This is a genomic window from Pleionea mediterranea (genome assembly GCF_003148745.1).
Classification (GTDB): domain Bacteria; phylum Pseudomonadota; class Gammaproteobacteria; order Enterobacterales; family Kangiellaceae; genus Pleionea; species Pleionea mediterranea.
Genome location: NZ_QGGU01000001.1, coordinates 235,429 through 350,771 on the forward strand (window position 1 = coordinate 235,429; position 115,343 = coordinate 350,771).

Below are 115,343 nucleotides of genomic sequence, written 5' to 3' on the forward strand. Positions count from 1 at the left end.
TCATTAGTTGGTGAGGCTGGATGGCTAATTGAGCAGTCTGATGATTCCGATCATGTTTCGGCACAAACTGTTCCTGCATTAAGTTTAAATGAAGCTCGTACTGCATTAGCAGGAATGGTTAAACATATACAAGATGGCGTTCCTGTTTCAACAAGTGCTTACAATGAAGGGCTCGATCAAGTAACGACTAAAGAATTAATGGCGTTAATTGAATTTTTATTAATAGCTAATAATGAAAGTGAATCGTTAACTGAAAGCATTGATTCGGTAAAAGTCTGGTTGGAACAGTTAGATTATAATTATTTATCCAGCAATAATAGAGACGGTTTACCTTATGAGCATTCATTCATTACAGATGATCGATTTATCAGTTTGTGGCGAAACCTGGTTGATAATAGCAACTGGTTAGATGCTTCCGCATCGTTTGATGTGAACGAACACCCTATTTATAGTACTGATGAACATTACATTAATGGTGGATTATTTTCATTAACCTCTGAAAACACATTTAACTACTATACATCAGCGGGGAAAATCAACGGTGATTATGCGTTTGAAAACGATGTGTTTATTTTAACCGGCAGTAATGGTTCGCCACTGTCTGAAGAGGTAACTGAAAGTAGAGCTTGCTCAGAAACTGGCACTCTTACATCAAGAGAACATTCAAGAGAGCTTGTTTTGCTAGAGGCTTCGGACAATCGTGAGTTGTATTTACAAATTTCCGAACATTCGTCCAGTTATCAAGATGAGTATGGTATTGAGTGTGACGAAGCAAATTTTGTAGAAACGACATCGTTATTCAAGCAAATAGATTTTTCTGAGTTTTCGGAAGTCACAAGTGGCATTGAGCTTGCCTTGCCTTTTTACGGAAAGAATGAAGGTGGAGAGTATTATACTTATGCATCAAGGGTATCTTTTGATAACTCTCAATTTGTTGTTGAGCGAAATGGGCTATCAGGGACTTGGGCGATTACCGATAATGATGTTTTACAACTAGACTTTTCTGATGGTACAGAGTATCGGTTTTCAAAGTTATTTGAGTTGGATGGTACGAGTCCTGTAATCTCTGAGTATAGAGAGCAAAATGAACTGATTAAAGTCTACGCCGGGATGACTGCTAAAGTCGACCTTGGTCTTATGACTCACGATTTTACAGGTCGAATGGAGTGGATACCCGCGTTTGAAGGTGTTCGTGGTTTAGGTTTCACCTTTCAGGAAGATGGAAAAGGTTTTCAATCTTTTAATGATACTTATCCTTTAGAGTGGGTAATGTCTTCATTATCTCAATATACCTTCGAAGTAACTAGTAACAAAATGACAGCAACCTACACCTATGATAAGGGCAACTATTCACCAAGTTTTGATAATTGTGAGTCGAGTGGTAATGAGTGTGTTGTATGGCGAACTAGAGAAATGGAAGTGATAGGTGTAAGTAATGACTTGGTCTATTTGATTAATAATCAAGTTGTTGATTATGATCTTGTATTAGATTTAGGGAGTAATCCTTTCAAGTCAGGTTATATTGGAGCTTATAAAAGAGTACCTTTGATTTTACAACCCTTATAATTGAACTAAAAAGAGAAAACGTCAGTCAGTAACGTTCTGTCTGACGTTTTTTATGTTAGGTTTAAACTTCGAAAATTTTAAAGTTCTTACTTTATTTTTTTTTCAACTGTATCAACCTACCAAACACCGCGCCGCCAATGGCACCGGCAATCAACTGAAAAATCAGACCAGCTTCACTACGCGCGCCTGCAATCAGGGTTATGTGCATCAGTGGGTACATCAGCATATGAATGGCTAACAAACTGAGTAAGCCTCCAATGGCGTAAGCCAGTACAGTTGGTATGGTGACAAAACGTCGCAGCAGTCCAATAATCAGATAACCCAGTAACAGGCCGACTAAAATAATCGAACCGTAGCCGGGCAGTAAACCGATTAAATCGTTGATGACCATACCAAAGCGATCCGCCCAACTTATGTTGATATCAAGTTGTAATAATCCGTTTAATACAAAGGCGCTGTGAAACACACTGGCGAAAAAGAAGCAGATCACTACAGAGAGTAAAAAAGCAGATACTCGCCTTAATTTGCTTGGTGCATTATTTGTGGTTGCATTGTTTATAGCTGCACTGTTTATAGTTTCAGATAAATCCGGCATACAAGCTCCTTGTCACCCAGTGTGTTTGGCTTGGAAGGAATCCATGGTACACAATGCCCCCCTTGTTGAAAAGTTGCCAAGTGGTTACTCTGGTTGCTGGAACATTTATCCATTTGGCACACTGACGGACTATTTTTAAGGTGAGGTTATGATTCAACAGAATATGTTTCAACAAAGTATGTTTCAACATAGTATGGCTCAGCAAAATATGACCCAACTGAATATAGCTGAACTGAATAAAACCCAACAAAAAGCGCCAGCTATATTACGGGTGTTTACTGTTGTGATTAACAGGGTGAGCATCATGACGATGATCGGAATGATTTTAGCCGTGATCAGTCTGTTATCCGCAAATGCCTACGCAATGGCTAACAACACAGGTTTGGAGCAAACTGAAGAGTCATATTCCGGTCAATTTATTATTGATGATAAGCCAATACACTATACGGCAAAGACGCTATTGTCTGGGCTGGATCATCCCTGGTCGGTGATTGAATTACCCGACGGAAGCTTGCTTATTACCGAACGTTCCGGTCAGTTGCGTTTGTTTTCTGATGGTCAACTGTCGAAGCCTGTTGCTGGCCTGCCGGAGGTGTTTGTGATGGGGCAGGCAGGGTTGTTTGATGTGGTTTTGCACCCAGACTTTGCCAACAACCAAACACTGTTTTTAAGCTACGCTCATGGCACATTAGAATCGAATACCTTGCGTGTGGTTCGTGCGCAATTAACGGGAACTGCTGCAAACGAATCGGCTAATAGCGCATTAGCGCTGACAAATGCAGTGCCTATTTATGATGTCGAACCCTTTAAAAATACACCGGTGCATTATGGCGGTCGCATGGTGGTGTTACCCGATAATACATTACTGATAACAACTGGTGACGGGTTTGATTATCGTGAGCAGGCGCAACAGTTAACCAGTGATATGGGAAAAGTTGCCCGTATCAGTTTTGACGGCGGGCATCCGCTGAATAATCCATTTGTAAACCAGCCAAAAGCCAACAACACTATTTTTACCTACGGTCATCGAAATCCTCAAGGATTGATTTACGACGCAAAGCGGCAACAAATTTTTATGCACGAACACGGGCCTGCCGGTGGCGATGAAATCAACTGGCTTGTGGCGGGTAATAATTATGGTTGGCCGGTGATCACACACGGCAACGATTATTCCGGTGCTAAAATTTCGCCCTATGCCGAGTACAAAGGCATGGAGCAACCTTTATTGCATTGGACGCCGTCCATTGCACCATCGGGTATGGCGGTGTATTACGGCGAACAGTTTCCTGAAATAAACGGTGATTTTTTGGTGGGAGCTCTGGTGGATAAAGAAGTGCGCCTGGTTCGTACCAAGAATGGCAAAGTCAGCGGTGCCGATTTTATTCAGTCGCAGCAACCTTTATTTGAACATCTGGCCATGCGCATTCGCGATATTACCCTTGGAAACGATGGCACTATCTATTTGCTGACAGACAGTGATAACGGCAAGTTGATCGCTATAAATCGCAGTGAAAGATAGCGTTTTAACGATATGGTAAGGCCGAACGACTGTGTGATTTAGCAAGAGTGTTAAATATTACCAATAAAATCAGTATGATAGAGTTGGGTTTTGATAAGTGATAAGCCTTTCCATAGGCTGAATAACTGGGTAGAATAATTTTTAAAATAACCCACTACTAAAACGCTGCTGATACCGATGAAACTAAGGATAACCTGGACGGACGATAACGGCGCCAATTCTGTGCAGGTAGAGCTGACGGATAAGCAGTTTGTTATCGGCCGTGATTTGTCTTGTGATCTGGTGTTGTCTCATAGCAGTGTGTCGCGAATTCATGCGGTAATCTACAAAACCGAGCAAGGATTATTCCTCGAAGATCAAGAGTCCAGTTATGGCACTTTGGTTAATCACAGGCCGGTTAAGCCGTTAACGGCGGCAACGCTAAATCCTTCCAGTGAGATCAAACTCGGCGCACAACCCATCCGGGTTAGTTTATTAACCGCCGACGATACTTTTAATATGGATACGGGTGAGTTTTCATCGGATCGCATTTTTCAGCAGTTTGATCAATTAAGAACTCAAGTTCAGCAAGCCATTGCGCCGTTAGAAGAGTCGACCAAACAGGCGTTAACAGAATCCTTTGAGCAACTCGGTGAGCAGGCCAACTTATGGTTTGAACGCAACCGGGTGTTGCACCATATCAATCTGATGCTGAACCATGCCATGGTGTCGGATGATCTGTTGGCTCAGATACTACCCATGCTGGTTGGATTATTTGGTGCAGAACGAGGCTTTGTTTTACTTCATAAACCGAGGCTGAAAAAACTGGTGCCTTCTGCGTCTTATTCATACGACAGTATTCATCAAACGCAAGACAAGCCACAATCATCACCGGTTAATCAGTCACAATTACTGTTTAGTCAAACGGTGGCCAAGCGTTGTTTTGATTCCAGTGAGATTTACATTACCAATGATGTTAATCAAACAATGTTGCTAAAGTCGGCCGATAGTGTGCAGCAAGGTCAAATAAAGAGTGTGCTGGCTTTTCCTCTAATTTATGCCGGTAATGTTCTGGCGGTGATTTATCTGGATAACTGCTCCAGCTTTGTTGATTTTGAGTCGCATCGTGAGTTTATTAAACCGTTGCAATCGCATTTGGGTGCCGCACTTCGACACGCCATGCACTACAGCCAGGCCGTTACCGATGATTTAACCGGTGTATACACCCGACGTTATTTTGAAGAACGTGTTAAACAGGCGATGGAGCATAGCCGCCGATACAATTCGACCTGTTGCCTAATCTTTCTCGATATCGATCATTTCAAAATGATCAATGATACTCATGGTCATCATGTTGGCGATCTGGTCTTGATGGATGTGGCCAATACGTTGCAACAAACGGCACGAAAAAGTGATGTGGTAGGACGGCTGGGCGGTGAAGAGTTTGTTCTGTTTTTATCGGACACTGCATTGGACGGCGCAAAGATTTACGCTGAACGCATCCGTGAAAAAATAGCCAGTATCCAGTTTATGCATAATGATGAAAACATTCAGCTTACTGCCAGCCTGGGCGTTGCTGAATACAATGTTGCTTATGGGCTGGCGCCTTATCAGTTTATTGAAGCGGCCGATCAGGCAATGTATCAGGCAAAAGAGACTGGACGAAACCGGGTGGTGGTAGCAAAGCCGCAAAAAGTAGCTGCTTTGAATAATACGTGTTACCGAAAATAGTTGTAAACTATTTAACAGAGCTTATCGAAGCAATCTTTAAAAACAAAACGAATAAAATTTTAACAGCAGGCTTTCAATGATTCGATGTACTCAGTGCGGTAGTAATAATCCCATCTTTAATACCCATTGCAGTGAATGTGAGTCTGTTCTAACCTTTCCGGAAACATCTTACGATCCACAAGACGAGCGTTTGCAAAAAAGCTCTTTTGATGAAAGCTCTTTAGATGAAAGCGCTTCAAAAGACATATCTTCAAAACAAAGCAAACCAAAAAAAAGTACAGCAGAAGAAAATACATCAGTACATTCAAAGCCAGATAATACTCTTCCACACGACTCTTTAGAGATTGACGATTTACAAGTTAAATCAGATGTTTCTAATACTGAGTCAATTGCCGAATTCTCCATAATTAAAAAAATTGGTGAAGGCGGAATGGGTAAGGTGTTTTTGGCAAACGATACTGTGCTTAACAGAAAAGTGGCATTAAAAACGTTAAGTGAAGAAAAGCTGTCACCAAAGATGACGCAAAGAATTATTGAAGAAGCTCGTCTTGCCAGTGTTTTGAATCATGACAATATTGCAACTGTCTACAGTGCTTCCAACTCTGGCAGCATACCTTATATCGCAATGGAGTGGGTCGAAGGTGAAAGTCTTGAGAATGGTATTTTTCAGGAAAAATTTACTTATCAGCAGTCGTTAAGTATTGCAGCACAAATAGCCAAAGCATTAAAACATGCACATGCTCACGGCATTATCCATCGAGATATTAAACCCGCGAATATTATGGTGTGTCGTAATACTGGCAAAGTGAAGGTTCTCGATTTTGGTATAGCGGAGCGATTTCAAGCGGATCATATTTCAGCGCCTATTGAGCTGGAGACGTCGGTAAGCTCTCGTCAAACGTCTCTCGGTGTTCTGGAAGGCACTATTGCCTATATGTCGCCAGAACAAACGCAGCAAAAAACGCTAAGCTTGGCGTCTGATGTGTTTTCATTTGGCATTGTACTGCATGAGTTAATGACAGGGGATAATCCATTTGAAGCGGAGACTGTAAAAAGCACCCTGAATAATATTCAGCAAAAAAATAATTTTGACCCATCATTAAAAGGGCTATCTGGTGAATTAAAAAAACTCATTATCGATTGCCTGAGTAAAACGTCTGAACAACGACCAGCTTTTGAGCAAATTGAATTGATTTTGAATAAGTTGCATCAGGCAGAGGTTGATAGAACATTAAAAAATCGCTCTTACTGGACCTCTTCCTGGCGATTGCCCGCAATAATTACCGGGTTAATATTTTTAGTTGCTTCGAGTGCTTTTTATTTGTTAAAGCCGATTTTGTCGGATCGCGATCATATTTTTGCGCAAGGGAAAAAGTTAGCTGTATTACCCTTTGATAATTTAAGCGCAGATCCAATGATAGATATTTTTTCCAAAGGCTTAACATTTGACTTAAGCAATCAACTATCTGAAATAAGCAGCGAAAATAATAGCTGGGTTATTCCTGCATCAGAATTTTTTAAATTAAAGGATACTTCCACCTCAGAGGTTTACCGAAAGCATAATGTTGACTGGGTTATTAAAGGCAGCGTACAACATTTTGGTAATGAGCGCTTGCTATCGGTTCAGCTATTGAATGCCAGTGACTCGCGTGTGGTAAAAGTCTTTAAAGAAAGTTTTACCGTTGAAACCGCTTTTGTCGCACAAAATAAAATTAAACAATCGATTGTTCAATTATTGGGTTGGCAGCAAGCTTCAAAGCAGCCTAATAATAAATCGCCAGTGTCGGAGGCGTATCTTCATTACCTCAATGGCATGGGCTATTTATATCGTTACGACTATAAAGACAATTTAAGTGAAGCGATAAGTAACTTACAGAAATCGATAGATATTGATGCTTCTTTTGAGCCGGCGTATTACCACTTGGCCGAGGCATATATTCGTAAAGCTAAGCACGATAGTGATGCATTAACCTTAACAAAGGCGGTCGAGTTATCAAAGTCAGCTATTGACCGGTTTAATTCATCCAGCGCTTACAGTTTAAGTGGTATGGCCAATTATCGAGCCAGTCAGTACACAAAGTCAGAACAACACTTTAAAAAAGCATTACAGTTAGATGAGAAAAATGATAAAGCTTATTATGGACTCGCCCGCTTAATGCAGGCAATAAACAAAAACGAACAGGCCGAGCAATATTTTAGACAAGCCATCGCATTAAACGAGAACTGGATATACTGGAATTATCTGGCTTATTTGTATTATCAAACCAATCGACTGGATGATGCAAAACAAGCTTATAAGCAAGTTGCTTTAATGACACCGAATAATGTGTTTGGCTTTCAAATGCTAGGCGCTATTGCTGTTTCAGAAGGTGATTTTGTACAGGCTGAAAAATCTTTTGAAGCGTCTGTAAAACGTGAGCCAGATAATGCTTATAACCATTCGAATTTGGCAACCGCGTATTTTTATCAAACAAAATATCATCTTGCAACTAAATCGAATGAGAGAGCCGTAGAGCTGAACCCAGACAGCTATATATTACAGGCAAACCTTGCTGATTCCTATAGATGGGAGGGAAAGGATTTGCAAGCAAAAGTAACATATGAAAAAGCAATAAGTCTTGTTAATAAGCTTATAGAGCAAAAGTCGAATAATATATCATTAAAGGTTCGTAAAGCATCTTACTTAGCTAAGAGTGGCATGGTGAAGCCTGCATTAGCTTTGTTGCCTACTGACTCCTTAATTGATAGTAAAGCATATGTATTGATTTGGGCTTCTAATGTTTATGAGTTAGCGGGAAACAGAGATAAGGTGGCTGAGTACCTCACAGCTGCGATTAACAAAGGCTATGATTTAAAAAACCTTAGAAATGAACCGGAATTTGATAGATTCTTTTCCAGTGATATTGGTAATCAATTCTTAAAAAAATATCAATAGAAACTAATTAAATGAGATGAGTTTATATTTCACTGACGAGTTACTAAGCGTATATTACCAGTAGCTGTCAGTGAAATACTTGTTTTTATATTTAATTCTTAAATGCCTAGTTATCTACATCGCCATTATTCACAATGACTTCAGGATCTTTAGTGTAAATGGTTCCCTCAGACTCCACATAGACCAGATAAGCACTGAATTTTGGCACATTATTAGCGCCGGAGTCCTGTGCAATTGTCAGCGTACCTTGTTGAGGCTCATTATTACTGACACCAAAAGAGTAGTTAAACTCAGCTTCTAGCGAAAAAGGGTTGTTAAAGTATAGACCCCAGTTGCTCAGTGATTTTCCAGAGCTATTGACCAGTTGAAAGTTTATGGTATCGCCTTTATTTACATTGGGCAGATCGTCTGTGACTGAAATGGAGTTGTCATTATTAAATGTGAATACCGCAGTGTGAGTAGCCATTACCTGTTCCTTTTGTTTTGTTGGTATTGATGCTTGTTAAGAAAACTCATCAAATGAGCCAGCCAAGCTGACATTAGTTTCATTTTTGCTTAACGTATTGTCAATTATTATCGCTGTTTTGCACTTGGAAAATCTCAAATATCATCTAAAGTTAAGTATTATTGATAATACTAGTAAGGAGATGAAATGCAGAAACACTTTAGTGTGGCGCTTTTCATTTTCATTTTTTCGTTTGGAACTTTCGCGCAAGACGCCAGTAAGCCTTCTGTCAGCCGCCAGTATAACTTTCATGCATATACCGTGTTTGACGGTTTACCTCAGGGACAAATAACCAGTATTCAGCAGGATTCCCATGGTTTTATATGGGTGGGCAGTTATGCGGGCGTAACCCGCTATAACGGTGATGAATTCGATACCTATACCGATCCTTTACCGAGTAATTCAATTACCTCGATGACCACCGATAACAAAGGTCGTATCGTTATTACTACTGGCGCCGGTTTTTGCTTCTTAACTGATGGTCAGTTTGACTGCACGCCGCTGGACAGCCACAGCAAAGTGTCAAATTTGTATCAGGCCTTTGCCGCTGAAGATGGCAGTTATTGGTTCGCGGCCGATGGTGGATTGCTTCATTATCATCAACAGGCATTAACCCTGTACGATGAGTCCGATGGTTTACCGTCTCCAACCGTTCGAAGTGTATTGAAAGATCGTAAAGACAGAATTTGGGCGGGTACGCGTAAAGGATTGTCGCAGCTGACAGGCACTTCGTTTGAGCCTTTTTATCCAGATATTTTCGGCGACGCACTGATTCAGGCATTACTGGATACCGATGAGGGCGTCTGGATTGGCAGTAATGTGGGTTTGTACCGACTCGATCATCAAACCGATGAATTAATTAAAGTGAGTAATGGACAGTTTGGCGGCAATGTTATTTTAAATCTGTTTGAAGACAGTCGCGGTATTATCTGGATAGCCACTTATCGTGGACTGTACCGTCTGGTGAATGGCCAAATTGAACGACTGTCGCCCCAGCGTGGCTTAAAACACGTTACCACTTACACCATTACGGAAGACAATGAAGGCACTATATGGATTGGCTCCGATGCCGGACTGGTGAAGTATGTACCGGGTCCATTTATCAGCTATACCAAAGAGCAGGGCATGAGCAATGAGTTTGTTCGATCCATGGCGACTGATCAGGAAGGACGCGTCTGGATGGGAACCCGTTATGGGGTCAGCATCTTTGAGCCTGAAACTGAGTCCTTTACTATTTTGGATGAGAAGGATCTTAAAACTGACCGCATTCGTGTCTATGCGGTAAGGATGTTACCCAATGGCGATATGCTTATTGGTACCCGTTCCGGGTTAATTCATTGGCAAGACGGTGCTGTAAAGCGCCATTACTCCACCGAAGATGGCCTACCTTCATCCTATGTGTCGGCTTTTTTAGTGGATAGTCAGCAGCGTATCTGGGTTGGTACTTCTCGAGGGCTAGCGCAGTTCAAAGACGAAAAAATTATTCCTGTAAAACCAAGCGAGTTTCCTATTGGCGGAATTTATCATTTAAAGCAGGACAACAAAGAGCGCATCTGGATTGGTACCGGTAATCAAGGCGTTGTGTTGTTTGATGCCGAAGATGAAAGCTATCGCAAAATTGCGCAAATCCCCGAGTCCAGTGAGTTTACTGTTTGGAATATCGATAAAGATAATGATGGCAACATGTGGGTCGGTACCAACGGCAATGGGTTATTAAAAATCAGTGAGGATTTAAAATTACTGGATATTTACGACAGTGATAACTTACTCGGTAATGATTATGTCTGGCAGGTGATGGTGGATAGTCAGGGTAATATTTGGTGTTATACCAATATTGGACTTAAACGTTTTTCCGACGGGCATTTTACGCATTTTGATGGTGACGATGGACTGCCCGATCTGGAAGGTGCCGCCACAGCGGTTATGGAACACCCTAATGGAGACCTCTGGTTTGGTACCGGTTATGGCGTTATTCGTTATGTGCCCGGTCAGGAAACCAGCATTGATGATCCGCCGCCAATTATGATGGAGGGTGTCTGGCTTGGCGAAAAGAAGCTTAAGTCGGGCGTTAGTCTTCCCAACGATGTTGAAGCGCTAACTGCACGCTTTTCCAGTTTAAGTTTTCGTGATGAGCGGGACATTTTATTCAGCTATCGATTGTTGGGGGCGAGCAATCAATGGTCGAAATCGTTTGAAAGTAACCGTTTGCAATTGGCCAGCTTGTCTCCAGGAGATTACACGCTAGAAATAAAAGCGATAAAAAGCGGGCGCATTGCCAGTGAATCACCAGCCTCATTCCAATTTACCATTCGAGCACCCTTCTGGATGACCTGGTGGTTTATCGGACTTTGCGTGCTGCTGGTTATTGCCATTCTAATAAGCCTAATTCAGTATCGCACCCGCCGGCTGGCTGCAGAAAAATCGCAGCTTGAACTGTTAGTTACTGAACGTACCGAAGAATTACAAAGCACCAACGAAGAGCTGAAGCGACTGGTGATCACCGATGAACTGACTGGCCTTAATAACCGCCGGCATTTAATGACGTGTCTGGAGCAGGAAGTACGTCGGTTGTCCCGCTGTCCGGAACCAGCCTACTTATCGTTTATTATTCTCGATGCGGATCATTTTAAAACCATTAATGATACCTATGGCCATGTGATAGGCGACAAAGTATTAACCGAGTTGGCTGAACGAATAAAGACCTGTTGTCGACAAACCGATGTTGCGGCCAGATACGGCGGTGAAGAATTTGCCATCATATTACCGTTTACTGACTTGGTGGGCGCATTAACTTTGGCTGATAAAATTAAGTCATCGGTGGCGACAGATAGTATTAAAGTAAAACATAATCTTGAGATAACCATGACCGTCAGTCTTGGTGTGGTAAGCGTTGATGGCGATACCTTAGGTGATATTGAAAAAGAGTGTGATCAAATGATCAAGCAGGCCGATGCCGCACTTTATAAGGCGAAGCGTCAGGGACGTAATCAAGTTTGCTTTTTTGAAAGCGGCGATGAGCAATCAACCGGTTCTTAAGGATAAGTTCGTTTTAAGTCAGTGGCAGTTTAGCTCGGGACGCTTTAAGCTGTGTTCCATTAACCCATAGACGCTTTAACTCAGAGCCAGCCATACCCCAACGGCCATCATTAATGATCCCGAAATGCGATTGATTAAGCGCACATTGTCACTTTGTTCCAGCAACTTTCGTAAGGTTTTACCGCCAGTTGCGTAAAGCATTAAAAATGTAAATTCACTGATTATAATAATTAACACCAGAACAGTGAGTTGCGGTGTTATAGCCATATCAGGATTGATAAAGGATGGCAGTAGTGAGATGGTAAATGCCCAACCCTTTGGATTGGCAATGGCAGTGACAAAACCTTGTATAGCCAACTCGCCTCTGGCGCGTTGTGAATTTGCAGGAGCCGTTAAGTCGATGGCCATTTTACCCCGTGAACGCCACATTTGTACGCCCAGATAAATTAAATAAGCACCGCCCAGATACTTTAAAACCGCGAATGCGGCAGGGTAGTTCAGCATGACGCTGGCAACACCAATCACCGCCAATACCGACACCAGTGCAACACCGATTAATTCTCCCCACATCATATACATGGTGCGCCGCACGCCAATACTCATGCCCAGCGTTAATGACAACGTCATGCACATTCCCGGTGTGGCCGATATCACTAAAAAGGTAGGAATAAACAGGGCGATTAAAGTTAGGTCGATCATTTGAGGTTGGTCACTATTCCGTGGCGATTAGTCTGCGAGGCTGCTAATAATCTTGTGCAGGCCATTTTAAAAGCGCGAGAGTGTAGCACGTGAAATGCTTAATTTCGATGATAGATAGGCCATTTTCTTACAAGTTGTCTAACTCAAAATGAGTCAGTATGACCGCGATATACTGATAACTAACCTCTTGAATCTTAGGCCTTTTGTTCTATAGTTAAATCAGTGTGCTTCAACTATATGGTTGGTTTTGTGAGAATGTTTTTTCGGCTTATTTCAGTTAGCGTGGTTGTATTGTTCAGTTGCGGTAGTGCAATGGCGAACAATAGCGACCGCGACTGGTTACAGCTGAGCGGATTTGGGACTCTTGGTATCACCGAGACAGATTCGGAAACCATCGGGTTTCGTAATGACTTTTCTCAAAATCAAATTGTTTACGAAGGCGATTATTCGACTGCGCCACTGAGTAATCTGGGCCTACAAATGGACGCCTTGATAAATTCAGAGTGGGATGCAGTGGCACAATGGGTGTATCGCGAACAGGATAAACATGATCTGGATGCGCTCACCACCATGGCCTTTATTCGCTACTCTCCTTCAGCAAACTGGCAGTTTCGAGCAGGCAGAACCGCAATCGATCTATTTCATCTCTCAGAGTACCGGGATGTCGGTATTGCCTATACCTGGGCTAAAGTGCCAACGGAAGTTTATGGCTTTGTACCAAGCCGGCACATTGATGGCGTTGATGCGCAATTATTCAAAGATTACAACGGAGTGAATTTTACTCTTAAGGGATACTATGGGGAGTTTGAATCTGACTTTACATCATCGGGGTATGATCCCATATCTTTTAAAGATATAACCGGCGTTAGACTGACTGCCGAAACATTCGACTGGTCTATTAGTTTACGCCATACACAGGCAAGGGTTGAATCCAATAATCAAACGATTCAATTTGTGGTTGATGAAATTATTAATGCCGAACCGTTGTGGCCAGACTCACCAGAGTTTGCAGACAAATTATCAATGGATGATAAATCACTGAACTACTCATCTTTATCTGGTCAGTATAACTTTTCTCCGTTTCTAGTCATGGGAGAGTTTGCCTACATTAGTTCGCAAAGTTCTGTGCTTGAGTCTGTAAGAAATGGTTATCTCAGTGTCATTTATCAGTCAGATGCTCACAGCTTTCATTTGACTCAGTCTTTTACGGATTCGACAGCCTATTACTTTGATGAGTTTGTGCTATCACCACAGTTGCTAGCTCCCTTGATAGATGCTGTTGAAAGACAGCTTAATGCATTTGCAACCGATCAAATTACCCGCTCAATTGGTTGGCGATTCGATGTGACACCTTCGGTTGCCGTTAAAGTTCAATGGGATAATACGGAGTATAAAGGTCGTGGCAGTTCTTTATTAGGCAGCGAGCTTATTTTAACCGAACGTGCCAATGGTTCGTTAAATTCTGTCCATGCAACCGTGAGTTTTAGTTTCTGATGTTTCGTCAAATCATACTTATAATCTATCTTTTGCTGTGTTGTACTGCAGGAGCCAGCATTGCATCGGAATCAAAATCTAATAACGATCTTGTGGTGGTGGTTCATAAAAATAACCCGGTGGATAAATTATCAAAAGATCAATTAATCGATTTATTTATGGGGAAGTATGTGGCGTTTCCCGATGGCAAAAAAGCTATTCCACTGGATATAAATGATTCGAGCCAGTTGAAAAAACAATTCTATCAAGCATTGGTTGGCTTGCCGTTGGCACGAGTTAATGCTTATTGGTCACGAATAAAATTTACCGGAAGAGCCAGACCTCCACAGGAAATGGCTAATGAACAGGCGCTCCTGTCGTTTATGAATTCGCAAGATAGAGCCATTGGCTATTTGCCCAGAAGTAAGGTTACGAAAAATTTAAAAGTGGTGTATCAATTCAGTGAATAGATACGGTATTTTAGTCAGGCTTACTGCGGCAATTTTAATTGCCGCCATTATTGTTGGTGTTGTGTCTGCCAATATTTTTTATCGCATCACCTATAACAGTGAACTTGCTGCGGCCAACGAAGATATTTCTCAATTATTTACCACGGTTTCATCGACGGCTTCAATTGCCGCCTATGTTGAAGACAGTGAAATAGCCCGTGAGGTAGTAAATGGACTGGTCACCAATAGTACCGTTCATGGTGTTAAGTTTAAAGCCGGTAATGTCAGTGTTTCGACACCAATAAAATCCAATTATAAACCATTAACGTTTGATATTTTTCATCCATTTATGAACAGTGAAGTCATTGGTCATCTGGATATATATCCTGAAGAAAGTTTTATTCGAAACCGGGCAGAAGTCATTGGTCGAGACAATGTGAAGGCACTGTTTGCATTAGCAACGGTGGTTACTTTATTAACATTGATTATTTCTCATTACCTCATTATTCGACCCATGGTAAATACTGGAAACGCGCTGCATAATATTGATCCTGGTGCCAGTAATCGCCTTGTAAAACCCGACTTTCATAAAACCAGTGAAATAGGAGCTCTGGTTGAAGATATCAATGAGCTGCTTGAAAAATCAGAAAGTTTGATAACCAAAGAGCGAAGTTTAAGAAAAGAAATAGAAGTTCTGGAAAAGAATTTCCGGATGTTATTTGAAAATTCTCTGTCACCTATTGTTTTAGCAGACAGACAGGGTGAGCTTATATTGTCTAATGACTCCTTTTATACTTTGATGGCTAGAGTTAATCAGCCAATGCTAACCAATTATGGTCCCTTGCTCAGTGATCTTTTTGTGCAGTCTGAAAAGTTGATTAAAGATGTAAAACAGGCTTTTCAAAAAAATGACATTGCCATTGGTGAGTATGAGCTTAAAACCAGCAAAGATGAACCTATGTGGAGTCAGGTTGTTATTATTCCTATTTCAACGGAAGATAACTCGGACTTGTATCAAATAACGTTGCATGACATCAGCAAACGGAAACTTGAGATGGACAAACTCAGTGTGCAAGCAGAGGTTGACTCATTAACAAACCTAACTAATCGTCACGGAGCAGAAACCAAACTCGAAGACTTAATGCAACGTAAGGTACCTTTCGCTTTAGCATTAATCGATTTAAATGGCTTTAAGCAAATTAATGATATTTACGGCCATGATGCCGGCGATGTCATTTTAAAACATGTGTCTGACAATATGCTTAATGTGGTTAGGCAAGATGATACCGTCAGTCGATGGGGTGGTGATGAGTTTGTATTAATATTTAAACGGACAGAGAAACAAGCATTAATAAAAGTTCTCGATAAAATGTATCAGGCAATTATCAAACCCGTCAAATTGGAAAGCATCAATCAAGAAATTTCTGTGGGCGCCAGTATCGGTGCTGCATTCTACCCTGAATCAGGTGAAACATTGGAGCAAATTATTCGCCGTGCCGACAAAGCCATGTATCGAGCGAAAGCGGTGAAACAAGCCCAGCCAGAAAAGTATTTGTTTTTTGATGAGGAATAAAATCACTGATTGCTTTTACAGCAAAGTGTACTTTATGCAAAAAAGATATATTGGCTGTTATTTAAACAACTTTATGTGATTTATAGTAATTATAACTTCAGTACACATTACTCCCACTCCTCTATAGTGCTTTTATATCACTGACTGTATGTTGTAGGACTCTTAAATCGTTAGGTTATTGTTTATACAACCTAGCCTGACACACCTTTTAATACTTTGATTTTGGCATTATTTACATTGATTTTTAGGACACAATCTTTTAAAAAGACACCAGCAATAGTTCTTATTGTGGGGTTAGAGTTTATAGCGTTTTTAAAAGGAAGCATAAATGAAAAGTTTAGGTTTAAAAGCATCGCTGATTTCATCGGCGGTTATTCTTGCACTGTCGGGGTGTTCCGACTCAAATAAAGATACAGCGCCAACAGCGAAGGATTTATCGCTGGCTAATATGAAGCAGTGGGTTGCAACCCCCTTTACTTTACCTGCTTCGGATGCTGACAATGATGATATGACCATCACATTCAGTGAGTCTGGCTCGCCGGTTAGTTCTCAAAATGGTGTTTATACATTCAGCCATGGCATGCTTGAGCAAACAGGTGAGTTAGCGTTTAAGTATGTGCCACTTACGGCTGAAGCGGGCTCTATAGATTATCAAGTTGAAGCCAATGGTAAAACTGCATCTGCACAAATTTCAGTTTCTCATATAGTGAGTGATCCTTTAGCCAACCAGCAGTGGCATTTACGTAATACTGGACAAAAGGCTTATGCGCTCAGTGATGAAATGAAAGCAGGTTTAGTTGAGTATTATGTTGCCAATTTAGGTTATACAGAAGAGCAAGCACAAGAATTAATGGATCAAGCGTTTGCTATAGAAGAAGAACGACTTGTGCCTGGCGAAGACATCAATGTGATGGAAGCATACGCACAAGGTGTAACTGGTGAAGGCGTTACCTCTGTTGTCGTTGACTCTGGGTTAGAAATTCGTCACGAAGATTTACAACCAAATGTTTTGGCTTATCGTTCGTTAAACTTAAACAGCGATGCTGTAGATCATACTGATCCAACAAACACGAGCAAAACAGGTGACCACGGTACATCTGTAGCAGGTCTTATTGCCGCAAAAGGCTGGAATGAAATTGGTGGTCGAGGTGTATCCCCCGATACTAGTTTGATCGGTATGAATTATTTAGGTGGTGGAGCAAAAGTTGATCAAACAGACTTTCTTGTTCACGGATTTCCCGGTAGTGGCATATCAACCGACGAAAATATTTCAACGTTTAATCGCAGCTACGGAATTACGTTTCCAACAGCGATTGCTTACTCAGAATTTGATGAAGCGGTTCAGTCCTATCCGGCAATGGTACTTCGAAATGGTAAAGGCGCATTAAACATTAAATCCAGTGGTAATGGATTTATTGACGGTGGACCCGAAGGTAGTTTATGCAGCGATAATGGCGCAAACGCACTAGGTTTAACCTGTTATGATGGCGCTTTTGAGCCAAGCCAGGCTCACCCATTTTACTTAAGTGTTGGTGCTGTTATTTCAGACGGAAGTCACACCAGTTACTCAACCGCAGGCGCAAACGTTTTTGTTTCGGCACCATCTGGTGAATACGGTCGTTGGTCTCCAGCGATGGTAACTACTGATTCAATGACGTGCTTAAATGGATATTCTGGATTCTTTGGTGGTCAAATTGCTGCCTGGACGAATTTTTATGGTGAAGCTTTTACACGCAGCCAATACCCGTTCAACTTCCCTGGTCATGAAGATAATGCACAGTGTAATTATACTTCAACAATGAATGGCACTTCATCTGCAGCGCCAAATACTTCAGGTGTTGTGTCATTAATTTTGTCTGCAAACCCAGAGCTAACCTGGCGTGATGTTCGTCATATCCTGGCTGAAACAAGCACACAAGTTGATGCTGATAACGCTCCTGTGATTTTGGATGTTAATGGCAGTGATTTTGTTGCGCATCAGGGCTGGATTGAGAACGCTGCTGGCTTTACTTTTAACACCCAGTATGGATTTGGTCGTGTTAATGCTGGCGAAGCAGTCAAAATGGCATTGAATTATTCAGAAAGTCTGGGTGATCTGATGGCTACTGACTGGATAGGTGAAGGTACTGTTGTTGGCGCAGCTTCTCTGGATAAAGATATTCCCGATAACAACGCAGATGGTGTTACTCATAGCATTGAAATAACGGATGAGTTGACTCTTGAAGCGATTCAGTTCCGCTTTGATGTAAGTAATGCAGAAATGCAGTTTGGTGATGTTAATGGTAACCAAACAACAGCTGGTACAGACTTGGCTATTGAAGTGACGTCTCCTTCGGGAACTCGAAGCGTTCTTTTAGCATCTAAACAGGCTCTTATGTACCCTGCGTATAGCTTTGATGCAGGTTTTCAGCCGGGTTATATCTTAAAAGATTCGGTTATGCTGTCAAATGCGTTTTATGGTGAGCCAACGGTTGGTACTTGGACAGTTCGTCTAATCGACACCAGTGATGCAAGCTTTGTTGCCAGCGATGGTGGAGATAATGGATTGGGTGTAATTGGTTTTGCCAATAATACTGTTCCAAGTAAGTTAGAAGGCGTTTCTATCCGAGCCTTTGGCCATAATGCACAGTAATTGTAATTAGGAGAATAAAATATGTCATTGAAGAAAACTGTATTGCTTTCTGCCAGCATTATGACTGCTTTAGCAGTGAGTGCTCAGTCGCCAACGCCATTGCTTGAAAGTGCACCTAAGAAAACTGTGAAGCAAATTAATATGGCTCAGCCTGACTTTGGTGGTTATAAAGTAGAGCGAAAACTTAAGTATGTGCCTGTTTCTCAAATCGGCCAGCAAAAAGTTATTAAGAAAACTCAGTCTATGGCTATAGTAGAAACAGCCAGTCAAACTACGGTTACTAAAAACACAGTCGTTCGTAATATTTTGACTGGTGAGTTAGCGCCTCTTTCTGGCAACATTAACGTGTTGTTAAAAGATGGTGTTACGGCTGATCAAGTAAGTTCGCAACTTGGGTTAACATTAGTGGTAAGTTACCCCAATACAAAACTAGCCGTGTTTAAAGCATCTCCTGATGCCGATGTGATTGAGGTTGCAGCTGCAATTAAATCATCCGGCTTAGTCAAAAGCGCTCGTATAGAAGTGCTTGAAACTATTTATCAGGCTGATTAAAGACTTTGTTTTTACAATAAAAGTTTGACCTTTAGGTCATTTGTCAGGCATTAGTTATATAAATGACTGGCGGTAAAAAGTCCGTTGATGAATAATCTTCGGACTTTTTATTTTGTTTCAATTTTATTTTCAAGAATTATGACTGTGAATTTATTTCTATTGATTCCATTTATCTGACCATCGCTTTATTCGGGTGGGATTCTATGATGTTCCGCACAATAATTCGCCATTCTTATATTTTTACTCAAATCAAAATTCTCATAAAAACTCAATGAAATAGAAAGGCTATACTTTCTAAGCTGTTGAAAGTTATATCGATTAATGGTGAGTTCAATGACATATCGGCTATTTATCTTAAAACTATTTTGGAGTCAGTACTAAAGTAGTATATCGGGCCAATGGTTAAATTCTCATGGTGTGAATTCTGTAGAGATTAATTCAGCAGCGATAACTTCAGAAGTGATGAATATTTTCTTGTTAACTATTTTGATATTGCTGCTTAAAACTAACCATTAAACAATAAGAGGGCCCATTATGAATGATAAAAAATTTAGCCCACACAGCTTTATAGTACTGATACTTTTTCTTGCAACTATTTCATTTGGTAAACTGGTGAGTGCTGGAAACTGGCAGCAGAATGTTTCCGTTGGTGGTTTCAATAATGTCCATATTTACACACCCAGTTCGCAATCGTCTATTGGTGATGGTAAGGCATTACTGATTGTACTTCATGGTTGTGTTCAGCCAATTAATAATTATTTAAATGCACAACTGGAAACAGCTGCAGAGCAATATGGAATGGTTGTGGCAGTACCCGATGCAATGAACAAGGCGGGATACAGTTGTTGGTCTTACTGGCAGGGAACAAAATCGAGAAACGCCGGTGATTATAAAAATCTAATTAATCTTGCCAATACTCTGTCGAATGATTCAGCGAGAAATATTGATCCGGATCAAGTTTATATTGCCGGTTTGTCCTCTGGGGCAAGCTTTGCTAATACCACCGCCTGTTTGGCTCCCGATGTATTTGCCGGTATGGGAATTAGTGCGGGACCAAGTATTGGCACCAGTTCAAATGGAGCTTTGGGCCCCTGCGAAGCGGCTGATGTTAAAGCTCGATGTGAAAGTTACGCGGGCAGTTATCAGTCTCATTTTGCAACACAAATTGCGTCCATTGGTCATGGCGATGCCGACACGACTGTGAACCAATGTTATAACCGGCAAAATGCCGAAGGTATGGCGGCTGTGTACGGTGTTGGTGAATTAAATGGTAGCCAGATTATTTCAGAAGGTTCGCGAACCGCTGATGAAACCTTATGGCAAAATGGTCGTGTATCCATGCTCTGGTTTAATAATCTGGATCATTCCTGGTCGGGCGGTCAGGGAGCCAGTGGTGATTACATCAGTGATGCAAGTATCAATTATGCCAGCTATCTTGGCGCGTTTTTTACTGCTAATAATCAGCGCGTTGATCGAAATCAGGGACCTGTTATTTCCAGTTTATCCGCAAACGATTACGGTGGTGGATTAGCGATCAGTGGTCAGGCGCAGGATGCAGAAACTCAGGTGAATTCCGTTTCGATTGCCATCTACTCTTTGAATACAGCGCCGCCTTCTCAAGTTGAAACTTTTACTGCGAGTTTAAGCAGCAATGGTAATTTTTCTGCCAATACCTCGGCGTTATCTGATGGTTTGTATGATGTTCGTGCCATAGCAACGGACGATCAATCAAAAGCGGGTGATGAACAATCGATAACCGCACGAGTGGGTCCCGAGCCTGCAGACACCGCACCGTCAATAAGTGATGTGATGGTGACGGTAACGGGTCAATGCGCTGTGGTTTCCGGATACGCAGTCGATGTGAATCAAAATCTATCTTCTGTTACGGTAAGTTTTTCCAATGGCAATATCGCGGCCGATATTAATGGTAATCAATTTTCTGCCGAGCAATGTCAATTACCCGGTGGTCAACAGCAAGCCACGGTAACGGCATCTGATACAACCAATTTGTCATCCTCACAAACAATAAGTTTTGAAGTGGATGCTGGTGTGACTGGTGATTACAACAAACACATTGAGCTGGGTCATATTAAATGGGGCGATGGTTATTCTGAATGTTACCTGGCATTTGGTACGGCTGAATTTACCATGCGTGAATACAGCGCCAGTAATAACCAATGTGAATGGATCGCTGATGGTGAACCCAGTTGCAATGGTCCGGTACAAGCTTGTCGTAACGGAGATGATGGTGGCGATCCGCCTGCTCAGGACGCAGATGGCGATGGTATAACGGACGCAAATGATAACTGCCCTAATCAGGCTAACGCCGATCAGGCGGACAACGATGGTGATGGTGTTGGCAATGTTTGTGATGCAACGCCAGATGGTGAGGTTAACTGTACCGATACTTCAACATCGAATTATTATCACGTTTCTGCAGGCCGGGCGACAACCAATGGTTTTTACAGTTACGCCAAAGGTTCTGGTGAAAATATGGGGCTATATAATATGTATACACAAACCACATTGCGGGAAATATCGCCGAGTTATTTTGAAATTGGCAGTTGTCCGTAAAACATTTTACGGTCACTGTAAAATCATCACCGACAATCAATACATAAAAAAGCCCGGACAATCCGGGCTTTTTAAAATAACAAAAGAAAAGTTATTGATTAAGGATAAACATAGCTTGCCTGAATACCTAATGGCAGGCCAATCCACCAGTAAATAAGCAGGAATATTGTCCAACCCACCATCAATGCAACGCTGTATGGCAGCATCATAGAAATTACGGTTCCAATACCGGTGCCTTTTACATAACGTTGACAGTAAACAACCACCAACGGAAAGTAGGGCATTAGCGGTGTCACAATGTTCGAGGTGGAATCGCCAACACGGTATGCGGCTTGTGTTAGATCCGGAGAAATGCCCAGTTGCATCAGCATGGGCACAAAAATAGGCGCTAACAAGCCCCACTTGGCTGAGCTGGAGCCGACAAATAAATTGACGATACCGGTTAAAATGACAATGCCAATGATGGTGACAGCGCTCGGTAATTGCATTGCTTTCAGTCCTTCGGCACCTTCAATGGCCATTAAAGCGCCTATATTGGATTTGCCAAACGCATCAATAAATAAGGCACAGAAAAACGCCATGACTATGTAGTAGGCCATGGAATTCATCGACTTGCTCATGGCACTAATCATATCTTTGCTTGACTTAAAGGTACCCGATAAAAAGCCGTAAACAGCGCCGGGAACGATAAATAACAAAAATATAAGCGGCACAATTGATTGCATAATTGGCGCACTAAAGTCGGCCAACTTGCCATTTTCTGCGCGCAAAGGCGAGTCTTCCGGATAGGCAGTAAAAAATAATAAAACCAGGCCTATAACCATGATACTGGTCGCAATAAGAAAACATTTTTTATCGTGAGAGGTGACTTCCCCAAACGCCGGTAATTCTTCTTCGTCAGTATCGATTTTAGTATTGGCCAAACGCGGCTCAACAATTTTATCGGTGATGTACCAACCGAGTAGAACAATAAACAAACTGGACGCTGACGTGAAAAACCAGTTATTTAAAGGGTTTATTTGTATACCCGGTTCGATAATTTGAGCGCCGGCCTGGGTGAAACTTTGCAGTAATGGGTCAATTCCTGATGGAATAAAGTTTGCGCTGAAACCGCCGCTAACACCGGCAAACGCTGCGGCAATACCGGCAACAGGATGACGGCCCATGGCATAATAAATAATGCCAGCTAATGGAATAACTAATACATACCCCGCATCGGTCGCCGTGTGGCTGACAATCGCAATAAGAATGATAGACGGTGTTAATAATGCTTGCGGTGTTACTTTAAGCATCATTTTTAATCCCGCATTAATGTAGCCGGAATGTTCGGCTACGCCGACACCTAACATGGCAACAAGAACTACGCCTAAGGGTGCAAATCCGGTAAAAGTTTTGACCATATTGGCCAGAAATGAGGCTAAAGCATCTCCGGTAAGTAAGTTGTTAATTTCTATGGCGCTACCCGTCCGTGGATCGATGGCGTCAAATGTCATTTGTGAGAAAATGGCCGACAGGATCCAAATGATTATCATAGAAAATAGAAAGATAATCGCGGGATCGGGTAATTTATTCCCAGCGCGTTCAACCGCGTTGAGCATCCGCATAATAAGGTTTGGTTTGGTGAGTTCTGACATGAATGCCTCCTAATTGCTCACTCTTGTGATAATTATCTGTGATAGTTTCCTGAAAAAACGAGCTATAACTTGCCATTAAACCGCTAAAAGCGCAATAGTTGAGAGGGAGGCAACAAACACTTAGTCAGCGGGATTGCTAAGCTGTCTAAATTTTCAACACTAAGTGTTATGACGAATACCATTACCGTAATCGCGCCGTTGGCGTGGTAGCTCACATCATTGGTATAAGTGGTATTGCCAAGCACCTTCGTTGGCTCGCCAAAAGCATTCGGGTAAAACGATATTGAGTTAAATCAAACTCTCTGACCCTTTTGATTCAGCTTAAATACTAAGTCCTTCTCTCCTTGAGTAAACGTTCGCTTTTGTCGTTTCATCAAAAATGCTCCTGCAAATCAGTATTGTAGTAAAACTGTTGCAGTGACCACTTGAATCTACAGTAGCCTTTTTTAAAATTTCTTTCTCAATTTCTAATTGCTTAATTCGGGCCTCTAACTTCTGAACTTTTCTCTGTTCGTCGGTAATCGCTTTTGCCCCAACTGGAGTCTCACCATGCTGCTCTTTATTCACCTGGTTAACCCAATTCCTAAGAGCAGCGTTACTTGCACCAGTTGCATCTTGGGCTTCTCGGTAAGTGTAACCTTGTTTCAATATTAAATTTACAGCATCTAATTTGAATTCTTGACTAAATGTTCTTCTTTTCATATTTAACTCCTATAGATTGATATATTATCATCTAAAAAGGAGTCCGGTTTTATTAAACCACTTCAATACCACCATCTCATCGTGTAAAATTTAAGCTTCAATTTATACGAAAAGGACATTTTTACCATGGGTGTATCGTCTTACTGTGTCAAATCGACAGCAACCATTAAAGAAAACAATATAAACGCCGCTTACAAAGCGCTGAAAGCACAATCTGGCGAACTCCAGCTATTCGCCGACGGCGATCTACAATTCGCCAACAACCTTCCCGGATTACTCGAAAAGCTCTCCATGGACTTCAACGTTAATAACGGCAATTTAGAATCCATCAGCTTTTACGGCGGCAAAGGCGACAACTCTATGTTTGTATGGCCTGCCCTCGCTCCGTATATTGAAAGCGGCAGCGAAATCATAATGGACCACGATGGTGAGCGCGAAATCACTACCTTTGAAAACGGTGAGTATTACACCGATATTGTCGATGAAGACTACTATGACGACGAAGAAATCGATGAAGCCATTGAGCAGATATTCGAAAAAGCAGAAGAACAAGAGCTGACCGTTAACGACATTAAAGAGCTGTGCCAACAAGAGGCAGGTATAAACTCAACAGATTACAAAGGTAATACTATCTTACATGCCGTTATCGAATACTATATGGACGAAGAAAACGCCGATAACTTAAATGATAACGTCGAAGCGCTAATCACAGCGATCCTTGATGCCGGTATTGACGTTAATCATTTAAACAATGAGGAAGAAAGTGTAATTTACCTAGCTCTCGAAAGAGCTGCTTATAAATTAGCACAACGCATATATGATCACGGCGTCAATTTTGACGATGCGGAAATTACAGGACTGCTCTGGTTGGCAAGCGACTCACACGATAAGCTAATGCTGGATTTTGTTACCGAAAAGAACGAGCCTTCAAAAAAGGCGATTACCAAGGCCTTTATTTGCGCGTGTGCTGGCCATGCCCATCGTGAAGAGAAGCAACCTTATATTGAATACTTCATCGAAAAACTAAACCCTGATGTAAATGCAGCGAGTGATACAAAGTTGTATTTTATGCTGGGTGATATGCGTAAAGGTGCCACACCATTAATGGCAGCCGCACTCAGTGATGATCCTGTACTGATACAAAAGCTGGTGAAATTAGGAGTGGAACCAAAGGCTGAAGACGACGCTGGGAATACCGCTCTGCATTATTGCAGCGGCCAAACATGGATTGGCGGTGACTGCAGTACCGCCTGGTTTGCAGCGAAAGGCAACCACGAATGTATTCAACATTTTCTGGAATTGGGTTTATCAGCCGGACAAAACAATAAATCGAATAAATCTCCTTATGAACTAGCACTGGAAGACAATCGAAAAATATTACCGGTTTTTAATGATTTTTTAACTGCGAAGGGAAAGCCGGTTCCGCAACTGGATTTTAAAAATTTAAATGGCGTAATTGAGTTTTCCAAAGACGGACAGCTGGCCTACCGACTCAGTTTCAAAGACGGAAAGTTCGACGGCAAACAACAACTGTTCCATAGCAGCGATGCTATTTGCGCCGAAATCACTTACCAGGACAACGTTCCCGTTGATTCCTATAAAGTATGGTCGAAAGATGGTACGCTGAATTTCGATTCGCAAATGGTTAACGGCAAATTTGATGGCGAGTATAAAGTTTACGGCCCAACCGGAGAGCTGGTTCAAGATGCAAAATATGTACAAGGTAGACTGAATGGTCAGGCATTGTTTTACGATGCTAACGGCGACTTATTAGCCGAAGGCAATTACAACAAGGGCCAAAAACATGGACGGTTTTTTATGACGGATAAAGATGGCAAACCACTGCTTGATGTAGAATTTGAAAACGATGAGTACAAATCGAAAGAAGCTGAACAGAAGAAAGAGAAAAAGAAAGGCGCTGGTTTGATGGATTTGTTTACCGGCATGTTCTCCAAAGAGGCCATGCTGGTAGAGAAAATTGAAGAAGCCTTTAGCCCATCGAAAAAAATGTTTTATCACAAGCCCCAAAAGCTATTAGAAATTTATAAAATGACTCAGTTGTCATTGTTGCAAGAGTAAGAGCTAAATGAATTAGGGCATAAGAAAAATTTACGGATAAGAGATAATTAAGCAACAAAAAAGCCAGCAACTGCTGGCATTTTGTCTTTAAAATATTTTTATACAGTTAATTAGCAAGGTAGCCTCGATTAACAATCGAGGTTCTTGTGCTCATTCTGAAATTATTTGCATGATGCGTTAACTTACTTTCAATCATCAATCCAGCCTGAAAAAACTCGATTACGCGAAACAGACCGCTAATCGAGACTACACAAAATATAAGTGTAAGGGGCAAGCCTAGTTTGTAATGTCCCGAGTGACCAGCATCTTCATGCATTATATTTGCCGCTTGTCTACCAACTTCGACCTGTATGCTAGCACGTATGCTTTTGCAGCTTGCTTTCTTTGTTTGTGAACTCATATGCTTTATGTACGATTTTTGCTGCGATTACAACAAACTGAAGCCACTCACCGACTGGATCCACAAATTTATACGGATTATTATTCACATACGTGTTGCGGTTAAACGACATTACCGGATTTTTAGCGGTATAACCTACAGGAGCATTCGAATAAAACCGCTCAATGATGGGAGCATAATACAGCGCCTGCATATAGTTTAGACCCGTTTCAGAGTCAAATAGATGCCCGGTATAGCCTACATCGTCTTGAGCAGTGCCAATGGTTTCACCATAAGCACGGTAGAAGATTTTTGCGCCAGATAACGACTTGTTCGGGTTGGCACCCCAGCTATAGACACCGAGTTCAAACGGTTCGTTGCTCCAACGGCGTGATACCTCATAATAAGGTAATTCAATTACATAAGATAAAAATAAGCAGTGTGTACAGTGATACTCAATCGGTTATGGTTAGTAAGGTTAACTCTCTGATACCATCGGATGAAGCAAAGCAAATGAATAAACAGGTGTGATATGAAAAGTCATTTTTACGCGTATATTAGTAAAACTCGTTGGTTGCAACGTTGGGGATTAAAGCGCAATGTTGTCACAGAAAATGTAATGGAACACAGCTGGGAAGTGTCAACTATTGCTCATGCGCTGGCATTAATCAAAAATAAGTATTTTGATGGCGATCTGGATGTTAATGCCATTGTGGTGGCTGCTTTGTATCACGATTGTGGTGAAGTGATCACTGGCGACATGCCATCGCCCATTAAATACCATTCACCAGAAATTACTCGGGCTTACAAATCCATAGAGCATCAGGCTGAAAAAGAATTACTGGGATTGTTGCCCGAAGAACTGCAGCAGGAATTCAGTTCGGTACTGGTTCAAGCCAATATACCGCAGCAGCATCATCGCATAATTAAAGCCGCCGATACCATTTCTGCCTACTTAAAATGTCAGATGGAGTTGTCCTCGGGCAATCAGGAATTCGCCAAAGCGGCAGAGAGTATTAAAGCTAACTTGGATAAACTGGATCAGCCAGAAGTTCATCACTTTATGACTGTGTTTGCAGAAAGTTACGCACTAACACTTGATGAATTGCTGACTTAACACTACTCATAATTGTAAAAGTCTTTACAATTTCAGCTGTGAAGTTGTTTGCCAATATCTAACCGTGATTAAAGGTTGTTCGCTGTTAAAGAAAAGCCGGCAATAAGCCGGCTAAAGTTGCTGATGAGGTCTGTTTATAATAAGCACGTATCTAATTAGAAAAATCACTGGTTTAAAAAGTTACTAATTAAATAAGCTAATACTCAAGTTGCTAATATACGAGTTACTAATAAACAAGTTGTCATTAAACAGTCAGGACCAAACTTTATTTAATGACCCAGCTCAGCAAAAAAACAACCAAAACCAGGGAGATGGCAATGATCATCGGTAAGTTTTGCGGTTTCAATAAAGGGTAAATCAAACGCTTGTAAATGATTAAGCGAAACGTCACTGGTTAATTTTTTTGAATCGATCGTTTCTGATAAATTAATTTTTTGCGGCTGCTCCGATAAATTAAACAGGATCACTAATGTTTGCGCTTCGCTTTTTCGCAAAAATGCCAGTATGGGTTCTGCCGTATCAAAAAAACTAATATCGCCATTAATTAAAGCATCTTGCTGTTTACGCCAGTTTAAAAATTGACGATAGGCGTTTAATACACTGTTACTGTTACTACTTTGTTGTTCAACATTCAACGCGAGGTGTGCATCGGCAACCGGAAGCCAGGGTTTAGATTGACTGAAACCGGCAGCATTCTGAGTATTGTTCCAGGGCAGGGGCGTTCGGCATCCATCGCGACCTTTAAAGTTTGGCCAGAAGGTGATGCCGTAAGGATCCTGCAGCTCATGGTATTCGATTTCGGCTTCCGGTAACCCCAGCTCTTCGCCCTGATAACTGCATACAGAACCTTTTAGTGAACCCAGCAAAGCGGTAAACATTTTTGATTTTTGATCGGTAATACCCTGATGCTTGGCGCTTTGCGCCCAGCGAGACACTACTCGGGTAACATCGTGGTTGCTGATTGCCCAGCAAGGCCAGCCTTCCGTCATTTTTTGTTCTAATGTTTCCACCGTATGTCGAATGTAATGGGCGGAGTAATCATTGGTTAATAACTCAAAGCTGTAGCCCATGTGCAGCCGGTTATTGCCAGAAGTGTATTCCGCCATGGTTGCCAGTGAATCTTCCGATGAAATTTCACCCAGAGCAACGGAGCCAGGGTAACGATCCAGCAAGGCTCTTATCTGTTCAATGAATTTAATATTTTCTGGCTGAGTGTTGTTGTAATAGTGGTATTGAAAAGCATAGGGATTGTCTTCACTAAAGCCTCGTCCGGTTCTATCGGCTTCGGCTTTTGCTGGGTTATCCCTCAGCTGTTTATCGTGAAAACAAAAGTTAATGGCATCCAGCCTGAAACCATCAACGCCACGTTTAAGCCAGAACTCAATATTTTCCAGAGCAGCTTGTTGAACATCCGGATTATGAAAATTTAAATCGGGCTGACTGCTTAAAAAATTATGCAAGTAATATTGTTTGCGTCGTGGCTCCCATTTCCAGGCCGGGCCACCAAAAATCGACAACCAGTTATTGGGTTGTGTGCCATCATCTTTTGCATCGGCCCAAACGTACCAGTCGGCTTTATCATTGTGTTTGTCTTGACGGCTTTCGGTAAACCAGTGATGTTGATCGGACGTGTGACTTAATACCTGATCGATAATCACTTTAATATTGCGGGCATGGGCTTGTTCAATAAGCTGGTCAAAATCGGATAAGGCACCAAAGATAGGATCGATATCCCGATAGTCGCTGATGTCGTAGCCAAAATCTTTCATTGGCGATTTAAAAAAAGGTGATACCCAAATAGCGTCTACACCAAGTTCGGCAATGTAATCCAGCTTTTCAACAATACCAGGAATGTCACCAATGCCATCGCCATTAGTATCCATCATACTTCTTGGGTAAACCTGATAAATGACAGCGCCGCGCCACCATTGTAAGTCAGACATCGAGTCGGTCCTCATCCATACGATCCGCGTATGATTTTTTATTAATGATGGGTTGAGTCTAAAGTTCAACCTGAGTCTATCTAGATAAACGGATCGCAATTACTGCGTTAATCATTCAAGCATACTGTAAAGCTGAAATTTAATTCAAATGCCTACATACGTATGCATAGAAAAAACATCAATAATGTTTCGAATATTGATATTTTGAAACGATCGTCGGAAGGTTGAATACGTATGCAAGATCGGACAATGCTGCATTTTTACCTTTTAACTGGTTCAGCAGCCCTTTATATTGGCATTATTGTAATTAAATAATGATTATTGCTATTGCGTCAGGATAAGAAGAGTTGTTGCAATGATCTAGGTTGGAATGATCCAGATCTTTGCAAACACCTTCGTTGTGAGAATACAGAGCTATTATAATGACAATAAAAAATGAAACGCCCTCGGTTACATCAACTGTCACACCAGCCATGAAGCCAAGCTTGTCGTTCTGGCAAATTTGGAACATGTGTTTTGGTTTTATTGGTATCCAGTTTGGTTTTGCACTACAAAACGCCAATGTCAGTCGAATCTTTCAAACACTGGGTGCCGACTACAGCAATATGGCGATTCTTTGGGTGGCGGCTCCAATTACAGGGTTAGTGGTTCAACCGATCATCGGTTATCTTGGGGACAATACCTGGAATAAGCTGGGACGTCGTCGACCTTATTTTCTTTATGGCGCTATTGCTGCCAGCCTGTCGTTATTTATTATGCCGAACTCACCAACACTCTGGGTTGCTGCTGGCATGCTGTGGATAATGGATGCTTCGATTAATATTTCGATGGAACCGTTTCGAGCCTTTGTTGGTGATATGCTGCCAAGAAAGCAGCGGCCTCTCGGGTATGCATTGCAAAGCTTTTTTATTGCCGTGGCCTCTGTGGTGGCGTCGTCTTTGCCCTGGATGATGACAAACTGGTTTGATGTATCCAATACTGCCGCCGCCGGTGAAGTGCCCGAGTCTGTAAAAATTGCATTCTATGCCGGTGGCGTGGTTTTCTTAATCGCCGTGTTATGGACGGTTGTTTCTACCCGGGAATATTCACCAGAGCAACTTGAGGCGTTTGAAAAAGCGGAAACACAACTGGACGATCAAGACAGTGAACTGGCGGGAACAAGAAGCAGTGAAGCTTATATACGTGGTGGATTAATCTGGTTGGTTATTGGTGTTGTTGCCTCGCTGCTGATTCATTTTAATATTGAACGGCTCGATAACAGTTTATTTATTTTATCCGGTGGATTTATTGCTTTTGGTGTGTGCCAACTAATTGCTGGTGGGTTATCGGCGAAAAATCACCTCGAAAATGGATTTTCTCAAGTCATGAATGATTTATTTCATATGCCTGAAACCATGAAAAAATTGGCATTTGTGCAATTTTTTTCCTGGTTTCCATTTTTTGGTATGTGGACTTACACCACATCAGCGATTACGTCGTATCATTATCAAACCGATGACACCACTTCTGCACTTTATAATCAGGGCGCTGACTGGGTCGGCGTGTTGTTTTCAACTTACAATCTGGCTTCGGTTGTTGCGGCGATTATTATTCCATTGGTGGTGCGTTGGTTTAATTTGCGTATTGCACACATGATCAACCTTACACTCGGTGGGTTGGGCTTTATTGCATTTTTACTCATTAAGCAACCGTCCATGTTGATTTATCCCATGATTGCCATTGGCTTTGCCTGGGCGTCTATTTTATCGGTGCCTTATGCACTGCTATCGAATGCGGTGCCGATTAAAAAAATGGGGCTGTTTATGGGTATTTTTAATTTCTTTATTGTATTACCGCAAATTCTGGCCGCCAGTATATTAGGCTTCTTAATTACCAAAGTTTTCGACAACCAGCCGATTTACGCATTGGTAATTGGTGGCTTTAGTATGTTATTAGCAGGCATTCTAACGCTGCGGGTTAAAGAGCCGGTTATCGAGTAAAATAATTATTTTTAATCTGTTCGAAAAACATTTCTTTTTAACAGCACTTATCTCGCTGAGTGCTGTTATCTCTTAACCAACCAAAAGTATACAGAGTAAAACGGGTCAATATTAAACCTGATGATTACCGTTGTTTTTAATCGGTATTTGTCATGGTTATTTGATGTTTAAAATTCACAATTCCCATTGAATACGTATGCATGGCATTGTTTGTTAAGTAACCCGATGCCTATTATGGTTAAGGTCGTGAAATATGAATATTAATGATTTCGTATGCATGATTTTATATAAGTGATCCATAGGCTTATTCGCTTTCATATGAATAAGTGGATGGCTGAGCGCCTTAATTATCGGGCGTTGACTAAAGAATAATTAACAAGTGAAATACAGTTAATATTAAAAATACTAATATTAAAAAGCGACATTAAACAGTGATTTATAAAGTTGTCTCTTAATTTTTTTAATGGTTCATTTATTTTAATGAATCTTCAATGGATTGTTATTTTAGCTGAATGTCACTTTTACTGATTTAAACTGTTAAAAATAAATGCGTGTGTTAACGCAATAACAACTGAATAACCGATATTCGATTGGGGGAGGAAACCTGCATGGTTAAATTTAAACCGACATCTATTGCTTTGGCTCTGTTAGCCAGTGGCACTATGGCTGTCTCATTTCCGGCTATGGCCGCAGAAGCGGAAACGCAGGATGAGCAAAAGGAACAGAAAGTAGTTAAGGATAAGCAAACCGGTGTCACAGTTACCGTAACCGGTTTTCGCGAATCCTTGCAAAAATCTGCGGCAATGAAAAAGAATAATTCGGCGATTGTGGAAACCTTGTCTGCAGAAGATATCGGTAAACTGCCGGATGTAAGCATTGCTGAGTCTTTGGCTCGATTACCCGGACTGGCAGCTCAGCGACTTGATGGCCGTGCGAATGTTATCTCCATTCGTGGATTAGGGCCTGAGCTTAATATGACCACATTAAATGGTCGTGAACAGGTTACCATTGGTGACAGCCGCGCGGTAGAGTTTGATCAATACCCTTCTGAAATGATTAATGAAGTAGTGGTTTACAAAACACCAAATGCGGCTTTGGCAACCACTCAGGGATTAGGTGGCACCACCGATTTGCGAACCATTAAACCGCTCGCACTTGGTGAGAAAAAAATAAAAGCAACAGCCCGACTGGAGCAAAACAGTCTCGGTAATTTAAATCCGGATACTGACGATACCGGTGAGCGTTTTAGTTTAACCTTTGTTGATCAGTTTGCCGATGACACAGTAGGTATTGCGCTGGGTCTTTCACATATGAATTCTCCTAATCAGGAAGAGCGCTGGAATGCCTGGGGCTATCCAACACTTGGTCTGACTACCGATGGTAACGGCAACGATATTCCGTATCAGGATCGTGATGGTAATGATATTGATCCTGATACTCTGGTGATTGGCGGTGCAAAACCTTATGTTCGCAGTAGCGAACTGAAGCGCACCGGTTTTATGGGTGTGGTTGAATACGTGCCCAATGCCAATTACGCCATGACCTTTGATGCGTTTTACTCTGACTTTGAAGACAGACAAACATTGCGTGGTATAGAAATTCCTCTTGCGTGGGGTGGAGGCTGGTCGAATAACGGCATCACCCCATTAGAAGTTAACGATGGCTATGTCACCGAGTTGCAAGTTAATAACGGTTTCTTCCAGGTTCGAAACGACATGAACATTCGTGACGCAGAGTTACAGGCCTATGGTTTAAATAATGTATTTACGATTGATCAAAACTGGGAAGTGGAAGCCGATTTAAGTTATTCCAAAGCGGATCGTGCCGACTGGGGACTGGAGTCTTACGCCGGTACCGGACGTGGTAATTTTAATGGCATTGGTGATAACGCCATTGTATCCATGAATGGTACCCGGGGCATTACGGTTGATCCAACAATTAATTACGCTGATCCTAATGTGTTACTGCTCGGTGGAAATTTAAGTTGGGGTAATGGCCTTACTGTACCGTCCGATGGGCAGGACGGTTTTATCAATAATCCATGGGTGCAAGATGAATTAACCGCTTTAAAATTTAGTGCAAACCGCGCATTGAGTAATGATTATTTCACCAATCTCGAGTTTGGTGTCAATCTGTCGGAACGCGATAAATTTAAGCGTGATAAGGGCAGCTTTTTAACATTGAATGCGTACCCGCAAATGCTAGCAGTACCTTCTGAATTTTTATTGCCTGCTACCTCACTTGGTTTTTTAGGCATTGACGGTATGCTCAGTTACGACATGCTCGGTTTATATAACTCGGGTGTGTATAACGAAACCAGCGAAAATTTAACCGTGGCCAGTCGAGCGACTAACTCGTGGGATGTGTCCGAAGAAATAACCACCGCCTATTTTAAACTTGATGTGGATGCGATGTTAGGTGGCACCAATGTTCGCGGTGATCTTGGCTTACAAATTGTGCACGCGGATCAATCTTCAACCGGTAATGCGGTACGTCCTGAAGAAGATAGCAATGGTGATCCTACCGGATTTCAGGAAGTATACGTGGCGAGCGGCGGTGCCGATTACACCGAAGTATTGCCGAGTATTAATCTGGCATTTGAAGTGGCTGACGATCAGTTAATTCGTGTGGGGTTAGCGCGTACCTTGCAACGGCCTCGTATGGATCAGTTAAACGCCAGTCGTGGTTTTAATTTTAATGCTGCGAATGCCAATACCACGCAGGCGGAATACGAACAAGATCCTACCCGTTCGCCCTGGAGTGGCAGTGGTGGAAACCCACAACTTCGTCCCTGGTTGATGGATCAGATAGATGTCAGTTACGAAAATTATTTTGATGAAGGCTATTTTTCTGCAGCCATTTATCATAAGCATCTGGAAAACTGGATTAACGATAATTCAACCGTCGAAGCGGATTTTTCTGCAACCGCAGATTCACTGGGTATTGATGGCGTGATCACTCAAGGGCTTATTTCGGCACCAGAAAATGGCTCTGGAGGCTATGTACGCGGTGGTGAGTTAACATTAAATCTGCCATTTGCGATGATTTCTGAAAGTTTGGATGGTTTTGGTACGGTGTTAAGTTTTTCTTACGCCGACAGTGAAGTTCGGGAAGATTCAGAAAGCGATCCCATTCGTTTGCAAGGATTATCACGCAAGGTTGCTAATGGAACTGTTTATTATGAAAATGGTGGATTCCAGTTCCGTACCAGTGTGCGTTATCGCAGTGATTTTCTTGGAGAGGTTACCGGCTTAAGCTTGGCACGTACCACCGTTACAGTACAAGCAGAAACCCTGGTCGATGCTCAGGTTAGTTACGACTTTGAGCAGTCGGGTGTTGAAGGCTTGTCAGTCTTTTTACAGGCGACTAACTTAACGGATGAACCCTTTATTTCTTACAGCAATGACGATCGTCGCCAGGTAAGAGATCACCAGGTGTATGGTCGTAATATGATGCTCGGTGTTTCATACGAGTTCTAATTCTGAAACAAAGGTTTTACCAATAAGCTCCTGTTAAAAAACGCCTCATCGCTAATCGATGGGGCGTTTTAGTTTTTGGGACTGTATTGAGTCGTGATAGGTTGTTATTTTGTATGGGTGAGCTTAATTTTCTACTAGCTAAAACAAGGCTTTATTAATATGGGTAAACGCTTTAATCGACTGGTTATTGTAGGTGGCGGAAGTGCTGGCTGGATGACTGCAGCATTGTTAGCCAAAGTGACGGCAGGTCAGTATCACATCACAGTTATCGAGTCGGAAGCGATAGGTACTGTGGGTGTTGGCGAGGCTACCATTCCGCCGATACAATTATTTAATCAATTGCTTGGTATTGATGAAGCGAAGTTTATAAAGCAAACCCAGGCCACCATAAAGCTTGGGATCCAGTTTGAAAACTGGAATAAAAATGGTGACTGTTACATGCATGCCTTTGGCAACATAGGCCGCGATTTAGGATTTACCCATTTTCATCATTACTGGCTTCGTGCCCATAAAAAAGGAATAAGTAACAACTTCTGGGATTATTCGTTTAATTATCAGGCAGCAAAACGAAACCTGTTTTCAAAGATGGATCGTATTCCAAATTCACCATTACAGGGACTGGTTTATGCCTATCATTTTGACGCAGCTTTATACGCCAAATTTTTACGACAACTGAGTGAAGCCAATGGTGTAAAAAGGATTGAGGGAAAAGTATGTGATGTTACCCAAGATAGTGAATCCGGTTATATTGATGCTCTGAACCTTGAGTCTGGCGAGACAATAAAGGGCGATTTATTTATTGATTGTTCAGGGTTTAAAGGTCTGTTGATCGAGCAGGTATTAAACACCGGTTACGAAAATTGGTCTGACTGGTTGTTCTGTGATCGCGCCGTTGCCGTGCCCAGTGAGAAAACGTCTCCGGTCACACCCTATACACGTGCGATAGCGCATAATGAAGGCTGGCAATGGCGGATCCCACTTCAACACCGTACGGGTAACGGGCTGGTTTTTTCAAGTGACTATTTATCAACGGATGAAGCCTGTCACCGGCTATTAACTCATCTGGATGGTGATGCGCTTGCCGCTCCAAAAGTCATTCCGTTTACTACAGGCAGACGTAAAAAACAGTGGAACAAAAATGTAGTGGCAATTGGTTTATCTAGCGGATTTTTAGAGCCCCTTGAGTCTACCAGCTTGCATTTGATCCAGCAGGGTATTACCCGATTAATTAAACACTTACCGTCTAATGGAATTTGTAACGCGGAAGTCGATGAATATAACCGGCAGTCGCAATACGAATTCGAAAAGATCAGGGACTTTATTATTTTGCACTATCATTTAAATGAAAAAACACACTTAAATAAAAAGTCGCACTTAAATAAAAGGTCGCATTTAAATGAAAAATCGCACTTAAATGAAAAATTGCACTTAAATCAAAAGAACAGCGTTAATTCACATCAAACTAATCAGTCGATTTGGCAGAAAAGCCGTCATATGCCAATTCCACAATCATTGAAACAAAAAATTGAATTATTCAAACACACCGGTAAGTTATTCCGGGAGCAAGATGAGTTATTTTCCGAGGTGGCCTGGCATCAGGTGTTGATGGGGCAGGGCGTGGTACCCGGCAGTTATCATCCATTGGCCAATATGATTTCTGATGAACAGCTAAGTGAGTTTTTAAAAAACTTAAAAGTAATCATCAGCAGTGGATTAGATAAACTGTCGAGCCATAAGATGTTTTTAGATAGCTTTGATTAACTAGCAATCTAAGTTTCGGTAAATCGTTCTTCAAGGGTGTTTTCCTGACACCTCTTCACTTTTATTCTGTTTTTAAAGGGCTGTTGTTCTGTGTCTCAGTTATTTTTATACGATAAACACTTTTTTCCTTCCTATAAATAAATCATAAATATGCCGATTAATTATTCGTTCTTGATATGAATACGTATGCAGTCGATTGTGTTACAAAATTGAACCTGAGTATTATTGATTAAATATAAAACAAACGTTATGACGCATTGCGACATAGCGGCTTACAACAATCATTCCGGGGGTAGGGATATGGCAATATTTAAGCCGAGTGCGCTAACCATTGCTTTGACCACAGCAGGATGTGTATTTTCAACAATGCCATCGTATGCATGGGCGAACGAATCAGCATCGAATCAACAAGCGACTGCAGCACAAACTGAAAAGTCGGAGCAGACTCAACAATCCAATAAAACTGACAAGTCGGATGAAACGAAAAAGAACTCTCAAGAAAATACTAATGCAGAGCAATCGATTCAAAATGAAAACACTGAATCGAATTCGGTTGCCCATGAGTCGGCACAAGCAACGGAGAAAGAAGACAATAAATTGGTCATCACTGGCAGTTACAGTGGTTCATTAATTCGTTCTCTGGAAGAAAAGCGTAATGCGGATACCGTATCGGAACAGTTATCCGCCGATGACATTGGTTCGCTGCCCGATGTTTCTATTGCCGATGCATTAACCCGTTTACCGGGTATTTCGGCCATTCGTACCGGTGGTCAGGCTGCGGAAATCAATATTCGTGGTTTATCCGGTATTTTTATCCACTCGACGTTAAACGGTCGCGAGCAGGTGTCTACTTCCGGAACGCGCAGTGTCGATTTTGATCAATACCCATCGGAACTTATTTCATCGGGCTCGGTTTACAAGTCACAAAAAGCGTCACTGATTGAAGGCGGTGTTGCTGGTTCCATCGAGCTGCGAACGGTGAGTCCTTTAGCCAATGCCGAGCAGCATAAGTTTAATCTTAACGCCCGGGCGATGTATAACGACAGAGCCAGTTCGGTACACGACGCCGATCAACTGGGTGAGCGATTAAGCTTTTCTTATCAGGGGAAGTTTGCCAACGACACTATTGGCGTGGCATTAGGGTTTGCAAGATTAAATCAGCCCTCGGTAGCCGAGCAGTTTATCGGTTTAACCTATCCAACAACGCTTGATCTTGATGGGATTGCCGGCGATACGGATTTAGGCGCTGATGCCGATTGCCCGGAGTGTGAATTAATTTCAGAAGGCATGGAGTTACAGCACAAAGGCGGTAAGGAAACGCGTGACGGTTATGTCGCAGCCTTTGAATGGGTTCCTAACAGTGATTTTATTCTTAAACTTGATGCGTTCAGTTCCAAGTTTGATTCCGAACAATGGGCCCGTGGTTTACGGGTTAAGTTTGGTGGTTCGGCGGCTAATTATTATTTCCCAAGAATTACCGATAACACAATGGTCGGTGGTGTGGTGGCACGTACGACGGACAGTTTTACCCGGGTTGAGATTGCCAACGATGACGACACCGAAATTGATGAAGTGAACAGTTATGGCGCAAAGGCCGAGTGGCAGTTAACCAGTGCGTTTAACTTTAAGGCCGACTTATCTCATTCAAAGGGCACCAGTGATTTTCAAAACCGACTGCTCTGGAGTGGCCTGGCTGAAGATGCCAGTTTAGCGAATCCGGTTTTTGATGAAAATGTGGTTATTAATTATCAATACTCGGGACTCGATATTCCATCGGTTGGGTTCAATCAGGACTTTACCGATTTGAACAGTGTAATGGCGGCGAAGTATGGAACTTATCCTTATCTGTATGATGACACTGTGAACGCCCTTCGACTGGATGGCACTTATGAGTTGTTCGATAACAATATTTTGTCGTCGTTTGAATTTGGTGTTCGTTACTCGGAACGTCGCTACGATTCGACTCGAAAAGTGTTTGAATACGGTAATGAAGAGTTTTCATCGATAGAAGGTCCGTTTCAATTACAGCCGGGTATGGCATCGGTGGTTCATTGGCAGGGCGACTTTGCTCATTTCCCAAGTTATCTGGCACTGGATATCGATCAGGTGTTGGCAAGCTGGTTACCGAATGGCGTTGGTACACCAGTGACAACCTTTGGTACTAACTTACAGGGTGAATTGGATTATTCAACGGACTGGTCAGTTAGGCAAAGCGGATCGGTATTTGAAGACGTTACCGCGGCTTACTTTTTAGGCAATATTGATACCTATTTATTCGATATTCCGGTTACCGGTAATGTCGGTGTACGCATGGTCAATACCGAACAGTCGGCCACTCGACTGCGCGCAGTGGATGAGTCGTTACCGTTAGAGCAACGACTGGCGTTAGGTGCTGAATATATTGTTGATGAAGCGGGTTTAACCAGCTTCCGATTTGCCCGAGATGAAGATGGTATTGACTACACCGATTTCTTACCGTCACTCAACTTAAACTTTAAACTGACAGAAGATTCACAGCTGCGTTTTGCTGCAGCACGGGTAATGGCTCGTCCAGAAATCAATCGTCTGGCGGCTGACTTTAGTGGTTCGATTGATGATAATCCAAATCGGACGCCGGAAAATCCAGAAGTTAAAGTTTATAACGCCAGTCAAACCAATAACCCTCGATTAAAACCCTTTATGGCGGATCAGTACGATTTATCCTGGGAGCATTATTACGCGGATGGCACCGGCGGTTTTTCGGTTGCGGTGTTTTACAAAAATATTAAAAACTTTGTCGATACCATTACCATTGAAAATTTTGACTTTGCCGCCGCTGGCATTCCAACCCCTGAAACCTATATTGATCCTCAATCATTAGTGGAGTATGAAGTCGGTAACGGTAATTTTACTTACGCTTTTAACAATGATGAAGGCGGTTCGATCCATGGCTTTGAGCTGGCCACCACAACGGTGTTTGATTTTCTGCCAGACTTTTGGTCAGGACTTGGTGTTAACGCCAGTTACGCGTACACCGACAGTGCGGTAAAAACTTTAACGGAAACCGGACAGATAAAAGGTGAAATTTCTTTTGAAGGTTTATCCCGTCATGTGGCCAATGCCACTCTGTTTTACAGTTACGACGGATTTGAAACCCGGTTAAGCACTCGTTATCGATCCGAATTTGTTTCTAGGCAATGGGGCGTTAATGAGCAGGTGGTTTATTTTGATGATGAGACCGTGTTTGATTATCAGGCGTCTTACGATGTGAATGACAATACCCGTCTGTTGTTTCAAATCAACAATCTAACAGACCAACCCACCAAGTCGTATTTTGTTTCGGAGTCACGAACCGGAACTATCCAGTACTTTGGACGCCAGATGTTTCTTGGCGTGAATTATTCGTTGTAAGAGTGCTGACCTAAAATGCCTATTCGGAGTTTTAAAATGAACATATTTAAACAATTATTTGTTGTGGTCAGTGTGGTGATAACACTTTTAAGTCTGACCGCGTGTGAAAATCCTCTATCTGGTGAAGTATTAAGTGGCCAGGAGTTACTCAGTTGCGATTTGCCACAGGTACCCAATGCATCCGGTACCCAATGTGTCGATCCTCCGCCGTTACAGTGTGACCCTCCAACGGTTCCTAATGAAACGAATGATGCCTGTGTGATTGGTCGTGATCCTAATGCGCCAGCACCAACGGTAATGGCAGGAGATAATCAGGCGATTCTGTTTTATAACCGCGGCGATGTGGATGCGAATAATTCACCGGGCGATCCGGTTTACAATGGTTACCGTTTGCATACCTGGAACAATGAAAGCTGTGATGCTTATGATACCGGCTCTATTGCTCCGTCCTGGCAAAATGGTTTGCAGTTTGATGGCATTGATCCTAATTACGGCGCTTATTGGATTTTAAATTTAAAAGACGGTTACGACGATTGCGCTAATTTTATTATTCATATTGGAACCGATGATGCCGGTAAGGAAATGGGCGGCGCCGATAAAACCATGAATCTGGTGCAAGATGATCCTGACTTTGTGCGCATGAACTGGACCTTTTCTGGCAACCCTACTGTATTTGAATTTCCGGTAGTGTCATTAGGCGCAGCGGTATTAAAAGTTGAAGACGCAGCGGCTCACTGGCTTGATGCAACAACCCTTGTCTGGGATCACGGCTCCGATCTGGTTACTGAAGTAAAAATACATTACTCGGTAGACAGTGAAATTGAGATTGATGAAGACAGTAATGTTTCTGGCACAGCCATTACATTATCTGAAACAACATTAACCACTGAGCAAGCGGGCATTCATCCTCTGGTAAACGCTTGGCCAGCTTTTAGTGGTGACTGGAGTGTTGAAGATGCAAAAGCTGCGTTAAAAGGTCAGGTGATTTTGGTGGGGTATGATGCATCAGGTATCGCAATAAAAGCCACTCATGTACAAACTGCAAAAGCATTGGATGCGCTGTATACGCAAGGCGAAAATGACGCAGACGAATCGACACTGGGTGTTAATTACAGCGACAATGCTATCGAGCTGTCTGTGTGGGCGCCCACTGCCCGTGCTGTGCGATTGAATATTTATCGCGACGATAAAGTACTCGAATCCAGTTTTGATATGACAGAAGATACCGCAACGGGGATCTGGCATTATTCTGCACCGGCCAGTCTTGATCGACGATATTACCGTTACGAGCTTGATCTGTTTCATTACGCAACCAATAAGTTTGAAACCATCACTTCAACCGATCCCTATTCGGTCAGTCTTTCGATGAACGGTGAATATTCGCAATTGGTTAATTTGTCCGATGCGGATTTATACCCGGATGGCTGGCAGGGGCACAGTGTACCCACTATTACTGATCCGGAAGATGCGGTTATTTATGAAATGCATTTGCGTGATTTCAGTGCGCGCAATACAAGCGTATCGGCTGAAAATAGAGGCAAATACATGGCGTTTACCGAACAGGGATCTGCGCCTGTTAATCATTTATCTAATTTGGTGGCGTCCGGTTTAACCCATCTGCATTTGTTGCCAGTTAATGATATTGCCACCATTAATGAATTTGAAAATCTTATTGTGGATGTGGATGACACAATTGGCGACCTTTGCCGAGTAAACACAGACGCTAGCGTGTGTGGTTCGGAATCGGAATCATCGATTATTCAAGACGTGCTCGAAAGTTATGGACCTCTGTCTGAACAGGCACAAGCGTTAGTCAACGATATGCGTCAGTATGATTCGTTTAACTGGGGCTACGATCCGAAACACTTCAATGTGCCAGATGGTATTTACGCCACCGATCCGGACGGCACTGCGCGGATCAAAGAATTCCGTGCCATGGTCAAAGCGATACACGATTTAGGGCTGCGAGTTGTGGTTGATGTGGTGTACAACCATACCAACTCCGCCGGTACCTTTGATAATTCCGTATTCGATAAAGTGGTACCGGGTTATTACCATCGACGTGACATTGTTAGTGGCAGTGTCACGCAAAGTACCTGTTGTAATGACACCGAACTTTACAACACCATGATGGATAAGTTTATGAAAGACTCGCTTATTCAGTGGACCGAACAATACGGAATTGATGGCTATCGATTTGACATTATGAGTCACGGCTCCAAACAACAAATGCTGGATGCACGAGCTCTGGTTCAATCCATTGATCCCGACAGTTATTTTTACGGTGAGGGTTGGAAACGTGATGATGGCTACAATGATACATCGGCCAACCAGGCTAATATGGCAGGAACCGAAGTGGCCACCTTTAATGATCGTTTACGCGACGCTGTTCGGAAAGCCGATTTATTCAAAGCCGACGGTAATACCGGTGCGCAAGATATTGTAAAACTGGGCCTGGCTGGCACGCTGGCGAATTATGTATTGGTCAGCAGTAATGGCACAACCTCTACGGGGGCCAGCTTTAATCCATCCGCTTACGCACTGGATCCTGCTGATGTGATTAATTATGTGTCGAAACACGACAATGAAACTTTGTGGGATATGCTGCAGTTTCAATTACCGAGCGACGTTTCACTCGCTGACCGGGTTCGAATTGCAAATATTTCGGCGGCGGTGCCTTTAATGAGTCAGGGCATTCCATTTTTACAGCTGGGCGGTGAAATGTTGCGCTCAAAATCGCTCGATAAAAACTCTTACGACGCCGGTGACTGGTTTAATTATGTTGATTACAGCATGATCACCAATAACTGGAATGTGGGTTTACCATTGGAGCAAGATAACGGCCATCGTTGGTACAGTGACTCCAGTGATCCCACTCCGGTAAGCATTGCCTCCTTGGCAGCCAGTTCCAATACACAGGCGATGCCATCGGATATTCAATTTGCCAGCGATGTGTTTAAGGAGTTTTTATCCATCCGTCGTGATAGTAAATTGTTCCGTTTAACCGATGAGCAATCGATCATTGATCGCGTTGGCTTCCACAATATTGGTGGTAATCAAACCCATGGCGTGGTGGTGATGAGTATTGATGATGGCACCGGTTTGCCCGATCTGGATCCGACCGTTGATGCTCTGGTTGTGATGATTAATGGCACTGAAAACGATTACACTCACACCATTCCTACAGCCTCCGGATTCGAACTGCACCCAACGTTAATGGCTTCGGTTGATCCGGCTATGGCGAATGCTCTATTTACTGCAGGTACCGATGAAGGCAGCTTTACAGTTCCTGCACGGACCATGGCTGTGTTTGTTAAGCCGCAGGGCGGAACACAGGGCGAAGGGTTATCCGCTTATGCAACTTCTGGTGCGCCCGATGTAGTGCCTTATGGCGATACTCAGGTGTATATTCGTGGCGACATGAACGGCTGGAGTACTGATAATCAGTTAACCTATCAGGGCGATGGCATTTATCGAACCAATATTGATTTAACCGCCGGTACAACCTATGGCTTTAAATTGGCTTCGGAAGATTGGTCCACCGTAGACTTTGGTGCCAGTGATGGAGTGGTTTCGGAAAATACCGCTAAAGTGTTAAGTCGCGCCGCAGGTAATTTATCCTTTACGCCATCGGCAAGCAGTAACTATTTCTTTGAAATTAATGCCAATGATCCGGAAGCGCCTGAGCTGACCATCCGCAATGCCGATATTTATTCTGGAACCGCAATTTATATTCGAGGTGGCATTAATGGCTGGGGTATCGATTCTGAGCTGGTGCATACCGGTGGCGGGATCTACAAGGTGATTGTTGATGTAGGTGCTAATACAGGTGTTCGGGAATTTAAAATTGCTTCTGAAGACTGGTCGACAGTGGATCTCAGTCACGGTGATGGTGAACAGCTTGTGCTGGAAGATACCCCTAAGTTAATTGGTTCAGGGGCAGGCTCAACCAATATGACCATGGATTTTGCGGTATCGGGCGAGTATACCTTCCTGCTTGATACATCGAATCCTGACTTGATGACTTTAACTGTCCATGAAACGCAGATGTATGGTTCTGAAGCCATTTATATTCGAGGTATTAATGGCGACTGGGATACCGTAGATGCAACGACTCAGTTTACCTATCAAGGTGACTCTATCTACACTTATGATATAGCGCTTACTGCGGGAACTCAGAGCTTTAAGTTTTCTGGAAGTGAATGGAATGGTGGGATTAATTACGGGCTTAATTCTGACGATAAAGTGATGAATCTTGATGAGGCTCGAACGTTAATATTTAACGCAGGCGATATTGAATTGACGATTCCTGTAGACGGAACGTATCGCTTCAAAGTTGAAGGGCCTGATGAGTCTGCTCCGACCATGACAGTGCAAGCGTTATAGCGGACGACGTGTTAAACCTTAAGCAACTCATATAAACGGCAAACGCCAATAATTGCTTAGCTGCGATTATTGGCGTTATTGTTTTGGTTGCTATAAATAAACGACGTTTGTTTTTTCGACAGTCTTTTCAAAGTATTAATATTCAAAACATAAATATTTTCAAGGCAGTTCATGTATAAACTTTTTCAATATTTTAGCGTCACTGTTTTTGTTGTATTGCTCTTGGCATGTACTGAGAATACAAACAAGCGTCATCAACTGGTTCTTGAAAAACAAAGTCAGCGGTTAATTTTAACCGCCTACGATGGCGCAGCCATCCAGGTTGAGTTGGTTAATACCGATCACGCTCAATTTCCCTCGTTTGCTGTGGCGGCGTCTGCCAAAAAGTCCCAACCCATTATTATTCACAGTAACGAGAGCGTGTCGTTTCAAATCAATCAATTAAAAGCGATTGTCGATAAAAAAACGTGGCAAATTGAGTATTACCGAAACGATGAAAAGCTAACGGCGCAAACGGCCTTTATTAATAAGCATCGTGAGCGACAAGTGGATTTTTCATTGGCTGATCACGAAAAGGTTTTGGGCGCTGGTCAGCGAATTGTCGGTATGGATCGTCGTGGTCACCGATTTCCTTTATACAATCGTGCACATTACGGCTACACCACTGAATCACAACAAATGTATTACAGCTTACCCGCCATTATGTCGAGTAACGGTTACAGCATTGTGTTTGATAACAGTGCCAAGGGTTTTCTCGATATTGGCAAAACCGATGCTGATCGATTGCGATTTGAATCAGTAGGTGGACGAGCCAGTTATCTTATATTCGCGCAACAATCATTCCCTGAATTAATAAACAGTTTTGTCATGGTGACCGGTAAGCAACCCATGCCTGCGCGTTGGTTGTTCGGCAATCACGCTTCTCGATTTGGTTATCGCTCGCAACAACAAGTTGAACAGGTGATCAAGCAATACCAGCAACAGGATATACCAGTGGATTCGGTGATTCTGGATCTGTTCTGGTTTGGTCCCGACATAAAAGGCCATGTGGGGAATCTTGATTGGGATCGAAATACTTTTCCAGAGCCAGAAAAAATGATTGAGTCGTTAAAACAGCAGGGTGTTAAAACTATCTTGATCACCGAGCCTTTTGTTTTAACCTCGTCTAAACGCTGGCAAGAAGCGGTGGATAAAAAGGTTTGTGCCAAAAACGAACAGGGTGAGCCAAAACGATTTGATTTTTACTTTGGCAATACCTGTTTAATTGATGTGTTTGATCGCAAAGCAATTGACTGGTTCAGTGGTATTTATAAAGATTTAATGAAACAGGGCGTGGCCGGAACCTGGGGTGATCTGGGCGAGCCGGAAGTTCACCCGGACGATACTCTTCATACCTTATCGGAGTATGGTTTAATGGCCCGTGGCGATGAAATACATAACGCTTATGGACACCAGTGGGCGAACATGGTTTACCAGAGCTATCGTGAGCAGCAACCACAGCAACGACCGTTAATCATGATGCGCAGCGGTTTTATTGGTTCGCAGCGTTACGGCATGATCCCCTGGACCGGAGATGTGGATCGCAGTTGGGGCGGATTAAAGCCGCAGGTTGAATTGGCACTGCAAATGAGTTTGTTTGGTCTTGCCTACACCCATTCCGATTTAGGCGGCTTTGCTGGCGGTGAGTCTTTTGATCCCGAGCTTTACATACGCTGGCTTCAATTTGGTGTGTTTCAACCGGTGTATCGGCCTCATGCCCAGGATCATATTGCACCGGAACCTGTGTTTCACGAAGAAATAACACAGTCCATTGTTCGCGACTATATTAAGTTGCGTTATCGATTGTTGCCTTACCATTACACTCTGGCGTATCAAAATTCAAAAACGGGTATGCCATTAATGCGACCCTTGTTTTTTGCCGATAAAAACAATCCCGTACTGTTTGATAAGGCCGACAGTTATTTCTGGGGCGATGCCTTTTTAGTAGCGCCGGTTACCGAACCGGGTATTAGTAAGCAATCGGTGTATTTGCCTGAGGGAGATTGGTACGATTTCTGGAGTGATAAGCGTTATGCTGGTGAGCAAACCATCGACTTTCCATTGACACTTAACACCATGCCAGTGCTGGTTAAAGCCGGTTCTTTTGTACCGATGATTGAGTCCGTATCAACCACCGAGCATTACTCGAGCGATGAGTTAATCTTACATTACTATGCGTTGCCAAGGTTACACACTCTTGATGCCCAACCCGATTTGAAAAATAAATTATCATCCCACAATAAAACATCTTTAGATGATAATACTCCCGGATACGCCAGCGGCTATATGTACGATGACGATGGCAAGCGCTTTGGCAATATTGAGCAACAACGATTTGAAATGTTGCATTTTGAAGCCACGCAAATAGACGATCAACTGACTCTGACTTTTAAAAGAACTCCTGAGGTGGCTGAAAACAACAGTAATGTTGATGGTATGAATAAGCAACGTGAGCATAATGCTACTGAACCTAAAGAGGTTGCTCTTAAAAAAGCCGTGAATACAGGTGCAGATATTACAGCAAAGGGCATTTCAGCAAAGAATTTTACAACAAAGGACACTTCAGCAAAAGATATTACAGCAAAGGGCTATAAAGGAATGCCTAAGCAGCGTCAAATGACACTCATTATCCATGGTTGGCAAACCGAGCCGAGTCATATTCAGTTTGGACAGAATCGCATTGAAAATTTTAATTACAACGAAGAAAAGCAGCAGTTAACCATTGAATTTCAGTGGTCTCATCAAGCGATATCTTTAACGGTTCGTTAAGTTGAATTTATCGCTTAGCAATCTATCACTTAACAATCTATCGCTTAACAGTCTATCACTTAACAACTGAGCCTGAAATTGGTCAGCATTGGCATTTATTGTTTGCTTTAAGGAGCATTATGAAACTCGAATATTATATTGATAACTATCGAACTATTTTGTCACGGGTTTTGCTGATTGGCCTGATGGGTTGTTCTGGCATAGTCGGCTGCTCGAAACCGGTCGAGCAAACCTACAGTGACAGGCAAATAAATCAACAATCGACGAAGGATAATACATTATCGGATGCAGTCCAAAACAATGGTAATCAATCGATATTAACGGAAACTCAGGCGAAACAGCTTGATCCACTGGCCGGTAATAAGCAGGGGAAGGTGGTACTTTATCAAATGTTTACCCGGCTGTTTGGTAATACCAATCAAACCAATCAGCCCTGGGGCACTATTGAGCAAAACGGTGTCGGCAAATTTAATGATATTACCGATACCGCCTTGCAAGGGATCAAACAATTGGGCGTGACCCATATCTGGTATACCGGTGTATTGCATCATGCAGTAATTAATGAATATCCGGAATTAGGCCTTGTGTCTGATGATCCCGATGTGGTGAAAGGACGCGCCGGTTCGCCTTACGCCATTAAAGATTATTATTCGGTAAACCCGGATCTGGCAGAACAGCCTGTCAATCGATTACAAGAGTTTCAGTCATTAGTGAAGCGTACGCATCAACAGGGTTTAAAAGTGATCATTGATATTGTGCCAAATCACGTGGCACGTAATTATCATTCACTGGCAAAACCGGAAGGGATAGAAGATTTTGGCGCCTCTGACAACAAGCAGGTGGAGTACGCCCGTGATAATAACTTTTATTACGTGCCGGGAAAGAATTTTAAAGTGCCTGAGTCGAATAATGGTTATCAACCACTGGGGGGCGAAGCGCACCCGTTAGCGGATAATTATTTTAATGAACAACCGGCGAAATGGACCGGTAATGGCAGTCGAAGTGCCCAACCTAAATTGGACGACTGGTATGAAACGGTAAAAATCAATTATGGTGTTCGACCAGACGGAAGCTACGACTTTCCACAATTGCCTACTGGGTTTGATAAAAAAGACTATCAACAGCACTTTGCGTTCTGGCAGCGTCAATCGATCCCCGACTCATGGAAAAAATTTCGACAGATAGTCGAATACTGGTTAGATATGGGCATTGACGGCTTTCGTTTTGATGTAGCTGAGTTAGTTCCTGTGGAATTTTGGAGTTATTTGAATTCGGCCATCAAAATGAAAAATCCCGATGCCTTTTTGCTGGCAGAAATTTATCAGCCGCATTTGTATCGAGATTTTATTCATCTTGGAAAAATGGACGTTTTATACGATAAGGTGGATTTTTACGACACCACCAAAGCGATCATGCAAGGAAAAGCAAAAACAGGGCAGTTAATCGATATTCAGCACAAGTACGCAGATATTGAACAATATTTAATGCATTTTTTAGAAAATCATGACGAGCAGCGTATTGCGAGTAAGGCCTTTGTCGGCGATCCCAGACGAGCAATGCCGGCGATGGTGGTATCGGCTACCATCAGTCGCTCACCAACCATGATTTACTTTGGTCAGTCTGTGGGAGAGCCGGGTGATGGCGATGCAGGCTTTGGTGATCCAACTCGTACCACCATATTCGATTATTGGGGCGTACCGAATCATCAGGCATGGATGAACGGTGGCGCTTTTGATGGCGGGCAGTTAACCGATGAGCAAAAACAATTACGGCGTTTTTATGCCCGGTTGTTAAACATCAGTGCCGATCATCCGGCGATGCTGGGTAAATTTACAGAACTCCATGGTTATAATTTGCAGCGCAACAAACGTTATGATGAGAGCCTGTTGGCATTTGCCCGTTGGACACACAGAGATACGGATAAAAAACACAAAACGGGTGAATCAAATGAAGTGGATGATACTGATCTGAATATTGTTGATTCAAAAGGTGATGAAAAAATAATTGTCATCAGTAATTTTAGTGCAGAAAAAAATTATTCAATTAAGTTACATCTGACACCGTCGTTAATCAATGATTGGCAATTAAAAGCAAAAAATTATCGATTAACGGATCTATTAACGGGTGATGAATCAAAAAAATTACAAGTATTGGATCAAAAAGCGTTTATAAAGGTTGATTTAAAACCATTGCAGTCGTATATTTTTAAAGTGAGTTCTTAACTCATAGCAAGAGTAAGAGAAAGCATTCCACTGACGAGCTCGGTTTGCTTTCTCTAACTCTTCATTTTATTCCTTCTTACATATTTCCTTTTTTAAATCACTGGCTTCATTTTTCATGCCAATGCAACTGTCCGTTTAACCCGATTTATTGTTTTCTTAAAAATATTAAATCTGTTTTGCTGCTGTTTTTCTTATCAAATCGATACCCGTCAACATCAAAGGATTTTAAATCATCAGGAGAGTCAATCTGATTATCGATGATATAGCGTGACATCAGGCCTCTGGCGCGTTTGGCAAAAAAGCTGATCATTTTGTATTGCCCGTTTTTATAGTCTTTAAACTGGGGCGTGATGATTGAATAGGGCAATTGCTTAGCTTTTACGGCTTTAAAATATTCATTCGAAGCGAGGTTGATTAACACTGGCGAGCGGTGCTTTTCTAACAATGTAACGATGGCGTCATGAATTCGGTTTTGCCAAAAGTCATAGAGATTTTTTCCTCGCTGATTAGCAAAACGCGTGCCCATTTCGAGTCGGTAAGGCTGTATTAGATCCAGAGGTTTTAATAAACCGTATAATCCCGATAATATTCGTAAATGCTTTTGTGCGAATGTAAAGTCTTTCGCTTTTAATGTGTCGGCTTCTAACCCTTGGTAGACGTCGCCTTTAAAAGCGAGCACTGCAGGGCGTGCATTATCAGGCGTGAAGGGTGTTTTAAACGATTGAAATCGATGCAAGTTTAACTCGGCCAATTTATCACTCAATTTCATAAGTCCGGCTATATCCTGATGGGTTAAGGCTTTTAATTCTTTGATCAAAAGTTCGGACTGATCCAGAAACTCAGGTTGCGTAAACTTTTTTGTGGCTAAAGGGCTTTCAAAGTCGAGACTTTTGGCGGGTGAGATAACGGTAATCATAGTTTTTAGTTTAATCGTTAGTTGGATAAATCATAGTACTGCAGTCAGCAGTACTGGTGCTAATTAGGCCACAGAGAATAACAGATCCACCGAATTATTTCAGGCTTGCTTATGGATTTTATCGATTGAATATTGTGTTACGCTGGAAGTATGAATTTAGGTGTAGATGACGTTAGGTGTATAAGAGTTAGGTGTATAAGAGTTAGGTGCATCAGAGTTATGTAGCGGTAATGTAACCGCTCTAATAACAATAGGCATTATATGGATGCTGACGAAGTGGGAGAGATAAATGGCTAATCGACAACAATTGACCTTTGAAAGCAATGGCAATCAGTTAGTTGGGCTTTTAGAAACACCCAATGAAGGTGCTGAGCATTACGCCATTTTTGCTCATTGCTTTACCTGTGGAAAAGATGTCATTGCCGCTTCACGAATTGCGCGAGGGCTTGTGAATCGTGGAATTGCGGTACTTCGATTTGATTTTACCGGGTTAGGCGGCAGTGATGGTGATTTTGCCAATACTAACTTTTCTTCCAATATTGATGACTTGATTGCTGCTGCCAATCATTTACGAAAGCATTATAAAGCGCCGGATCTTCTGGTGGGTCACAGTTTGGGCGGAGCTGCAGTGATACGGGCGGCGCATCGTATTGCAGAAGTAAAAGCTGTGGCAACTCTTGGTGCGCCGGCTCAGGCGTCACATGTGACCAAACAACTGACGTGCAGTATTGATACCATTGAAGAAAAAGGTGCGGCTGAAGTTAACTTGGCTGGGCGAAACTTTCTGATTAAAAAGCAATTTCTTGACGATATTAAACAATCGGATACTCAGCCAATTGCCTCACTGAATATGCCGCTTTTGGTAATGCATTCACCAGTGGATACGGTGGTGGATATTAAGCAGGCTGAAATTATTTACAAAGCCGCCAAACACCCTAAAAGTTTTATTAGTCTCGACAGTGCCGATCATCTGCTGACTAAAAAGCAGGATGCGGAATACGCTGCCGAAGTTATTGCCAGCTGGGCGATTCGTTACTTGCCTGATTACACTCCTGTAAGGGAAAAGCCCACTCAGGTTGCTTCAGGAAAAATTATTGTGAACGAACGCAATCATCGATTTACACGCAATGTGTTATCCGATACTCACGTATGGTTAGCGGATGAGCCTGCAAAAGTAGGTGGTGATAATTTGGGACCAGATCCCTATGAACATTTGTTGGCCGCACTGGGCACCTGTACTTCAATGACCATTCGAATGTATGCCAACCGTAAAAAAATACCATTAAAAGACGTTTCAGTTAGTCTGGAGCACTCAAGGCAGCACGCCAATGATTGCGAAAATTGTGATAAATCCGATGCCAAAATAGAGGTTTTTCATCGGGTATTAACATTGGACGGAGATTTATCAGAAGAACAGCGTGAGCAGTTATTAGTAATCGCCGATAAGTGTCCGGTGCATCGTACGCTGTGCGGAAAAATAGATATTACGACTGAGCTTAAATAGGAGCGAGCTTAAATAAGAGCTAGCTTGTGAAATGCGCTTGTAAATAAAAGCAACAGGTTAAAATTTTTTAACTGGATTTTACTTGAATTGATCAGGTGGCGTTTTCGTCTTTCAATATCACCTGTAAGCTTCCGTCTTGCTGTATTGCGACTTCTATTTCTATTGGCCGGCAGCACACTTCGCAGTCTTCCACATAGCGCTGTTCGGCTTCGCTGCAGTCAATTAACAAAGTGATGGGTTCGCCGCAATAAGGGCAGAAACCATCGTATTCTTCCCAATCATTCATGTTGTTTCTTATTGCTCATACATTTGACTATTAGGTAACTGGCCAGTAATCCCAGCATAGACATGATCGCAATAAATATAAAGTAGTGTTGAAAACCGGTTATCCCGGGATTGGCATCAAGCAGGCGTCCGGTAATGGGGGCAAAAAAGATATCGGGCGTGTAGCCAACGGCTGAAATAATGCCCACTGCTTTACCTGTTTGTCCGGTGTTAATCTTACTTTCCTCAAGCAGAGCAAAATAAACGCCTCTGAGAGCAAACACGGCTATGCTGGTGATTGCCAGGCCTGTTATTGCGGTTATTTTAAAGTGGTAAGGAGAGTTGATAAGGGAGAGCAACAGGAAGGTGGTAAGCAGAGTGGCAAACAGTACAAGTATGGCGTGACTGGCGCGAAGTCGATCAGCGATAACCCCGGCACCAATGGCCGATATTGGTCGCAAAAAACTTAAGTATCCGGTGAGCTCGGCGGATTCGGCCGCAGTCATATTCAAAACGTCTACGGCAAACACACCATAGTTATCCAGTGCCTTATAACCGCAGTAGGCCGTAATCACTACGGTGGCTTGCAGCCAGATCACAGGATCGCGAAACACGCTTTGGGATTTGGGCTTAAAGCCTGATAGATCTGTCGATGGAGAGTACGCTGTTTGCTGTTGTGCGCTTTGCTGAGCAACAAAACGTTGAGGGATCAATAATATGACTATTGCAGCCAAAGTTGTTGTCGCAGTATAGAGCATGATAATCATTTGCAGGTTATCAGCAGTCGAAACCGTATCGCCTGAAGCCACTGTGACCGATTTGTCTAACACTCCGACACTGAGCAGGCCAACCGCCAGCATGGCTACCAGAGAAGCAACCAGACCTCGTCCACCATCGAGTATGCCAAAGGCTTTACCCTGAGAGTGTTGACCTGCAATCACCCGAGTCATTTTAATCATGGCGGCCCAAAACAGCAGGATACTGGTTAGGCCCCAATAAGCGAATAACCAATGAAGTCCAGCAGCATTTGGCAGTGTGTAGAGATAAAGGCCACCAAGTGCGGTGGCAAACAGGGATAAACTCATTAAATGACGGGCGGAAAATTTATCAGCAATAAAGCCACCCGGAAAATAAGACAGCATGGCAACCACACCGTATACGGCAAAAATATCACCCAGCTCGGTATTGCTGATATCAAGCACATCAAGAAAAATCGGGCGGAAGAAACGTGTTATATGAAAAGGCAAGCTGAAAATCATTTCGCCTGCAAACACTAGCACCAATAAAATCAGGTATTTTTGAAAATTGCCTTGTTTGATACTGACTCCTTAATGTTTATTATTGTATTTATACTTATGTGTACTAGATTTAAAGGCAGTCTGATATAACTTAATACATACTTTTAATCGATTTAACGAAGATATATTAATGATAGCAAAAAAATGGTGGGACAATTTTCTTGAACGTAGTCCTGGATATAATATTGAAGAAAAACGGCGCAAATTGGTTTTTTATGTAGCTAGCTATGCAGGCGGCTTAATTACATTGTTTTTTTCTTCACAGCATATATCTACTCAGAGCTTCTCTCCTCAGTTACTTTTTTTAGGACTTTTAATTTTACTCAATGTTATTCTTTCTCATTTTGTAAATAAAAAACAGCCTTTTTTTTATACAGCTGGACTTCTTAACGGTGGTCTTATGTTATACCTGACTATAAGTGGAGGGTATAACAATACTGGACTTTTTTGGATATTTCCTTTACCAATTGCTTCATTTATACTTCTTGGTTACTGGATTGGTTTGATTTTTAATTCTATTCTGTATTTACTGGTTTCTTTATTACTATTAAACCCAGATTACATTCAGGCAAGTTATTCATCAGATGACACAAGTCGATTTTTAGCTTCATTATTTACAACAATATTATTGGCTTCAATAGGTGAGTACTTTCGTTATCGTAGTCAAACTGAGCTCACTGAAATTAATTTGGAACGTCAGCGACAAGCTAATACCGATCCTTTAACACATTTACCTAATCGCCGATTTCTTGAAACAGTTTATCTTCCGCGCCTGCATAATCAGGAGGAGCAAAGTTTTCCAGTAACTTGTGTGGTTATGGATATCGATCATTTTAAGCAAGTTAACGATAAACATGGCCATGATATTGGAGATAAAGTTTTAAAGCATATTGCTCACCTATTAACACAACATATTAGACAGACTGATGTTGTAGTTCGTACTGGCGGTGAGGAGTTTTTGGTGATTTTTCCAAAAGCGGATTTAAGTATTGGATTTAAGTTATCGGAGAAGTTAAGGCAAACAGTAGAAGTTAGTCCGTTTGTAATGGAAGGTACCACGTTAGACATCACCTGTAGTTTTGGTGTGTCTACGGCATTAACGAGTGATGAAATAAATGCGGCTTTTAAGCAGGCCGATGACAAACTGTACCAAGCTAAGCGAGCCGGACGAAATTGTGTTTGCTAGTTTTTTGTGTATAAGATTATTATTTAGTGTGACAGCAGAAAGAAATTTTAGCTTCGAGAAATAATGTTATTACCGGGATTAAGTTTGGAGAAATTAAAAAGCCGACATTTGTCGGCTTTTTAATTGCGAGTAGTTAAAAGTATTAACTGCGTTAATTATAAAAACTCCGGATATTAAGGCAGCTCAAGATAGCCCATATTGTATAGCGTAAAGGCAAATATATCGGCCGCTTGCTCAATACGTTTTGACGTCGGCGTTCCAGCACCATGACCTGCATTGGTTTCAATGCGGATAAGTGTGGGGTTGCTGCCTACTTGATGCTTTTGTAACTCAGCCGCAAACTTAAAGGAGTGAGCCGGTACAACTCGATCATCATGATCGCCAGTGGTGATCATTGTCGCCGGGTATGAAACACCCGGTTTTACGTTATGAACCGGAGAATAATTTTTAAGGTATTCAAACATTTCTTTACTGTCATCTGCTGTACCGTAATCGTATGCCCAGCCTGCACCTGCGGTAAAGGTATGGTAACGAAGCATATCCAGAACGCCTACTGCTGGAAGTGCGACTTTCATCAAGTCTGGGCGTTGCGTCATCACTGCACCAACTAATAGACCACCATTTGATCCACCATTAACCGCCAGGTGATCGGAGCTGGTATATTTTTCAGAAATTAAAAATTCTCCGGCAGCAATAAAGTCATCAAACACATTTTGTTTGCTAAGTTTGGTACCTGCTTTGTGCCATTCTTTACCGTACTCTCCGCCACCGCGCAAGTTAGCAACGGCGTATACACCACCCAGTTCCATCCATACGGCACGAGTGACACTAAAGCGGGGTGTCAGACTAATATTGAAGCCACCATAGCCATAAAGAATGGTCGGGTTTTTGCCATCGAGTTCAAGACCTTTTTTATAGCTGATGATCATTGGCACTTTGGTGCCGTCTTTCGAGGTATAGAAAACCTGTTTGGATTCAAAGTTATCGGGATTAAACGCAATTTCTGGTTTACGGTAAACATCTGAACTGCCCGACTTAGGATCAAAAGAATAAATGGTTGAGGGTGTTATATAGTTTGAAAAACTGAAATAAAGCGTCTCGTCTTCTTTTTTACCACCAAAGCCACCAACACTGCCAACACCTGGAAGGTCGATGTCTCTGACAAGCTTTCCGTCATAATCGTATTGCTTCACTTTTGAAATGGCATCAACCATATATTCGGCAAACATAAAGCCAGCACCAGTATTAATACTCAATACATTGTCGGTTTGCTTAATAAAATCTTGCCAGTTTTCTGGTGTAGGATTGCTCGCATCAACGGTGACAACTTTTTTGTTCGGCGCATCCAGATTGGTTACCAAATATAGTTTACTGCCTCTGTTATCGAGTACATAGGTATCCGAGTTGGTGTGATCAAGAATCGTTACTAGAGAGGCATCTTTTTTCGATAAGTCTTTAATAAACAGCTTGTTGCCTGATGTTGAAACTGCAGCGCTAATCAGCAGGTAGCGATCGTCTTCGGTCACCTGTCCGCTAACATAACGATGCTTTTGTGCTTCTGTACCACCAAAGACAACCGGGTCATTTTTTTGCTCAGTGCCTAACGAGTGATAATAGAGTTTGTGTTGATCGGTTTTGGCGGATAACTCACTGCCTTCGGGCTTGTCGTAACTGGAGTAGTAAAATCCTTCATTACCCTTCCAGGAGATGCCACTGAACTTAACATCCACTAATGGTTGTTCCAGTTGCTCTTTTGTTTCGGCATCTATAACGATAATTTTGCGCCAGTCGCTGCCACCTTCTGAAATGGAATAGGCGGCAATACTGCCATCTTTCGAAAAGGTTAGCTGAGATAGAGAGGTTGTGCCATCGTCACTGAATTTATTGGGATCAAGAAAAACTTCTGTCTCACCTTTTTCATTGGTTCGATACACCACAGACTGATTTTGTAAGCCATCATTCTTGTAAAAATAAGTGTAGTTACCTTCTTTAAAGGGTGAACTGACTTTTTCGTAATTCCATAATTTTTCGAGTTTTTTCTCAATGTCTTCACGAAACTTGATTTGCTCAAGATAACCAAAGGTCACCTTGTTTTGGGCTTTGACCCATTCGGCTGTTTCATCGCTCATATCGTCTTCGAGCCAGCGGTATGGATCAGGCACTTTTTCGCCAAAGTACTCATCGACCACATCGCCTTGACGAGTCTGTGGGTAAGCAAGTAATTGGCTGTGCGATGATTTTTCAGGTGTTGATGCCTGACTGGTGGTTTGTTGATTATCAGCCTGAACATCCTGTTTTTTGTCTGCTGAATCATTTTGCTTCGAGCAGGCCAGTAGCAGTGATGATGACAAGGCAATAATGAGTAGCTTATTCATAAATTTGTCCTGTGTTTTCTTTTGTTATTAGTTGAGTGTACCAAAGGTAGGTGCGATAGGGTACTGGGGTAAACGTTGACGGTTTTTATAAAACAGTATTTACAAATTATTCATTACAAAACGATCGATAGAGAACAATTCATTCAATACGATTTATACAAAAGTATGCCCCTCTGTAATGAGGGGCATTGAGTGTGAACTACTGGTTCTTTTTATTATTTAACGGGAAATCCGCGATCGCGCATTAGTGCTTCAACCTTCGCATCACGGCCTCTAAATGCCCGGTAGGCATCGGCCGGATCAACGGCGTTTCGAACAGAAAACAAATGTTTAACCAGCTTTTTCGAGACTTCTTCATCGTAGAATCCGCCTGGCGCTTCTGCAAAGGCTTCTGCTGCATCTGAAGTTAATACTTCTGCCCAGATATAACCGTAGTAGCCTGCCGAGTAGCCTTCACCAGAAAAGATATGACCAAAGTGTGGTGTGCGGTGGCGCATCACCAGTTCTCCGGGCATATTGAGTTTCTCAAGGGTTTCTCGCTCAAATTTATCGGCGTCGATATTTTCAGGATCGGTGGTGTGGAGCATTAAATCCACCATGGCAGACGCAAGGTATTCGGTGGTTTTAAAGCCTTCGTTAAACGTGGATGCGTTTTTGATTTTTTGCACCAGTTCCGCCGGAATGGGTTTACCAGTTTCATGGTGAACCAGATAGTTATTGATAACTTCGTCGGTCAGTAACCATCGCTCCAATAACTGCGATTGAAACTCGGTATAATCTCTTACACCACCATTTAGGCTAGGGTAGACAACTTTCGATGATAGCGCATGCAAGGCATGACCAAATTCGTGGAAAAAGGTTTCCGCATCATCCCAACTGACTAATACCGGCTCGCCGGGTGCGCCTTTAATAAAGTTGGAGTTGTTGGAGGATAGTACATTTTCTTTACCATCGAATGTAGTATGACTGCGGTAGCTGGTTGCCCAGGCTCCTGAGCGCTTACCTTTGCGGGCAAACGGGTCGAGATACCAAAGGCCTATATGCTCACCACTGGATTTATCCGTAACTTCCCAGACTTTAACGTCTTCATGAAAAACAGGAACCGTTCCTGGTTTGATTGGCGTAAAAGTAAAGTTGAACAGTTCGCCCGCAACGTAAAACATGGCGTCACGTAATTTATCCAGCTGTAAGTACTGCTTTACTTCATCTGAATCGAGAGCGTATTTTGCTTTACGTACTTTTTCTGCGTAATACCGATAATCCCAGGGTTCAATTTTAATGCTTTCTTTACCCGCTGCCTGATACTCTGCATCGGCGATGGCTTGCATATCGGCCACTTCTTCATCGACTCGGGCAATGGCTGCTGGCCACACTGACTTCATTAATTCAAACGCATTTTCTGGATTTTTTGCCATGCGATCTTCAAGTCGCCACTGAGCGTAATTATCGTAGCCCAGCAGTTGCACACGCTCATGGCGTAACTTTAATATCTTGGCGATTAATGCATTGTTATCGTATTCATCGCCATTGTCGCCACGGTTGTAATAGGTTTTCCAGACTTTCTCTCTGAGCGCACGCTCATCGGAATAGGTCAGAAAAGGATCCATTGATGAGCGAGTATTGGTTATGGCGTACTGACCTTTTTTATCACGAGACTCTGCTGCAGCGGCAGCCGCTTTTACAAAAGAGTCGGGTAAACCGCTAAGCTGCTCTTTGGTTAAAAACAGCACATAATTTTCTTCATCATGCAGCACATTGTTGGAAAACTGTGTGTGCAGTTTTGCCAACTCCTGATTTATTTCGGCGTAACGTTTTTTCGCTTCGCCATCCAGTGTGGCGCCATTACGGGCAAAACCATCATAGGTTAATTGGACCAGTCGCTTTTGATCGCTGCGCAGTGTTTTCATTTCATCGCTGTTATAAACCGCTTTGACACGCTCAAATAACTTTTCATTTTGATTGATCTTAGAGAAAAAAGCCGACAGTTTTGGCGCCATTTCCCGTTGAATGTCACGAAATTCAGGCGATGACATATTCGAGCTCCAAATGCCCCAGTAGGTGAAAATGCGGCTTAGATCATCGCCTGCTCGCTCCATTTCGACAATGGTATTTTCAAATGTCGGTGGCTCAGGATTGTTTGCAATGGCATCAATTTCTTTTAACTGTCGCTCCATACCAATGGCTAATGCCGGTTTTAGATCGTCTAGTTTGGCCTTATCGAAAGCCGGTACACCTTGATAAGGGCCGGTCCATTCCGCCAGCAGTGTATTTTGTTCGGATGGGGTAGACTTGTCGTATACCGTTTTAACTGTTTCTGCGACTGGGGTGTCAGGTAGAGCCGTGTCTTTATTGTTGTCGGATTGCTCAGTGCAGCCAATCAGTGCGGTCGCAACAACGCCTGCGACGATAGTTAATTTTGTTTTCATTTTGGTTGTTCCTCTTTTTTAGACCCATTTTAATAGGGGACTGGTCCTTATTGTACCCAGCAATGTTTATGGAGTGAGAGCTCATCACTCGTACCGTCCCACTTTAAGTGCCTGAATTGCCGCTGGACCGTAACAGAGCCCAGCTTGGCAATAATAGGATAGTTGTTAAAGCAGGCATTAGTTTATCTGCTTTTAACAGCAATCCCCAGCGATAAAATGTTAATGGTTTTTTCAGCCAGGAGCCGGCTTATTGGTATTAATATTGTTGGATAACTGGCTTAAATCGCCTCGAATATTTTATTCGGTTTGACGGTGATATTACTGTTTGGCCGGTAAGCAGGAGGCTTTATTTTGTTTCATCGCCACATATTGCTGATCAAAATGGATAAAGTGCTGAAGCAAGGGCGTTGCTAACGTCTGTTGCTTACAGGTGGTTAGCGCTAAAACCGTTGATTCAACCGTCGATAAGTAATCATCCTGATGCGCGGAACGGGTGGAATATCTTGCCTTATCTTTCGGATTGAGCTTTAGCGCAGCTATGTCCGTCAGCCATTTACTGGCATTGAACATGCGACGGCTTTGTCGCCAGGTGGCGTCTAGAAGAATAAGTGTGAGTCGTTTATTTGTATTGATGGCAGGCTGCGTAACAATGGCGCGACCTGAGGCTGCGTCCGCAGGAAACACCACCAGACACAATCGGTTGGGATCGGTCAAAAGGTTAATTAACTCCGCTGGAGGATCGACCCTTTGCCACAAAAAGGCATAGGTATTATTAGGAAATATATCGGCAATTAACTTTCCGGTATTGGTGGGTTTGAAAAGCTCATCGCGATGGTAAATCAATACAAAATCCATATTGGCTTGATCAACAGGGGATTTAAGATGGCAAATGCAATGACTGTTTTTAAGCTGACAAGTAAGGCAGCGTTGCACAAGAATACCCCGGCCATTGTAGCTGCGGGTGGAGTCTTGCCGGGTGTGCGCCAGCAATTGCTGGTAAGCATTGTTTTGAGGAGGATTCGGGTTCAATGTTAATAAGTTGTCTTGTTAGTAATGTCGCAAAGGAATTAATGTTAAGTCTTGTTTATATGGCTGCGGATGTTCGAGTAATACTGCCGCTTAGAGCTTATTGTCGCTTTTATTCATCGTTAGTTCCAGCGCATCAAGGTATAATCAGTCGTTTAATAATCTTCTGGTCGTGTTATGCCGTCTTTTGCAAAACTTAATTTGATTGATGCACTAACAACAGTGCTTGATGCTGAGCGTTATCGTACGCCAACTGATGTTCAGTCGAAAGTTATCCCATTGGTCTTGCAGGGCAAAGATGTTATGGCTGCTGCAGAAACAGGCAGTGGAAAAACCGCGGCTTATGTTTTGCCCTTATTGCAGCGACTGGCGGAGCAAACTGTTTCTGCTAATGAGGCCTTATCGCTTATTCTGGTTCCAACCCGAGAGCTGGCAATACAGGTTCATGGCAATATTTTAAAGTACGGAGCCAATTTAAATCTGCGCAGTGAAGCGGTATTTGGCGGGGTAAAAATCAATCCTCAAATGAAGCGGTTACGGGCAGGCGTCAGTTTACTGGTGGCCACACCGGGGCGTTTGCTGGATTTAATGAGCAAAAATGCAGTGCGGTTTGATCGATTGCAAGCACTGGTACTGGATGAAGCGGATCGAATGCTCGACTTAGGTTTTTTACCCGACATTCAACAGCTTCTTCTAACTATGCCAGAAAAAAAGCAAACACTATTATTTTCAGCGACTTATTCTCCAGCCATTAAAACCCTGGCCCATAACTTAAGTCAGTCCATGTTGGCGGTGCAGGTGAATGCGCCCAACCAGGCCGCCAGAAAAGTTATTCAATGGCTGCACCCGGTGGATAAACAAGCAAAAACAGATTTATTACTGGCACTGATTAACGATAATCAATGGCGCAAAGTTTTGGTGTTTGTTAAAACTAAAAAAGGCGCCAATAAGCTGGCTTTCGATTTGAAAAAAGGCGGTGTAAGCAGTGGTGTAATACACGGTGATAAAAGTCAAAAAGAGCGTATTGCTGCACTGGAGTCATTTAAGTTAGACAAAATCAATGTGCTGGTTGCAACCGATGTTGCGGCTCGCGGACTTGATATTGAACAGTTGCCTCAGGTGGTAAATTACGATTTGCCAAAAATAGCTGAAGATTATGTTCATCGAATAGGGCGCACGGGACGAGCAGGAGAAACCGGTCACGCCGTTTCGCTGGTGTCTGCGGATGAGGTTGATCAGTTAAGAAAAATAGAAAGCCTAATTAAACAGTTGTTACCACGAAAATTAATAGCCGGTTTTGAACCGAACCATAACCTACCCGAAACGCGTTTGGTAGCTGCAAAAAAGAAGAAGCCGCACAAGAAGAAGCTGGCTAAAGCGCAGCAAAAGAAAGCGAAACCGTCAAAAAGCAAAAGTAAAAATCGGAATGAGCAAGCGCCATCGTCCAGAACCGGGCGTCGCGCGCCAAAACTTTCTTGATTTAAGTATCTTGAGCTCTATGTATAAGGTATAACTCAATTTGGCAGCAATATGAAAAGAACACAATTTAATTGGACAGTCGATATTTTAAAAATATGAATTCAAAAACAGCTTAACATCGACTTTTATTTTATTACCACTGTTTCGCCTTTTCAGGCGACCTTCTTTTTCAAGAGCCAAAAAGAAGGCAAAAGGCCCTACGCTCCAACAATTAAGCCCTACGGGTTCCTCAAAATCACTAATACCTGTCAACACACTGTTATTGACAGCCTTCCATGGCTGACAATAACTTCCACTGGCGTCCATGCCAGTGGATGTGTGCGGTATCAGTGATTTTGAGCTTAACTGAGTCACTCTAAAGCCAGAAAAACCAATTATGACGATAACTATATTGTCTGTTTGTCTAGTGCACTTTTGATTGTCACAGTAAAATCAAGTGTAAGTTTTTGCAGTTCAGGTTAAATAATAACCGATCGAAAATAAAACCAAATTTAAGATAAATCGTCTTCTTCCTGATACTGTTGAATCGGTTTGCCCGGAATTTTATGACTCTCTGAGGCCCACTCGCCTAAATCGATCAATTTGCACCGTTCCGAACAAAATGGTTTAAACGGAAACTTATCATTCCAGGCAATGGATTTCTTACAGTTTGGGCAACTGATGACCATATCTTTTTTCATAAGGGACAACTATTTATTCTTTCCAGCCACAGGTGGCGTATTTAAAATCTATCGGTTGCCGGCATTTTATGCGATCCAGCCCATCATTCAAGGAAAAAAAATGAATCGATATACGATGTTTACCGGCACTGACTTCGGGGAATAATTCTTCATTGGCGGTTAACTGTATTCGCAGTAGAGTATTGCCGGGATTGGGTTTCTCTATTAAATAGTCGCCAAGAAGAGCGCTTGCCACTTGAAAAACCGACAGCTCACGGGTTAGGCGAAGGATGACATTGATGCTGGTTTTTAAACCGTCAAACAGCTGATACCAACTGATTAAATGGCTTTGTGCTTTTTCATTCTCAAGCTGACAAAATCGAGCCAGCTCTGGTGAATCACAGGCAGCAGCGCCAGTGTGTATACTTTGTTTGCTCAAGATATTTTTTAACAGGGGTTGTTCACGTAAATCATCCCCCAAACGGCCACGGTAAGAAATAGCCCATTGGTGAAGCTTTTTTAATTGTTGTAAAAACTTATCGAGCTTTGCAGTATCGACGGCAGGGTTTTGTTTTAGCTTTTGATAATGACTGGTCTGGTATTCGAGTTCTTTGATCACTTCTGATTTAATTTCAACGCGACTTAAAAACTCCAGTATGTTTATAAGATTTAATAAACAAGCCTGATTGGCAGCCCGATGATTTAGAGTTAATAATTGCTCAAAATGTTTAAATGCTGCTTCTAAGCGCAAAAAATGACGATAACTTTGCGTTAGAGGAAATTCAAAAATAATGGGATCAGACATGCCTTGCGAGATCCTTATATTCTTGATGCAGTTTATCGACTTGTGCCATTAATTGATCCTGAGAACCACTGTTATCAACAATATCATCAGCGTGCTCCAGCCGAAAGTCACGTGAGACCTGCTTGTCGATGATAGCCATAACAAGTTCTTCATTATTATTATCGCGATTGATCACTCGTTGCAACTGGGTTTCAACCGGAACATCGACAACCAGAATGCGATCAACCAAATGTTGTAGCTTATTCTCGAATAATAACGGAATATCGAGAATCACATAGTCGCTGGTTGCAAGCGCCACTTGGTTATTGATCTCTTGGCGGATGATGGGGTGCAGGCAGTTATTTAACCAGTCTAGCGCCTCAGGATCCTGAAAGACGATGCGTCTCATGGCGTCTCTATCGAGTTCTCCATTGGACTTTAAAATAGTCGGGCCAAATTTTATGGCAATTTTTTGAAGAGTTGGTTGACCTTTTTTGACCACATCTTTTGCAATTTGATCGGCATCGATCAGTGAAATACCTTTGGCTTTAAACAGGTTGGCAACAGTTGATTTACCGCTGCCAATGCCTCCTGTTAATCCAATCTTTAACATGATTATTAGTGGTTAAATGCCCATGGAGTGGAAGTATTGCCGCAATATATTATCGCCCCAGAATAAGGTAATCCAGCCGGCAATCGCTAAATAAGGGCCAAACGGAATTTGAGTTTCACGGTTGCTGCGCTTTAACAGAATCATTGAAACACCAATAATGGCACCAACACCCGCAGACATGATCACGACCAGCAGCAGCTTTTGATAGCCTACGAATGCGCCAAGGGCGGCAAGCAATTTAAAGTCACCGTAGCCCATGCCTTCTTTTTTGGTCAATATTTTAAACGTCCAGTAAAAGGCCCATAACGACAGATAACCCACCAATGCACCAATAAAAGCATCCATAAGAGGAATGGTTAATCCAAGAGCAGCCGCGGATAAACCAAGCCAAAGAATTATATAATTGATGGGGTCGGGTAGAATTTTATGATCAATATCAATAAAAATTTGAACAATTAACAGGCTGCTTAAGGTGATATACAGCAAAGACTGCCAGGACACACCAAATCGCCAGGCGATGTAGCCAAACACCAGCCCGGTCAGTAGCTCAACAAATGGATAACGCAGAGAAATATGAGCAGCGCATTGAGTGCACTTGCCTCTTTGAAATAAATAACTGATAAGAGGTATATTTTCCCAGGAGCGAATTAAATGTCCACAACTGGAACAGCGAGAGCGAGGAAATACAATATTAAACTTCTCATTTTTAATATTGGGATCCTTTGCCTCACCTGAAACCTTAAATCCTTGTTCGGTCAGGATTTCTTTCGCCATCTGACTCCACTCTCGAAACAGCATAATCGGATAACGATAAATAACCACATTTAAAAAACTGCCGACTAATAAGCCGGCAATTAATAATGTTGAAATAAATAGAGAAGGGTAGAGCTCGAATAATTCGATTATTTGCATTACACCACAGCACCCAACTGGAAGATAGGCAAGTACATCGCAATGATTAGGCCACCGACAAGTACACCTAAGACAGCCATAATCAAAGGCTCTAACAACGAACTCAATCCATCGACCGCATCATCCACTTCTTGTTCGTAGATATCGGCAATTTTCGTTAACATCGCATCGACAGAACCTGATTCTTCACCAATGGCGACCATTTGATTGACCATGTTTGGGAACAGTCCGCTATTGGTCATGGACAGGTTCATTTGCATACCAGTGGTCACTTCATCTCTAATTTTTAGAAGCCCACTACGATACACATAGTTGCCCGATGCACCTGCTGCAGATTCTAGTGCTTCGACCAACGGTACACCAGCAGCAAACGTAGTTGAAAGCGTTCTTGCGAATCGAGCGACGGCCGCTTTATTGAGTAACTCACCAACCACGGGAAGTTTTAATATCAATTTGTCTCGATTATTACGAAAAGACTCTGACATTTCAGCAGCCTTTTTTATTCCAAATATAGTGGCGACAATAATGCCTAAACATATATACCAGTAGGCTTGCATCCATTCTGAAAGACCAATAACCATTTGAGTGAACGCGGGTAGTTCTGCGCCAAAACTTTTAAAGATGTCTTGAAATTGAGGAACCACAAATATCAACAAGATGCTGGTAACTATTAACGCAACAACTACAACTGCAACTGGATAAAATAAAGCTTTTTTAATTTTTGATTTTAGTGCTTCGGTTTTCTCTTTGTAGGTGGCTATACGATCAAGCATATTTTCTAAAGCACCTGACTGCTCTCCAGCTACTACCAAGTCACAAAAAAGATCGTCAAAGTTTTTAGGATGTTTTCTTAGCGCTTCACCTAAAGAGGTTCCTGACTCTATATCTGACTTTATTGTTAAAACCAGATCTTGCATAGATGGATTATCGTGTCCTTTCCCTATTATGTCGAATGATTGTACTAGAGGAACACCTGCCTTCATCATGGTTGCTAATTGTCGTGACATTACAGCAATATCAACTGGCTTAATCGGTTTTTTGTTTGCTCCAAATAAGGGTTGAGACTTTTTGGTCACTTTTTTGGGAATAACGCCCTGTTTGCGTAGTTGTGCTTTCGCGATAGCCGGGGAGTCGGCCACTACTTCACCAGATATTTTATTTCCTTTCTTATCTACTCCAGAGTAAGAAAAGGTTGATATTTTAGGTGCTTTGCTTTTCTTTTTATCAACAGACTTCGATGCAGTCGCCATAATCAATTAGTCCTGGGTAACACGGTTAATTTCTTCTAATGATGTAACACCTTGCATTACTTTAAGCAATCCAGAGCGGTGTAAATCGTTAATACCTTCTTTTTCAGCTTGATCAGCAATATTAATTGCATTTCCGCCTTCCATAATAATTCTACCCATTTCTTCTGAAACAGGCATTACCTGATATATACCTACGCGTCCTTTATACCCTTGTGTACAATTATCACAACCGACTGGTTCATAAATTTGAAAAGTTCCTATTTGTTCATTGGTGAATCCAGCGTCAAGTTGAGCTTCTTCGGGGATCTCTATTACCTGTTTACAATGACTGCAAAGGCGTCTTGCAAGTCTTTGTGCAATAACAAGATTAACACTGGTTGCAATATTAAAAGGTGCTACACCCATATTGACCAGTCTGGTTAAGGTTTCTGGAGCACTGTTGGTATGTAGTGTTGATAATACCATATGGCCGGTTTGGGCTGCTTTTATAGCAATTTCGGCTGTTTCAAGATCTCGTATCTCACCAACAAGAATTACATCAGGATCTTGACGTAAAAATGCCCTCAAGGCAGAAGCAAAGTCCAAACCTGCTTTAGGGTTAACATTTACCTGATTAACGCCCTCTAAATTTATTTCAACGGGGTCTTCTGCTGTAGAGATATTACGCTCAGGCTGGTTTAACATATTGACACCAGTATAGAGTGAGACCGTTTTACCTGAACCTGTTGGCCCAGTAACTAAAACCATGCCTTGTGGCTTAAAAAGGGCATTTTCGTAAAGTTCTCGTTGATCCTCTTCATAACCTAGAACTTCAATACCTAGCATGGCACTGGAAGGATCCAATATACGCATTACAATTTTTTCGCCGAATAAGGTAGGCAAGGTGCTAACACGAAAATCAATGGCTTTGTTTTTTGATAACTTCAGTTTTATTCGACCATCTTGAGGGATTCGTCTTTCTGAGATATCCAGTCTTGACATGACTTTTAATCTTGCGGATATTCGGCTAGAAAGATTCGATGGAGGGGATGAAACTTCGTGAAGAATTCCATCTATTCGAAATCTAACACGATAATTCTTTTCATAAGGCTCAAAATGTAAGTCGGAAGCCCCTTTTTTTATCGCATCAAGCAATAACTTGTTTACAAATCGAACAATTGGAGCATCGTCAGTGTCTGCTTTGTCATCGTCCGCGGGCTCTTGTTCTCCCCCGTCAATATCAAGGTTATCAAGGTCAGCGTCATCGAATTCGGAGAGGCTCTGACTCTCTTGTTCCTCCATAACCTTTTCGATGTACTTTGAGAGCTTAGTATCTTCGACCAATACTGCATCAACAGTTAATTTGCTGTGAAATTGAAACTCGTCAAGCGCAATAAGATTAGTTGGATCAGAAACTGCAACGAATAATCGTTTGCCCCGTTTGAATATAGGGAGTGCATGATGTTTATTGATTAGTTTTTCATCAACAGTACTCTTTGGAATGAGTTCGTAATCGACGCTTTCGAGATCAAACAATGGTACCCCAAACTCCATAGACGCAATGTTGGCTAGAAGGGTTGCATCGATGTGTCCATTGTCAACAAGGTATTTAACTATTGGGATACCATTCTTCGCTGCGTTTTGAGCAGCTTCAGATGCGGTACCTTCAGTGAGTAGGTCCTCACTAACAAGTCTTTTGGTAAGTCCACTAATAACCGAGCTAGATTGCATATGTCATTTAACTCAAAATTTAAAAAACAATAGTAATTTCCGTAAGTTATAGCATTTAGCTATGATTTTCCATTAAATTCAAGTAGTTTATGCTTATTTTAGTTGAAAAAGCCAATAACGCACGTTTAGCTGATAAATAAATAAGAAAAACTTACACATACTCTCTCTACGTTAGGTTAAGAGGCCATTTACAACAAGCTGATTAAAGTGATAAGAATGGATAAACTGACAGTTTTTAGTTCAAATTTAATACTGAAGATTCTGAAAATAATACTCTTTCTCGTTGGGCTAGGATATGTGGGTTATTTAATTTATGGTCATTGGAGCTTGGTGGTTAAAACGGTTACAAACTTATCGACACTTGATCTAGTTATTTTAATTGGTGTTGGAGTCATAGCTAATTTGTTTTTCGCTAGGCTATTTTCAATAGTACTTGTACCGAATTCGGGCTTAAAAAATCGTCTTAATAGCGCGTTTAGGTCATATGTGATGAGCCAAATCTCAAAGTATATTCCAGGGAAGGTTTGGCAACTTTTTCATCAAATGGCATCCAATAAAGATTCGACGCCGGGCGAAGTAATACGAGCTAACGTTGTTTTTATGTTTTTATTGACACCCATGATTCTTTGTTTGTCAGTTTTTTTGCTGGTGTCGTCCTCTTTGGTAATTTTTTTATCTTCCTGTAGCTTACTTATTATTAGTTTAGCAGTATGGTATTTGACTTTGAATGGTAGAATAAGTGATATATTTTATCAGCGTAAAATTATACTTGTACTTGCAGCGATAACTTTCGTTATAGGCCTATTATTACTGGTGAATTTTATTTCGCACAATGGTAGTAATGCACATACAAACATGCAAGTTGCTGGTCTACTTGGCATAGGCTGGTCTCTCAGTTTGGTTTTCTTTGTTTTTCCTGCGGGTCTCGGCGTTCGAGAGTGGATAATAGTTGAGTTACCAATGTTAGTAGGAATTCAATTTCAGGCAAAAGAAATAGTAATACTTGCTCTTATGATGAGGCTTTGGCAAATTTCATACGAGCTAGTTTCGATAATGATAGTTAAGTTACTTAGTAGAACTCACATCAAGTAAAATGACCGTCCAAGGAATTGGTTGCTTGACACAAACAACTTTACCGTAGGTTCCTAAAAGTTTTTTAAAACCGTAGCTAGACCAGTGGTTAATGTGACCAGGTGTATTGCCTAGTTTAGATGCATACTTCAGGCGACATAAGTTTAATACACACCATAAAGGCTCTCGTGGGACAGAGCAAATTAAGTAATTGCTAGAGACTCGTTTAAGCTCTTTGAGTGCCAGATCAGGAAACTCAAGATGCTCAAGGACTTCTAAACAAAAAACGGTTTTAAAAGCATTGTTTTTAAATGGAAGGTTATATATTGACGAGTTTATAAACTCTACATCAGGGCAGCGAGACTTTGCATCCTTTAGTAAACCGTTGTCTATATCGCATGCTTTTATTTTTGAATCAGGGTAAAAGGCTTGAATATTGCTTGTGCTATACCCATGACCACAACCTACTTCAAGGATCTCATTATTATTTTCAGGCTGAGTAACTGAGCCGACCGCTTGATAGAAACTCCGTATTAAATACTGTCCGATCATTCCGCTCTCAGTATATTTTTTCTTGAAGTTTTCTTGATTCACTAATCTTCCTCTTTATTCTCAAACTGAATACTGTTGATTTGTTCAGATACCAAGCCAATTAGGAATACAATTATCGATGATACTAAGAGGGTTGCCGACATATTTGTGAAGCGTCCACTGTCTAGTAGAGTATAAATGTAATTAACAATACCAAGTAAAAACAATGTTACGCTAATGGGGGTGAAAAGTTTGAGCGGTGAGTATAAAGTACCTATTTTAAAAATGATAATAATAAACCTGAAGCCGTCTTTTATTAAATTAATATGGCTTTTCCCAATCCTATCTTTGACAGTGATAGGATAATAATTTACAGAGTAGCCACTGCGAAAAAAAGCCATAGTAATAGTTGTAGGATATGAAAAGCCATTAGGGAGCAAGTATAGAAAGCGTTTAAATTTTTTAGCATCGACAACTCGAAAACCAGATGTTAAATCTTTAACATCATGACCGACAACTTTAGAAGATAGCCAATTGTAAAAGCTATTTGCAAAGTACCTGAAAAAAGAAGCCTGGCCAGTTCTATTTCTTTGACCAACAACCATATCATAACCTTGTTTGAACTCTTCTACTAAACCTTTGATATCATTAACTTGATGTTGGCCATCAGCGTCCATAAATAATAGAGCTTCTGCATTAGCCGCTCTTGCTCCTGCTTTAATTGCTGCACCATTGCCTTTACTGTATTTATGCTCAATGGATTTAATGTCTAGCTCTCTAAGCAGCTCACTAGTTTTATCCGTAGAGCCATCATTGACAACGATAATTTCGTATTCATTAAATGAGCTAATTAATTTAGGTATCAGCTTTTTCAATGAGTCAAATTCGTTCTTTGCAGGTATGATGATCGCGACACTACTCATTAGTCTTTGCTCTTGTTAGTCGGAAACTTATACTTATTTAAAAGATCTTTTGATTGTATATATTCTTGCATAATCTTTGCTTGTTCCTTTAGATCAAGCGCACTGTACATTTCATATAGTCGGTAGTGGGCAAGCAAGTTACTTGGATAATAATCTGTAGCCAATGCGTAATATTTAATCGCAGCTTCCGGCTTATTTAACTTTAGTCCCAGGTAATCACCTTTATATATTGCTAACCGTGCTGCGATAGATTTAATTGTCTTATCATTTGATTCAAGTTGGTCGAACATTTTGAGCATAAAACCTTGTTTAGCGTCACACTTTCCATTAATTACACACCAGGTAAGTCTACCAACAAAGTTTGACGTGCTTGCTGCAATAGGTTGTGATTGAAGCTTGTAAAAAAAGTCTGAAGACTGCTGATCAGTAAATTCTTTATCGAGCGTGTCATATAGCGCAATTAATCCGAAATATCCGGAAAGTCTATGCTCATCACTTTGAATTGCAGCTTTAAAAAAGTACTCTGACTCAAGCGCTAATAAAACATTATCGCTAGCTAAATATGCTTTGAAGTACTGTAATCCTAATTCGTAGTTTGATCGAACTGAATTGGGGTGTTCTTCTACAAACTTTCTTAATAGTAAAATGTTATCGCTCCAGTAGATATTGTTTTTTACTGCTCCTAGGGCCGTAATAGAGGATATTGCTATTAATAAATATGTGACTGTTTTTTTATTTAATGACTCAGCTTTATCCATTATTAATGCGGCAACAAAGATGATTATTCCGGTAAGCGGTAAGTAGTTTCGGTGTTCAAACACTAGTTCGAGAGGAGCGATAGTCGATTCCACTGAGTGAAACACAAAGAAGAGCAATATTCCAAGGCCGGCTACCGATCGTTTATAAGTGAAGACTATTGCTGCTACAAGACTAGTTAATACTACCGCGCTAGAAAAAAATGTTGATCTAGACTCAAAAATTGACTGGGAAACTTGAAAGTAATCATGATAAAGAGTGAACTCAGATGATGCAGGATTGATTATTAAATAAGCATAATATGCAATGACTTTTAATTGAGTAATTAATCTTTCTTGCCAGTTGTAGCTTCTGTACGCATAAGCCTGTTCGATAATGGATGTATCAAAATAGAGAAAATAAAAAGCCCCAAGAAGGAGTGAACCTGCACCTAGAAGTATTATTGAGGTGTTAACTCGTGAAATAGCTTTAGAGTTTGCAATGAGCACATACTCTAATAATAGAACTAATGGTATCAGGAGTACCCCGTTCTCTTTACTTAATGCAGCTAAACCAGTAAATAAAACAGCCATTGCAAGCGCTGTAAAATAGTTTGAAGTTGCCCGGGGCTTTTTAAGCCTGAAGTTAACGTAGAGCACTGCACCACATAGTACAAATAAACTTGCAAGCGAGTTCATCATTTGTACAGAATAAAGTACACTTGATGTGTTTATGGGATGAATGAGCCATACGAAAACTAAAAGAAGAAACCAAAGTTGGTTTGTTGGAGTAATCGTTTTTTTCAATGCTTCACTGATGACTATTAATAACTTGAACAGTAAAAAACCGTTAATTAAGTGAATAATAATATTTAATACTTTAAAGGAGGTGGCTTCGTTTCCAAACGTAGTTTTTAAAATTGAAAAAATGGCGTAAGAAATAGGTCTTTTAAGTGGTCCTGCTTCACCAGAGAAGGCAGCCACTAATAGGTTTTGAAACGTCCAGTCAGGGAGATTTAGATAGGTATTTTCTGCGATATTAAAAATATCATCAAATATAAATCCGCCCCCTAGTCCTGTTAGTAGGATCAGGATCGCCAAGGACGCCAAGGCTAGGATAACGATATAGTGATTGGATGAAACTTTTTCCATCTTATAAATTTTCCATCTTATAAAAAAAGCCCCGCATCGCGGGGCTTTCACTACGAGTAGCCAGTTATCGACAAGTCGCAGGTAGGTATTTCGCGTCTGAGCTAGAAGTACAAGCCCAGCCAACTTGACCTGATGCTTTCAGTGTTGGTGAAAGTACAATTTCGACTGTACTATCTGCACCAAGGGCTGCCGCGGTACCTTGAATAGTAATTACACCGTCATCGCTGAGAGATGCATCTGTAACGTATTGACTGGTTCCTATAGTTAGTCCAACGCCAGAACCAATTAATGTGCCTTCAGCTTGTGCGAATTCTGAAACCGCTGTTTTTGAGTTAGACGCAGCAATTAACAACTCAGATACTTTTGCGCGTACTGTGTAGTCTTTGTAAGCTGGTAAAGCGATAGCTGCCAGAATACCGATAATCGCGACAACGATCATTAATTCGATAAGGGTAAAACCTGCATTTGATTTTTGCATGTGTAAATCTCCAAAGAGTGTTTAAAGTTCATATGATTTAAAGCAACTACTATGCCAAGAGATGCTGGATTGGTTGTAAGTTACTAATTTAATGAGGCTTTGTAACATTATATAAATATTATAATACGTTAGAAGTATTGCCTAATTACATTTATTGTCAATGTTTACTGACACTTTTTGTCAGATAGGCTGTAAACTCACCCGTAAACTCAAATCAACCGCTCTAACATGTTTGGTCAGGGCGCCAACGGATATGTAGTCGACACCGGTATTGGCGATGGACTGGAGTCTTTCTAGGGTCACATCACCTGAAGCTTCAAGTTTTGCTGGGCTTACATGAGAAGCGTTAAGTTTTACAGCTTGCGACATTTGCTCAAAGTTAAAGTTGTCCAGCATGACCACATCGCTGCCCGCATCAAGTGCCTGGGACAGTTCTTCGAGCGTTTCAACTTCCACTTCCAGCTTGATTGAAGGATGGTTGGCGCGCGCTTTTTGTACGGCTTCTGCGATACCCCCGGCGGTGGCAATATGGTTTTCTTTGATTAAAAACGCATCAAACAAACCGATTCTATGGTTTTCGCCGCCGCCAACTTTAACCGCGTATTTTTGTGCCAATCTCAGTCCTGGTATGGTTTTACGGGTATCCAGCAGTTGGCAGTGGGTATCTTTAATCTGATTTACATATTCTGCGGTTATGGTTGCCGTGCCCGACAAGGTTTGCAGAAAGTTCATGGCGGTGCGTTCGCCAGTCAATATACTGCGGGCGTTGCCCTTTATGGTCAGCAGGCATTGATCGGGTTTGACTCGTTCGCCTTCTTTTATATGCCACTGAAGTTCTAATGTAGGATCAAGGCTATTAAACGTCTTTGATACCCAGGGGATACCACAGATCACAGCCTGTTCACGACTAATTAGTTTGGCGGATGCCTGAGTATGTTCGGGAATCAGTTCTGCAGTGATATCAATGCCATCAGGACCGTTTAAATCTTCCATTAAAGCGAGCTTGATAGATGCGTCGATATGATTTTTAAGGTCTTGGCTAATGAGCATTTTTAGTTATCTGTACAGCTGATTCATGTGGTGGGGCGTTATTTTAGGGCGATTTGACAGATTAATCCAATATTTACCATTTACTAAAGCTGTGTGTAAGAAAAGGGTTTAAATGCTTCAGTGAGGATCAAAATTTTCGGCGACAAAAAAAGTCACATAGGAAAAAGTATGACTAGGTTAAGAGGTTCTTACTTGTAGGCACCGATGATTTTGTTTGTTATTTGAGCATCAACGATAAGCACAGTGTATAAGTCGGGAATAACAGCAGGCTAATTCAGTATCATATTAAACATTAGTCTCTTCAACCGACGATACGACTTTTGAGTGCGACGCTAATGGAAACAAGATTCGTAAGGGTGATATTGCTTTCGGTTACAACTTTGCTAACCGGTTAAGCTCAGTGACGAATGGTGAAATAACCGCGACATATTTTTTATAACGGTAAAGATGAGCATAGCGTAAAAGTTGTTATTGGCATTTACTTTTTGTATTTTTCAGTAACGAGTAAAAGAAGAATAAACGGTAAAGACCGTTCGATAGTTATACAATCAGCTGCGTATAAATAGATGTAGCGCACAGAGAAACTTCTGAATTAAGTCATATATAACTTTAGTTAACTGAAGCGTGTTTAACTCAAAATAAAATATAATCGATGAAAGCGTGACGTGTTTTACGCATAACAAACTTGTAATTGCGAATTAATATTTTTTATATATAATGCATTGGCTTTTTATTTTCAGCTTTCTGACTTGTGGACGCTTGGATGCCGCAGTTTAATTTAAAATTGGAACTTTTCTATGAAATATTTATTTAACACTTTTCTTTTGTGTCTTGCTTCTATTGGTTTTTCAGAAGACTCGGTAGACTATATTGCACCAGAATTTGTTGAAAATTATGTAGTTAATTGTACTGGTAATCGAGAGTTTTTTGAGGGAGAGGTTTGTTCACAATCGTGGTCTGCTTTAGCAAGTGCTATTGTTGCTAGTAAGGGCCATACCTACACTAAAGTACATAAACATCCCACTTGGAATGCACAGTGTAATTACGATGCGTATACGCTTCCAACAGGTACTTTTGAATCTTGGAAAACAGGTAATACCTTAATAAAGGGGCATTTAAAAGTTAATTACGAATGTAATATGAATGCTCCGTATAATAAGCAATGGCCTGACTCTTTTAATGAGAGGTGGGAAAGCTGGTCATATCAAGAAGAGCGCACAGGTTATATCTGTACCAGTGAAGATTACTCTACTGAGGTTGATTCTGATGGTGATGGTGAAGTGGATCAATGTTGGCGTGAACCAAAATGTAATGAGGTATGGAGTGGTCAGTCACTGTTATTGAAAACTAAAAACGAGTATATTGAGAGGAGATCATCAAGCATCGATCGTGTACATTTTTACGGTTATCAGTCTTCTTACGAACTCGAAGATAAAGGTGTCTGTTATATCGATATTGATAGAAAAACATGCCCTGAAGAAGTTACTGAAGGTAATCCTGTGGGATGCTTGAGTGGCGCCAAGTACCAGACAACTAAACTTTTTAATTCAAAGCACTTCAGTTTTAACACTCGTTACGACTCGCGCAGTCAAATTAAGTTGAGAGCTGAAGACAGTGATGCACTGGATACAGGGGTTTTTGGTAAGTTACGTGGTGGTTTAGGCTTAGTTACTATTAAACGAGAGTCACAAGCTGATGGTGGTTTTGGCTATAGTATATACAAACATGGTTTTCGATATGATTACTTTTATAAGAGTGAGGAAAAAGGTTTTATTAATGCTAAAAAATCATCACTAAATAAAAGTGCAGATGGTTCGATAGTTTATACCGATATAAATAAAATAATTTGGAGGTTTAATGCTGATCTAGAACTTATAGAAAAACAGCTTAAATCTGGGCGAAAAATTAAATACAAACACAGTAATGATGAGCATGGCAATACAGTGCTTTCTGAAATTATTGCTAGCAACGGAAGTAGTGTTTTACTTGAGTATAATGCACGTGGATATATCGACAAGCTAACGGATGTTGCAGGTAACGATTATCTTTTTTCTTATGATTCGCACGATAATTTAATTGAGATTATATACCCGGATAGTACTCCGGAGATAATATCAGATAACCCTAGAAAAAAATATTTGTTTGAAGATACTCGTTTTCCAAATGCACTCACAGGTATTATTGATGAGTCAGGGGTTCGCTATGCAAGCTGGTCTTACAATGTTAATGGACAAGCCATATCAAGTACTCATCCTAACAGCAACGAGCTAGTAGAATTTAACTTTGATGTGATTGGCGAAACATTGGTTAAAGAGTATCAATCTCAGAATAAGTATTATTATCGTAAATATTTTTATGAGCCTATTGCGGGTAGTAACCGTGTGGTTCGTGTCGATTGGCAAGATTGTGAAACGTGTACACCCTATGCAACTGAATCATTCATTTATAACGAAAAGGGTAATTTAATAGAAAAAACAACTAAAAGTGGCGCTGTTGAAACATACGTATACGATGTTGAAGACCGCTTAGTCGAAAGTACCTTACTAGCAGATAGCCCAGGGGAAATGAAAACCGTAACAGTCTGGAATGATAACCACAATAAACCAGCGCAGATTACACGAGGTACACTGGAAATATCATTCGAGTACGATGCTAATGGTAATATACTTACCAAAACAGAAACCGACTTGTCTAGTTCAGTCTCACGTGTTACGAGCTATAGCTATAATGAAAAAGGAGATTTGTTATCAGTTGATGGGCCAAGAAACGACATTAGTGATATTACCTTGTACACATACAATGACATAACAGGTAATCTGCAATCGATAACGAATCCATTAGGTCAAACAATTCAATTATCGGAATACAATGATTATGGACGACCAATACTTATCACCGATAAGAATGGTATAAATACTGAGGTTGAATGGGATTTTAACGGTAATTTAACTAGTACATCAGTTAATGATGCAAAGACAAAATATGAATATAATTCAGTTGGATTGTTAACTAAGAGCGTTACCCCTACGGGAGATTCGCTTACTTATAAATACGACAATGCTCGACGATTGACTACTGTCACAGATAGCGAAGGTAACAGTATTCAATACACTTATGATCTAATGGGAAATCAATTATCCAGCGAAGTGTTGGATGCTAATAATAATATTATAAAAACATTAAGTCAGTCATTTAACTCTATGGGTCAGTTGATCGAACTGACAGGTGCTAGTAATCAAGCTCAAACGTTTGATTACGATGTCAGTGGTAATATAAGTCAGCAAACGGATGGTGAAAACAATTCAACAACTTCGGTCTCCGACGTATTAGGCCGTCTCGAAGTGGTTACTGATGCTTTGAATGGCAAAACTGAAATGGAATATAATAATCTAAGCCAGTTAACGTCATTAACGGATGCAGAAAAACGTACAACCACTTATAAGTACAATGCATTTGGTGAAGTAATTGAACGAAACAGTCCTGATACAGGTATTGCCAAGTACACATACGATGCTTCAGGTAATTTAAAAACTAAAGCAGATGCTCGTGATGTTACAACCACTTACCAATATGATGCACTCAATCGATTAACGAAAATAAGTTACAGTAATAGCGTCGAAACGATTGATTTTGTTTACGATGATACAAGCAATAATAACCCTAGTATTGGCTATTTAACACAAATCACCAACAATACTAGTACTATTAACTATCAATACAATATATTCGGACAAGTGTCACGAGAAACGCACACAATTAGTGGTAAGCAATATGTTACTCAGTACCACTATGATACGAAAGGACGTGCAACAGGTATTACCTATCCGACTGGTATGTCATTAACATATGGTTATAACAGTCAGGGGCAAATATCACAGGTGACCTCTAGTATTGATGGGAAAACAGCAGCATTAGCTAGTAATCTAGCTTACTTACCGTTTGGACCAATGAATGTTTTATCATTCGGAAATGGTTTGTCATTGTTTAACACCTATGATCGAGACTATAGATTAATTGAGAGTCAAGTGACAGGGTTGCTAAAGCGAGAATATCAGTACAATGGTAATAACAACATTACCTCAATAGAAAATCCATTAGAGCCAATTAGTCATCAGACTTTTGTCTATGATCCTGTCAGTCGTTTAAATAACGCGAATGGAGAGTACGGTTCTTTCGAATATGATTATGATTTAATTGGTAATCGATTATTAAAAAATTCAGACTCATACACATACAATAATAGTTCCCAACTTGTAGCAAAAACTGAGCCTTTAGTTAATGAGTTCGTAGAAATAGAGCCTTTATTTTTTGCCAAGTTTGATGAGCATAGTAGCGGTGTCGTTTATGATAGTGGCGTTAACGGCTTGCAAGGCATTGCATATCCAGGTGTTGAAGTTGGTGTGCAGGGTGATACTTCGATAGTAAGTGATCTTGCCTATAATTTTAATGGGCGTTCAAACAGTGTCGTTGAGTTCACTGATAAAAGCTCTTTAGAGTTACCAAAAGGAACATGGCGTGTACGTTTTAAAACGAGTGACGCTGGGTGGGGTAATCGTTACCTTGTGACAGCACGAGGTTCTTTAGGTTTAATGCTCTACTACAATAATATCAGTGTCTATAATGGCATCTCCAAAAAAAGAACTAATATTAAAGTTAATGATAATCAGTGGCATGAACTTGCTATTGTCTTTGATGCTGGTGTCGAAAATGGCTCAAAACTATTTCTTGACGGTGAATTAGTTTATACCTTTAGTATGAGTTCAAAAGTTCAAATGAGTAATTTTTACATAGGTGGCAGTACAACAATTAATCACTGGAATTACTCTGGTACAATAGATGATGTTGCTATTTATGATATAAAATTAACGGATGAAGAGATTAAACTGCTTTATGAAAAAGCTAGTAAAACCAAAGAGACTCAATTCGAATACGACGCTAATGGAAACACGGTTCGTAAGGGGGATATTGCTTTCGGTTACAACTCTGCTAACCGATTAAGCTCGGTGACGAATGGTGAAATAACCGCGACATACTTTTATAACGGTAAAGGTGAGCGTAGCGTAAAAGTTGTTAATGGTGTTGAAACACACTTTATCTATAATAATAAAGGCCAGTTAATCGCTGAGGCAAATGGTGAAGGTGTTGTTCTCAAGGAATATATTTACTTGAATCATCAACCTTACGCTCAAGTTATTGGTAATGATGTTTATTACTATCATAACTCGCATTTGGGTACGCCAGACATGATGACCGATGAAAATCAAAACATTGTTTGGCAGGCCAGTTATACGCCATTTGGTAAAGCAACTATCGAAGTTGAAGTTATTGAAAACAATATTCGATTCCCAGGGCAGTATTACGATGAGGAAAGTGGTTTACATTACAACTACTTCCGTGATTATGACCCTGAAACTGGGCGATATATTGAGAGTGATCCGATTGGGTTGAAAGCTGGAGTTAATACTTATGGGTATGTAAGTGCGGATCCAATAAATGGTTTTGATTTTTGGGGACTTAAAAGAAAGTGTAAATCACAACCAATTGATAGTAGAGAGATAATTTTAGATGACATTTATGCAGAGGAAAATTTAAACTCATACTATATACCATTACCAAAACCCTCAGGCGTAACACTTGACCCTAGGTTTGACTATAATAATGATCTTATGCCAAGGAGTACGCTAAGGCCACCAGGATTAAGTTTTAGACCCGCATTAGCAGTTGAGTGGTTTTTAGCAAAAGTTATCACGTGGAATAGTGTTTATTATCATAAAAAAGCCCTATATGTACATGGAGATTTAGTTTGCAAAGAAATAAACGGGTGTGGTGATGAAGAGATAGACATTGAACCTTATTCTTGGCAAAGTACCCCTTGGTTAGAAAAGATTAGTTCCGAACTTCGATGGATAATTGAGATTGTTGGTGTCTAAGTATGCGAAAAATATACGTTCTATTTATACTGCCTTTTTGGTGTTTGGGTGCAGATTTTTCTACTTTGTATAAAAAGCATTATCGAGATGCTATTAGTGAACTGAGTAAGCTTAAAGTACGTAGTTCAAATAAGAAATTGGTGACTGAAATGTATAATGAATTTCTAAATCATCAAAACTCAAAAAACAACAACGATATTACTATAAACTTGATGTTGTTAAGTAAAGTTTCATATTCATTAAAAACCTATGATTATGATGTGAATAAGAAGTTGATATCTGAGTACTTGTATACGCTGACTGAACATGATGAAGACCATATTAGAGCATATACAATCACTAATATTGGTCACTTGTCGAGAAGTAAAGATTATTTATTTTTAAAAGATGGTTTGCTTAAAGAAAATAAAGATTTCAAGCATTATATTTGGGCTTTATATTCTAATTGTAACTATAGAAACGATCTTGCAAGTGAAAAGATTGAAATTAAAGATAAAGAGCTTAGAAATTATTATAACTATAGGAAAAACGATCTAACAGATTTTTTTGAATGTTAAATAAAATATCTAACAACTATATATTCAGCACTGTGCTTTAAGTAAAGATAAATCTCCAATATCCCGTGAGGTACTTTCGTAATAAGTCCAATGAGAGTATCTCCCTAGACAGGCCGAAAAAGCTTTCGAGCGAGCGCCCGGCAAAATTCGATAGCAAAGCTCTAATCGGTGACTGGGAAAGACATAGGAAAAGCGCGATGGGTACCAAAGGAATTGGTAGGGCAGTGTTTTAGGGCGTTTTGCGTGATTGATCCAATATTTAGTGATGTGTGAAGAGCGAATGTGTTTCCAATGCGACTCCAATGCAATCTTACTAACCACTAGAAGCGGAAATTATGGGACAAATTTTGTCAGTTTTAAGGAATATCTCACATTTTTTGTACATTCCGTGGTTAGATCGTGAGACAGGTCACATCAATTCTTTATCGATTAGACTAGAGTTAACGGTAGTTTATTCTCGATGCGTTTACAGTCATCATTTTGGAGCGCCCTGTGTTACTAAACAGGGAATCGTTCAGAATTAGAGATGTGTGATGGCTGACTCAGGACTTTCTTAGTTTTACTCTCATGGATTTGGCCCAAACGGCCCGTTAATTCGGCTAATGGGTTAGTGACGCCGAAGAAACCCATTATAGCCATGTGAATAAGGTTTAAAGCAGTGAGTAAAAAGCCGCAAATAGTGCGATTTTCCAATGATGAATCAGCGACGCCAAAAGCAACGCTGCCGGTGATGCTTAAGGAGATCGAGTCACTTGCAGAAGCTGAATTAGAGCGGTTGCTGAATACCATGCTCGATTCTGCCGACGACAAGCTGTTTGACATGGCGGATAAATCCAACGAAGTCTATTTTTTCAATGCCATGCGTATTGTCCGCATTAAGCGTAAAGGCTTGGTTAACACCTTTAAACAAGAATTCCGTAATAATTTTTCCAGTCATCTGTTAACCAATGATCTTGAAAACCATGACGATAATATCGAAAGCCTGGAGCTGGATAATATCGCTTTGGTTCAAAAAGACGATTTGGAAGAAGATTTGGCATTGGATGCGATGACCAATAAAGCCAGATCGGCTAATGCTACTCCATTACGGCATATGGCTACTCGCCTTGATACGATTTGCACAACGGTGACGGTTGATGGAAGCAATAACCCGCTTGATCCCAGAGCGATTTGTCAGGCGTTTAAAGTCTCCAGCAAATTACTGGATTTGGATATCGAATCATTGCTGGTGGTTTATAAGCTGTTTGATCGGTTTGTGATGAATCAGTTAGAAGAGCTTTATAATGATGTTAATCGCGAATTTGCCGAAAAAGGCATATTGCCCGACTTACACAAATTAAAGCCGAGAAAAAAATCCACCGAATATCGACGCAGACGAACTGATAATATTGATTCTGATGAATCTTATGGGCATGCAGAAACTGGTGCTGAACTCGAACGCAGTGATATCCGCGAAGAAGTGTTTAATACTCTGCAAAGTCTGTTGTCTGAGAAAAAAGTGTCTTACCCGCAACAGCAACCGTCCATTAATACCGAGCAGTTGGTATCGGCCCTTACCAATCTACAGCATGATCAAGGCTTTGCGTCACAAGATCTTAATACGCCACAGCAAATAAAAACCGTAATTGGCGGTTTGTTACCCTCCACCGGCGGGCAAGTAAACGGCGGCACCATTGGTAATGTAAACGACGATGTGATTGATATCATTACATTGTTGTTTGATGTGATGCTTGAGGATCGTAATTTACACCCTGACATCAAAGCTGAAATTTCACGGCTTCAAATCCCGATGTTAAAAGTTGGACTGGTAGACCGCAGCTTTTTCAGTGAACGCAGTCACCCGGCAAGGCAATTATTAAATGAGCTGGCGAAACTTGGCATTGGCTGGAATCCTTCTGCGGCAGAAACGCGCGATCCACTACTGAATAAAGTGACGCAAGTTGTTGAGCGAGTAATCAATGAGTTTAAATCCGATATTGCTCTGTTTGATCAACTGCTGCAAGAACTTGAGCAATTTAAAGAGTCTGATCAACGCCGGGCTTCTATTCTCGAAAAACGAATGCGCGAAGCGGAAGAGGGTAAAGCGCGTTCCGAATCTGCTAAAAGAACGGTTAATTCAGAAGTTGCCAGAATTTGTCATGGTCGGGTCATCGCCGAACCGGTGAAACACATATTAAAAGAAGCCTGGACCAATGTTTTATTTTTAGAGCAACTAAAACCAGGTGGTGATGAATCCTATAATAAAGCATTAAAAGTGGCGGAGTTTCTGGTTTGGAGTGTGCAACCAAAATCGACAGAAGAATCTCGTGCCAAACTTAAAAAGGTTATGAGTAGCCTTATTAAAAATTTAAAAGTGGGCATGGATAAAATTTCCTTTAATCCCTATCGAGCCAGCCAGTTGCTTGCCGAACTTGAGGATTGCCATAGAGCTATCTTATCGCTGCCAATTCCTTCTGAAAGTCCGGAAGTTGAAGCAAATGAGCAGTACGAGCCTGCTGAACTGGATGTTCCGGTCGTTCATGAAAAAGTGACGGAGCAGGTATTAACCGAACTGGCTCTGCCTGTGGAGTCGTCAGACGTATCGAGTGACGCTGCAGATTCCGGTTCCAATGAAGCGAGCAAGCTTGCAGAGGATGATCCTGTCTATGGACAGATTGATGGTTTGCAGGCAGGTGTCTGGGTTGAACTGGAGCAGCAAGACGGAACATCACTGCGTTGTAAACTGGCCGCTTTTATTGCGTCGGTGAATAAATACATCTTTGTTAATCGAACCGGTATGAAAGTGGCCGAGTTTAATCGAAGCAGTCTGGCCGATGCGATGAAACAAGGTGTGGTTTCAATTTTGGATGATGTCGCTTTGTTTGACCGGGCTTTAGAGTCGGTGATCACCAACTTACGAGCTATGAAAGAAGCATAGTTGAAGAAGCATAGCTGAGCTGGTTTAATCGATTTTGATTTGATAGATCATGGTTTGATAGTTCCTGACTTGATAGTTCCGTCTTTAAGTCGCTTAATATCTACTAATAACTAAACATCGTCCGAAACACTCTATTGATTTTCAGACACTCCTCTGGTTAACATTCTGATTCACATTTCCTGTCGGATAAACTTTTGAATACACTTAATATACAGTCCTGTCCGTCACCTCATTATAATGAGCGTCCGGCAGAAGCTCTGATCGACTTATTGGTTATTCATAATATCAGTTTGCCGCCTGAACAATTTGGTGATGATTACATTCATCAATTTTTTCAGGGTAATCTGGACTGCTCAATTCATCCTTATTTTGACACCATTAAAGAGTTACAGGTTTCGAGTCATTATCTAATCGATCGAACCGGAAAAATCTTTCAGTTTGTGGACTGTCGTAAACGAGCATGGCATGCGGGTGTTTCATCTTGGCAAGGGCGAGAAAACTGTAATGACTTTTCAATAGGGATTGAACTAGAAGGCAGCGACGCAATTCCTTACACCAAAGAGCAGTATCAGTCACTGGTGATATTGACCAAACAGCTGCAACATGAGTTTCCGGCCATCACCAACCAAAATATTGTCGGTCACTGTGATATCGCACCGGGGCGTAAAACCGATCCGGGAGAAGCCTTTGACTGGGAGTATTTTCATTCGCTGCTGACTGCAGGTAAACTGTAGTCTCATAAATAATAATTAGAGAACGCTTATGACATTGCTGATTTTAATTGCCGTGTTAGTGACGGAGACATTCTGGACTCAAATTTCAGAGCTGCGCCGACATCAATATATAGTCAGCTACGCTGATAAGTGGCAGGCGCTGTTCGATAAAAATAACTCACTGAACCCCTGGTTAGTGATGGCCATTGTATTGGCACCGCCATTGATATTAGTGGCGGTACTTATTGAAGGTCAGCAGGGCGTTATTGGCTCTTTATTTGAGTTGGTGCTTTCATTGCTTGTGGTGACCTGGTGTTTGGGGCCTCAAAGTCTGGCGGTTTATTATCAGAGCCTTACCCGTTCAAACAGTGAAGATACGGAAACCGAAGACTCGGAACAGCAAGGCGGTCAGCAACAGGCTGAAGCCCTGTTTGATTATGTGCATCAGGCATATTTTGGTGTGATTATCTGGTTTGTCTTACTGGGGCCTGTGGCAGCTCTGGCTTATCGAATGGTGGCGACTCTGGCCAGTCGTTCCAGTGTTACAACTAATGACTCTATAAATAATGACGATGAAGCCGATGCTAGCGAGTATGAGGAAGTACCCAATAGTAACCGTCTGTGGCAAACCGTTTATTATGTTGTCGACTGGATACCGTCGCGGCTGACCTGCCTGATGTTTATGTTGACGGGTAACTTTTCCAAGGGGTTAAGTGCGGTTCGGCAGGGATTATTTGATGCCGAGTACGATAATAGCCAACTGGTGCAGGAAGCCGGTTTATCATCACTGACGCTCGACAATGAATCTGATTATCTATCGGAAGCTCGTCAACTGACCGAGCGTAGCTTGTTGCTGCTGATGGTTTTGGTGGCTTTGGTGTCGTTTTTTCAGTTTTAGGTGTTAAGTTTTAAGGGCTGATGAATTCAATGGGTGATGGTACGCTGAAGCGCTGTCACTCAGGTTTCTTAATGACCGACAATGAAAGTACGATAACTGGGCTTGAGTTGCACTCTATTGGTGCTGCATAACAACTTCGGTGTAAGATTATTCCAAAATTAGAAAGTTGATGGCTGTAAGTTACATTTATTTCGTAAATTAATTACAGAAATCAACTGGTATGTCCTTCTTTTTCATCATGCCTCTGGTATCATACGTCACCAAAATGCACGACTAAAGCCTGTAACAGGCTACAAATGCACTCGTTGACGCCTCTGTCACAGAACATCTCAATGTCGGTTTTCATCGATTTGGCAGGCCGTTTTCGGCAAATGTCGTGCTTCCAGTTAGCAATGACCAACAGTTTGGTCTTTAATTACACCTGTATTCACACCCATTGAGGTGTAAATGAACAATAAAAGAGGAATTCAGTTGATGGCGGTTGATGCAAAAAATGATGTCGATCCAATTGAAACGCAAGAGTGGTTAGAGTCTCTTGAAGCGGTACTCGAAGAAGAAGGCGTCGATCGTGCGCACTATCTTCTGGAACGACTGATCGATAAAGCTCGTCGTTCTGGCGCTCATGTCCCTTATGACGCAACCACGGCTTATCTGAATACCATACCGCCTTCGCAAGAAGCGCATATACCGGGCGATCAAGAAATGGAGCGCCGGTTGCGTTCGTTGATTCGTTGGAACGCCATAGCCATAGTGTTGCAAGCCACCAAAAAAGACCTGGATCTGGGTGGTCATTTATCCAGCTTTGCCTCTTCAGCAACTTTGTACGATGTTGGCTTTAATCATTTTTTCCGCGGTGACAGTGGTGATGCCGACGGTGATCTGGTTTATTTTCAGGGGCATGCCTCGCCGGGTGTTTATGCTCGTGCTTTTCTGGAAGGGCGTCTTGATGAAGATCAGCTTGGCGCATTTCGTCAGGAAACCGATGGCAAAGGCTTGTCGTCGTATCCCCATCCCTGGTTAATGCCGGAGTTCTGGCAATTCCCGACGGTATCCATGGGGCTTGGGCCTATTGCAGCTATTTATCAGGCACGTTTTTTAAAGTATCTGGAAGATCGGGGACTCGCGAAAACCAAAGGCCGTAAAGTCTGGGCGTTTCTTGGCGATGGCGAAATGGACGAGCCGGAATCGCTTGGCGCCATATCATTGGCCGGTCGTGAAAAACTCGACAATCTTATTTTTGTGATTAACTGTAATCTTCAGCGTCTTGATGGTCCCGTTCGCGGTAATGGCAAAATCATTCAGGAACTTGAAGGTGATTTCCGCGGATCAGGCTGGAATGTGTTAAAAGTTATCTGGGGTCGTTACTGGGATCCACTTCTGGCACGAGATACCGATGGTTTATTGTTAAAAACCATGGAAGAAACCGTTGACGGAGAGTATCAGAACTACAAAGCCAAAGGGGGTAAATTTACCCGTGATAACTTCTTTGGCAAACACCCCAAGTTATTGGAAATGGTTGCCAATATGTCGGATCAGGACGTGTGGCGTCTTAACCGGGGTGGTCATGATCCATCCAAAGTTTACGCAGCTTATCATCGCGCGGTTAATCATAAAGGCCAGCCGACCGTTATTCTAGCCAAAACTGTCAAAGGTTATGGCATGGGTGAGTCCGGTGAAGGTAAAAATGTTTCGCACCAGGTGAAAAAGATGAATCTGGAGGCGCTAAAATTATTCCGTGATCGTTTTAATATTCCAATCAAAGACGAAGATTTGGAGCAGGTACCGTTTTATCATCCCGGAGAAGATTCCGAAGAAATTAAATATTTAAAAGAACGACGTAAATCACTCGGTGGATACTTACCAGTTCGTCGTCCTAAATCAGAAGCGTTAGAAGTTCCGCCAATGAAAGCGTTTGAGTCGATTACCAAAGGCTCCAATGGTCGTGAAATTTCAACCACCATGGCATTTGTTCGTATGCTGAATACGTTACTTAAAGATAAAAAACTAAGTGACCGAATAGTTCCCATAGTACCGGATGAAGCGCGTACTTTTGGTATGGAAGGCATGTTCCGTCAGTACGGTATTTATTCTTCGCTTGGTCAATTATACGAACCCGTCGATTCGGATCAGGTCATGTTTTATCGTGAAGATAAAAAAGGTCAGATTCTGGAAGAGGGCATCAATGAAGCCGGTGCATTCTCCAGTTGGTTAGCCGCAGCTACAAGTTACTCAACCAACGACTTCCCCATGATCCCGTTTTATATTTATTACTCGATGTTTGGTTTCCAACGCATCGGTGATTTAGCGTGGATGGCAGGTGATATGCAGGCGCGAGGCTTTTTGATCGGCGCAACCGCAGGTCGAACAACCTTAAACGGAGAAGGGCTACAGCATCAGGATGGTCACAGTCATGTTCTGTCTTCAACCATTCCTAATTGTGTCAGCTACGATCCAACCTACGCTTATGAACTGGCATTAATCATTCGTGATGGTATGCGTCGAATGTATGAAAATCAGGAAAATGTTTTTTATTACCTGACCACCATGAACGAAAACTACGAGCAGCCAGCCATGCCTGAAGGTGCCGAAGAAGGCATCATTAAAGGAATGTATTTGCTTAAAGAAGGCTCTAAGCCGAAGAAGAAGCAACCCCGTGTTCAGCTACTCGGTAGTGGTACCATTTTACGAGAAGTAGAAGCGGCCGCTGAACTGCTGAAAAAAGACTGGAAAGTGGATGCCGATATCTGGAGTGTGACCAGTTTTAATGAGTTACGACGAGATGGCCTTTCCGTGGATCGTGAAAACCTGCTTAATCCGGAGTCTAAACAAAAGAAATCATTTGTTGAGCAAAGTCTGGAAAAGCAGCAAGGTCCGGTGATTGCCGCAACGGATTATATGAAAGTCTATGCTGATCAAATCAGAAACTGGGTACCCGGTTGTTACAAAGTATTGGGTACCGATGGCTTTGGCCGCTCGGACAGTCGTGAAAAATTAAGAGACTTCTTTGAAGTGGATCGTCATTACATCACGATTGCTGCATTAATGGCGTTAGCCGAGCAAGATGAAGTTAAACGAAAAACCGTCGCCGATGCGTTGAAAAAATACGACATCGATGTCAACAAACCTAATCCGCTAACAGCTTAAGCGTCTGATAAAAAGTTTGGAGAATAAAGTGACGAATTTAGTTGAAGTGAAAATTCCTGACATTGGCGATGCATCGGATGTGGATGTTATCGAAGTGTTGGTGAGTGAAGGCGACCGAGTTGAAAAAGAAGACTCGTTGATTACTCTGGAAACCGATAAAGCGACTATGGATGTTCCTTCTTCGGAAGCCGGCGTTGTGAAAAAAGTTAAAGTATCCACCGGAGATAAAGTTTCGCAAGGCGATGTGATTTTAATGGTAGAGCCAGAGGGCGATGATGATGCTGAAGGCTCTGATGACGACGAAAAAGATGAGTCCGAATCAGACGGTTCCGATGCAGATGATTCTGGTTCAGATAACTCTAGTTCAGATAATTCAGACTCAAATGATTCAGACTCAAATGATTCAGACTCAAATGATTCAGACTCAAATGATTCAGACTCTGATAAAACCGATAAATCGGATGCAGACGACAAGAGTTCTGACAAGGACAAATCTGAGAAATCAAAAAGCAAATCGTCGCGCGGCTCAAGCAAGCAGGAAATAAAAGTTCCGGATATTGGTGACGCCAGCGATGTAGACGTGATTGAAATTTGCGTGTCAAAAGGCGATACGGTTGAAAAAGACGACAGCTTGATTGTTCTTGAAACCGATAAAGCAACGGTGGATGTACCTTCTTCTGCTTCCGGAGAAGTTTTGGAAATAAAAGTCTCGGAAGGCGATAAAGTCAGTCAGGGCTCGGTGATTTGCATAATGAATGTAACCGACGGCGGCGACTCATCGGAAGACGGTGCTTCTGAAAAAAGTTCCTCTGATGATGATTCTTCTAAAGACAGTTCTTCTAAAGATAGCTCATCTGAAAAGGATTCATCCGACAAAGATGACTCTGAAAAAGCGGATGAAAAAAGCGATAAACAGTCGTCTTCTAATTCCAAACGGGCACCGGTACCCGATTACCCACAACAAAGTCGTAAAAAATCCGAAGGTTTGGTTCATGCCAGTCCTGCAGTAAGACGATTTGCCCGTGAGTTAGGTGTCGACTTATCGAAAGTCTCCGGCACCGGTGTAAAAAACCGTGTAGTAAAAGAAGATGTGCAAAAGTATGTAAAATACGAACTGTCTCGGCCTAAAGCGACCGCAGCAACCGGTTCTTTTGCCATGCCAGAAATGCCAGACATCGACTTTAGCAAATGGGGTGAGGTAGAGAAAAAGCCACTGTCCCGTATTCAAAAAATCAGCAGCGTTAATTTGCATCGTAACTGGATCACCATTCCACATGTTACACAGCACGACGAAGCCGATATTACCGAGTTGGAAGCGTTCCGAAAGTCGATGAAAGAGGAAGCGGCAAAATCCGGTGTTCGTTTAACACCATTGGCTTTTGTAATGAAAGCTCTGGTGCATACGCTAAAAGCATTCCCAAGATTTAATTCGTCACTGGCGAATGACGGTGAAAACCTGATTATGAAGAAATACTTTCATATTGGTGTCGCTGCCGATACCCCGGAAGGATTGGTGGTGCCTGTGGTGCGCGATGTGGATCAAAAGTCCGTGTACGACATAGCGGCTGAACTGGCCGACTTAAGTGCCAAAGCCCGAGATAAGAAACTGGGCGCAGATGCCATGCAGGGCAGTACATTCACTATATCGTCGTTGGGCGGTATTGGTGGTACTGCATTTTCACCGATTGTGGCATGGCCCAATGTTGCCATTCTGGGGCTAAGTAAAAATCAGATGAAGCCGGTATGGAATGGTAAAGAATTTGAGCCACGCCTGATGTTGCCAACGTCACTGTCTTACGATCATCGTGTGATTGATGGCGCAGATGCCGCTCGTTTTTCGGTGCATTTATCGCAAACATTGGCAGATATTCGCAGGGTGTTGTTATAGCCTGTGGTAATCGCCGGTTTTAGACATTAAATTTGGGGTTGTTGGCTGCTATACGCTACAATTCGCACACTTTTACGCTAACGCAATGAAATTATACAGAGGGTCACATGAGCAAAGGTGATATTCACGCACAACTGGTTGTACTTGGTGCTGGACCAGGCGGTTATTCTGCGGCGTTCCGCGCAGCTGACTTAGGACTGGATGTGGTGTTGGTTGAACGTTATTCAACACTCGGCGGTGTTTGTCTTAATGTTGGGTGTATTCCATCTAAGGCGTTACTGCATACCGCTAAAGTGATTGACGATGCCGAGCATATGTCATCACACGGTGTCAGCTTTGGTAAGCCAAAAATTGATCTCGATAAAATTCGCGATTACAAAGATGGTGTAGTGGGTCAGTTAACCAAAGGTTTGGCCGGTATGGCAAAAATGCGCAAAGTTAAAGTTGTGCAGGGTGAAGCCAAGTTTGCTTCAGACAAAAGCCTAAATGTTACTGACGGCGACGGCAAAAAACAAACTGTAAGCTTTGATAACTGTATCATTGCCGCGGGCTCTCGGGTGGTGAAATTGCCATTTTTACCTGATGACGAACGCATTATGGATTCTACTGGCGCTTTGGAGCTTAAAGACATTCCAAAGAAAATGCTGGTATTAGGTGGCGGTATTATCGGTCTTGAAATGGCAACCGTTTATCGTGCACTGGGTGCCAAAATTGATGTGGTAGAAATGTCAGAGCAGCTTGTTCCTGCGGCTGATAAAGACGTTATGAAGGTTTACCAAAAGTTTGTTTCCAAGCAAGTGGATGAAATAATGCTTGAAACCAGTGTGACTAAGGTTGAAGCGAAAAAAGACGGACTTTATGTGACCTTTGAAGGTAAAAATGCACCTGAGAAACCACAAAAATACGATCGCATTTTATCGGCAGTCGGCCGTCGCCCGAATGGTGACTTGCTGGATTGCAAAGCCGCGGGTGTTAATGTTGATGATCGCGGTTTTATTGCTGTGGACAAACAACTTAAAACCAATGTGCCAAATATTTATGCCATTGGTGATATTGTTGGGCAACCGATGCTGGCGCACAAAGCCGTGCACGAAGCCCATGTGGCAGCCGAAGTTATTGCCGGTAAGAAACATTATTTTGAGCCGCTTTGTATCCCTTCTGTGGCGTACACAGATCCAGAAATTGCCTGGGTCGGTGTAACTGAGAAAGAAGCAAAAGAGAAAGGCATTAAAGTTGAAACGGCTGTTTTCCCATGGGCTGCAAGTGGTCGTGCAATTGGGGTTGGTCGAACAGAAGGTTTCACTAAAACCATTTACGATAAACAGACAGGTCGTATCATCGGTGGCGCAATTATTGGTGTGAACGCTGGTGAGTTAATTGCCGAAGTAACTTTGGCAATTGAAATGGGCTGTGATGCAGAAGACTTGGCACTTACCATTCACCCGCATCCTACCCTGTCAGAATCAGTGGGCTTTACAGCAGAAGTGATTGAAGGTTCATGTACTGACTTACCACCAAAACGTAAGAAGTAAATCGAACTCAAAAACACTCTATACATTAAGAATGTGTATACGTTAAGAAAAATGAGTTGAGAACTGTCTCGATTTAAAGCTTTAAAACAAAGCTTTAAAAAGGTGCCGAACTGGCACCTTTTTTTATACCTTTCGAAAAGATAAGGCGTGAGATTTGTTTTACGGTTTTTATATTTTTTCGCTTATTTATCAACAATCAACGACTTACTTTCGTCATCAGGTTCATCAAGACGGGGCACGCCGTCGGCGCCATCGACAGGGACTGCTTTGGATTTACTTAAAGCGGTGACCGCCGATCCTGCAACAACTAATAACGCGCCAATAATGGATAAGTTGTTGACCGGCTCTGGCTGTAAGAACTCGGGTGCAAAATAATGGGTTATTTGCATAAATAATAATGTTAGCAAGGGCGTTAAGGCTAAGGTTGCACTGACTCTGGACGCCTCCCAATGATCCAGTGCTTCGGCAAATGCGCCATATGCGATTAACGTATTGGCGCCACAAAACAGTAACAACAACCAGCCAAGTCCATCATAATGCTTAATGGTAAGTGGCTCGGCGTTCGGTAAAAACACCAGTATTCCTACCAGATAAATCATGACCATAATTTCTTCAGAAGCGTAGTCTTTAAGTAATTGCTTTTGTGCCAAAGCATAAGCTGCCCATAGCACGCCCGCAGTAAAAATGAATAGCATGCCTATGGTGTAATCACTCAGCGTTGTCAGCAACTCTTCAAGTCGTTGGTTAAAAAATAAAACCAGACCGAAACAAAAGGTAATCAAACCGATCCATTGTTTAAATTGAAAGCTTTCTTTAAATAAAATAAGACCGCCAATCAGCAGTAACATGGGCGCTGTCTGGATCATAACTTGAGCAGCACCAGGAGTAATGTAAGACAATCCAACCATATACAAGATGTAATTACCCAGTAAGCCTGCAATAACAATAATTGCCAGCATAAGCAGTGATTTATCTTTGAGTTTGCTCAACTTGGGCAGTCGACCTTTTACCCAGAGATAACCAAACAGAGCTACTCCGGCGATTAAAAATCGATACCAGGTTATGGTGACAGGATCACTGTATTGTAATAGCCCTTTAAGTGCGATGGGTAACAAGCCCCAAAGCATTGCGGTCAATAAAGATAACAGCAAGCCAAGCTGCCATTGTCCGGTGGTTTTATGCATTAAATTTACCTCTAATTGAATAAGGCGATTATGAGCATCTTGTATTGAAAATACCACCATAAGATCAACTTCAAATAGCTAAACATTATTAAACGTTTAGTTATTGGTTAAATCATAAAGTTAAATAGAAAAATTACTTTTAGTGAACCTGATAGTTAAGTCAAATGCAGCCATAACTGATATTTTAAACGAGTTATGCTAAAGTGAATGGTAATTAACTTGAGGAGATTAATTCATCTATGACACAAGAAAACTCAAACCAATCATCTAATGGATTATCGGCAAATATCAAGCTGTTAATTGGAGCAGTCATCGTATTAGTCGTTGCTGTTGCGCTTTACTTTATTACTTCTGAAAAAGAAAAAACAGAAAGCCTACCAGATTTTTCACAACATAAAGATATTAAAAAAATGAAACAGGCTTTTTTCTCTTATCTGAAACCTTTGGCAGAACAGGTTAATCAGTCAATCAAACAAGATAAAGTAGAGTTCGATCAACTTTATTCAAGCTTTGAAAAAAATAACAGTCTTTCAGACGCGCAGTGGCAAGATATTTTTGAACTGGCAAAAAAGTATCGCATGGATGACGATGCACTAAGTAAAAATACAGAGCTGTTGGAAGAGTTAAAACTACGAATTCATCCGCTACCGACTTCTCTGGTACTGGCTCAGGCGGCCAATGAATCGGCTTGGGGGCGTTCACGATTTGCAAAGCAGGGAAATAATCTGTTTGGACAATGGTGCTTTAAAAGTGGTTGCGGAATAGTACCAAAGAGCCGGCCGGAAGGAGAAACTTATGAAGTCGCATTTTTTAACTCACCAAAGGCTTCTATAAAAAGTTATATGATGAACTTAAATACATTTAGTGCTTATGAAGAGTTAAGAGAAAAACGTCAGCAACTGATTGCTTCCGGTAAACGTGTTACAGGTAAAGCACTTGCGGAAGGCTTGTTAAATTACTCAACACGACGTGAAGAGTATGTTAAAGAAATACAAGCCATGATCCGCCAGAATAATTTAGAGTAAGCATGTAAGAATAAGTCATCGATGCAATATAAGGCCTGTTTTTCAGGCCTTTGTTGTTTTTATCATAAATAAAACAGTAAAAAACGGTTGCAACAGCTACTATTTGATTTTAGTAAAGAATAAAAGAGCACTCAGTAAAAAAATTACGAATTATAATAAATAGGGGAGGTGATTATGAAATTTCTAATTAATGGGTTATTGGTAATTTCCATGACCATTATCAGCACTTTCGCGATAGCTGCGGATAAAAAAGCGCTTGTGGGTGGCCGCCTTATCGATGGCTTTGGCCATCGTCCATTGCAAGACAGTGTTATTCTGGTGAACAATGGGGTAATAAAAGCAGTTGGTACCGTGAGCACATTGAAAGTGCCAGATGACTACAAGGTTATCTCCACCGAAGGTATGGATGTATTACCGGGTCTTTGGGAAAATCATGCGCATCTAATGCTAAATGGTCACGCTGATTATGAGCATTGGCGGCCGACTTATATTGATCGACTGGCTGATGAAATAATGCCAGCCAGTGCTGTGCAGTTATTACTGGCAGGGGTTACCAGTGCTCGTGATTTGGGGGCGCCACTGGAACCTTCCTTGTCGGTTAAACAACGTATCAACCGTGGTGAAATTCCCGGACCTCGGCTGTATGTTTCTGGGCCATTTATTCAACATAAACCTTATCCGGGTACCGAGCATTACCGTTGGGGTGTTTCGAGTGTCAGCGATGCCAAGCGTAAAGTGAATAAACTTGCGAAAGCTGGTGTAGATATTATTAAGCTTATTGATCAAGACAAAATGACGTTAGCCGTCGCTCAGGCCGTTGTGGATGAAGCGCATAAGCATAATTTGAAAGTTGTTGGCCATTCACATCGTCCGGATGAAATTCGTCGGGGATTAAAAATTGGTGTTGATAATTTTGAACACACCGGATTAACCACAGCACCTGAATACCCGGACGATATTATTCGCCTGTTGAAAGAGCGCACTGCCACCGGCCGTGTTGCTGGCGGCCCTCTGTTTTGGACGCCCACCGTCGAAGGTCTGTTCCAATACGAGTTAACGGTCGATAATCCGGAAAAGCTAGACGATACCTGCTGGCATCGTGGATTAAAGCAAGATACCATTGCGGATATTAAAGCGTCTCTTTCCGAGCCGGGAAAGCTTGAATATATGCAATTAACGCCTCTTCGAAAACCAACTCTTAAGCGTAAAATTGCTCAGCTCAAAGATACTGGTGTGGTATTTTTGGTTGGCACTGACAGTGGTATTCCGACAAAATTTCATTGTCAAAGTACCTGGAATGAGCTGGCAATCTGGGTTAATGAAATGAGTATTCCTGCAATGGACGCCATTCGCTCCGCAACCTATTGGCCGTCGGTAATGATGGGCGTTTCAGACAAAGTGGGAACCATCAGCGAAGGAAAGTACGCAGATATTATTGCCGTCAGAGGCGATGTGCTTCGTTATATTAATTTATTAGCGGATGTTGATTTAGTTATGAAAGAAGGCGTGCTCTACAAACAACAGGGGCGAGTTATTGAGTCGGCATTAACAGCAAAACCATGATTGTTAATGTTACTTAGTGCTTGCAGTGCTTTTTAGAGGGTAGGGCCTAACGTTCAGTCTCTAATTTTGCTTTCTTAAACTCAGTCTCTCATACTCAAGCCGTATCCATTAACCAAACGCACGGCACTACTTAAGAGTCCATTGATATCAATGGACTTTTTTTTCTTCTATTTTCTTAAAGCGCCCCGAAACTTAAAGTCTCTTACTCACAAATTAGCACTAACTAAAGCATTTGCACATCTCAATGCAGAATTATTTGTTGGTGAATTGAGTAAGGATCGCCTTCCTGGCTCTTAATATCCAGATAAACTTGACAGCGCTATCATTATTTGTGAAATTAATATGACAGCGTTGTCAAAAAAGCTTTGGTATCAAAGTAATAAAGCTTGGGCTTAATTCAGTTTAGTTATGTTGTTAAAGATTTTAATAAGTATGATGACGTTGCAAGTGCTACCTAAAGCATTCAAAAGCTTCGTGGTTGGGTAGGTTACTCATTATGAATAACAGGTTAAAAGAGTAATCGACTAAAAAGCGGTTACTTCGTTAAGAGCGAAGTTTATTCTGGATCCTTTAAGGCTGTTGGATTCTAAATGATTTAATCGAATTACTCCTTGACTGAATAATAAACGAGGAGATTGTCATGAAGTCCTTTATAAAGCTGCCGGTTATTGGTGGCTTAATTTTTTTCACCGCCTCTGTGGCGGCTTACGACTGCACCAACCTTGAGCAATGGCAAAGCAGCTCTGTGTACAATGGTGGTGATCAGGTTCAGCATAATCAAAATGCCTATCAGGCGAATTGGTGGACGCAAAATCAAAACCCTGAGTCGCATTCTGATCAATATCAGGAGTGGTCTTTACTGGGAGCTTGTGATGGCGATGGTGAAAACCGGGCACCAGTAGCGGACGTTAACGGCCCTTATTCCGGACTGGTCAATAGTTCCATTGCTTTCAGTAGTGCCGGTTCATCCGACTCCGATGGCAACATTGCCAGTTATCAGTGGGATTTTGGTGATGGTGCTTCCAGTAACATGGCTGATCCACAACACAGTTATTCTGCAGCAGGCGTTTATACCGTATCGCTCACCGTAATTGATGATGGCGGTTTGTCGCATTCAGCGAGTACCACGGCAAGCATTAACGAGGATGATCAAGGCAATTGTGATGCGCCTTCCTACATGGCCGGTACTCAGTATCAGGCAGGTGATGTTGTGGCGAACGGTGGTCGAAAATATCATTGTGATATTGCCGGCTGGTGTTCATCGTCTTCTGCCTGGGCGTATGAGCCGGGTGTTGGCGCTCATTGGCAACAAGCCTGGACCGATGTTGGAGAGTGTCGGGATACAGGTAATCAAACACCGGTTGCACAAGCGAATGGGCCTTACTCGGCAATGGTTGATCAAGCCGTTGCATTCAGCAGTAACGGATCAATGGATCCTGATGGCACGATTACCGAATTCAATTGGGAATTTGGCGATGGTCAGTCGAGCTTGCAGGCCAATCCTTCTCACAGCTATACGAGCGCAGGCAGTTATACCGTAACTTTGACGGTTACAGATAACGAGGGTGCCACAGCCAGAGTAGCAACAACAGCCGATATTACTGCGGCTGGAAATCAGCCACCAGTCGCCAATGCTAATGGCCCTTATGTGACAGACGTTGCGCAAGCGGTTTCGTTTAGCAGTGCAGGCTCGTCTGATCCTGATGGCTCCATTGCGCAATACTTATGGGAGTTTGGCGATGGACAATCGAGCAGCGACGCTAACCCTCAACACAGCTACAGCAGTGTCGGCGATTACAGGGTTCAACTTACGGTTACCGATAATGAAGGCGCCACCGCAGTAGCATCCACTCTAGTCACGGTTCGAGATGGCAACACAACTCATGGAAGTAAAGTCATAGGTTATTTTGCCGAGTGGGGCGTTTATGGTCGCAACTACCACGTTAAAAATATTCATACCAGTGGTTCCGCTGAAAAGTTAACCCACATTATGTACGCGTTTGGTAACGTTAAAAATGGTGAATGCACCATTGGTGATGCTTACGCTGCATACGATAAATTTTACGGCGCGTCAGAAAGCGTCGATGGAGTTGCTGATACCTGGGATGCTGGTGCATTGCGCGGTAACTTTGGCCAGTTACGTCGCTTGAAAGAAATGTATCCGAATATCAAAATTGTCTGGTCTTTTGGCGGTTGGACCTGGTCGGGTGGATTTGGGCAAGCCGCAGAGAATCCACAGCAATTTGCCAACTCATGTTATGACCTGGTATACGATTCTCGTTGGGCAGATGTGTTTGACGGTATCGATATTGACTGGGAATACCCGAATGAATGTGGACTGAGTTGCGACAACAGTGGTTTTAATGGCTATCGTGATTTAATGCAGGCACTGCGCGAGCGGTTCGGTAACGACAAGCTGGTAACCGCAGCCCTTGGTGCTGGTGAAGCGAAATTGAACGCTGCTAACTATGGCGGCGCTGCTCAGTACGTCGACTTCTATATGCTCATGACCTACGACTTCTTTGGCGCATGGGCGAAGCAGGGACCAACAGCACCTCATTCACCATTGCACAGTTACAACGGTATTCCGATTGACGGATTTTACAGCGATAACGGTATTCAATTGTTGAAAAGCAAAGGCGTACCGGCGGATAAAATTTTGTTAGGCATCGGATTCTATGGTCGCGGTTGGACCGGAGTATCGCAAAGTGAACCAGGTGGTTCGGCAACGGGTGCTGCCCAGGGGACTTATGAGGCGGGTATTGAAGATTATAAGGTTCTAAAAAATACCTGTCCGTCGAATGGTGTTATTGCCGACACAGCCTACGCTTACTGTGGAAATAACTGGTGGAGTTACGATACACCAGCCACTATTAACGGAAAAATGAACTACCTGAAGCAACAGGGTCTGGGTGGTGCCTTTTTCTGGGAATTATCCGGCGATACCAGCAATGGTGAGTTAATTAAAGCCATTGATGACGGTTTACAGTAAGTTGAATATTTAATAATTAACGAAGGAAGTTTTAGCGATTATTACGGCACTCAAGGATGAGTGCCGTAATTATTTTTACCGAGAAAAAATACAGTAACAAATATAAGAGTGAAACATTTACCTGACTATTTTACGCACCGAGTCAGAACAATTGCTCAGGGTGGCTTTTTTGATAATTTTTTATTCGATTATTTTTGGCTCGCCAGTCCGTTAGTGCCATAACACTGGCAATGGTTGAGATCAGCACTAATACACCGGTCGTTTGTTGACTTAATGTGGATAACCACAAGATGATATAAGGCGCAAGAACGGCTATAAAAGTGATTGTCATGGCCATAATGGCTAGTCGAACCAGCCACTTTTCAAGTAACGCATGGCACTCCTTCTGATTAACAAGTTGTTCTATGTTGGTTGAAAAGTTCACTGGTATATCGGGTACAGGTGTTTGCTTAATGGCCTTATAAAGCATACGGTACTGTTGAATGTTGTGGTCGTTAATATTTTCATTTATACCAGAGTTATTAGCGGTTGTTGTCGTTGTTGTTGCACCGCTTTCTGCCAACTGTTGATATCGTTGTTCTTCTATCTGCTCCTGCTCTGTATCGGTACTTTCGCAGAAAAATGTGTTGTTATCACTCGGCATAATTTATCTCAATCCTGGTTATCATTATTACCAATTAACTCTTTATTTAGTTTATGTCGTAATTCTCGCCGTGCACGAAACAAATGACTTTTTATGGTACCCGCTGGTATATCGGTGATTTGTGCTATTTCAGGCACCGACAACTCATCCAGATGATAGAGCGAAACCACTGTTCTTGAAACCGGTGGCAGTTGCTGCATCAGTTGCTCAACTTTTTGATACATTTGTAATTCAGCCAGATCCCGGCTTAAGTCGGCCTGATCACACAGGCTTGTTATGGGATCAGCAGTGTCATTTGATTGTTCACCACTTTCTCTATTATTGGATGTGTTTTGGAACTGCCATTTACTGGCTTTTTTTAGGTAGCGGCTTGCAATATTAAATGCGATGCGGCCAATCCAGCTCGAAAGTGCGCTTTCGTATCGAAATTGATGCAGCTTTTGATGCACGAGCATAAAAACTTCCTGACTGAGTTCGCGTGTATCTTCAGGATGTTGCACCATTCGATAAATAAGGTGCCACACTAATTTTTGATGCTGATGAACCAGTTGAGCAAACGCACCGGGTCGGGCAGACAAAACATTCATAACTAGCTCTTTGTCCTCCACTTTGCTCAATCGACGTCCTACCTTTCTGGCTCATTCACAAAACGCTTGGCGCTCTTTTATATGTACTGTTTGATTGCGGTTTCGTCTAATAGAGTCTCAAATAGTGATCCTGGTTGCAAAATATGTTCGAAATAACACAACTATTCTTCTGTGCACTGCAACCAATTAATGATTTGTTGTCTCTATTAACCCTGTAAGTCGTTCTATTGACTGGTGTGAGTAGGAGAGTGGAATGGAAGAAATAGTCTCAATGATAATCCCTATGGTGGGATTTGTGTGTTTGGTAGCGATTATAAAAGTGGTAACCGACAATAGGGTGCGGCGACGTCTTGCTGAAACTCATGCGTCAGATGAAGTGGTTAAATCAATGCTGGAATCCGAACAGAGTAGTCAGCGAGAAGGGGCTTTAAAGTGGGGCATTGTATCTGCAAGTACCGGTGCTGGACTTATTATCATTGATATACTCTCTCTATCATCTGAGCAGGTGTCGACTTATGGCGTTATTATTGTTGCTGCTGGCGTGGGGTTGTTGGTGTATTACAAATTGATGAAAAGTAAATCATAGGTAGATAATTGACTCAACCGCTTTACATGGTGAATTGACCAAAGCGGTTGAGTAACAGCCAACAGATTATTGTCTGTAATAGGCGTCTATCTAATGGTTTAAACCGTAAACTTTTTCTTTAGCTTTTTGTCGACGGCTTTGTTTTTTAAAGTTACGTATTGTGGCAGACCATTTTTAAACGGCGGGTAAGACTCACCTTTAATCAATGGTAGCAAGTAATCACGACACGCTTCGGTAATATGGAAACCATCTCGAGTAATAAAGTTGCGAGGCATCATCTTTTCCACATTGGCCACTTGCTCCAAGGGTGCTTCGCCAATTTTCCAGCCGTAAGATTTGGTTTTCTTTCGATCAATAGTCACCATTACGGCATTTTTGCCTTTTAATGCGTATTCAACAGCGGCTTTACCTACGGCATAAGCCTGATCGACATCGGTAGCGGAAGCAATATGGCGTGCGGCGCGCTGTAAGTAATCGGCAACGGCCCAGTGGTATTTATGGCCAAGTTCATCTTTCACCATTTGCGCCACAACAGGGGCAACACCGCCAAGTTGTTTATGACCAAAAGCGTCGGTGGAGCCTGCATCGGCTAAAAAGGTGCCATCTTTATATTGCGCGCCTTCCGAGACTACAATGGCGCAATAACCGTATTTTTTCACACAGCGATCAACCCGCTTTAAAAACTTCTCTTTGTTAAATGCGATTTCCGGAAACAGTATGATGTGCGGTGCGTCACCCTCGTTTTCTGCAGCCAGCCCGCCTGCGGCTGCAATCCAGCCTGCGTGACGACCCATCACTTCCATAACAAAAACTTTGGTGGAGGTTTTTGCCATAGACGCCACATCAAAACCGGCTTCACGTATCGACACACCAATGTATTTGGCAACAGAACCAAAGCCTGGGCAGTTGTCGGTGAATGGCAGATCATTGTCGACAGTCTTTGGGATATGAATGGCTTGTATTGGGTAATCCATCTGTTCCGATAATTGAGACACTTTTAAGCAGGTATCGGCTGAATCGCCGCCGCCATTGTAAAAAAAGTAACGAATATCGTGGGCTTTAAATACTTCGATCAGTCGTTCGTATTCGGCTCTGTTTTGCTCAAGACTTTTCAGTTTGTAACGGCATGAGCCAAACGCGCCAGAAGGCGTGTATTTAAGAGCAGCAATATCTTTTTTAGATTCTTTGCTAGTATCGATAAGTTCTTCGGTTAAGGCGCCAATAATGCCGTTTCGGCCTGCGTAAACTTTGCCGATTTTGTCTTTGTGCGCACGAGCGGTTTCGATCACACCACAGGCAGATGCGTTAATAACGGCCGTTACACCACCAGATTGAGCATAAAATGCATTGTATTTTTTTTTGCGAGCCATTGTGTTCCTCGGTTTGTATTGGCGTTCACTGATTGATGTCGGCTATTATAGAGCAAATTAATGCCATCATAAATTGCGGTGTCTAATTTCTGTGCTGTTTTCTGAGTTAAAAAAACTGTGGCAAATCACCTGCTTTCAGCGATCGCCCGAGTGCCTGCAATACTCTCGCGTATTTTTAGCATTGTTGCTGGGTTTGATTTGTCTGGCACAGTGGGTTGCCAAACAGCAGTCGATGCCGGAGCAACAAGGTTTTTTATGGCTTTATCTGGTTGTTATATTGTTATTGATCCGGGTATTGCCGTTTATCTTGTTTAATAAATCAGAACGGCTTGTGCAGGGGCTGACGGCACTGTTTGGTACCGATTTAATTATTTCATTGCCACTGCTTACTGCACTGATGGTGTTTGATGCAACGGAAAAAAATATTATTCTGGCGGTGTTATTTTTATTATCGAGCACCTGGCGTTTAATGGCCAATACCTTTATCTATAAGTTCAGCCTAGACATTGGCTGGATTAAGTCTGCGGCACTGGTGTTTATTTTAACCGTGGTTAACATTATTGCTGTGAGTAGCATTGCCAATTTATTGGAGAATTAATTGAGTCAAAAAATTCATATATCGGCGGTTTGCGGCACCTTTATGGGTGGTATTGCGCAGCTGGCTAAACAGAAAGGCTTTGTCGTTTCAGGCTCCGATAAAAACTGCTATCCGCCCATGAGCGATCAGCTGCAGCAAGCGGGTATCGAATTACAGGAAGGATTTCGGGCAGAAAATTTACAACCAGAGCCCGATTGCGTGGTGATTGGTAATGCCATGAGTCGTGGCAATCCTGAAGTGGAATATGTTCTGGAGCGGGGTTTAAATTATCGTTCGGGTCCTCAGTGGCTGGCGGAAAATATTTTACAGGATAAATGGGTTATAGCCGTTGCCGGCACCCATGGAAAAACCACAACCTCATCAATGGTCGCCTGGATTCTGGAATACGCCGGACTAAACCCGGGATTTTTAATTGGTGGTGTGCCGGAAAACTTTGGGGTGTCGGCGCGATTAACCGACTCCATTTTCTTTGTTGTCGAGGCCGATGAGTACGATACGGCGTTTTTTGATAAGCGCAGCAAATTTGTGCATTACCGGGCAAGAACCACAGTATTGAATAATCTTGAATTTGATCACGCGGATATATTTGATGACATCACGGCGATAGAAACCCAGTTTCATCATCTGGTGAGAACCATTCCGGGTAATGGACTTGTGATACATCCACAAGACTCCGAGTCGTTGAATCGAGTTCTGCAACGGGGGTGTTGGACGCCCTGTCAGTCGATGGGTGAGCAGGGTGACTGGGCTTTTGATTTAATCAACGACGATGGTTCCTGTTTTGATGTGACCTTTAAAGGCAAAGTGCAGGGACGGGTTAACTGGCAACTGATTGGCCTGCATAATGTCCATAATGCTCTGGCTGCAATTGCTGCAGCTCATCATGCTGGCGTTACCATTACCGATGCGATTGACGGCATAAACCAGTTTAAAAGTGTCAAACGCCGGATGGAGCTAAAAGGTCGGGTCAATGGTGTTTCTGTTTATGACGATTTTGCCCATCACCCAACGGCTATCGAACTTACGGTTCAAGGGCTGCGCGCCAGTATCAAAGATTCGCCAATGATTGCGGTGGTGGATGTGCGATCCAACACCATGCGAATGGGCTATCATAAAGACAACATTATTCCGGCGATGCAGGCCGCGGATGTAAAAATTATTCACGACCCGCAACACATTGATTGGGGGAGCGATGAAACCGTCATTATTTGCGAAACCGTTGAACAGGTCATTCAGCAGATAGGTCGTTATGTGACATCAAACAGCCATGTATTGCTGATGAGTAATGGCGCATTTGGCGGTATCTACGATACATTGTTGGCTACGCTTCAAAAGCAGTCTTTCAGCCGTTAAGGATTATTATGACCTATCATTCCATTACACTTGCGATCACCGGTGCTTCTGGCTCGGCTTATGCTGTCTCATTGTTGCAGCAATTAAGGCAGCATTATCAAACCACTTATTTATTACTGTCGGATGCGGCAAGAGTGGTGTTTGCCACTGAGCTTGGCTGGTCAATGCCAGATAATCAGGCAAAAACATTGGCTTTACTGGAGCAAAAAATACCGGGTGAAGGCACCATAGAGTTATGTTCCAGTCATAACTGGATGTCACCGGTTGCCTCTGGTTCGGCAGCGCCGAAACAGATGATTGTTTGTCCGTGCAGTACAGGTACTTTGTCGGCTATTGCAACAGGCGCCAGTGATAATTTATTGGAACGAGCCGCGGATGTAGTAATTAAGGAACGCGGTCAACTTATCCTGATGCCACGTGAAACGCCATTTTCCACCATTCATCTGCAGAATATGACTCAGTTGTCCCAGGCCGGGGTGACTATTATGCCCCTGGCGCCGGGTTTTTATCATCAACCCGAAAGCATCGACGATTTAGTGAATTTTATGGTTGCCAGAGTGCTGGATCATCTTGGCGTCAATCATCAATTAATGGATCGCTGGGGCTATAAGACCAAGAAGTGAATTTTAAAACCAGTAAGTAAATTTGAAAATTAGAATCCAACCGTTAATAAAAGTTTAGACTGATCACACAGTGCTTAACATTGAGGAGGAATGCCGCTCTGGCGAATTTTTTGCTCAAGAAAGTTTTGTTCGGTAAACAAGTCATCATGATTTTTATTCTGACGATTGTAGGTGGCTAATACATCGGTAAACTCTTCACAGGTAACTGGCGGGCTTAAAAAGTCACCGCGAATGCCATCACATTTCAGTGTTTCCAGTAATTTAACCTGTGAAACACTGCTAACATCCAGCGCAACCACGCGAATTTTAAACTTACGACAAATGCTAATGATGGCTTCCATCATAAGACGGGATTGTTTGTCGGTTTCAATACTGTTGATTAGTGTGCCATCAATTTTAATTTTTTGGATATAGCCCGACGACAATAGACGTAGTGAAGATGGCCCAATGCCAAAATTAATTAAGCTGATTTTACAGCCAAGATAATAGAGTTTCTTTAAGCTTTCGTGACCGTAATCGCATTGGCTATTTAAGTCGGTTTCATTAACTTCAAACTCTAAGCTGGATCCTTTTAGCGAGTAACGATCCACCAGTTCTCTCACCACCGATGCGCATCGTGCAGAGCAAAGAAACTCCTGATACAAAGGGATCACCAGTCGGGGTATGTAACGAAATGATTTTTGCCACTGGCGATGTTGTTCGCACGCAGAACGGATCAACTCAATATTCAGTAGTGCTGTTTTGTTACCGCGTTCGGCGGTTTGTAATAATGCCCGTTCACTGTCGAGACCGGGTACGGGCACCGATGCAATTTGTCGTATGGCGCATATTGCACCACTGCCAAATTCCAGTTCGGGCTGAACAAAGTTTTTAATCTGGTTAAATTGAAGAGCCGTTTTTAGTTTTTTCTGCTGGCCATTCAGTTGTCGGATATTTTCGGCAATTTCGGGGGTGAAAATACTGACGGAATTTCGACCGTTTCGTTTTGCTTCATACATGGCCAGATCAGCAAAGTGCAATAAATCTTTAAAGTTATTGCCATCTTCCGGGTAAATACTGACCCCAATACTGGTGGTGATAATCAGCGATAAGTCATTGTGTTCAAATGGCCGACTGAGCTGATGCCGAATGGAATCAATGACGCGTAAAATGGCGTCGGTTTTATCAAGCTCTTCAACCAGTAGACAAAACTCATCACCTGCCAACCGACACAGTACATCACTTTCCCGTATGGAATGACCGATACGCTGCGCCAGTTCAATTAAAATGGAATCGCCAATTTGATGACCGTGGGTATCGTTAATGGTTTTGAAATGATCGATATCAATAAACACTAAAGCAAAAGGTTTATTGTGGCGCGCGGCCCGCTTAATGGCTTGATCCACGTATTCGCTGAAAAATAACCGGTTAGGCAATTCTGTCAGTGGATCCCGTTGGGTAAGCGTTTGGTCAGTGATTTTTTGTATAGACTCATTTTGTATCGAGTCATTTGGTTTAGAGCTATTGGGCTCAGAACTACTAAGCTCAGAACTACTGGACTTAAAACTATCAGGGGCATTGTTATTGAGAGCAGAGTTGTTGAGAACAGAAGCACTTGGTGAGTCAGTCAGCTTTATATACTCGCGTGCGACATCCTCGAATAAACTGGCCAAATCAATTTTGTGCCCGTTTTTGGATCGATCAACAAGTGCAGGGTCAAGCAAGTTGACCAGCTGAATCAGTTTCTTTTTGTTATGTGGCATTATTCTTTTTGTGTCTGCGAAAACTAACAACAGCTGCTCCAAAACACTGTTGTCCCCCTGTTTCCGGCTTTACAACCGGCTCCCCATTTATTGCATACTGCTTTAAAAGTAGCTGACACTGCAAATATATCGGCTATACGGCTTATTTTTATTGATAGCCTGTTATTATAAGCTTCAGCTTTTTGCCAAAAATAGCGCTCAATACCAAAGCCGCTCAAAGATTAGCACTGATTGATCGCCAGTTGAACAGAGGCGAATAATATTTCATTGATTAATTAATAAACACCATATAGAACAATAAGTTAATGACTATAGGTTAATTAATATCTCAATTTAGAATTGTAACTATTTGAATTACAGAGAAAAAATGCTGAATAGATCAACATTTCAAGCGATGGCTGATCAACAACTGAGTCTTATTACGGCCAGTAATCGTCAGTCCCGTTACTGGGTTGAACAATATCATCGTCAACAGTCTCAGGTAGCCGGTGTATGGCCTGGCGCTGATGTATTGCCGATAACAGCCTGGCTGAATCGATTGTTTTTTGCCTGTGCGCGCAATACCGATGCACCTATTTTACTAAACGCTAACCAGAGCCTTTCCATCTGGCAGCAGGTGTTGGAACAGAGTGATGCGGCGGACTATTTGATTTCGGTTAAAGCCACTGCGCGTAAAGTGCAGGATGCGTTTCAAATATTAAATCGATGGAATGTTGCATTAACCGATGTTCTGCCGAATACCGAAGATCATGAAGCATTTATTCGTTGGGCAAAAGATTACCAGTCCCGACTCAATCAAATGCAGGCCATTGATGCATCGCAATTACCTGAATGGTTGACGCATTATTTTTCTCAATTAAATCAGGAGTCGGCTGACAGTGAAGCGTCACTTAAATCGTTGTTAAAACTATTTGATACGGAATTGAACTCCCAATTGTTATTGCTGGGTTTTCACCAGATGGAACCCGGATTACAGCAGTTATTTAAAGCGTTAATGCAATGTGGTCTGACAATACGAGAAGTCATAAATTCAGGAGAGACAAAAGCGTTATTTGATCAGCCGTCGTCGGAGAAAAACACAAGAAAACAGACGCGCAACCCTAAGGTAATGGCGTTAAGTTGTCAGAGTTTCGAGCAAGAATTGCTGCACGCATGTGACTGGAGCATCAGACGACTTACGGCAAATGCCAATGCCAAACTGGCGATTGTGGTGCCTGATCTGGAAAAGCGACGCTATCAAGTGGAGGCTTTATTAAAGCAACAATTGCACCCTGAACTTTTGTCTGAGTGTGAGCCTGAAAAAACCGTTTATAACATTTCGGTGGGATTACCCCTGACAAACTTTGGCATGGTTCGAATTGCGCTTAATCTTCTCGAGTTAATGGCTAAGCCGGTTGAGTTGTCAAAATGGGCTGAAATATTGCGCAGCCAATGTTTCAAACTGGAAGCCAAAGATAATAGGTTTAATGTTTCCGATGAATTTTATTGGCGACTGAAACAGTTTGCATTTGAATTACCGGCTGAAGGCGAAGAGACAACTTCATTTGAATCCATGACGGATCGAATTCAGTATCTGGGATCTAAATTTTTAGATGAACAGGAAGCGCAAGTACTTGCTGGTGCATTTACCAGCATGAAAGAACTGATCGGCCACGCCAATAAAGAACAGAGTGCAGAAGCCTGGTCACAATTGTTTATTAATTGGTTAAAACTGTGGGGGTGGCCGGGAACAAGCAGTTTAACCAGTTATCAGTATCAACTGCGGGATCAACTGTTGTCGCTGATCAAACAACTGCGACAATTTAATATTCTGGGTGAACAATGCCATTTTAAACAGGCTTTTTCCTGGTTAAGGTCATTGCTTGAAGGCGCTGTTTTTCAACCAAAAAGTAAAGGCGAACCGATTCAGGTAATGGGCCTTTACGAAGCAGTAGGACTTGAGTTCGATGCTCTCTGGATTTGTTGTTTATCGAATGAAGTATTACCAGAAGCCGCTAACCCCAATCCGTTTATCCCCCTGTCATTAGCGCGTCAACATCAACTGCCCGGCTCGGGGCCAGAGCGTGAATTGGAGTACGCCAATACATTAATTGATGGTTTGTTGGCTACCAGTGATAATGTTGCCGTCAGTTACCATAAAATGGATCAGGATAGAGAATTAAGCCCATCACCACTTATATTGCAGCGACTGAGTGCCCATGGTTTTCTGCCTGCGGATATTTATAACAAATCTTTAAGTGAATCGATTGAGCAAACAGAGTTAAGCTGGCAGAGCAGTACGACCATTGAGTCCAGCTTGTGGCAGTTAGTCCCACCAGAGCAGGAATATTTTGTTGACGATTATGGTCAGCCTTATCAGGAATCTCAGTTAAAAAGCGGCAATCAATTTTTAACGGCTCAGGCTCTTTGTCCTATGCAAGGCTATTTGGCTCATCGAGTTGGGTTAATGGAGCAGGAAGTTGCCGTTAATGGAATGGACCCAAGAACCCGTGGCGTTTATGTGCATAAAGTGATGCAGGTTATCTGGCAGCGATTAGTAAAGCAGTCAACATTGCTTGGCAGCACCGATGATGAACTGAAAGCATTAATTAATCGTGCCATTATCGAATGTGCGGATGACCGGTTTAGCAAGGACGACTTAATTGCTCAACTGGAAAAAGAAAAGTTTAGTCTGCTTATCTTTGACTTATTGCAACTGGAAAAAAAGCGTCAGTCGTTTACGGTTACCGCCTGTGAGTTAGAAAAAAACATAGTGGTTAATGGATTAAGTATTCAAAGTCGAATTGATCGAATCGATCATGTGGACGATTATGGCGACGTGATTATTGATTATAAAACCGGACAGGTGAATGCGAGTAAATGGTATGGCGATAGAATTGCCGAACCACAGTTGCCTTTGTATTTAATGGCCGACCATCAGCATGTATCAGCCATCTGTTTTGCTCAACTGCATCATAAAAAAGTCAGTTTTTCTGGTGTGGCAAAAGAAAATGGTATTTTACCTGGCGTGCCCTCCATTGAAAAAGCAAAAACAGAAATTAGCGACTGGCAAAGTTTTATTTACTATATTGAATCGGAGCTTGAAACATTAACTGACGAAATAAAGCAGGGGTATGCCGCCGTTAAGCCAAATGAAAAGCAGCACGCCTGCGATTATTGTCCGTTTGATTCGGTTTGTCGTGTGGCCGAGCTGAATGCAGGAGAGTTTCCTGATGATAGCTCAACAGACGTTGGTGATAGAGGGATATGACAGAGGTAAATAAAGTATGTCGTTAAATGACCAGCGAGAACGAGAGCGTGCGATTGATATAACCGAGTCGTTTATTGTGCAAGCACCAGCCGGCTCCGGAAAAACAGGACTAATCACTCAGCGTTATTTAAATTTACTGGCGCATGTTAAAAATCCGGAAGATATTTTAGCGATCACCTTTACGCGCAAAGCCGCGAACGAAATGCGTGAACGAATTATTGAAGCTCTGGTGTACGCTCAAAACAGTATTCGCAATCCTGAACTCGAGCCTACTGCAGATAAAGCGCACGAGCATAAAACCTGGTTACTTGCCAAACAAGCGTTAGAGCAGGATAAAACCAATGGCTGGCAGTTAATTGATAATCCTGCGCGATTAAGAATTCAAACCATCGACAGCTTAAGTGCTTCGATCGTTAAACAAATGCCACTGTTAGCCCGGTTTGGTGCACAACCCGGTATTGAAGAAAACGCCGATGAAATCTATCAAAAAGCATCACAAGCATTTATTACGTCGGTATTGCGTCATCGACAACACCAATCGATAGAGCCAGACCTGCTGCAGTTATTAAAGAGTATGAACAATCAGGTTGAAAAGCTCATCAGTTTATTTAAAACATTGCTGTCGAGGCGTGATCAATGGATACGGCATTTTGTTACCAACAGTCGATTGCTGGATCGTCACTCATTAGAAACTGCATTGAGTGATTACTTGAGTCATAAACTTAAAGACGTTAAACAGTCAGCGCCAGAACAAGCCGGTGATACTGCTTTTCAATTACTGCAGCATGTTTATCAGCATCAGGATCGATTACCCGATAATCCCTTGGCGGTTTCTCACCCTGTCTCGCGGTTGCAAGATTGCCAACATTGGCCAGAAGCCAATAGCGATAACATTGATCAGTGGATTGCGGTCTCAGAGTTTTTATTAACGGGCAAAGGCCAGGTCAGAAAGAGTTTTCGTGCGACAGAAGGTATTTTGCCTGCGTCTAAAATGAAAAATAAAGAAGACAAACAACTGGCACAACAACAAAAAATATGGTGTCAGGAACTTTACGAGCAGTTACAAAGTTATCCCGGATTTATCGAATTATTGGCACAGGTTAAACAGTTTCCCGCAGCGACCTACAGTGAGCAGCAGTGGAGTAATGTAGAAGCTTTGAATAATTGTTTAACCCTGTTGCTGGGTTATTTAAAGCTTGAATTTCAGACACAAGGGAAGGTTGACTTTATTGAGTTATCCCAGGCAGCACTGAATGCGCTGGAAGACGATATCGGTGCGACTGATCTTGCTATGAAGTTTGATTATCAAATCATGCATATTCTGGTGGATGAGTTTCAGGATACATCACACGGACAATATGAATTATTACGTTTGTTAACTCAGGGCTGGCAACCGGATGATGGCCGAACCCTGTTTGTGGTTGGTGATCCCATGCAATCCATTTATCGATTTCGGGAAGCCGACGTAGGGCTGTACCTCGAATGTCGTCAATCAGGATTGGCCGGCATTCCGTTAAAGCCTCTGGTGTTAACCACAAACTTTCGTTCTGAAGCCGGAATTGTCGACTGGGTTAATCGAGCCTTTAAACAAGTATTGCCAGAAAAAGAAAACGCCATGTTGGGCGCTGTTCCGGTGAGTCTGGCCGATGCAAAAAATGATAACCGGGAAAAAGCCGTCGAGTTTATTCATCAGCTGAATGCTGATAGCTCATTTCAGGCTGCAACCATTTTGTCGCTGGTGAAATCTATTCGTAAAGAGTCGCCGCAAGACACCATCGCCGTTCTTGTTCGAAGTAAAAGTCACGCGCAAGAAGCCATACTGATTTTAAAAGAAAATAATATTCCGGTTGAAGCAATAGAGATGGAGCGACTGGATCAACGGCCAATGATCAAAAACCTAAAAAGTCTGACGCGGTTTTTGCTTAACCCGCAAGATGGCATTGCTCTGGCGGCATTATTACGCAGCGAATGGTGCGGTCTATCATTAAGCGCTTTACAGTTAGTGTTTCAATCAACTGCGCCCTGGCTAAGTTTATGTCAATGTTTTGAATTACCAACAAGTAACCATTTAAAATCGAAAAGTAGTACAGCCGAGAAAATTTTGAGCCAATTATCGGTTGATGATACAAAGCGGCTTAACAAATTATATGAGCAGTTAACGCCATTTGTCAGTCAAGTTGAAAAGTACCCACTGGTGACTCAGGTAAAGGCGGCCTGGTATGCATTAGGTGGGGCGCATATGCACGCGAATAAGCGTGATCTAAATGATGCCGAACAATTTTTTAATGCACTAAGCGATAAAGTGTCTGATAAACCGGTTATTAATGTTGCTGAGCTTGACTCACTGGTTGAGCGACTGTTTTCTTCACCGGATAGTATTGATGCTGCAGAGCCTTCAGCGAAGTTTTTAAAGGAGCCTTCAGCGGAGTTTTCAAAGGAATCCTCAACTGAACTTTCAAATGAATTCTCAACCGAGCTATCAAGTGAACATACACAAAAGTCTGCAATCACCCCAGCAGTAAAAATATTGAGTATTCATAAATCTAAAGGGCTTGAATTTGATCAGGTTATTATTCCGCATTTAGAGCGCAAGCCAAAAAATGAAGACGCACAACTGGTCTTGTGGCAAGAGTTACCGAGTCGCGGTCAACGAAAAGACAACTTTTTAGTCGCACCCATGAAAACCGATGATCAAACCGACGATCGCTTGTATCAGCTATTAGGCAATATAAACAAAGCGAAACAAATTTATGAGAATGGCCGGTTACTTTATGTTGCTGCAACACGTGCAAAAAAACGCTTGTATCTACTGGCGCAGTCTAAAGTAAAAGACAACGGTGAAGAGTTGTCGGTTGCACTGCCCGATAAATCAACTTTATTAAGTCAGTTATGGCCTGCGGTAGAATCGCAAATAGAGCAACAGATTAAATCCTACGATGAGCCCGATGTCACTGAAACGGTTGCAATGACATCCTCAGCTCAATTGAATCGGATTAAACTGGATGCGATGATTGATCTTTTGCCGGTACAACTGTCGATATCAAAGACTGTTGATACTCTTGCTTCGGAGCAGTCTCCAGAGCAAACCTCTGACAGTGAGTCGCCAGATTTTGAGTGGGCAAGTGATAACGCAGCTTTGATAGGAAATCTGGTACACGACTATTTACAGATAATTGCTGAGCAGGGTATTGAGCTTTGGACTTCGGAAAAAATCCAACAGTTAAAGCCGGTCTTCAAGCATTATTTTAAACAACAGCAGGTGGCGTTGAACGATATCGATTACTGTGTTGAGCGCTGCGTAAAAGCACTTAACAATGCCATTGACGATGACACAGGACGCTGGTTATTGAGTCGGCACGAAAAGGCTCAATCAGAATTTTCTTTGTCGACCCGATTAAACGAGCAATTTAAAACATTTGTGATTGATAGAACCTTTATTGACGAAAAGGGCAGTCGCTGGATTGTTGACTTTAAAACTGGGTATCATGCCGGTGGTGATTTAGAGTCGTTTTATCAGTCGGAGCTGGAGCGCTATCAGGATCAACTAACAACCTATGCATCGGTTATAAGACAAATGGAATCTCGTGATCTCCGTTGTGCCCTCTATTTGCCAATGCATAAAAAGTTATTGGAATATAAAAGTATTTAGTGAGTGGATAAAACAGGTTTAGTACCATCTATACATTTTGCATCATTCAACATAAAGAGAACTTTATATGAAGAAGAACTTTCTTGCGGGAATCGTCGATAAGATTAATAACAAACCCAAGCTGTACCGAAACTGGCTGTTGAATTACTTGCTAGGTTCAACCATTAAGTTTGTTGGTACGGCAGGTGTAAAGTGCGAGACACTGACTCGCGAGCAAAGTATCTGGACATTAAAAAATAAAAAGAAAGTACGCAATCATATTAAAGGCGTACACGCAGCGGCCATGGGCTTGTTGGCTGAAACCGCAACCGGCATGGTGGTAGGCATGAATGTGCCCGATGACAGGATCCCTGTGATCAAATCAATGAAAGTGAATTATTTAAAACGCGCCACAGGGGATTTGCGAGCGGTGGTTGAGTTAACCGGCGATCAAATACAAACCATTATCGATACCGAAAAAGGCGAAATGTTGATCCCGGTAACGGTAACCGATAGCGAAGGCAAGCAACCCATTGAATGTGAAATGATTTGGGCCTGGACACCTAAACGCTAGAGCGTTTAGGTGTCAGTAAAATAGCTCTCAGTAACTTAATTCTCAGAAAAAGAGTCTGGTGACGTCAGCCATTGAATAACTTTTTCAATACCACTGATGCACCCGCCGCCGTGCATAACCGCAAAGTCATCATCTAATGTTTGATCCAGTGGCACCTGTTCAGCGGCAGTAAGTGCCCGCGCGCCATCAAAGTCAACAAAGGCTATGCGCACCGTCAGTTCATTGGCCGGTCGGCCAAAGGATACGCCGGGTAACATGGCAACGCCGGTTTCCTGCAATATGGCTTCTACCAGTTGCTGACTGGTGTGTATCCCTCTGTTATGCAACTCAGATTTAAACGGACTGAAGTCGGGGAAAATATAAAACGCGCCGTCTGGCATGGTCAAATCAAACCCGGCGTTATTCATTCGAGTGACAATGGCTTCGGCAAGACAATGCAAAATACGACGGCTGTTTGCCAGATAACGTTCAATCTCCAGACCTCCCATAAATGCTCGTACGGCGGCGTATTGAATAGGCGCTGCTGTTGAGGTAAAAGTTTCACTGGCAACGGTGGACATGGCACTCATAAGCCAATCCAGATTATTCGGGAAAGCAAAGGTACCCAGTCGCCAACCTCCTGCACCACACCACTTACTTAGCCCACTGCTAATGATGGTGCCTTCCGAATAAAACTGCGCAATGGATACATGACTGCCGTCGTAATCCAGTTCGCTGTATATTTCATCGGATAACACCAATACTTTGTATTTTTTCAACTTTCTTGCCAGTGCTTTTAATTCTTTTTCTGAATAGGTGTAGCCGTGCGGGTTTGCCGGATAATTTAAAATCAGTAGCCGGGGTTTATTGGGATCCTTATGACATAAGTCTTCAATGCATTCTGGCGTGACTTTCCACTGGTTTTTCGCTTCGGTTTCCAGCCAGTGAATGTGCCGACCAATAATATGTGCCTGCGGTGCATAGGAAACCCAGCTTGGTGTTGGGATAACCAGATCGCCGTAATAAACGAGTTGTAAAATAAACATCAGCTCTTTTGAGCCCGGACCAATTAAAATATTTTCTGGTGCCGCTGAAATACCATGACTTCGATGATGGTAATCGGCAACGGCTCCGCGCAGTTCTCTTAATCCGGCAACCGGCAGGTAATCTTTTTGATGTGCATTAACTTTTAGTTCTTCTTCAACCACTCGAGGAACAGGAAACGGACTTTGTCCCAGCCCCAGTTTGGTAACGGGTTTGCCTTGTCGAATTAAATCATTGCTGATTTCATTGATGGCGAGAGTAGCTGATAGCGGCAATCCCCGCACATTAAGGTTCAGGTGAATATCGGGTTGTTTTCTCATAAGTTGATGGGCATCCCTGATGTAAGGTTTTATAGTGTTTGTTATTAAACATAGTTGAAATTATGTTTATCCCCAAACTTAATGGTTATGATGTGTCATGATTTTGCCGTTGCACTGTCACAAAAACAACATCCGATGTTCATTTTTTAACGACATGATGATACGACAAATTCATAGATTAGTTCCGGGAGCAGATAATGACAGTTAAGCGTCAAGTGGCAGTGTTTTTTGTTATGTTTATCGCGGTTTATAGCGATTGGACATTTGCAAAAAATAGTCATGACAATAAATCACAAGAAAAACACGGTTTGGGAATTAAAGCATTTCAAAATGAGTTAGGTCCGCGTCCTTATTATTTAATCAACGATATGGATAAAGGCCCCTTAAAATCCAGGTTAAAGCGTTGTGAAGACAAACTGTTTTACAAAACCACTCGTTTTTCGATTGGCCACCGGGGCGCACCCATGCAATTTCCTGAACATACTAAGGAGTCGTATGAGGCTGCCGCCAAAATGGGCGCAGGCATTATCGAGTGTGATGTTACCTTTACTAAAGATCGCGAGCTGGTTTGTCGACATTCACAATGTGATTTGCACACCACTACCAATATATTGGCAATACCGGAATTAGCCGAAAAATGCAGTGTACCCTTTACACCGGCAAAT

At 42.0% G+C, this 115,343-nt stretch carries 74 protein-coding genes (2 of these 74 only partly in view); 43 read left to right on the forward strand and 31 right to left on the reverse strand.

Annotation, left to right across the window (positions count from 1 at the left end):
• Positions 1–1,566: the 3' portion of an Ig-like domain-containing protein gene (locus C8D97_RS01005; protein ID WP_109761474.1), read on the forward strand. The gene continues 552 nt to the left of window position 1, outside the view; only the last 1,566 of its 2,118 coding nucleotides appear in the window; the start codon falls outside the window, past its left edge; its stop codon occupies positions 1,564–1,566.
• 91 nt (positions 1,567–1,657) lie between these two features.
• Here the strand turns inward: C8D97_RS01005 and C8D97_RS01010 are convergent, their stop codons facing one another.
• Positions 1,658–2,161, reverse strand: coding sequence for a hypothetical protein (locus C8D97_RS01010; RefSeq protein ID WP_109761475.1), 504 nt, complete (start codon positions 2,159–2,161; stop codon positions 1,658–1,660).
• Positions 2,162–2,309: 148 nt separating this feature from the next.
• Here C8D97_RS01010 and C8D97_RS01015 point away from each other — a divergent pair, with 148 nt between their 5' ends.
• The 3 genes from C8D97_RS01015 to C8D97_RS01025 all read left to right on the forward strand — a co-directional run bounded on the left by C8D97_RS01015 (position 2,310) and on the right by C8D97_RS01025 (position 8,325).
• A complete protein-coding gene (locus tag C8D97_RS01015; RefSeq protein WP_109761476.1) occupies positions 2,310–3,680 on the forward strand; it encodes a PQQ-dependent sugar dehydrogenase in 1,371 nt (456 codons plus the stop codon).
• 177 nt (positions 3,681–3,857) lie between these two features.
• Positions 3,858–5,390, forward strand: a complete 1,533-nt coding sequence (locus C8D97_RS01020) for a diguanylate cyclase (protein ID WP_109761477.1) — start codon at positions 3,858–3,860, stop codon at positions 5,388–5,390.
• Between the two features lie 76 nt (positions 5,391–5,466).
• The gene (locus tag C8D97_RS01025) at positions 5,467–8,325 is read left to right on the forward strand and encodes a serine/threonine-protein kinase (RefSeq protein ID WP_109761478.1); all 2,859 of its coding nucleotides are present in this window, start codon (positions 5,467–5,469) and stop codon (positions 8,323–8,325) included.
• A gap of 106 nt (positions 8,326–8,431) precedes the next feature.
• On the opposite strand, the gene C8D97_RS01030 is transcribed toward C8D97_RS01025, so the two are convergent.
• A complete protein-coding gene (locus tag C8D97_RS01030; RefSeq protein ID WP_109761479.1) occupies positions 8,432–8,791 on the reverse strand; it encodes a hypothetical protein in 360 nt (119 codons plus the stop codon).
• A 186-nt stretch (positions 8,792–8,977) separates the two neighbouring features.
• Between C8D97_RS01030 and C8D97_RS01035 the strand changes: the two genes are divergently transcribed.
• Entirely contained in the window at positions 8,978–11,866 is a 2,889-nt protein-coding gene (locus C8D97_RS01035; RefSeq protein ID WP_109761480.1) for a ligand-binding sensor domain-containing protein, read from the forward strand.
• 75 nt (positions 11,867–11,941) lie between these two features.
• On the opposite strand, the gene C8D97_RS01040 is transcribed toward C8D97_RS01035, so the two are convergent.
• Positions 11,942–12,565, reverse strand: a complete 624-nt coding sequence (locus C8D97_RS01040; protein ID WP_109761481.1) for a LysE family translocator — start codon at positions 12,563–12,565, stop codon at positions 11,942–11,944.
• A 255-nt stretch (positions 12,566–12,820) separates the two neighbouring features.
• Between C8D97_RS01040 and C8D97_RS01045 the strand changes: the two genes are divergently transcribed.
• From C8D97_RS01045 to C8D97_RS01070, 6 genes are all read left to right on the forward strand, one after another.
• On the forward strand, positions 12,821–14,059 hold the full coding sequence (locus tag C8D97_RS01045; RefSeq protein ID WP_483428595.1) for a porin: 1,239 nt from the start codon (positions 12,821–12,823) through the stop codon (positions 14,057–14,059).
• Positions 14,059–14,508, forward strand: coding sequence for a hypothetical protein (locus C8D97_RS01050; protein ID WP_109761483.1), 450 nt, complete (start codon positions 14,059–14,061; stop codon positions 14,506–14,508). The genes C8D97_RS01045 and C8D97_RS01050 overlap by 1 nt, the downstream gene beginning before the upstream one ends.
• Positions 14,501–16,060 carry a sensor domain-containing diguanylate cyclase gene (locus C8D97_RS01055; protein WP_109761484.1) on the forward strand — a complete coding sequence of 520 codons (1,560 nt, stop codon included), beginning with the start codon at positions 14,501–14,503 and terminating at the stop codon, positions 16,058–16,060. Before C8D97_RS01050 ends, C8D97_RS01055 begins: the two co-directional genes overlap by 8 nt.
• A 328-nt stretch (positions 16,061–16,388) precedes the next feature.
• Complete coding sequence (locus tag C8D97_RS01060) at positions 16,389–18,692, forward strand: S8 family serine peptidase (RefSeq protein WP_109761485.1); 2,304 nt, start codon at positions 16,389–16,391, stop codon at positions 18,690–18,692.
• A gap of 21 nt (positions 18,693–18,713) precedes the next feature.
• Positions 18,714–19,244: a S8 family serine peptidase gene (locus C8D97_RS01065; protein WP_109761486.1), complete on the forward strand. Its 531-nt coding sequence runs from the start codon at positions 18,714–18,716 to the stop codon at positions 19,242–19,244.
• A gap of 534 nt (positions 19,245–19,778) precedes the next feature.
• Positions 19,779–21,818: an extracellular catalytic domain type 1 short-chain-length polyhydroxyalkanoate depolymerase gene (locus tag C8D97_RS01070; protein ID WP_109761487.1), complete on the forward strand. Its 2,040-nt coding sequence runs from the start codon at positions 19,779–19,781 to the stop codon at positions 21,816–21,818.
• Between the two features lie 98 nt (positions 21,819–21,916).
• Here C8D97_RS01070 and C8D97_RS01075 read toward each other — a convergent pair whose 3' ends face one another.
• Positions 21,917–23,452, reverse strand: a complete 1,536-nt coding sequence (locus C8D97_RS01075) for an AbgT family transporter (protein WP_109761488.1) — start codon at positions 23,450–23,452, stop codon at positions 21,917–21,919.
• 321 nt (positions 23,453–23,773) lie between these two features.
• The gene (locus C8D97_RS01080; RefSeq protein WP_109761489.1) at positions 23,774–24,154 is read right to left on the reverse strand and encodes a transposase; all 381 of its coding nucleotides are present in this window, start codon (positions 24,152–24,154) and stop codon (positions 23,774–23,776) included.
• Between the two features lie 126 nt (positions 24,155–24,280).
• On the opposite strand from C8D97_RS01080, the gene C8D97_RS01085 reads away from it, so the two are divergent.
• Entirely contained in the window at positions 24,281–26,233 is a 1,953-nt protein-coding gene (locus C8D97_RS01085) for a hypothetical protein (RefSeq protein ID WP_109761490.1), read from the forward strand.
• A gap of 353 nt (positions 26,234–26,586) precedes the next feature.
• On the opposite strand, the gene C8D97_RS18555 is transcribed toward C8D97_RS01085, so the two are convergent.
• Positions 26,587–27,072 carry an RHS repeat-associated core domain-containing protein gene (locus C8D97_RS18555; protein WP_210204819.1) on the reverse strand — a complete coding sequence of 162 codons (486 nt, stop codon included), beginning with the start codon at positions 27,070–27,072 and terminating at the stop codon, positions 26,587–26,589.
• Positions 27,073–27,144: 72 nt separating this feature from the next.
• Here C8D97_RS18555 and yfbR point away from each other — a divergent pair, with 72 nt between their 5' ends.
• Positions 27,145–27,729, forward strand: a complete 585-nt coding sequence (yfbR, locus tag C8D97_RS01095) for a 5'-deoxynucleotidase (protein ID WP_109761492.1) — start codon at positions 27,145–27,147, stop codon at positions 27,727–27,729.
• A gap of 269 nt (positions 27,730–27,998) precedes the next feature.
• On the opposite strand, the gene C8D97_RS01100 is transcribed toward yfbR, so the two are convergent.
• Positions 27,999–29,672 (reverse strand): alpha-glucosidase family protein, encoded by a 1,674-nt coding sequence (locus C8D97_RS01100; RefSeq protein ID WP_109761493.1) that lies wholly within the window; start codon positions 29,670–29,672, stop codon positions 27,999–28,001.
• A gap of 422 nt (positions 29,673–30,094) precedes the next feature.
• Here C8D97_RS01100 and C8D97_RS01105 point away from each other — a divergent pair, with 422 nt between their 5' ends.
• The 7 genes from C8D97_RS01105 (at position 30,095) to C8D97_RS01135 (ending at position 49,697) form a co-directional block, all read left to right on the forward strand.
• On the forward strand, positions 30,095–31,651 hold the full coding sequence (locus C8D97_RS01105; protein ID WP_210204805.1) for an MFS transporter: 1,557 nt from the start codon (positions 30,095–30,097) through the stop codon (positions 31,649–31,651).
• A gap of 608 nt (positions 31,652–32,259) precedes the next feature.
• Entirely contained in the window at positions 32,260–35,130 is a 2,871-nt protein-coding gene (locus tag C8D97_RS01110; RefSeq protein ID WP_109761494.1) for a TonB-dependent receptor, read from the forward strand.
• A gap of 159 nt (positions 35,131–35,289) precedes the next feature.
• The gene (locus C8D97_RS01115) at positions 35,290–36,891 is read left to right on the forward strand and encodes a tryptophan halogenase family protein (protein WP_109761495.1); all 1,602 of its coding nucleotides are present in this window, start codon (positions 35,290–35,292) and stop codon (positions 36,889–36,891) included.
• A 300-nt stretch (positions 36,892–37,191) separates the two neighbouring features.
• Positions 37,192–40,281, forward strand: a complete 3,090-nt coding sequence (locus C8D97_RS01120; protein ID WP_109761496.1) for a TonB-dependent receptor — start codon at positions 37,192–37,194, stop codon at positions 40,279–40,281.
• 36 nt (positions 40,282–40,317) lie between these two features.
• Positions 40,318–44,667 (forward strand): alpha-1,6-glucosidase domain-containing protein, encoded by a 4,350-nt coding sequence (locus C8D97_RS01125; RefSeq protein WP_109761497.1) that lies wholly within the window; start codon positions 40,318–40,320, stop codon positions 44,665–44,667.
• A 171-nt stretch (positions 44,668–44,838) separates the two neighbouring features.
• Positions 44,839–47,475 carry a TIM-barrel domain-containing protein gene (locus tag C8D97_RS01130; protein ID WP_109761498.1) on the forward strand — a complete coding sequence of 879 codons (2,637 nt, stop codon included), beginning with the start codon at positions 44,839–44,841 and terminating at the stop codon, positions 47,473–47,475.
• A gap of 119 nt (positions 47,476–47,594) precedes the next feature.
• Complete coding sequence (locus C8D97_RS01135) at positions 47,595–49,697, forward strand: alpha-amylase family protein (RefSeq protein WP_245411367.1); 2,103 nt, start codon at positions 47,595–47,597, stop codon at positions 49,695–49,697.
• A gap of 145 nt (positions 49,698–49,842) precedes the next feature.
• Here the strand turns inward: C8D97_RS01135 and yaaA are convergent, their stop codons facing one another.
• Positions 49,843–50,613: a peroxide stress protein YaaA gene (gene yaaA / locus C8D97_RS01140; RefSeq protein WP_109761499.1), complete on the reverse strand. Its 771-nt coding sequence runs from the start codon at positions 50,611–50,613 to the stop codon at positions 49,843–49,845.
• A 289-nt stretch (positions 50,614–50,902) separates the two neighbouring features.
• Between yaaA and C8D97_RS01145 the strand changes: the two genes are divergently transcribed.
• Entirely contained in the window at positions 50,903–52,117 is a 1,215-nt protein-coding gene (locus C8D97_RS01145) for a bifunctional alpha/beta hydrolase/OsmC family protein (RefSeq protein ID WP_109761500.1), read from the forward strand.
• A gap of 91 nt (positions 52,118–52,208) precedes the next feature.
• On the opposite strand, the gene C8D97_RS01150 is transcribed toward C8D97_RS01145, so the two are convergent.
• Positions 52,209–52,403: a CPXCG motif-containing cysteine-rich protein gene (locus tag C8D97_RS01150; protein WP_109761501.1), complete on the reverse strand. Its 195-nt coding sequence runs from the start codon at positions 52,401–52,403 to the stop codon at positions 52,209–52,211.
• A complete protein-coding gene (locus C8D97_RS01155; RefSeq protein ID WP_109761502.1) occupies positions 52,396–53,640 on the reverse strand; it encodes an MFS transporter in 1,245 nt (414 codons plus the stop codon). Before C8D97_RS01155 ends, C8D97_RS01150 begins: the two co-directional genes overlap by 8 nt.
• Positions 53,641–53,809: 169 nt before the next feature.
• Here C8D97_RS01155 and C8D97_RS01160 point away from each other — a divergent pair, with 169 nt between their 5' ends.
• Positions 53,810–54,865 carry a GGDEF domain-containing protein gene (locus tag C8D97_RS01160; protein WP_109761503.1) on the forward strand — a complete coding sequence of 352 codons (1,056 nt, stop codon included), beginning with the start codon at positions 53,810–53,812 and terminating at the stop codon, positions 54,863–54,865.
• A 173-nt stretch (positions 54,866–55,038) separates the two neighbouring features.
• On the opposite strand, the gene C8D97_RS01165 is transcribed toward C8D97_RS01160, so the two are convergent.
• The 3 genes from C8D97_RS01165 to C8D97_RS01175 form a co-directional block, all read right to left on the reverse strand.
• Positions 55,039–57,240: a prolyl oligopeptidase family serine peptidase gene (locus C8D97_RS01165; protein WP_109761504.1), complete on the reverse strand. Its 2,202-nt coding sequence runs from the start codon at positions 57,238–57,240 to the stop codon at positions 55,039–55,041.
• Between the two features lie 215 nt (positions 57,241–57,455).
• Complete coding sequence (locus tag C8D97_RS01170) at positions 57,456–59,666, reverse strand: M3 family metallopeptidase (RefSeq protein WP_109761505.1); 2,211 nt, start codon at positions 59,664–59,666, stop codon at positions 57,456–57,458.
• A gap of 318 nt (positions 59,667–59,984) precedes the next feature.
• Positions 59,985–60,695, reverse strand: coding sequence for a tRNA-uridine aminocarboxypropyltransferase (locus C8D97_RS01175; protein WP_109761506.1), 711 nt, complete (start codon positions 60,693–60,695; stop codon positions 59,985–59,987).
• Positions 60,696–60,869: 174 nt separating this feature from the next.
• Between C8D97_RS01175 and C8D97_RS01180 the strand changes: the two genes are divergently transcribed.
• Positions 60,870–62,171 carry a DEAD/DEAH box helicase gene (locus C8D97_RS01180; RefSeq protein ID WP_109761507.1) on the forward strand — a complete coding sequence of 434 codons (1,302 nt, stop codon included), beginning with the start codon at positions 60,870–60,872 and terminating at the stop codon, positions 62,169–62,171.
• Between the two features lie 87 nt (positions 62,172–62,258).
• Here C8D97_RS01180 and C8D97_RS01185 read toward each other — a convergent pair whose 3' ends face one another.
• The 7 genes from C8D97_RS01185 to pilB all read right to left on the reverse strand — a co-directional run bounded on the left by C8D97_RS01185 (position 62,259) and on the right by pilB (position 68,099).
• Positions 62,259–62,525, reverse strand: a complete 267-nt coding sequence (locus tag C8D97_RS01185) for a hypothetical protein (protein ID WP_109761508.1) — start codon at positions 62,523–62,525, stop codon at positions 62,259–62,261.
• 137 nt (positions 62,526–62,662) lie between these two features.
• Positions 62,663–62,851 (reverse strand): DNA gyrase inhibitor YacG, encoded by a 189-nt coding sequence (gene yacG, locus C8D97_RS01190; protein ID WP_109761509.1) that lies wholly within the window; start codon positions 62,849–62,851, stop codon positions 62,663–62,665.
• A gap of 13 nt (positions 62,852–62,864) precedes the next feature.
• Positions 62,865–63,635 (reverse strand): cell division protein ZapD, encoded by a 771-nt coding sequence (gene zapD / locus C8D97_RS01195; protein ID WP_109761510.1) that lies wholly within the window; start codon positions 63,633–63,635, stop codon positions 62,865–62,867.
• Positions 63,628–64,227 carry a dephospho-CoA kinase gene (coaE, locus tag C8D97_RS01200; RefSeq protein ID WP_210204806.1) on the reverse strand — a complete coding sequence of 200 codons (600 nt, stop codon included), beginning with the start codon at positions 64,225–64,227 and terminating at the stop codon, positions 63,628–63,630. The genes zapD and coaE overlap by 8 nt, the downstream gene beginning before the upstream one ends.
• A 12-nt stretch (positions 64,228–64,239) precedes the next feature.
• Complete coding sequence (locus C8D97_RS01205; protein WP_109761512.1) at positions 64,240–65,139, reverse strand: prepilin peptidase; 900 nt, start codon at positions 65,137–65,139, stop codon at positions 64,240–64,242.
• Positions 65,139–66,389, reverse strand: a complete 1,251-nt coding sequence (locus C8D97_RS01210) for a type II secretion system F family protein (protein WP_109761513.1) — start codon at positions 66,387–66,389, stop codon at positions 65,139–65,141. Before C8D97_RS01210 ends, C8D97_RS01205 begins: the two co-directional genes overlap by 1 nt.
• Before the next feature lie 6 nt (positions 66,390–66,395).
• Entirely contained in the window at positions 66,396–68,099 is a 1,704-nt protein-coding gene (pilB, locus tag C8D97_RS01215) for a type IV-A pilus assembly ATPase PilB (protein WP_109761514.1), read from the reverse strand.
• Positions 68,100–68,315: 216 nt separating this feature from the next.
• Here pilB and C8D97_RS01220 point away from each other — a divergent pair, with 216 nt between their 5' ends.
• Positions 68,316–69,191 (forward strand): hypothetical protein, encoded by an 876-nt coding sequence (locus C8D97_RS01220; protein WP_109761515.1) that lies wholly within the window; start codon positions 68,316–68,318, stop codon positions 69,189–69,191.
• Here C8D97_RS01220 and C8D97_RS01225 read toward each other — a convergent pair.
• The 5 genes from C8D97_RS01225 to nadC form a co-directional block, all read right to left on the reverse strand.
• The gene (locus C8D97_RS01225) at positions 69,165–69,764 is read right to left on the reverse strand and encodes a class I SAM-dependent methyltransferase (protein ID WP_109761516.1); all 600 of its coding nucleotides are present in this window, start codon (positions 69,762–69,764) and stop codon (positions 69,165–69,167) included. The genes C8D97_RS01220 and C8D97_RS01225 overlap by 27 nt on opposite strands.
• Positions 69,764–70,624, reverse strand: coding sequence for a glycosyltransferase family 2 protein (locus C8D97_RS01230; RefSeq protein ID WP_109761517.1), 861 nt, complete (start codon positions 70,622–70,624; stop codon positions 69,764–69,766). Before C8D97_RS01230 ends, C8D97_RS01225 begins: the two co-directional genes overlap by 1 nt.
• A complete protein-coding gene (locus C8D97_RS01235; protein ID WP_109761518.1) occupies positions 70,624–72,510 on the reverse strand; it encodes a hypothetical protein in 1,887 nt (628 codons plus the stop codon). The genes C8D97_RS01230 and C8D97_RS01235 overlap by 1 nt, the downstream gene beginning before the upstream one ends.
• Before the next feature lie 64 nt (positions 72,511–72,574).
• Entirely contained in the window at positions 72,575–72,988 is a 414-nt protein-coding gene (locus C8D97_RS01240) for a pilin (protein WP_109761519.1), read from the reverse strand.
• Between the two features lie 180 nt (positions 72,989–73,168).
• Positions 73,169–74,038 carry a carboxylating nicotinate-nucleotide diphosphorylase gene (nadC, locus tag C8D97_RS01245; RefSeq protein WP_109761520.1) on the reverse strand — a complete coding sequence of 290 codons (870 nt, stop codon included), beginning with the start codon at positions 74,036–74,038 and terminating at the stop codon, positions 73,169–73,171.
• 797 nt (positions 74,039–74,835) lie between these two features.
• Here nadC and C8D97_RS01250 point away from each other — a divergent pair.
• From C8D97_RS01250 to lpdA, 8 genes are all read left to right on the forward strand, one after another.
• Entirely contained in the window at positions 74,836–79,968 is a 5,133-nt protein-coding gene (locus tag C8D97_RS01250; protein ID WP_109761521.1) for an RHS repeat-associated core domain-containing protein, read from the forward strand.
• 2 nt (positions 79,969–79,970) lie between these two features.
• Positions 79,971–80,525: a hypothetical protein gene (locus C8D97_RS01255; RefSeq protein ID WP_109761522.1), complete on the forward strand. Its 555-nt coding sequence runs from the start codon at positions 79,971–79,973 to the stop codon at positions 80,523–80,525.
• Positions 80,526–81,183: 658 nt separating this feature from the next.
• Positions 81,184–83,442 (forward strand): DUF1631 domain-containing protein, encoded by a 2,259-nt coding sequence (locus tag C8D97_RS01260; protein WP_146196055.1) that lies wholly within the window; start codon positions 81,184–81,186, stop codon positions 83,440–83,442.
• A 194-nt stretch (positions 83,443–83,636) separates the two neighbouring features.
• A complete protein-coding gene (gene ampD / locus C8D97_RS01265) occupies positions 83,637–84,176 on the forward strand; it encodes a 1,6-anhydro-N-acetylmuramyl-L-alanine amidase AmpD (protein WP_245411368.1) in 540 nt (179 codons plus the stop codon).
• 28 nt (positions 84,177–84,204) lie between these two features.
• Positions 84,205–85,053 carry a regulatory signaling modulator protein AmpE gene (ampE, locus tag C8D97_RS01270; protein WP_109761525.1) on the forward strand — a complete coding sequence of 283 codons (849 nt, stop codon included), beginning with the start codon at positions 84,205–84,207 and terminating at the stop codon, positions 85,051–85,053.
• A gap of 474 nt (positions 85,054–85,527) precedes the next feature.
• Positions 85,528–88,197, forward strand: a complete 2,670-nt coding sequence (aceE, locus tag C8D97_RS01275) for a pyruvate dehydrogenase (acetyl-transferring), homodimeric type (protein WP_109761526.1) — start codon at positions 85,528–85,530, stop codon at positions 88,195–88,197.
• 28 nt (positions 88,198–88,225) lie between these two features.
• Positions 88,226–90,085 (forward strand): dihydrolipoyllysine-residue acetyltransferase, encoded by a 1,860-nt coding sequence (gene aceF / locus C8D97_RS01280; RefSeq protein ID WP_109761527.1) that lies wholly within the window; start codon positions 88,226–88,228, stop codon positions 90,083–90,085.
• 107 nt (positions 90,086–90,192) lie between these two features.
• Positions 90,193–91,617 (forward strand): dihydrolipoyl dehydrogenase, encoded by a 1,425-nt coding sequence (gene lpdA, locus C8D97_RS01285; RefSeq protein ID WP_109761528.1) that lies wholly within the window; start codon positions 90,193–90,195, stop codon positions 91,615–91,617.
• Between the two features lie 182 nt (positions 91,618–91,799).
• Here lpdA and C8D97_RS01290 read toward each other — a convergent pair whose 3' ends face one another.
• Entirely contained in the window at positions 91,800–92,801 is a 1,002-nt protein-coding gene (locus C8D97_RS01290) for a DMT family transporter (RefSeq protein WP_109761679.1), read from the reverse strand.
• Positions 92,802–93,040: 239 nt separating this feature from the next.
• On the opposite strand from C8D97_RS01290, the gene C8D97_RS01295 reads away from it, so the two are divergent.
• From C8D97_RS01295 to C8D97_RS01305, 3 genes are all read left to right on the forward strand, one after another.
• Entirely contained in the window at positions 93,041–93,826 is a 786-nt protein-coding gene (locus C8D97_RS01295) for a glucosaminidase domain-containing protein (RefSeq protein WP_109761529.1), read from the forward strand.
• A 174-nt stretch (positions 93,827–94,000) separates the two neighbouring features.
• A complete protein-coding gene (locus C8D97_RS01300) occupies positions 94,001–95,389 on the forward strand; it encodes an amidohydrolase family protein (protein ID WP_109761530.1) in 1,389 nt (462 codons plus the stop codon).
• 640 nt (positions 95,390–96,029) lie between these two features.
• A complete protein-coding gene (locus tag C8D97_RS01305) occupies positions 96,030–98,381 on the forward strand; it encodes a glycosyl hydrolase family 18 protein (protein ID WP_109761531.1) in 2,352 nt (783 codons plus the stop codon).
• A gap of 142 nt (positions 98,382–98,523) precedes the next feature.
• Here C8D97_RS01305 and C8D97_RS01310 read toward each other — a convergent pair whose 3' ends face one another.
• Positions 98,524–99,024: a PspC domain-containing protein gene (locus tag C8D97_RS01310; protein ID WP_109761532.1), complete on the reverse strand. Its 501-nt coding sequence runs from the start codon at positions 99,022–99,024 to the stop codon at positions 98,524–98,526.
• An 8-nt stretch (positions 99,025–99,032) separates the two neighbouring features.
• Positions 99,033–99,611 carry an RNA polymerase sigma factor gene (locus C8D97_RS01315; protein ID WP_109761533.1) on the reverse strand — a complete coding sequence of 193 codons (579 nt, stop codon included), beginning with the start codon at positions 99,609–99,611 and terminating at the stop codon, positions 99,033–99,035.
• 253 nt (positions 99,612–99,864) lie between these two features.
• On the opposite strand from C8D97_RS01315, the gene C8D97_RS01320 reads away from it, so the two are divergent.
• Positions 99,865–100,197, forward strand: coding sequence for a DUF6249 domain-containing protein (locus C8D97_RS01320; RefSeq protein WP_109761534.1), 333 nt, complete (start codon positions 99,865–99,867; stop codon positions 100,195–100,197).
• 98 nt (positions 100,198–100,295) lie between these two features.
• Here the strand turns inward: C8D97_RS01320 and C8D97_RS01325 are convergent, their stop codons facing one another.
• Positions 100,296–101,567 carry a 6-phosphofructokinase gene (locus tag C8D97_RS01325; protein WP_109761535.1) on the reverse strand — a complete coding sequence of 424 codons (1,272 nt, stop codon included), beginning with the start codon at positions 101,565–101,567 and terminating at the stop codon, positions 100,296–100,298.
• Between the two features lie 91 nt (positions 101,568–101,658).
• Between C8D97_RS01325 and C8D97_RS01330 the strand changes: the two genes are divergently transcribed.
• Genes C8D97_RS01330 through C8D97_RS01340 form a run of 3 tightly spaced genes read left to right on the forward strand, consistent with a single transcriptional unit; the run spans position 101,659 to position 104,141 of the window.
• A complete protein-coding gene (locus tag C8D97_RS01330) occupies positions 101,659–102,165 on the forward strand; it encodes a hypothetical protein (RefSeq protein ID WP_109761536.1) in 507 nt (168 codons plus the stop codon).
• On the forward strand, positions 102,166–103,518 hold the full coding sequence (gene mpl / locus C8D97_RS01335; protein WP_280951640.1) for a UDP-N-acetylmuramate:L-alanyl-gamma-D-glutamyl-meso-diaminopimelate ligase: 1,353 nt from the start codon (positions 102,166–102,168) through the stop codon (positions 103,516–103,518). It begins immediately after the preceding gene.
• Positions 103,519–103,526: 8 nt separating this feature from the next.
• Positions 103,527–104,141, forward strand: a complete 615-nt coding sequence (locus tag C8D97_RS01340; RefSeq protein WP_109761537.1) for a flavin prenyltransferase UbiX — start codon at positions 103,527–103,529, stop codon at positions 104,139–104,141.
• A gap of 74 nt (positions 104,142–104,215) precedes the next feature.
• Here the strand turns inward: C8D97_RS01340 and C8D97_RS01345 are convergent, their stop codons facing one another.
• Positions 104,216–105,883 (reverse strand): putative bifunctional diguanylate cyclase/phosphodiesterase, encoded by a 1,668-nt coding sequence (locus tag C8D97_RS01345; protein WP_109761538.1) that lies wholly within the window; start codon positions 105,881–105,883, stop codon positions 104,216–104,218.
• Positions 105,884–106,250: 367 nt separating this feature from the next.
• Here C8D97_RS01345 and C8D97_RS01350 point away from each other — a divergent pair, with 367 nt between their 5' ends.
• The 3 genes from C8D97_RS01350 to C8D97_RS01360 all read left to right on the forward strand — a co-directional run bounded on the left by C8D97_RS01350 (position 106,251) and on the right by C8D97_RS01360 (position 113,335).
• Positions 106,251–109,133: a PD-(D/E)XK nuclease family protein gene (locus tag C8D97_RS01350; protein ID WP_109761539.1), complete on the forward strand. Its 2,883-nt coding sequence runs from the start codon at positions 106,251–106,253 to the stop codon at positions 109,131–109,133.
• A gap of 16 nt (positions 109,134–109,149) precedes the next feature.
• Entirely contained in the window at positions 109,150–112,782 is a 3,633-nt protein-coding gene (locus C8D97_RS01355; RefSeq protein WP_109761540.1) for a UvrD-helicase domain-containing protein, read from the forward strand.
• Positions 112,783–112,849: 67 nt separating this feature from the next.
• Positions 112,850–113,335 (forward strand): DUF4442 domain-containing protein, encoded by a 486-nt coding sequence (locus tag C8D97_RS01360; protein WP_109761541.1) that lies wholly within the window; start codon positions 112,850–112,852, stop codon positions 113,333–113,335.
• A 35-nt stretch (positions 113,336–113,370) separates the two neighbouring features.
• Here the strand turns inward: C8D97_RS01360 and C8D97_RS01365 are convergent, their stop codons facing one another.
• The gene (locus C8D97_RS01365; RefSeq protein WP_109761542.1) at positions 113,371–114,678 is read right to left on the reverse strand and encodes a pyridoxal phosphate-dependent aminotransferase; all 1,308 of its coding nucleotides are present in this window, start codon (positions 114,676–114,678) and stop codon (positions 113,371–113,373) included.
• A gap of 197 nt (positions 114,679–114,875) precedes the next feature.
• Here C8D97_RS01365 and C8D97_RS01370 point away from each other — a divergent pair, with 197 nt between their 5' ends.
• Positions 114,876–115,343, forward strand: partial view of a glycerophosphodiester phosphodiesterase family protein gene (locus C8D97_RS01370; RefSeq protein WP_245411369.1) — the beginning only. 810 nt of this gene lie beyond the right edge of the window; 468 of the gene's 1,278 nt are visible here — the first part of the coding sequence; it begins with the start codon at positions 114,876–114,878; its stop codon lies beyond the right edge, outside the window.

Excerpts from the sequence above, each read along its gene's own strand:
- C8D97_RS01220 (WP_109761515.1), top strand. The coding sequence starts at position 68,316 with ATGGATAAACTGACAGTTTTTAGTTCAAATTTAATACTGAAGATTCTG.
- C8D97_RS01355 (WP_109761540.1), top strand. The coding sequence starts at position 109,150 with ATGTCGTTAAATGACCAGCGAGAACGAGAGCGTGCGATTGATATAACC.
- C8D97_RS01040 (WP_109761481.1), bottom strand. The coding sequence starts at position 12,565 with ATGATCGACCTAACTTTAATCGCCCTGTTTATTCCTACCTTTTTAGTG.
- C8D97_RS01155 (WP_109761502.1), bottom strand. The coding sequence starts at position 53,640 with ATGATTTTCAGCTTGCCTTTTCATATAACACGTTTCTTCCGCCCGATT.
- C8D97_RS01085 (WP_109761490.1), top strand. The coding sequence starts at position 24,281 with ATGGGTGTATCGTCTTACTGTGTCAAATCGACAGCAACCATTAAAGAA.
- C8D97_RS01250 (WP_109761521.1), top strand. The coding sequence starts at position 74,836 with ATGAAATATTTATTTAACACTTTTCTTTTGTGTCTTGCTTCTATTGGT.
- C8D97_RS01295 (WP_109761529.1), top strand. The coding sequence starts at position 93,041 with ATGACACAAGAAAACTCAAACCAATCATCTAATGGATTATCGGCAAAT.
- C8D97_RS01320 (WP_109761534.1), top strand. The coding sequence starts at position 99,865 with ATGGAAGAAATAGTCTCAATGATAATCCCTATGGTGGGATTTGTGTGT.
- pilB (WP_109761514.1), bottom strand. The coding sequence starts at position 68,099 with ATGCAATCTAGCTCGGTTATTAGTGGACTTACCAAAAGACTTGTTAGT.
- C8D97_RS01310 (WP_109761532.1), bottom strand. The coding sequence starts at position 99,024 with ATGCCGAGTGATAACAACACATTTTTCTGCGAAAGTACCGATACAGAG.
- C8D97_RS01315 (WP_109761533.1), bottom strand. The coding sequence starts at position 99,611 with ATGAATGTTTTGTCTGCCCGACCCGGTGCGTTTGCTCAACTGGTTCAT.
- C8D97_RS01060 (WP_109761485.1), top strand. The coding sequence starts at position 16,389 with ATGAAAAGTTTAGGTTTAAAAGCATCGCTGATTTCATCGGCGGTTATT.
- coaE (WP_210204806.1), bottom strand. The coding sequence starts at position 64,227 with ATGTTAAAGATTGGATTAACAGGAGGCATTGGCAGCGGTAAATCAACT.
- C8D97_RS01165 (WP_109761504.1), bottom strand. The coding sequence starts at position 57,240 with ATGAATAAGCTACTCATTATTGCCTTGTCATCATCACTGCTACTGGCC.
- C8D97_RS01180 (WP_109761507.1), top strand. The coding sequence starts at position 60,870 with ATGCCGTCTTTTGCAAAACTTAATTTGATTGATGCACTAACAACAGTG.
- C8D97_RS01300 (WP_109761530.1), top strand. The coding sequence starts at position 94,001 with ATGAAATTTCTAATTAATGGGTTATTGGTAATTTCCATGACCATTATC.
- C8D97_RS01120 (WP_109761496.1), top strand. The coding sequence starts at position 37,192 with ATGGCAATATTTAAGCCGAGTGCGCTAACCATTGCTTTGACCACAGCA.
- C8D97_RS01110 (WP_109761494.1), top strand. The coding sequence starts at position 32,260 with ATGGTTAAATTTAAACCGACATCTATTGCTTTGGCTCTGTTAGCCAGT.
- zapD (WP_109761510.1), bottom strand. The coding sequence starts at position 63,635 with ATGTCTGATCCCATTATTTTTGAATTTCCTCTAACGCAAAGTTATCGT.
- C8D97_RS01100 (WP_109761493.1), bottom strand. The coding sequence starts at position 29,672 with ATGTCTGACTTACAATGGTGGCGCGGCGCTGTCATTTATCAGGTTTAC.
- C8D97_RS01350 (WP_109761539.1), top strand. The coding sequence starts at position 106,251 with ATGCTGAATAGATCAACATTTCAAGCGATGGCTGATCAACAACTGAGT.
- lpdA (WP_109761528.1), top strand. The coding sequence starts at position 90,193 with ATGAGCAAAGGTGATATTCACGCACAACTGGTTGTACTTGGTGCTGGA.
- C8D97_RS01255 (WP_109761522.1), top strand. The coding sequence starts at position 79,971 with ATGCGAAAAATATACGTTCTATTTATACTGCCTTTTTGGTGTTTGGGT.
- C8D97_RS01065 (WP_109761486.1), top strand. The coding sequence starts at position 18,714 with ATGTCATTGAAGAAAACTGTATTGCTTTCTGCCAGCATTATGACTGCT.
- C8D97_RS01020 (WP_109761477.1), top strand. The coding sequence starts at position 3,858 with ATGAAACTAAGGATAACCTGGACGGACGATAACGGCGCCAATTCTGTG.
- C8D97_RS01345 (WP_109761538.1), bottom strand. The coding sequence starts at position 105,883 with ATGCCACATAACAAAAAGAAACTGATTCAGCTGGTCAACTTGCTTGAC.
- C8D97_RS01160 (WP_109761503.1), top strand. The coding sequence starts at position 53,810 with ATGATAGCAAAAAAATGGTGGGACAATTTTCTTGAACGTAGTCCTGGA.
- C8D97_RS01070 (WP_109761487.1), top strand. The coding sequence starts at position 19,779 with ATGAATGATAAAAAATTTAGCCCACACAGCTTTATAGTACTGATACTT.
- C8D97_RS01205 (WP_109761512.1), bottom strand. The coding sequence starts at position 65,139 with ATGCAAATAATCGAATTATTCGAGCTCTACCCTTCTCTATTTATTTCA.
- C8D97_RS01010 (WP_109761475.1), bottom strand. The coding sequence starts at position 2,161 with ATGCCGGATTTATCTGAAACTATAAACAGTGCAGCTATAAACAATGCA.
- C8D97_RS01035 (WP_109761480.1), top strand. The coding sequence starts at position 8,978 with ATGCAGAAACACTTTAGTGTGGCGCTTTTCATTTTCATTTTTTCGTTT.
- C8D97_RS01170 (WP_109761505.1), bottom strand. The coding sequence starts at position 59,666 with ATGAAAACAAAATTAACTATCGTCGCAGGCGTTGTTGCGACCGCACTG.
- yacG (WP_109761509.1), bottom strand. The coding sequence starts at position 62,851 with ATGAAAAAAGATATGGTCATCAGTTGCCCAAACTGTAAGAAATCCATT.
- aceE (WP_109761526.1), top strand. The coding sequence starts at position 85,528 with ATGGCGGTTGATGCAAAAAATGATGTCGATCCAATTGAAACGCAAGAG.
- C8D97_RS01125 (WP_109761497.1), top strand. The coding sequence starts at position 40,318 with ATGAACATATTTAAACAATTATTTGTTGTGGTCAGTGTGGTGATAACA.
- C8D97_RS01075 (WP_109761488.1), bottom strand. The coding sequence starts at position 23,452 with ATGTCAGAACTCACCAAACCAAACCTTATTATGCGGATGCTCAACGCG.
- C8D97_RS01030 (WP_109761479.1), bottom strand. The coding sequence starts at position 8,791 with ATGGCTACTCACACTGCGGTATTCACATTTAATAATGACAACTCCATT.
- C8D97_RS01150 (WP_109761501.1), bottom strand. The coding sequence starts at position 52,403 with ATGAATGATTGGGAAGAATACGATGGTTTCTGCCCTTATTGCGGCGAA.
- C8D97_RS01115 (WP_109761495.1), top strand. The coding sequence starts at position 35,290 with ATGGGTAAACGCTTTAATCGACTGGTTATTGTAGGTGGCGGAAGTGCT.
- C8D97_RS01050 (WP_109761483.1), top strand. The coding sequence starts at position 14,059 with ATGTTTCGTCAAATCATACTTATAATCTATCTTTTGCTGTGTTGTACT.
- C8D97_RS01230 (WP_109761517.1), bottom strand. The coding sequence starts at position 70,624 with ATGAGTAGTGTCGCGATCATCATACCTGCAAAGAACGAATTTGACTCA.
- C8D97_RS01240 (WP_109761519.1), bottom strand. The coding sequence starts at position 72,988 with ATGCAAAAATCAAATGCAGGTTTTACCCTTATCGAATTAATGATCGTT.
- C8D97_RS01235 (WP_109761518.1), bottom strand. The coding sequence starts at position 72,510 with ATGGAAAAAGTTTCATCCAATCACTATATCGTTATCCTAGCCTTGGCG.
- C8D97_RS01080 (WP_109761489.1), bottom strand. The coding sequence starts at position 24,154 with ATGAAAAGAAGAACATTTAGTCAAGAATTCAAATTAGATGCTGTAAAT.
- C8D97_RS01305 (WP_109761531.1), top strand. The coding sequence starts at position 96,030 with ATGAAGTCCTTTATAAAGCTGCCGGTTATTGGTGGCTTAATTTTTTTC.
- yaaA (WP_109761499.1), bottom strand. The coding sequence starts at position 50,613 with ATGATTACCGTTATCTCACCCGCCAAAAGTCTCGACTTTGAAAGCCCT.
- C8D97_RS01130 (WP_109761498.1), top strand. The coding sequence starts at position 44,839 with ATGTATAAACTTTTTCAATATTTTAGCGTCACTGTTTTTGTTGTATTG.
- C8D97_RS01290 (WP_109761679.1), bottom strand. The coding sequence starts at position 92,801 with ATGCATAAAACCACCGGACAATGGCAGCTTGGCTTGCTGTTATCTTTA.
- C8D97_RS01210 (WP_109761513.1), bottom strand. The coding sequence starts at position 66,389 with ATGGCGACTGCATCGAAGTCTGTTGATAAAAAGAAAAGCAAAGCACCT.
- C8D97_RS01025 (WP_109761478.1), top strand. The coding sequence starts at position 5,467 with ATGATTCGATGTACTCAGTGCGGTAGTAATAATCCCATCTTTAATACC.
- ampE (WP_109761525.1), top strand. The coding sequence starts at position 84,205 with ATGACATTGCTGATTTTAATTGCCGTGTTAGTGACGGAGACATTCTGG.
- C8D97_RS01105 (WP_210204805.1), top strand. The coding sequence starts at position 30,095 with ATGACAATAAAAAATGAAACGCCCTCGGTTACATCAACTGTCACACCA.
- yfbR (WP_109761492.1), top strand. The coding sequence starts at position 27,145 with ATGAAAAGTCATTTTTACGCGTATATTAGTAAAACTCGTTGGTTGCAA.
- C8D97_RS01045 (WP_483428595.1), top strand. The coding sequence starts at position 12,821 with ATGTTTTTTCGGCTTATTTCAGTTAGCGTGGTTGTATTGTTCAGTTGC.
- C8D97_RS01365 (WP_109761542.1), bottom strand. The coding sequence starts at position 114,678 with ATGAGAAAACAACCCGATATTCACCTGAACCTTAATGTGCGGGGATTG.
- C8D97_RS01015 (WP_109761476.1), top strand. The coding sequence starts at position 2,310 with ATGATTCAACAGAATATGTTTCAACAAAGTATGTTTCAACATAGTATG.
- C8D97_RS01325 (WP_109761535.1), bottom strand. The coding sequence starts at position 101,567 with ATGGCTCGCAAAAAAAAATACAATGCATTTTATGCTCAATCTGGTGGT.
- C8D97_RS01145 (WP_109761500.1), top strand. The coding sequence starts at position 50,903 with ATGGCTAATCGACAACAATTGACCTTTGAAAGCAATGGCAATCAGTTA.
- C8D97_RS01340 (WP_109761537.1), top strand. The coding sequence starts at position 103,527 with ATGACCTATCATTCCATTACACTTGCGATCACCGGTGCTTCTGGCTCG.
- C8D97_RS01360 (WP_109761541.1), top strand. The coding sequence starts at position 112,850 with ATGAAGAAGAACTTTCTTGCGGGAATCGTCGATAAGATTAATAACAAA.
- nadC (WP_109761520.1), bottom strand. The coding sequence starts at position 74,038 with ATGCTCATTAGCCAAGACCTTAAAAATCATATCGACGCATCTATCAAG.
- C8D97_RS01135 (WP_245411367.1), top strand. The coding sequence starts at position 47,595 with ATGAAACTCGAATATTATATTGATAACTATCGAACTATTTTGTCACGG.